At 60.2% G+C, this 110675-nt stretch carries 111 protein-coding genes, 2 tRNA genes and 2 pseudogenes (2 of these 115 running past the window's edge); 53 read left to right on the forward strand and 62 right to left on the reverse strand.

Features of this window, described 5'->3' with window-relative positions:
* A protein-coding gene (gene trxA / locus P5689_RS08775) for a thioredoxin TrxA (RefSeq protein ID WP_031240847.1) crosses the window boundary here: on the forward strand, positions 1–176 show its 3' portion. Its footprint begins 151 nt before the window's first position; only the last 176 of its 327 coding nucleotides appear in the window; its start codon lies off the left edge, out of view; its stop codon occupies positions 174–176.
* A 96-nt stretch (positions 177–272) separates the two neighbouring features.
* Here trxA and hpnK read toward each other — a convergent pair whose 3' ends face one another.
* The 4 genes from hpnK to P5689_RS08795 all read right to left on the reverse strand — a co-directional run bounded on the left by hpnK (position 273) and on the right by P5689_RS08795 (position 4646).
* Positions 273–1130: a hopanoid biosynthesis-associated protein HpnK gene (gene hpnK, locus P5689_RS08780; RefSeq protein ID WP_285532865.1), complete on the reverse strand. Its 858-nt coding sequence runs from the start codon at positions 1128–1130 to the stop codon at positions 273–275.
* 23 nt (positions 1131–1153) lie between these two features.
* Positions 1154–2578, reverse strand: a complete 1425-nt coding sequence (gene hpnJ, locus P5689_RS08785; RefSeq protein ID WP_023978797.1) for a hopanoid biosynthesis associated radical SAM protein HpnJ — start codon at positions 2576–2578, stop codon at positions 1154–1156.
* 109 nt (positions 2579–2687) lie between these two features.
* Positions 2688–3893 carry a bacteriohopanetetrol glucosamine biosynthesis glycosyltransferase HpnI gene (gene hpnI, locus P5689_RS08790; RefSeq protein WP_285532866.1) on the reverse strand — a complete coding sequence of 402 codons (1206 nt, stop codon included), beginning with the start codon at positions 3891–3893 and terminating at the stop codon, positions 2688–2690.
* Positions 3894–3947: 54 nt separating this feature from the next.
* On the reverse strand, positions 3948–4646 hold the full coding sequence (locus tag P5689_RS08795; protein WP_285532867.1) for an ABC transporter substrate-binding protein: 699 nt from the start codon (positions 4644–4646) through the stop codon (positions 3948–3950).
* A 541-nt stretch (positions 4647–5187) separates the two neighbouring features.
* Between P5689_RS08795 and hpnH the strand changes: the two genes are divergently transcribed.
* The 4 genes from hpnH (at position 5188) to P5689_RS08815 (ending at position 9779) form a co-directional block, all read left to right on the forward strand.
* The gene (gene hpnH, locus P5689_RS08800) at positions 5188–6375 is read left to right on the forward strand and encodes an adenosyl-hopene transferase HpnH (RefSeq protein ID WP_023978794.1); all 1188 of its coding nucleotides are present in this window, start codon (positions 5188–5190) and stop codon (positions 6373–6375) included.
* A 144-nt stretch (positions 6376–6519) separates the two neighbouring features.
* Positions 6520–7812: a hemolysin family protein gene (locus tag P5689_RS08805; RefSeq protein ID WP_023978793.1), complete on the forward strand. Its 1293-nt coding sequence runs from the start codon at positions 6520–6522 to the stop codon at positions 7810–7812.
* A 45-nt stretch (positions 7813–7857) separates the two neighbouring features.
* Complete coding sequence (locus P5689_RS08810) at positions 7858–9159, forward strand: hypothetical protein (protein WP_285532868.1); 1302 nt, start codon at positions 7858–7860, stop codon at positions 9157–9159.
* The gene (locus P5689_RS08815) at positions 9156–9779 is read left to right on the forward strand and encodes an ABC transporter ATP-binding protein (RefSeq protein WP_285532869.1); all 624 of its coding nucleotides are present in this window, start codon (positions 9156–9158) and stop codon (positions 9777–9779) included. Before P5689_RS08810 ends, P5689_RS08815 begins: the two co-directional genes overlap by 4 nt.
* A 103-nt stretch (positions 9780–9882) precedes the next feature.
* Here the strand turns inward: P5689_RS08815 and P5689_RS08820 are convergent, their stop codons facing one another.
* Positions 9883–11889 carry a lytic transglycosylase domain-containing protein gene (locus P5689_RS08820; RefSeq protein ID WP_285532870.1) on the reverse strand — a complete coding sequence of 669 codons (2007 nt, stop codon included), beginning with the start codon at positions 11887–11889 and terminating at the stop codon, positions 9883–9885.
* A gap of 178 nt (positions 11890–12067) precedes the next feature.
* Positions 12068–12883 (reverse strand): uracil-DNA glycosylase, encoded by an 816-nt coding sequence (locus P5689_RS08825; protein ID WP_285532871.1) that lies wholly within the window; start codon positions 12881–12883, stop codon positions 12068–12070.
* A 48-nt stretch (positions 12884–12931) separates the two neighbouring features.
* Between P5689_RS08825 and P5689_RS08830 the strand changes: the two genes are divergently transcribed.
* Genes P5689_RS08830 through P5689_RS08840 form a run of 3 tightly spaced genes read left to right on the forward strand, consistent with a single transcriptional unit; the run spans position 12932 to position 16123 of the window.
* A complete protein-coding gene (locus P5689_RS08830; protein ID WP_285532872.1) occupies positions 12932–14794 on the forward strand; it encodes a tetratricopeptide repeat protein in 1863 nt (620 codons plus the stop codon).
* A gap of 8 nt (positions 14795–14802) precedes the next feature.
* Entirely contained in the window at positions 14803–15705 is a 903-nt protein-coding gene (locus P5689_RS08835) for a 4-(cytidine 5'-diphospho)-2-C-methyl-D-erythritol kinase (RefSeq protein ID WP_285532873.1), read from the forward strand.
* 31 nt (positions 15706–15736) lie between these two features.
* Complete coding sequence (locus tag P5689_RS08840) at positions 15737–16123, forward strand: hypothetical protein (RefSeq protein WP_031240841.1); 387 nt, start codon at positions 15737–15739, stop codon at positions 16121–16123.
* 70 nt (positions 16124–16193) lie between these two features.
* Here P5689_RS08840 and P5689_RS08845 read toward each other — a convergent pair whose 3' ends face one another.
* From P5689_RS08845 to P5689_RS08855, 3 genes are read right to left on the reverse strand one after another with little or no spacing between them, the layout of a single operon-like run.
* Positions 16194–17195, reverse strand: coding sequence for an SDR family oxidoreductase (locus P5689_RS08845; protein WP_285532874.1), 1002 nt, complete (start codon positions 17193–17195; stop codon positions 16194–16196).
* Between the two features lie 20 nt (positions 17196–17215).
* Positions 17216–17794: a YqaA family protein gene (locus P5689_RS08850; protein WP_062163774.1), complete on the reverse strand. Its 579-nt coding sequence runs from the start codon at positions 17792–17794 to the stop codon at positions 17216–17218.
* Positions 17795–17844: 50 nt separating this feature from the next.
* Positions 17845–18171 (reverse strand): YnfA family protein, encoded by a 327-nt coding sequence (locus P5689_RS08855; protein WP_285532875.1) that lies wholly within the window; start codon positions 18169–18171, stop codon positions 17845–17847.
* A 382-nt stretch (positions 18172–18553) separates the two neighbouring features.
* On the opposite strand from P5689_RS08855, the gene P5689_RS08860 reads away from it, so the two are divergent.
* From P5689_RS08860 to P5689_RS08870, 3 genes are read left to right on the forward strand one after another with little or no spacing between them, the layout of a single operon-like run.
* Positions 18554–19369 (forward strand): MetQ/NlpA family ABC transporter substrate-binding protein, encoded by an 816-nt coding sequence (locus tag P5689_RS08860; RefSeq protein WP_285532876.1) that lies wholly within the window; start codon positions 18554–18556, stop codon positions 19367–19369.
* Positions 19366–20397 (forward strand): ATP-binding cassette domain-containing protein, encoded by a 1032-nt coding sequence (locus P5689_RS15555; protein ID WP_336717756.1) that lies wholly within the window; start codon positions 19366–19368, stop codon positions 20395–20397. Before P5689_RS08860 ends, P5689_RS15555 begins: the two co-directional genes overlap by 4 nt.
* On the forward strand, positions 20378–21028 hold the full coding sequence (locus P5689_RS08870; protein WP_023978780.1) for a methionine ABC transporter permease: 651 nt from the start codon (positions 20378–20380) through the stop codon (positions 21026–21028). Before P5689_RS15555 ends, P5689_RS08870 begins: the two co-directional genes overlap by 20 nt.
* 257 nt (positions 21029–21285) lie before the next feature.
* Here P5689_RS08870 and P5689_RS08875 read toward each other — a convergent pair whose 3' ends face one another.
* From P5689_RS08875 to P5689_RS08885, 3 genes are all read right to left on the reverse strand, one after another.
* Entirely contained in the window at positions 21286–22833 is a 1548-nt protein-coding gene (locus P5689_RS08875) for an ATP-binding protein (RefSeq protein WP_285532877.1), read from the reverse strand.
* Positions 22817–23536 (reverse strand): response regulator, encoded by a 720-nt coding sequence (locus P5689_RS08880; protein ID WP_023978778.1) that lies wholly within the window; start codon positions 23534–23536, stop codon positions 22817–22819. The genes P5689_RS08875 and P5689_RS08880 overlap by 17 nt, the downstream gene beginning before the upstream one ends.
* A gap of 76 nt (positions 23537–23612) precedes the next feature.
* On the reverse strand, positions 23613–24596 hold the full coding sequence (locus P5689_RS08885) for a cysteine synthase A (RefSeq protein ID WP_285533869.1): 984 nt from the start codon (positions 24594–24596) through the stop codon (positions 23613–23615).
* A gap of 144 nt (positions 24597–24740) precedes the next feature.
* Between P5689_RS08885 and P5689_RS08890 the strand changes: the two genes are divergently transcribed.
* On the forward strand, positions 24741–25142 hold the full coding sequence (locus P5689_RS08890) for a rhodanese-like domain-containing protein (protein ID WP_285532878.1): 402 nt from the start codon (positions 24741–24743) through the stop codon (positions 25140–25142).
* Between the two features lie 17 nt (positions 25143–25159).
* Here P5689_RS08890 and bioD read toward each other — a convergent pair whose 3' ends face one another.
* The 7 genes from bioD to P5689_RS08925 all read right to left on the reverse strand — a co-directional run bounded on the left by bioD (position 25160) and on the right by P5689_RS08925 (position 31771).
* A complete protein-coding gene (gene bioD, locus P5689_RS08895; protein WP_285532879.1) occupies positions 25160–26554 on the reverse strand; it encodes a dethiobiotin synthase in 1395 nt (464 codons plus the stop codon).
* A complete protein-coding gene (locus P5689_RS08900; RefSeq protein ID WP_285532880.1) occupies positions 26551–27180 on the reverse strand; it encodes a biotin synthase in 630 nt (209 codons plus the stop codon). Before P5689_RS08900 ends, bioD begins: the two co-directional genes overlap by 4 nt.
* Entirely contained in the window at positions 27177–28361 is a 1185-nt protein-coding gene (locus P5689_RS08905) for an 8-amino-7-oxononanoate synthase (RefSeq protein WP_285532881.1), read from the reverse strand. Before P5689_RS08905 ends, P5689_RS08900 begins: the two co-directional genes overlap by 4 nt.
* A gap of 74 nt (positions 28362–28435) precedes the next feature.
* Positions 28436–29329, reverse strand: a complete 894-nt coding sequence (locus P5689_RS08910) for an SDR family oxidoreductase (protein WP_285532882.1) — start codon at positions 29327–29329, stop codon at positions 28436–28438.
* 215 nt (positions 29330–29544) lie between these two features.
* Positions 29545–29973 (reverse strand): hypothetical protein, encoded by a 429-nt coding sequence (locus P5689_RS08915; protein WP_285532883.1) that lies wholly within the window; start codon positions 29971–29973, stop codon positions 29545–29547.
* 78 nt (positions 29974–30051) lie between these two features.
* Positions 30052–31125: a glycosyltransferase family 4 protein gene (locus P5689_RS08920; RefSeq protein WP_336717749.1), complete on the reverse strand. Its 1074-nt coding sequence runs from the start codon at positions 31123–31125 to the stop codon at positions 30052–30054.
* Between the two features lie 13 nt (positions 31126–31138).
* On the reverse strand, positions 31139–31771 hold the full coding sequence (locus tag P5689_RS08925) for an NUDIX hydrolase (RefSeq protein ID WP_285532884.1): 633 nt from the start codon (positions 31769–31771) through the stop codon (positions 31139–31141).
* A 263-nt stretch (positions 31772–32034) separates the two neighbouring features.
* Between P5689_RS08925 and mtnA the strand changes: the two genes are divergently transcribed.
* The 4 genes from mtnA (at position 32035) to P5689_RS08945 (ending at position 35988) form a co-directional block, all read left to right on the forward strand.
* The gene (gene mtnA / locus P5689_RS08930; RefSeq protein ID WP_285532885.1) at positions 32035–33138 is read left to right on the forward strand and encodes an S-methyl-5-thioribose-1-phosphate isomerase; all 1104 of its coding nucleotides are present in this window, start codon (positions 32035–32037) and stop codon (positions 33136–33138) included.
* Between the two features lie 229 nt (positions 33139–33367).
* A complete protein-coding gene (locus tag P5689_RS08935) occupies positions 33368–34240 on the forward strand; it encodes a DUF2272 domain-containing protein (RefSeq protein WP_285533870.1) in 873 nt (290 codons plus the stop codon).
* Between the two features lie 3 nt (positions 34241–34243).
* Positions 34244–35518: an adenosylmethionine--8-amino-7-oxononanoate transaminase gene (locus P5689_RS08940; protein ID WP_023977867.1), complete on the forward strand. Its 1275-nt coding sequence runs from the start codon at positions 34244–34246 to the stop codon at positions 35516–35518.
* Positions 35515–35988, forward strand: a complete 474-nt coding sequence (locus tag P5689_RS08945; protein ID WP_285532886.1) for a nuclear transport factor 2 family protein — start codon at positions 35515–35517, stop codon at positions 35986–35988. The genes P5689_RS08940 and P5689_RS08945 overlap by 4 nt, the downstream gene beginning before the upstream one ends.
* A 120-nt stretch (positions 35989–36108) precedes the next feature.
* Here the strand turns inward: P5689_RS08945 and P5689_RS08950 are convergent, their stop codons facing one another.
* From P5689_RS08950 to P5689_RS08960, 3 genes are read right to left on the reverse strand one after another with little or no spacing between them, the layout of a single operon-like run.
* Positions 36109–37134 carry a WD40 repeat domain-containing protein gene (locus P5689_RS08950; RefSeq protein WP_081866718.1) on the reverse strand — a complete coding sequence of 342 codons (1026 nt, stop codon included), beginning with the start codon at positions 37132–37134 and terminating at the stop codon, positions 36109–36111.
* Between the two features lie 5 nt (positions 37135–37139).
* Positions 37140–38102: a GTP-binding protein gene (locus P5689_RS08955; protein ID WP_051395805.1), complete on the reverse strand. Its 963-nt coding sequence runs from the start codon at positions 38100–38102 to the stop codon at positions 37140–37142.
* A gap of 14 nt (positions 38103–38116) precedes the next feature.
* Entirely contained in the window at positions 38117–39502 is a 1386-nt protein-coding gene (locus tag P5689_RS08960) for an O-antigen ligase family protein (RefSeq protein WP_081866717.1), read from the reverse strand.
* Positions 39503–39609: 107 nt separating this feature from the next.
* Between P5689_RS08960 and P5689_RS08965 the strand changes: the two genes are divergently transcribed.
* Together P5689_RS08965 and P5689_RS08970 are read left to right on the forward strand one after the other, a co-directional pair.
* The gene (locus tag P5689_RS08965; RefSeq protein WP_235075406.1) at positions 39610–40602 is read left to right on the forward strand and encodes an aldo/keto reductase; all 993 of its coding nucleotides are present in this window, start codon (positions 39610–39612) and stop codon (positions 40600–40602) included.
* A gap of 142 nt (positions 40603–40744) precedes the next feature.
* Entirely contained in the window at positions 40745–41203 is a 459-nt protein-coding gene (locus P5689_RS08970) for a hypothetical protein (RefSeq protein ID WP_023977874.1), read from the forward strand.
* A gap of 106 nt (positions 41204–41309) precedes the next feature.
* Here the strand turns inward: P5689_RS08970 and P5689_RS08975 are convergent, their stop codons facing one another.
* From P5689_RS08975 to P5689_RS08990, 4 genes are all read right to left on the reverse strand, one after another.
* Positions 41310–42353 (reverse strand): hypothetical protein, encoded by a 1044-nt coding sequence (locus P5689_RS08975; protein WP_285532887.1) that lies wholly within the window; start codon positions 42351–42353, stop codon positions 41310–41312.
* An 81-nt stretch (positions 42354–42434) separates the two neighbouring features.
* Positions 42435–42980 (reverse strand): cytochrome b/b6 domain-containing protein, encoded by a 546-nt coding sequence (locus P5689_RS08980; protein ID WP_285532888.1) that lies wholly within the window; start codon positions 42978–42980, stop codon positions 42435–42437.
* Positions 42977–44059, reverse strand: coding sequence for a catalase family peroxidase (locus tag P5689_RS08985; RefSeq protein ID WP_285532889.1), 1083 nt, complete (start codon positions 44057–44059; stop codon positions 42977–42979). The genes P5689_RS08980 and P5689_RS08985 overlap by 4 nt, the downstream gene beginning before the upstream one ends.
* A 147-nt stretch (positions 44060–44206) precedes the next feature.
* Positions 44207–44452, reverse strand: a complete 246-nt coding sequence (locus tag P5689_RS08990; RefSeq protein ID WP_081866716.1) for a DUF1272 domain-containing protein — start codon at positions 44450–44452, stop codon at positions 44207–44209.
* Positions 44453–44705: 253 nt separating this feature from the next.
* Between P5689_RS08990 and sodC the strand changes: the two genes are divergently transcribed.
* A complete protein-coding gene (sodC, locus tag P5689_RS08995; RefSeq protein ID WP_408868570.1) occupies positions 44706–45233 on the forward strand; it encodes a superoxide dismutase[Cu-Zn] in 528 nt (175 codons plus the stop codon).
* Positions 45234–45280: 47 nt separating this feature from the next.
* Here sodC and P5689_RS09000 read toward each other — a convergent pair whose 3' ends face one another.
* Together P5689_RS09000 and cobT are read right to left on the reverse strand one after the other, a co-directional pair.
* Positions 45281–46054: an adenosylcobinamide-GDP ribazoletransferase gene (locus P5689_RS09000; protein WP_285532892.1), complete on the reverse strand. Its 774-nt coding sequence runs from the start codon at positions 46052–46054 to the stop codon at positions 45281–45283.
* Entirely contained in the window at positions 46055–47077 is a 1023-nt protein-coding gene (cobT, locus tag P5689_RS09005) for a nicotinate-nucleotide--dimethylbenzimidazole phosphoribosyltransferase (protein ID WP_285532893.1), read from the reverse strand.
* 47 nt (positions 47078–47124) lie between these two features.
* On the opposite strand from cobT, the gene cobU reads away from it, so the two are divergent.
* The 3 genes from cobU (at position 47125) to P5689_RS09020 (ending at position 49766) form a co-directional block, all read left to right on the forward strand.
* A complete protein-coding gene (gene cobU / locus P5689_RS09010) occupies positions 47125–47619 on the forward strand; it encodes a bifunctional adenosylcobinamide kinase/adenosylcobinamide-phosphate guanylyltransferase (protein ID WP_122038673.1) in 495 nt (164 codons plus the stop codon).
* A gap of 63 nt (positions 47620–47682) precedes the next feature.
* Positions 47683–48321, forward strand: a complete 639-nt coding sequence (gene cobO / locus P5689_RS09015) for a cob(I)yrinic acid a,c-diamide adenosyltransferase (protein ID WP_285532895.1) — start codon at positions 47683–47685, stop codon at positions 48319–48321.
* Positions 48322–48335: 14 nt separating this feature from the next.
* Positions 48336–49766, forward strand: a complete 1431-nt coding sequence (locus tag P5689_RS09020; RefSeq protein WP_285533871.1) for a cobyric acid synthase — start codon at positions 48336–48338, stop codon at positions 49764–49766.
* Between the two features lie 106 nt (positions 49767–49872).
* On the opposite strand, the gene P5689_RS09025 is transcribed toward P5689_RS09020, so the two are convergent.
* Positions 49873–50214: a hypothetical protein gene (locus P5689_RS09025; protein WP_285532896.1), complete on the reverse strand. Its 342-nt coding sequence runs from the start codon at positions 50212–50214 to the stop codon at positions 49873–49875.
* 367 nt (positions 50215–50581) lie between these two features.
* On the opposite strand from P5689_RS09025, the gene P5689_RS09030 reads away from it, so the two are divergent.
* Positions 50582–51490, forward strand: a complete 909-nt coding sequence (locus P5689_RS09030; protein WP_285532897.1) for a LysR family transcriptional regulator — start codon at positions 50582–50584, stop codon at positions 51488–51490.
* 81 nt (positions 51491–51571) lie between these two features.
* Here P5689_RS09030 and bluB read toward each other — a convergent pair whose 3' ends face one another.
* Positions 51572–52228: a 5,6-dimethylbenzimidazole synthase gene (bluB, locus tag P5689_RS09035; protein WP_285532898.1), complete on the reverse strand. Its 657-nt coding sequence runs from the start codon at positions 52226–52228 to the stop codon at positions 51572–51574.
* Entirely contained in the window at positions 52225–53226 is a 1002-nt protein-coding gene (cbiB, locus tag P5689_RS09040; RefSeq protein WP_285532899.1) for an adenosylcobinamide-phosphate synthase CbiB, read from the reverse strand. The genes bluB and cbiB overlap by 4 nt, the downstream gene beginning before the upstream one ends.
* 41 nt (positions 53227–53267) lie before the next feature.
* Between cbiB and cobD the strand changes: the two genes are divergently transcribed.
* The 9 genes from cobD (at position 53268) to P5689_RS09085 (ending at position 63668) form a co-directional block, all read left to right on the forward strand.
* Entirely contained in the window at positions 53268–54284 is a 1017-nt protein-coding gene (gene cobD, locus P5689_RS09045; protein ID WP_285532900.1) for a threonine-phosphate decarboxylase CobD, read from the forward strand.
* A gap of 105 nt (positions 54285–54389) precedes the next feature.
* Positions 54390–55493 carry a tRNA dihydrouridine synthase DusB gene (dusB, locus tag P5689_RS09050; protein ID WP_285532901.1) on the forward strand — a complete coding sequence of 368 codons (1104 nt, stop codon included), beginning with the start codon at positions 54390–54392 and terminating at the stop codon, positions 55491–55493.
* A gap of 142 nt (positions 55494–55635) precedes the next feature.
* Complete coding sequence (locus tag P5689_RS09055; protein WP_285532902.1) at positions 55636–56637, forward strand: helix-turn-helix domain-containing protein; 1002 nt, start codon at positions 55636–55638, stop codon at positions 56635–56637.
* Positions 56638–56774: 137 nt separating this feature from the next.
* Positions 56775–59084: a PAS domain-containing sensor histidine kinase gene (locus P5689_RS09060; RefSeq protein WP_285533872.1), complete on the forward strand. Its 2310-nt coding sequence runs from the start codon at positions 56775–56777 to the stop codon at positions 59082–59084.
* Between the two features lie 20 nt (positions 59085–59104).
* The gene (locus tag P5689_RS09065; protein ID WP_285532904.1) at positions 59105–60490 is read left to right on the forward strand and encodes a sigma-54 dependent transcriptional regulator; all 1386 of its coding nucleotides are present in this window, start codon (positions 59105–59107) and stop codon (positions 60488–60490) included.
* A gap of 125 nt (positions 60491–60615) precedes the next feature.
* Positions 60616–60909: an RNA chaperone Hfq gene (gene hfq / locus P5689_RS09070; RefSeq protein ID WP_023977891.1), complete on the forward strand. Its 294-nt coding sequence runs from the start codon at positions 60616–60618 to the stop codon at positions 60907–60909.
* A 27-nt stretch (positions 60910–60936) separates the two neighbouring features.
* Positions 60937–62241 (forward strand): GTPase HflX, encoded by a 1305-nt coding sequence (hflX, locus tag P5689_RS09075; protein ID WP_031240186.1) that lies wholly within the window; start codon positions 60937–60939, stop codon positions 62239–62241.
* 55 nt (positions 62242–62296) lie between these two features.
* On the forward strand, positions 62297–63169 hold the full coding sequence (locus P5689_RS09080) for an inositol monophosphatase (protein WP_051395806.1): 873 nt from the start codon (positions 62297–62299) through the stop codon (positions 63167–63169).
* A 79-nt stretch (positions 63170–63248) separates the two neighbouring features.
* Positions 63249–63668 (forward strand): host attachment protein, encoded by a 420-nt coding sequence (locus P5689_RS09085; RefSeq protein WP_023977894.1) that lies wholly within the window; start codon positions 63249–63251, stop codon positions 63666–63668.
* A 1237-nt stretch (positions 63669–64905) separates the two neighbouring features.
* Here P5689_RS09085 and P5689_RS09090 read toward each other — a convergent pair.
* Positions 64906–65070 (reverse strand): hypothetical protein, encoded by a 165-nt coding sequence (locus tag P5689_RS09090; RefSeq protein WP_285532906.1) that lies wholly within the window; start codon positions 65068–65070, stop codon positions 64906–64908.
* A gap of 356 nt (positions 65071–65426) precedes the next feature.
* A complete protein-coding gene (locus tag P5689_RS09095) occupies positions 65427–66620 on the reverse strand; it encodes a globin domain-containing protein (protein WP_285532907.1) in 1194 nt (397 codons plus the stop codon).
* A gap of 82 nt (positions 66621–66702) precedes the next feature.
* Here P5689_RS09095 and P5689_RS09100 point away from each other — a divergent pair, with 82 nt between their 5' ends.
* A complete protein-coding gene (locus P5689_RS09100) occupies positions 66703–67143 on the forward strand; it encodes an Rrf2 family transcriptional regulator (RefSeq protein ID WP_062163806.1) in 441 nt (146 codons plus the stop codon).
* Here P5689_RS09100 and P5689_RS09105 read toward each other — a convergent pair.
* Positions 67135–68589 carry a SulP family inorganic anion transporter gene (locus tag P5689_RS09105; RefSeq protein WP_285532908.1) on the reverse strand — a complete coding sequence of 485 codons (1455 nt, stop codon included), beginning with the start codon at positions 68587–68589 and terminating at the stop codon, positions 67135–67137. The genes P5689_RS09100 and P5689_RS09105 overlap by 9 nt on opposite strands.
* A gap of 353 nt (positions 68590–68942) precedes the next feature.
* On the opposite strand from P5689_RS09105, the gene P5689_RS09110 reads away from it, so the two are divergent.
* Positions 68943–69018, forward strand: a tRNA-His gene (locus P5689_RS09110).
* 198 nt (positions 69019–69216) lie between these two features.
* Here P5689_RS09110 and P5689_RS09115 read toward each other — a convergent pair.
* From P5689_RS09115 to P5689_RS09135, 5 genes are all read right to left on the reverse strand, one after another.
* Entirely contained in the window at positions 69217–70659 is a 1443-nt protein-coding gene (locus P5689_RS09115) for a mannose-1-phosphate guanylyltransferase/mannose-6-phosphate isomerase (RefSeq protein WP_285532909.1), read from the reverse strand.
* A 123-nt stretch (positions 70660–70782) separates the two neighbouring features.
* On the reverse strand, positions 70783–72249 hold the full coding sequence (locus P5689_RS09120; protein ID WP_285533873.1) for a phosphomannomutase: 1467 nt from the start codon (positions 72247–72249) through the stop codon (positions 70783–70785).
* A 62-nt stretch (positions 72250–72311) separates the two neighbouring features.
* Positions 72312–72821 (reverse strand): hypothetical protein, encoded by a 510-nt coding sequence (locus tag P5689_RS09125; RefSeq protein ID WP_235075408.1) that lies wholly within the window; start codon positions 72819–72821, stop codon positions 72312–72314.
* Positions 72818–73717, reverse strand: a complete 900-nt coding sequence (locus P5689_RS09130; RefSeq protein ID WP_051395808.1) for an SDR family oxidoreductase — start codon at positions 73715–73717, stop codon at positions 72818–72820. The genes P5689_RS09125 and P5689_RS09130 overlap by 4 nt, the downstream gene beginning before the upstream one ends.
* Positions 73718–73719: 2 nt before the next feature.
* Positions 73720–75141 carry a hypothetical protein gene (locus P5689_RS09135; RefSeq protein ID WP_152530150.1) on the reverse strand — a complete coding sequence of 474 codons (1422 nt, stop codon included), beginning with the start codon at positions 75139–75141 and terminating at the stop codon, positions 73720–73722.
* Between the two features lie 234 nt (positions 75142–75375).
* Here P5689_RS09135 and rplM point away from each other — a divergent pair, with 234 nt between their 5' ends.
* Together rplM and rpsI are read left to right on the forward strand one after the other, a co-directional pair.
* Entirely contained in the window at positions 75376–75852 is a 477-nt protein-coding gene (gene rplM / locus P5689_RS09140; protein WP_023977905.1) for a 50S ribosomal protein L13, read from the forward strand.
* Positions 75853–75857: 5 nt separating this feature from the next.
* Positions 75858–76343: a 30S ribosomal protein S9 gene (gene rpsI / locus P5689_RS09145; protein ID WP_023977906.1), complete on the forward strand. Its 486-nt coding sequence runs from the start codon at positions 75858–75860 to the stop codon at positions 76341–76343.
* A 330-nt stretch (positions 76344–76673) separates the two neighbouring features.
* On the opposite strand, the gene P5689_RS09150 is transcribed toward rpsI, so the two are convergent.
* On the reverse strand, positions 76674–76895 hold the full coding sequence (locus P5689_RS09150) for a DUF2256 domain-containing protein (RefSeq protein WP_285532910.1): 222 nt from the start codon (positions 76893–76895) through the stop codon (positions 76674–76676).
* 175 nt (positions 76896–77070) lie between these two features.
* On the opposite strand from P5689_RS09150, the gene P5689_RS09155 reads away from it, so the two are divergent.
* Both P5689_RS09155 and P5689_RS09160 read left to right on the forward strand, forming a co-directional pair.
* Positions 77071–77880, forward strand: a complete 810-nt coding sequence (locus tag P5689_RS09155) for an alpha/beta fold hydrolase (RefSeq protein WP_023977907.1) — start codon at positions 77071–77073, stop codon at positions 77878–77880.
* Positions 77877–78725 (forward strand): sugar phosphate isomerase/epimerase family protein, encoded by an 849-nt coding sequence (locus P5689_RS09160; protein WP_285532911.1) that lies wholly within the window; start codon positions 77877–77879, stop codon positions 78723–78725. Before P5689_RS09155 ends, P5689_RS09160 begins: the two co-directional genes overlap by 4 nt.
* Before the next feature lie 36 nt (positions 78726–78761).
* Here P5689_RS09160 and arsH read toward each other — a convergent pair.
* The 3 genes and pseudogenes from arsH to P5689_RS09175 all read right to left on the reverse strand — a co-directional run bounded on the left by arsH (position 78762) and on the right by P5689_RS09175 (position 80813).
* Positions 78762–79445 (reverse strand): annotated as a pseudogene (arsH, locus tag P5689_RS09165) (arsenical resistance protein ArsH).
* Between the two features lie 39 nt (positions 79446–79484).
* Positions 79485–79838, reverse strand: coding sequence for a metalloregulator ArsR/SmtB family transcription factor (locus P5689_RS09170; protein WP_285532912.1), 354 nt, complete (start codon positions 79836–79838; stop codon positions 79485–79487).
* Between the two features lie 114 nt (positions 79839–79952).
* Positions 79953–80813, reverse strand: a complete 861-nt coding sequence (locus P5689_RS09175; RefSeq protein WP_023977910.1) for a glucose 1-dehydrogenase — start codon at positions 80811–80813, stop codon at positions 79953–79955.
* 550 nt (positions 80814–81363) lie between these two features.
* Between P5689_RS09175 and P5689_RS09180 the strand changes: the two genes are divergently transcribed.
* Positions 81364–81681 carry a hypothetical protein gene (locus P5689_RS09180; RefSeq protein WP_023977911.1) on the forward strand — a complete coding sequence of 106 codons (318 nt, stop codon included), beginning with the start codon at positions 81364–81366 and terminating at the stop codon, positions 81679–81681.
* A 61-nt stretch (positions 81682–81742) separates the two neighbouring features.
* Here the strand turns inward: P5689_RS09180 and P5689_RS09185 are convergent, their stop codons facing one another.
* The 4 genes from P5689_RS09185 to panB all read right to left on the reverse strand — a co-directional run bounded on the left by P5689_RS09185 (position 81743) and on the right by panB (position 85828).
* On the reverse strand, positions 81743–82948 hold the full coding sequence (locus tag P5689_RS09185) for a PepSY domain-containing protein (protein ID WP_023977912.1): 1206 nt from the start codon (positions 82946–82948) through the stop codon (positions 81743–81745).
* 380 nt (positions 82949–83328) lie between these two features.
* The gene (locus tag P5689_RS09190) at positions 83329–84057 is read right to left on the reverse strand and encodes an SDR family oxidoreductase (protein WP_023977913.1); all 729 of its coding nucleotides are present in this window, start codon (positions 84055–84057) and stop codon (positions 83329–83331) included.
* Positions 84058–84167: 110 nt separating this feature from the next.
* Positions 84168–85013, reverse strand: a complete 846-nt coding sequence (gene panC, locus P5689_RS09195) for a pantoate--beta-alanine ligase (RefSeq protein ID WP_285532915.1) — start codon at positions 85011–85013, stop codon at positions 84168–84170.
* Entirely contained in the window at positions 85010–85828 is an 819-nt protein-coding gene (gene panB, locus P5689_RS09200; protein WP_285532916.1) for a 3-methyl-2-oxobutanoate hydroxymethyltransferase, read from the reverse strand. The genes panC and panB overlap by 4 nt, the downstream gene beginning before the upstream one ends.
* A 228-nt stretch (positions 85829–86056) precedes the next feature.
* Here panB and P5689_RS09205 point away from each other — a divergent pair, with 228 nt between their 5' ends.
* Positions 86057–87154 (forward strand): branched-chain amino acid aminotransferase, encoded by a 1098-nt coding sequence (locus P5689_RS09205; protein WP_285532917.1) that lies wholly within the window; start codon positions 86057–86059, stop codon positions 87152–87154.
* A gap of 142 nt (positions 87155–87296) precedes the next feature.
* On the opposite strand, the gene P5689_RS09210 is transcribed toward P5689_RS09205, so the two are convergent.
* Positions 87297–87608, reverse strand: coding sequence for a hypothetical protein (locus P5689_RS09210; protein ID WP_285532918.1), 312 nt, complete (start codon positions 87606–87608; stop codon positions 87297–87299).
* A gap of 119 nt (positions 87609–87727) precedes the next feature.
* Here P5689_RS09210 and folP point away from each other — a divergent pair, with 119 nt between their 5' ends.
* From folP to P5689_RS09230, 4 genes are all read left to right on the forward strand, one after another.
* Positions 87728–88624 (forward strand): dihydropteroate synthase, encoded by an 897-nt coding sequence (gene folP, locus P5689_RS09215; RefSeq protein ID WP_081866711.1) that lies wholly within the window; start codon positions 87728–87730, stop codon positions 88622–88624.
* Positions 88621–89499: a 2-amino-4-hydroxy-6-hydroxymethyldihydropteridine diphosphokinase gene (gene folK / locus P5689_RS09220; RefSeq protein ID WP_023977919.1), complete on the forward strand. Its 879-nt coding sequence runs from the start codon at positions 88621–88623 to the stop codon at positions 89497–89499. Before folP ends, folK begins: the two co-directional genes overlap by 4 nt.
* Entirely contained in the window at positions 89496–90152 is a 657-nt protein-coding gene (folE, locus tag P5689_RS09225; RefSeq protein ID WP_081866710.1) for a GTP cyclohydrolase I FolE, read from the forward strand. Before folK ends, folE begins: the two co-directional genes overlap by 4 nt.
* A gap of 66 nt (positions 90153–90218) precedes the next feature.
* A complete protein-coding gene (locus P5689_RS09230) occupies positions 90219–91397 on the forward strand; it encodes an L-dopachrome tautomerase-related protein (RefSeq protein WP_285532921.1) in 1179 nt (392 codons plus the stop codon).
* A gap of 73 nt (positions 91398–91470) precedes the next feature.
* Here the strand turns inward: P5689_RS09230 and P5689_RS09235 are convergent, their stop codons facing one another.
* The 3 genes and pseudogenes from P5689_RS09235 to P5689_RS09245 form a co-directional block, all read right to left on the reverse strand.
* On the reverse strand, positions 91471–92187 hold the full coding sequence (locus P5689_RS09235; RefSeq protein ID WP_285532922.1) for an MgtC/SapB family protein: 717 nt from the start codon (positions 92185–92187) through the stop codon (positions 91471–91473).
* Positions 92188–92311: 124 nt separating this feature from the next.
* Positions 92312–92743 (reverse strand): SDR family oxidoreductase, encoded by a 432-nt coding sequence (locus P5689_RS09240; RefSeq protein WP_285532923.1) that lies wholly within the window; start codon positions 92741–92743, stop codon positions 92312–92314.
* A 70-nt stretch (positions 92744–92813) separates the two neighbouring features.
* Positions 92814–93092, reverse strand: a pseudogene (locus P5689_RS09245) (SDR family NAD(P)-dependent oxidoreductase); the annotation flags it as partial.
* Positions 93093–93190: 98 nt separating this feature from the next.
* On the opposite strand from P5689_RS09245, the gene P5689_RS09250 reads away from it, so the two are divergent.
* A complete protein-coding gene (locus tag P5689_RS09250) occupies positions 93191–93778 on the forward strand; it encodes a DUF2867 domain-containing protein (protein ID WP_285532924.1) in 588 nt (195 codons plus the stop codon).
* 297 nt (positions 93779–94075) lie between these two features.
* Positions 94076–96361: a Hint domain-containing protein gene (locus tag P5689_RS09255; RefSeq protein ID WP_285532925.1), complete on the forward strand. Its 2286-nt coding sequence runs from the start codon at positions 94076–94078 to the stop codon at positions 96359–96361.
* 22 nt (positions 96362–96383) lie between these two features.
* Here P5689_RS09255 and P5689_RS09260 read toward each other — a convergent pair whose 3' ends face one another.
* A complete protein-coding gene (locus P5689_RS09260) occupies positions 96384–97004 on the reverse strand; it encodes a 3'-5' exonuclease (protein WP_285532926.1) in 621 nt (206 codons plus the stop codon).
* Positions 97005–97243: 239 nt separating this feature from the next.
* Between P5689_RS09260 and P5689_RS09265 the strand changes: the two genes are divergently transcribed.
* Positions 97244–97402, forward strand: coding sequence for a hypothetical protein (locus P5689_RS09265; RefSeq protein ID WP_171840639.1), 159 nt, complete (start codon positions 97244–97246; stop codon positions 97400–97402).
* 115 nt (positions 97403–97517) lie between these two features.
* Here the strand turns inward: P5689_RS09265 and P5689_RS09270 are convergent, their stop codons facing one another.
* From P5689_RS09270 to P5689_RS09285, 4 genes are all read right to left on the reverse strand, one after another.
* The gene (locus tag P5689_RS09270) at positions 97518–98066 is read right to left on the reverse strand and encodes a 6-carboxytetrahydropterin synthase (RefSeq protein WP_285532928.1); all 549 of its coding nucleotides are present in this window, start codon (positions 98064–98066) and stop codon (positions 97518–97520) included.
* On the reverse strand, positions 98053–98754 hold the full coding sequence (queC, locus tag P5689_RS09275) for a 7-cyano-7-deazaguanine synthase QueC (RefSeq protein WP_285532929.1): 702 nt from the start codon (positions 98752–98754) through the stop codon (positions 98053–98055). The genes P5689_RS09270 and queC overlap by 14 nt, the downstream gene beginning before the upstream one ends.
* Complete coding sequence (gene queE, locus P5689_RS09280) at positions 98754–99395, reverse strand: 7-carboxy-7-deazaguanine synthase (RefSeq protein WP_285532930.1); 642 nt, start codon at positions 99393–99395, stop codon at positions 98754–98756. The genes queC and queE overlap by 1 nt, the downstream gene beginning before the upstream one ends.
* Positions 99396–99461: 66 nt before the next feature.
* The gene (locus tag P5689_RS09285; RefSeq protein WP_285532931.1) at positions 99462–100466 is read right to left on the reverse strand and encodes a retroviral-like aspartic protease family protein; all 1005 of its coding nucleotides are present in this window, start codon (positions 100464–100466) and stop codon (positions 99462–99464) included.
* 310 nt (positions 100467–100776) lie between these two features.
* Between P5689_RS09285 and P5689_RS09290 the strand changes: the two genes are divergently transcribed.
* Complete coding sequence (locus P5689_RS09290; protein WP_285532932.1) at positions 100777–101751, forward strand: 3',5'-cyclic-nucleotide phosphodiesterase; 975 nt, start codon at positions 100777–100779, stop codon at positions 101749–101751.
* A gap of 114 nt (positions 101752–101865) precedes the next feature.
* On the opposite strand, the gene P5689_RS09295 is transcribed toward P5689_RS09290, so the two are convergent.
* Positions 101866–102012, reverse strand: a complete 147-nt coding sequence (locus tag P5689_RS09295) for a hypothetical protein (RefSeq protein ID WP_285532933.1) — start codon at positions 102010–102012, stop codon at positions 101866–101868.
* A gap of 173 nt (positions 102013–102185) precedes the next feature.
* Here P5689_RS09295 and P5689_RS09300 point away from each other — a divergent pair, with 173 nt between their 5' ends.
* Together P5689_RS09300 and P5689_RS09305 are read left to right on the forward strand one after the other, a co-directional pair.
* A complete protein-coding gene (locus P5689_RS09300; RefSeq protein WP_285532934.1) occupies positions 102186–103037 on the forward strand; it encodes an ABC transporter permease in 852 nt (283 codons plus the stop codon).
* A gap of 2 nt (positions 103038–103039) precedes the next feature.
* Positions 103040–103804, forward strand: coding sequence for an ABC transporter ATP-binding protein (locus tag P5689_RS09305; protein WP_023977935.1), 765 nt, complete (start codon positions 103040–103042; stop codon positions 103802–103804).
* A 125-nt stretch (positions 103805–103929) separates the two neighbouring features.
* Here the strand turns inward: P5689_RS09305 and P5689_RS09310 are convergent.
* From P5689_RS09310 to P5689_RS09320, 3 genes are all read right to left on the reverse strand, one after another.
* Positions 103930–104006: transfer RNA gene (locus P5689_RS09310), tRNA-Asp, on the reverse strand.
* A gap of 165 nt (positions 104007–104171) precedes the next feature.
* On the reverse strand, positions 104172–105380 hold the full coding sequence (locus P5689_RS09315; protein ID WP_031240200.1) for a phosphatidylinositol-specific phospholipase C1-like protein: 1209 nt from the start codon (positions 105378–105380) through the stop codon (positions 104172–104174).
* Between the two features lie 122 nt (positions 105381–105502).
* Positions 105503–106762 carry a phosphatidylinositol-specific phospholipase C1-like protein gene (locus P5689_RS09320; protein ID WP_235075411.1) on the reverse strand — a complete coding sequence of 420 codons (1260 nt, stop codon included), beginning with the start codon at positions 106760–106762 and terminating at the stop codon, positions 105503–105505.
* 418 nt (positions 106763–107180) lie between these two features.
* On the opposite strand from P5689_RS09320, the gene P5689_RS09325 reads away from it, so the two are divergent.
* Together P5689_RS09325 and P5689_RS09330 are read left to right on the forward strand one after the other, a co-directional pair.
* On the forward strand, positions 107181–107801 hold the full coding sequence (locus P5689_RS09325; protein WP_285532936.1) for a class I SAM-dependent methyltransferase: 621 nt from the start codon (positions 107181–107183) through the stop codon (positions 107799–107801).
* The gene (locus P5689_RS09330; protein WP_285532937.1) at positions 107798–108244 is read left to right on the forward strand and encodes a lysozyme inhibitor LprI family protein; all 447 of its coding nucleotides are present in this window, start codon (positions 107798–107800) and stop codon (positions 108242–108244) included. The genes P5689_RS09325 and P5689_RS09330 overlap by 4 nt, the downstream gene beginning before the upstream one ends.
* Before the next feature lie 44 nt (positions 108245–108288).
* On the opposite strand, the gene P5689_RS09335 is transcribed toward P5689_RS09330, so the two are convergent.
* On the reverse strand, positions 108289–109014 hold the full coding sequence (locus P5689_RS09335; RefSeq protein ID WP_285532938.1) for a hypothetical protein: 726 nt from the start codon (positions 109012–109014) through the stop codon (positions 108289–108291).
* Between the two features lie 128 nt (positions 109015–109142).
* Between P5689_RS09335 and P5689_RS09340 the strand changes: the two genes are divergently transcribed.
* Positions 109143–109598 (forward strand): GNAT family N-acetyltransferase, encoded by a 456-nt coding sequence (locus P5689_RS09340; RefSeq protein WP_023977942.1) that lies wholly within the window; start codon positions 109143–109145, stop codon positions 109596–109598.
* A gap of 61 nt (positions 109599–109659) precedes the next feature.
* Here the strand turns inward: P5689_RS09340 and P5689_RS09345 are convergent, their stop codons facing one another.
* Positions 109660–110675 carry the 3' portion of a thiamine pyrophosphate-binding protein gene (locus tag P5689_RS09345; protein WP_023977943.1) on the reverse strand. It continues 676 nt past the right edge of the window, so 1016 of the gene's 1692 nt are visible here — the last part of the coding sequence; the start codon falls outside the window, past its right edge; the stop codon is at positions 109660–109662.

Genomic DNA, 110675 nt, shown 5'->3' on the forward strand with positions numbered 1-110675 from the left:
AGGGCCGTCTGACGGTTGCCAAGATCAACATCGACGAGAACCCCGAGGCCCCGACGCGCTTTGGCGTTCGCAGCATTCCGACGCTCATGGTCTTCAAGAATGGTGAAGTCGTCGCCCAGAAGACCGGCGCCCTGCCCAAGAGCGCCCTGAAGGCCTGGGTGGATTCCGCCCTCTGAAACGTCCCGCCCTTTCCGGGGAGCCGAACCGGCTATACGGAAGGGGCGGTCGGTAAGGCTGGCACAGCAGCCCGTTCTGCCGCAGGCGCGACCGGCTCAGGCCGCGTTGAGTGTCTGTCCTGACCAGTCACTCAGCCTGATATTGGCTGAGTGAACAGCCTGACGAAGCGCCGGGCTCACAAGCGCATCGAACTCACCGCTTTGGTCGTAATCCGGCATAAGGCGATGCAGCAGTTCATTCTGGCTCAGAGCCGGATGAAAATAGAGTTCCGACAGTCCCTCGGGCAAATGAGGGATCAGCCCCGCCACGCGCCCGGCGCGCATCTGCCCACTCCATGCCAGTCCGAAGCAATGATCGTTGGTGGTCATTCCGGCGCAAGCAATCTGATGGCGCAGGACATTGCACCAGCGTCGTAGGGCCGCAGCACCCAGTGAATCGAAATGCGTTTCTGCCGCTGCCAGTGGCGCGGGAGGTTCGCAGGGTGTCCGGACATGGCGAAGGCCGTAATGCTGCCCGGTCTCGATCAGAAGCCGCCCCACGGTGGGATGCAGATGCATGTGCTTGTGGGCATTGGCATGATCGAGGGTGAGCCCTGACGCCAGAAAAGCCCGAAACTGGGCCTCGATCTCGCGGGAGAGCGCCCGGCGCGCGGCGGGGCGGAAGAAATAGGAGACGCCAAGGCCGAGCTGGCTCGTACCGAAACGGTCATCAGGGGTGGCGATGGCCGGTATGGTGGCACCGGGCAGGGCGGTATCGCCCTCGATCACCACCAGATGCAGCCCGACTCGCAGATTGGGCAGGCGTCTGGCCCGGCGCACGGCATCCATGCTGGCCGGGCCGGAAACCATGAGGCTGGCCGTCGAGAGCAACCCGTCACGATGGGCGATCTCGATAGCCTCGTTGACCTCTTCACTCAAGCCGAAATCATCGGCCGAGATAATCAGACGACGCATGGGAGTAAACGACGCCTGAGCGATCAGGCGGCGTTGCGGCCCTTGAGGAACTGGAAGAACTCTACGCCCTCGCGCAGACGGCGCTTCATCATCTGCGGGCTGCGGACCATCTCGTTGACGATCGAGGCGATCTTCGGCGCGCGGAAGTAGAACTTGCGGTAGAATTCCTCAACCGAGTTGAAGATCTCGGTGTGCGACAGATGCGGGTAATGCAGCGGGGCAATCTGCACGCCGTTCTCGTCGATCAGCTCGGCTTCCGCTTCGTTGAACCAGCCATTCTCGGTGGCCTGCTTGTGCAGTGCGGTGCCGGGATAGGGGGCTGCCAGCGAAACCTGCAGCGTGTGCGGGTTGATCTCGCGGGCGAACTGGATGGTTTCCTGAATGGTCTCCTTCGTCTCGCCAGGCAGGCCGACGATGAAGGTGCCGTGGATCTTGATGCCCAGCTTGTGGCAGTTCTTGGTGAACTCGCGCGCCACTTCAACGCGCATACCCTTCTTGATGTTGTGAAGGATCTGCTGGTTGCCGCTTTCATAGCCGACCAGAAGCAGGCGAAGCCCGTTTTCCTTCATGATCTTGAGCGTTTCATAGGGCACGTTCGCCTTGGCGTTGCACGACCAGGTGACGCCAAGCTTGCCCATTTCACGCGCAATGGCCTCTGCACGGGGCAGGTCATCGGTGAAGGTGTCGTCATCGAACATGAACTCCTTCACCTGCGGGAAATACTGCTTGGCAAGACGGATTTCGGCAGCCACGTGCTCGGGGCTGCGCGTGCGGTAGCGATGGCCACCCACCGTCTGCGGCCACAGGCAGAAGGTGCAGCGCGATTTGCAGCCACGGCCCGTATAGATCGAGATGTACGGGTGCATCAGATACCCGATAAAGTAGTCCTCGATCTTCAGGTCGCGCTTGTAGACTTCCGTCACGAAGGGGAGGGAGTCCATGTCCTCGATCATGGCGCGGTCACGATTAGCGATGATCTCGCCATCCTTGTTGCGCCAGGTGATGCCGTCTACGTCCTTCAGGTCGCGGCCTTCGGCAATTTCCTTGATCGTGAAGTCGAACTCGTTGCGCGCCACGAAATCGATCGGGCTGCCCTTGGCCATCGACTCGTCCGGCTGCACGGCAACCTTGGCACCGACCATGCCGATCATCAGCTTGGGGTTGGCATCTTTCAGCATCTGCGCGACGCGGACGTCTGAAGCGAAAGACGGGGTTGAGGTGTGCATCACCACCAGGTCGCGATTCATCACGTCCTTGAGGATCGGCTCCATGCCCATACCGGCCGGGGGAGCGTCGATCAGACGCGAGCCCTCGACCATGGCAGCAGGCTGGGCCAGCCAGGTCGGGAACCAGAAGGAACGGATTTCGCGCTTGGCCTGATAGCGCGACCCGGCGCCGCCATCGAAACCATCAAAGGAGGGGGGCTGAAGGAACAGCGTGCGCATCATGATGAAGGCTTCCTCGGTAATAACGGTCGGGTCGTAAGATCCCGTGGGAGTGAAAAATCAGAATTGCCTGACGAATGCCCCTGCATATGGGGCCGATACAGCAAAAAGTCTAATCGCCGGGCTCAACCGGTTGTACGGGTGGGGTCACGGGAACAGTGCGACGTATGTGAAGCGTCTGACCGCGCCATTCCACTTTTTGCCCCCGTGCACTGCCCACCATGATGCCAGCGGAGAGCCATTCACGCAGGGGAAAGAGGGCATAAACAGCCGGGCTTGATTGCCCCACCAGCCGGTCGATGAAAAAAGCCGTGGCGCTGCGGATCGCCCAGACGGCCAGAAAAAACATTTCTGCCCACACCGTGGCCTGGAAACAGGCCAGCGTGACACTTGCCCAGAACAGGGGAAGCTGGATGGCGGATAATCCATAGCCAACGGGCTCGACATTCTTGACCGTACGGCCCCAGCGCAATTCATGATCGATCATGTCGCGTGCCGAGGCTTCGGCCACCGTCGTCCATGTCAGGCATGGAGCAAGCGCGATTTTCTGACCGTGAGCGCGGACAAGCTGGCCGAGAACGGCATCGTCAGCCACATGGTCTGCCAGTGCTTGCAGACCGCCAATGCGATCAAGCGTCGCCCGGGTAAAGGCCATGGTGGCGCCCAGGCAATCCTGTCGTCCCAGAAAGCGCGACATCATGACGCCCGGCATGAAATTATGGTTGATCTGACTGGCGGCAAATTGACGCACTACGCTGCGTGTTGCGGCCAGACCGGCATAGAGTGTGGTGACCAGCCCGATCTCCGGTGCCGAAAGGGTCTGAACGACATCGCGCAGATAACTGCGCTGAACATGAATGTCCGAGTCTGACACGACCAGAATGTCATGTCTGGCTGCGGGAAACATGTTGATCAGATTGGCAATCTTGCGGTTGGCCCCATGCGTGGTGCCATCAATCACAAGGTCCAGATCAAGGTCAGGGTAATCCTGTTGAAGGCGACGCACGATGGCAATCGCAGGGTCATCACCGCGCTGAACGCCAAAGACGATCTGGTACTGGGCGTAATCCTGTTCGCAAAAGCTGCGCAGCGCTTCCTCAAGCAGCGGCTCGTCCCCGTGGAGGGGCTTGAGCACCGTCACTGGTGCCTGTGCACTTGAGTCAACAGGCGTTTGCTGAAGGATCTTGCGTTCGTTGCGACGAAAGGCTGACAGCAGCCCGGCGCCGATAACGGATTGGGTGCAGCCTGCCAGGGCGAGACCGGCCGAGGCATAGCCCAGCACTGTGAGAGCGCCGGCCCAGTTCAGGGCGTGGGTCACGCGACACCTCTGCCCCTGACGGGACTTTTCATCTCGGGTGACCGGCAGCGCATCTTAGTTGTTCATGAACTTTGCGGTTTTGCGGTTCAGCAGAGTCACCAGGGCATCGGCACCGCCACGGGCAAGGGTCGAGCTGAAATCGGCACGCTGGGCCGCAACCTGGCTGATGTGACCATTCAGCAGGATATCGACAATGCGATAGCCGCCGCCTGAAGGCATCATGACATAGTTGATGGCTGTGGCCGTATCGGAGCCGTCACCAATGGTGGTGTTGACAAAAGTGCTGCCGCCGCTGGGCGCTGGGCGCGTGGTCGGGCTGACGGTGAACTTGGCGCTGCCACCCTTTTTGAAGCTCGACACATAGCGCGCGATGGTGAACTGACGAAAAGCAGCAAGAAGCTTCGTCTGCTCATCGGCCGAGAGGGTGATATAGCGCATGCCGATCGAGTTGTGCAGGACAGTCGACAGGTCGAAAACCCTATCGATAACGGGGGCCATGATCTGCGCCCGCGCCTCGTTGGAGCCGCTCGATGTGGTCTGGATCTGGCCGAGCGCCGCATAAAGATCGTTGATTGGCGCGATGGCTGCCGATGATGGTGCCGCCGTCTGGGCAAGAGCAGGCGTGATCAGCGCAGCAGAGGCGACCGGTGCCGAGAGAAGGGCCAGAACACCGAGGGCCGCGTAACGGGACGCAGCTCCTTTTCGGCGCCCGGCGGAGGCGGCTTTGATCGTTATGCTGGAAAGCTGTGTCATGCTGCGTCCTCAAAATCTTTCCCGTACGACGGGCCCGTTCGGCGGGATCGACATATATCTGGATCCGTAGTCGGAAAACTGGGATGGCTCATATCAATTACAAGTCATCAGATGCCTGACCACGTGGGCATATGTCCGACATAATGTCGAAAAGTGCAATCTTCTCACTCTTCTCCAGTAACGATGGGTGGGAATGAGCGCATCGTTTGGTGTTGTGCAACTTGTTTCAGCTTAAAATTTGGTTAGTCATTACGCTTCGATGTCGCCAAAATGACACAGCCTGTGCAATGAAACGTCGCAGATGTTGAGATGCGACCACGGGACGGTGTATAGCCCACGTTTTATCATCCCGTTCGTCTCGTTTCGGGTCTTGTATCGGGTCTGGCACGCCTGTCATTATCCCGGTGTCTTTTTCTCGGATCCACAAGAACCGGCGGGTCTCAACGCCAACGGGTCTCAACGTATGACGTCTGAGTGGCAGGGTCATGGCGCTTTTCCGCGCTGCCAGAGCCTGTCACCTGGTGTAGGAGCATAGAGTTACATGGCCGTTCCATTGATGCAGGCCGTCCGTGTCGGGCGCTATGTGGTCAAGCAGCATCTTCTGGGTCGCAAGCGCTATCCGCTCGTTCTGATGCTCGAACCCCTGTTTCGCTGCAACCTTGCTTGCGCGGGCTGCGGCAAGATCGATTATCCGGCCCAGATCCTGAACCAGCGCCTTAGCCTGCAGGAATGTCTGGATGCCGACGCCGAAGCCGACGCCCCCGTCATCGCCATCGCCGGCGGTGAGCCTCTCCTGCACAAGGAGATGCCCGAGATCGTCAAGGGTCTGACGGCGCGCAAGAAATACGTCTATCTCTGCACGAACGGCCTTCTGCTTGAGAAGAAGCTCGATGATTACGAGCCGAACCCGTTCTTCTCGTGGGATATCCATCTCGATGGCGACAAGGCGATGCACGACTCGTCCGTCTGCCAGGAAGGCGTGTACGAGCGCGCGGTCGCAGCCATCCGCAAGGCGAAGGAGCGCGGCTTCCGCGTTTCGATCAACTGCACGCTGTTTGACGGTGCGCAGCCCGAGCGCGTGGCACGGTTCTTCGATGAGGTCATGGCGCTTGGCGTTGATGGCGTCATGACGGCACCGGGCTACGCCTATGAGCGTGCGCCCGATCAGGAGCACTTCCTGAATCGCCAGAAGACCAAGCAGCTCTTCCGTGACATCTTCCGTCTGGGCAAGGGCAAGAAGTGGCGCTTCACGCAGTCGCCGCTCTTCCTGAACTTCCTGGCTGGCAACGAGAACTATCACTGCACGCCCTGGGGCAAGCCCCTTCGTACCGTGTTTGGCTGGCAGCGTCCCTGCTACCTGCTGGGCGAAGGCTATGCCAAGACGTTCAAGGAATTGATGGACGATACGGCCTGGGAACAGTACGGCACCGGCGCTTACGAAAAATGCGCCGATTGCATGGTTCATTCAGGCTACGAGTCCACAGCCGTCATGGATGCGGTCAAGCGCCCCTGGCACATCGCGAAGGTTGCGCTGTTCGGCCCTGAGACCGAAAAGCCGATGGTCCCCGAGATCTCGCTCGAGAAGCAGCGCCCGGCGGAATACAAGTACGAGGCTCAGGTGGCCGAGCAGGTAACCCTGCTCGAATCCCGCAAGCCGGCCCGTGGCCCGCGTGTGCGCGTCCACAAGGCCGAGGAAAAGCCGGTCGAGGTTGCTGACGCCGCTGACTAACGGGCGTTGCGTCCGGACCGGTCTCTGCAGGGCAGGGCAACCATGCCCTGCATACTGGTCAAGACAGGCATGAGCGCCTTATCCTAAGAGGGCGGACATACGCTATGTATGTCCGCCTTTTCTTTTTTCTGAACGAAGGGCCCCATGCTCACCCCCATTCTGGTCATCTGTCTTCTCATTGCCCTGAACAGCATTTTCGCCATGGGTGAAATGGCGCTGATCTCGGCCAAGCGGCCGCGGCTTGCGGCGCTGGTCAAGCGTGGGGTGCGTGGCGCAGAGCGGGCGTTGCGTCTGGCTGATGAGCCCCATGCCTTTCTGCCCACTGTGCAGATCGGCATGACGCTCGTCTCGATTCTTGAAGGTGCCTTCGGCGGCAGCCAGATTGAAGAGGATCTGGCCCTGCTGATACGACGCAGCGACATGCTGCGGCCCTTCGCCAATGAATTGTCGATTGGCATTGTGGTGATGGCCATTACCTTCGCCATGCTCGTGTTTGGCGAACTCGTGCCCAAGCAACTGGCGCTTCAGCAGCCCGAAAAAATGGCGGCAAGACTTTCCTTCATCCTTTCTGCCCTGCTCACCATTTCACGTCCGATTGTGGCCCTGCTGAGCGGCACATCGAATCTCGTGCTGCGCGTGTTCGGGGTGGGCGGCCTGACCCGTGCCGCCATCACCGAGGAGGAGCTGCGCGCCATTCTGGCAGAAGGTGCCCAGGCCGGAGTGCTGGAGACTGAAGAGCGCATCATGATCGAGCGCCTGCTTCGTCTGGCTGATCGCCCTGTGCGTGCCATCATGACCCCACGTAACGAGTTGTTCTGGGTCGATCGGCACGCCAGCCGTGATGCACTGATCGTGAAGCTGCGGCAGTCCACCTACACACGTATTCTCGTCTGCGAGGGCGATGTGGATCATCCTGTGGGTGTGGTGCTGGCCAAGGACCTGATGGATCGTCTGCTTCAGGGGTTGCCGATTTCCATTGAAGCGGCCCTGCGCCAGCCTATCGTTGTGCCGGACAGCCTCACGGCACAGGACATGATCGAGCGGATGCGCGGCGAGCGTCTCGGCATTGCTTTCGTGCTGGATGAATACGGCTCATTCGAGGGCATAGTGACACCGTCTGATATCTTCGAGGCGATCGTGGGCGATGAAAGCGCTGAGAAGAACAAGACCGAGCGCGAGAATCCGCAGCAGCGCGACGAATATGTGCTCGATGGTTTCATGCCTGCCGATGAGGTACGCTCGGTGCTGGATCTGCCCGATCTGCCAGCTGCAGGCAGCTATCATACGCTGGCCGGGGCTATTCTTGCCCTGCTACGCCGCGTCCCGGCCAAGGGTGACAAGGTGGTTTTTGCAGGCTGGCTGTTCGAGGTGGTCGAAATGGAGCAGCGCCGCGTGACCAAGGTGCGCGCAAGCCGTCAGGTTCTGGCTGAAAACTGAGGGTCAGTGTCGCGCTCTGGCCTCTGGATGGCGTGAGGGAAGAATGTGACGACAGAACACGCGACACCGTCCTTTTCCCATCAGACGAAATTCCTTCCGGCGCGCGTGGCTGTTGCCCCTTGCAGCCTTTCTGCCTTCTTCCGCCTGAGGCTGCATTATCTGCTGCATGCGGGCAAGACGCGTCTCATGCAGCGCTGGCTCGTGCTGCTTGTCATTGTTTTCCTTTCCCCGGTCCTGCCAATCGTCGCCCTATTGGTGCGGGCGGCGCATTTCATGGTGTTCCTGTTTGCCACGCCGGGGATTTTTCCGCAGGCAATGGGCCTGCATCTTGGGGCAATGGTTTTCGCGCAGATCAGCGCCCTGCTCTGGGTAGAGGGGCTGCGGCCGATCCTGCGTGGCGGACCCTTTCGCGGCTATCTGGACAGCCTGCCCATCCCACTGGGCGAGCGTCTGGCGATTGCTGCAGGGCTTGCCTTCCTGCTCGATCTCCCCCTGCTGCTGCCCCTGCCGGTGGGCCTTGCGCTGATCGGTCTGAAGGCCCCGATGGTTGTTCTACTCTATATAATGAGAGGCCTGGTTTTTACGGAGCTGACCATCATGGTGCAGGCCGCTCGTATCGAAGCTGCGCCAGTTCTGGTGCTCTTCGTCCTGATGGCCGATGCGGCACTCGCGATGGTGTGTGGTATGGCGGCGTCTGGCGCCGCCCTGTCGATGCTCGCCTTGCCAGTTCTCATCGCCGGGGCAGGCCTGCGCCTGAGTGCGCGTCTGGGGGACTGGAACGACGCCGGGCGGTACGCACGACGGGTCTCATTGTTTCCCCTCAAAGAGCTGAGCCGCCTGAACCCAATTCTGCGTCTGCATATACGGTGCTGTATCGAGCGCGGTAACACAACGCCCGGTGTCATGCTGATCGTCTGGGTTCTGCCGGTTGCTTTATGGGCGCTTCTGCACGGCTTTGATCACGATTTTCGCTCCATACCCGTTGAGATCGTGGCCATGGGGCTCATCGCGCAAGGCAGTCTGGTGCCTTTCGCTGCGCTCGCCGAAGCGCATGAGCGGGCCTCGGGATTCTGTCTGGCCTTGCCTCTGCCGCGGTTCTTCTGGGTCAGAAGCGATATTGGCCTCGTAGTGGGTTTGTTTGTGATCCCGGGGCTGCTTTGTCTGCTGCCTCTCGTGCTGCATGGACTGATCTCGCTGCTGGGCGCGCTCCTCGTGCTCGCCTCCTATCTGCTCCTGGTTTCGGCGCTGAGAGCGACCATCCCGATTGATCCACGCTGGCGGCCCATGCCTGCGCTCGCCCTTTCCGCGCTGTGGCTTTCAGTCATCCTCTTCGGGGCTTTCGCATGACCGATATACTGCTCTGCACCGACCTTGAGATGGCCTATAAGGGACGGCCCGTATTCTCTTCAGTGACCTTCGCACTGGGTGTGGGTCTGCATGGGCTCTGGGGCGGCAACGGCACGGGGAAATCAACCCTGCTTCGTGGTTTGTCCGGGGTCGCGAAACCGCAGAAGGGCCGGGTGATGATCGCGGGCCATGACCTCGCACGCCAGTCCGTCGCAGCCAAATCATGCCTTGCCTATGTCCCGGACGAAGGGGCCGTCTATCCGTTCATGACCGGGCGTGACCTCATGGCCCTGTGCGCCTGGGCACGCAAGGCGCCCGATGTCTCGCCGGATCTGATCGAGGGGTTCGGTCTCACACCGCATCTCGACAAGCGCTATGACGCGCTGTCGCTCGGAACGCGGCGTAAGATGCTCATCGCTTCGGCTTTTATAGGCACACCGCAGCTATTATTGATGGATGAGCCGGGCAACGGGCTCGATGCAGCCTCACGCGATTATCTGATGATGCTGCTGGCAGAAACAGCGCAGTCGGCCTGTATCATGCTCTCGTCCCATGACAGCCTTTTTCTCAAGGCGCTTGGGGCGCGGATCATCAGAATGGAAACGTTGGGAAAAGACTGAGGGCGACACCGTGCTCCGGCATCGCCCTCGTCATGATCTGCTTACCTGCCTGAGGCAGGCATCAAGTGGTGGAGGTCAGGCGACGCCGGACGACCTTCCACCTTCAGTGATAAGTCACCGGCCGTGCGCTGGCAATTTCCTGTTCCTCGGCGAAGGCCGGCCACTGGGCGTGGGCCAGAGCATGGAGCGACGGCGCGGGCAAGCCGAGCTTGTCGGCATAGATCCAAAGATAGGTAAAAGCGTGATGGACGTAGTCACGCGTCTCGCCGTTGGGGAGAAGCTCCATGAAAAGAAGCGGATCATGGGCCAGCTCTGCCTCGTGGGGCGTGCCGCTTTCCCAGCGCGCGATCGCACCCGGCCCGGCATTGTAGGAGGCAAGGGTGTGGATCAGATCGCCTCCCTTGGGTGCTGTGTCGGAACGCTCCGAAAGGCCAGCCAGATACTGAACGTAAAGCTGGCCGATTTCGAGATTGACCGCCGGGTTGTGCAGGCGACCGACCATATCGGCCGGGACGTTGATGATCGCGACGCCGTGGGAGTCGAGAGCGGGTTTGGGCCCGCTCACAAAGCTCGCCGTCAGGGGGCGGATCTGCATCAGGCCATGTGCGCCGGCACTCGATGACGCCTTCGGATCGAAATTCGATTCCAGACGCGTCAGGGCATAGACGAGCGCCGGGTCCATCTTGAAACCATGACGTGGCGAAAGCTGCGGGGTGGGGAACCCGGCCAGATGGGCCGGACGCCCGTCGCGTGAGCCAAGGATGGTGGCAATCTGCTCTGACAGGTCATGCAGTCCGGCCGCAGCGGCAACCAGCTGCACGGAATGACACAGTGCGGTATCGGAAACGATGTCGGGCCACATACGGCGCAGCAGGGCTTCCGCACGGGCTGTTTCGCCAATCTGAAGCAGGGCGAACAAGCGCGGTCCCTGCGGTGTGGCAGCTACGGCATCGATATCGATTTCGCCCATTACCGGGATCGGATTCTGGAGCGCGGTCTCATCTGACTGAAGCGCCGTGGCATTTCCTGCCGTGGCGTCCTCTGTGCTGGCAGCGATCTTGCCAGCATGATGCAGCCCAAGGGATTGTCTCGCCAGGATGCCATAGAATGTGCCGGGTTCAGCCGCCGCGCGCTGCAACCACGACGTTGCCAGAGTGGCAGGGCCCGGCAGATGACGATGCACACGAGCCGCCCAGTAGGCGCTGGCAGCGCGAATGTCGTTATTGGTCGTCCGGGCGCGTGAAGCCTGCTCGAAAAGCTGGGCCGCATCGCTCAGTTCGCCCTGACGCCAGGCGGCAAGGCCAGCCACGTAACCGGCATAGCCAAGCTGGCTTTCGCTCTGGGTAAACCCTTTTCGGGCCGTTTGCAGGGCAAAGCCGGTTTCACCGGCACTCAACATGCTCAGAGCGAGTTCTGCCTTGAGCTGCGCCGCATAGAGCGGCGTCATGCCTGGGGTGGAATCGATAAGTTTGACAGCGCTCTGACCGCCCTTGAGCCCCCACGAAACACGCTCGCTCACGGTACGGTCCAGCAGGGGATTACGGTTGAGAGGGTGAGAAAGCGGGTCTGTCGTCCCTGTCGTCGCGTTTGACGCGGTATCCGAAGGGGCAAGAGACGTTGGGAAGTTCTGCAGGGTCACGCTGCCTTTGGGGCTGAGTGAGACCAGCAGGCTCTGTATGGCACCCGCATCGGCAAGGCTTGAAAAGGTCTTGAGCCACAGGCGTAGTTGTACCGGTTGTGGGTGATAGGCTGGGTTGAGATAGCGCTCCGCCAGAAGGTCACCCATCAGGATGCCATCATGGGCAGCACGGGAACGGGCAATGGCGGTCTCGAAATCACCGGCACGCTGGGCGCGGAACGCCTCTTTCAGCAGCGCGGCATCTGACGCGGTAAGGGGATGGGGAAGACCATTCGAACCCCCAGGCGTGTAGGATCGCGGCGTAGCAAACGCCGTTTCCTCGCTCTGGGCATTGTCATGATCGGCAGGGTTAAGCGTCGGTTTGCTTTCCTGGGCACGAAGCGGGTTGAACGTCGCTCCCGCCACAAGCATCGCGCACAGCATGAAAGCACGGGCGCTATTACTCGACGCGAAATAAGAAATTCCTCGCATGGTGGGGATGCTCGTAGCCCCTCTTGCATGTCAAAGCAAGAGTGGCCGAAAGGTCACACCAAAGGAGTTCGCTATTCTAAGATTGTTTGCTGAATTCTACCAGAGGGATACAAGCCAAAAACCGCGTTTTTCCGGGCAAAAATCAATTTTTTTTATTAAGGCCTTGCAACTGTCCGTGTCAGCCTGCTGCGTCGAGGCTTTCTGCCATGAAAACAAGGTCTTTCCACATCTCCCGGCGGGCACGGGCACTCGCAATCATCTGCTGGGGGTGCTGCAGAACGAGCGCCTGGACGTCATGCCCATTGTCGAGTCGCAAAGTGATCCACGCGCCTCGTGAGCGTGCCACGCTCGCCTGTTCATCAACGAGAATGCGCAGAGGGGTCGGTCCAAGGAGAATCAGTCGCTCCGGCCGAGCGCGAGCAATGACCGCATTGAGCAGGGCACGACATTCCCGGCCCTCAATAGTCGAGACAGCACGCCCGCCCGGCGGACGCCAGGGAAGGGCAGGTGCCTGCGAAAGCGCACGGCGTTCAAGCCCGATGCTGGGCAGGATCATGTCGAGCAATTTGCCTGTCTCTCCGGCAAACACATCGCCCGACCGGTCTTCATCGGCGTCGGGCGCATCGCCAATGAGCATCAGCTTCGCGTCGGGCACGATATGAGGCCGGACACTGGTTGAGGCGGTGCGTGACAGGGCGCACTCCGGAAAGGCCTCCAAACCCCACAGGCGCGCCGTCTCAGGGTCGACCGGCGCGGCACGTGCTGTGATCGCCGGCGCAGCACTGCCCTGTGCGCCGCCATGCGCACGGTCACCCGCGCGGCTATTACCCCCAGCGACGACGCGTCCTGACGGTCGTGCTGTGAGCGAGGCGGGACGATCGAGCCTTTGGGGCGGGGTCTCATCCAGAAGGCAATCCACTCCCCACTCCCGGTAGAGCTCCAGCAGGGTGAGAATTTCGGACTGGTCCTGACCGGACAGGGAAAGAGGCATCATATCTTATCAGTTTGGTGTCTGCTCGCGTTCAGTCTAGATTGCCGCACGATGCAAACCAAGCACTCTCCGCTCCGGCGCGTTCTTCTCGCCAGTCTGACAGCCATGCCCCTCGCGATGGTGCCGGGCGCTGCCCCTCATGCGGCCGAGGCAATCCCGTCGGCACGTGACCATCAGGCCGGAGCCTTTCAGGTGCGGGAGGCCGCCACCCCGGCCTGGTCGCTCACGGGTAGCCTGCTGGGCAGTATCGTGTCGGTTCAGCGCAATAATATTCCCGATGCGGCGCAGGCATTGTTCGGTGCTGTGATGCACGGCTATCGCGAGCCGGATTTCATGCTCATGGCCCTACGCTACAATGCCATGGATGCAGGCGAGGAAGCTGCCGGTCACGCTCTGACGCTGGCACGCCTACTGCCAAAGGAGAGCCTTTCACGCATCGTGATGGGGACCGCAGCCTTTCGTAACAGGCAGTGGAAAGACGCAGCAGCCTATTTCTCCCTGCACAGCAAGACCTCTCAGGGTTTCCTGCGTCTGGCTGGACAGGGGTTGCTGGACTGGTGCCAGTACGGGGCCTCCCCCACGCATGATGATGCCGGCCGTCTGGCACAATCCACGGCCTCGCTCGACCCGGTGGCCTATCTCGCCTTGCTGCAACAGGCGCGTATCGCTTCGCTGCGCAACCAGGCCCGCACCGATGGGCTGTTTGCTCGCCTGGATGCCAGCGCCGGATCCATGCCCCCCCTTCTGCGGGTACAGACGATGCAGTTCGAAGCGGACTGGCTGGCCTTCAGGCATCACCGTGACGCTGCGCTTAAAAGACTGCAGCAGGTTGGTGGGGTACTGCCTGCGTTCCAACTTGTGGCTGACCGGCTGCGCCCGCAGGAACTCGGCACCGGATTTGACCCCTCCCAGGGGCTGGCGGAATTCTATGTTGGTATCACCACCTTTCTGGGTGACACCAATAACCGTGACCGCAATGAGGAGGGGACTGCCAGCCCCGCCGATCAGGGCGATCAGAATGATGACAAGCTGAAGGATATCCGGCAACTCAAGATCCTGCTCCTGCGTCAGGCCTTTCTGCTCCGGCCGGATCTGACCCTGGCGAAGATTCTGCTGGCCGAGGAACTTCGCAACGATGGTCAGGCCGACCTGGCCCAGACAGCACTCGACCATGTGGCAGATGATGATCCGTTGGCCCCCCTGTCAGACCACGCGCAGGCTCAGATCGCCCTCAAACGGCATGACCTGAAAGCGGCGTTGCGGGCGCTTGAGCGTGTGGCCAGGGCCAATCCCGATAACCCCGATATCCTCAACGAACTGGGCGCCACGCAGGACCAGCTTGGTGCGTATCAGGCCGCGGCAGATACCTATACGCGGGCGCTCAATCATGTCAGCGTCATGGAGGCGCGGGTCTGGCCGTTGCTGCTTGGGCGCGCGATGGCGTGGGATCATATGGGCCGGCGGGACAAGGCGCAGGCCGATCTCGACCGGGCGCTTGCGCTCGCACCTTCGGAGCCAATGCTGCTCAATTATGCGGGTTACTCCGATGTGCTTCATGGCGAGCGACCGGAGCAGGCGCTTAGGCTGCTTCGTCACGCCATGGACCTTGCGCCGGATGACGCCGAGATACGTGACAGCTATGCCTGGGCGCTTCTCAAGCAGAATGGTGATCTGGCGCAGGCGCTTCCGCTTCTGCTCTCCGCCGTCAATGCCGCGCCGGGCGACGCCGAAATCGCGTATCATCTGGGCGTAGCCTACTGGTATCAGGGGCGCCAGCTCGAAGCGCGCGACCAGTGGAGCCAGGCGCTCAACAACAAGCCCGAGCCGGAAACGAAGGCCCTGATCGAGGCTGCGCTCGCCAATGGGCCTGATTTGCCTGTTTTGCGTGGTCGGCCCATCCCCCCGTCACGATGAGACAGACCATGAGCCCAGACGGCATGACCCCCGATCACTCCAGCGCCCGCGCCAAGATCAACCTGTTTCTCCATGTCACGGGTCGACGTGAAAACGGTTACCATGAGCTGGATTCGCTGGCCGTTTTCGCAGACACGGCCGACCGTCTGGTTCTGGAGGCACCGGCTTCACCCGGCGAAAAAGGCCGTCTCGTTATCGATGGGCCCTTCGGGGCCGGGCTGGATGCTGGTCCCGATAATTTGGTGCTCCGTGCCGCCGCGGCCTTGCGCGAAGCTGCCGCGGTGCCATCCACGACCCCTGACTGGCATATGCGCCTGACCAAGAACCTCCCTGTCGCTTCGGGCATCGGCGGTGGCTCGGCCGACGCTGCTGCTGCACTTCGCCTTCTCTCTCAGGCATGGTCGTGTGAATCGGCTGATCTTGCCACGGTTGCGGCAGGGTTGGGGGCTGATGTGCCTGTCTGTCTGGCTCAGAAGACACAGCGCATGCAGGGTATCGGCGAGACGCTGGTGGCTGCGCCGGTCTTGCCGCGTTGTGCCATGTTGCTGGTCAATCCCGGTATTGCCGTGCCGACGCCCGCCGTATTCAAGGCATGGAAGGAATCAGGCGCGGGGTTTCGACCGCCAGCCAGTCTGCCCGTATGCTGGGAGAATGTTCATGCCATGTGCGCGGCGCTGGCAGCGACATCGAATGACCTTCAACCCCCTGCGATCACGCTTTACCCGGTTATCGGTGATGTGCTGGCAGCCCTTGCCGACACCGAATCCTGCCTCTTTTCACGCATGAGCGGTTCGGGCGCGACCTGTTTCGGGCTATATGAAGATATGCCTGAGGCGATGCGTGCCGTTGCCAGCCTGCGTCATCACGGTTGGTGGGCCGAGGCTGGATGGATCCATACGCCACTAAACTGATCTGAAAACCCGGAAAGAGGACGATCACGACATGGGTGCGAGAATGCAGGTTGTGCAGAAAGATGATGGCACAGGGGCGACGCTGCGCTTTCTTGAAGGGAGCGGCCTGGAAGGGGAAATCGACCTGACCCTCGACCAGCTGAGCCAGCTGATTGCCAGCCTCGGACGGGTACGTTTTGCCATGACGGCCGGGCAGGCTCAGCCCCCCATCGGCAATGCGCCATTCCTGCCGGTTTACAGCACGAACTGGGCGCTCCAGATCGATGCCCTGACCGAGGGCTCGACGCTGGCCTTCCAGCACCCGGCATTCGGGCCGGTCGGGTTGGTGTTCGGGCCGGAAGATGCCGAGAAGCTGGTCAATGGCCTCAAGCATCATCGTGCGATCATGTCGACGAACACCAGCCGCCGACCGAGCTAGGCATGACAACCCTGATTGTCAGTTTGCTGACAATCAGGGAGGCAAGGCTTTCAGGAGACGGGGCGTGGCGTCAGTTCTTGCCCCGTGCAGCGCGCCACAAGGCCACGATCCCGGCCAGACCCAGCAGGGACGCACCCAGACCGATACGCCGCGGAATTGTCAGCAGCAGCGGCTTGCGACCCTGTTCGCGGAGCGGAATTCCCTCATAGGGGCCGTGCGCTGCGTAAGCGCCCTCGACGCTTTCCACAAGGGAGTCCGGTGCGTCTTCCGGTGCGCCGGCGCCAAATTGTGCCTTGAAACCCTTGCGCGCCAGAAAGCGGTCGCGCAGCGAAGGGGCAAGCCCATTGATCAGGCTTGGCAGAATGGATGATGCCCCAACCCAGATGTCACGATGATGGCCCAGGACAGCCTGACAGATCGCGTGGGCTGCAATCTCGGGCTCGTAGATGCGCCCGACTGGCTTGAGGGTATGACCCGAGAGGTTACGACTCCAGCCCAGTCTTGTCGTGTTGATGGAGGGCAGATGCACGACCGTCAGGTCGATGCGATCGGAAAGTGCGTGGATTTCCGGGCGGACACTGTCGCAAAAGGCACTGATTGCCGCATGAGCGCCATTGACGGCAGATTGCAAGGGCAGGCCGCGCAACGGATGAGCCAGACCCAGATTGACGATCGTGCCGCTGCCACGGCGGCGCATGCAGGCCAGCGCTGCCTGCGTGCCAAAAACCGAGCCGAGATAGGTCACATCGGTCACGCGGCGCAATGTGGCCTCATCGAGCGACAGAACCGGGCCGATGGCGGTAACGCCCGCTGCGTTGATCCAGGCCGTGATCGGACCCAGATTGCGCTCGACCTGCTCGGCTGCCTGGGCGAGCGCTGCGGCGTCTGACACATCCACCTGCAGGGTGAGGGTGCGCACCGCGCTTGCCTCGAGTTCCTGAGCGGCATCCTGAAGCCGCTGCTCGTTTCGTCCAATCAGGGCAATGTCGAAGCCATAGGACGCCAGCATACGCACGGTGGCCCGCCCGATACCGGCTCCGGCGCCCGTGACGACGGCAATCTGGTTGGGCATGGCGGCAATCCTCATTCGGTCTACAAAAGGGTGACAGCCAGAATGCCAGCGATGATGAGAAAGAGAAAGCCTGCGAGAACGAGGGTCAGGCGGCGCTCGATGAAATCGCGGATAGGTGCACCGTAGAACCAGAGCAGGGTCGCAACCAGAAAGAAGCGCGCCCCGCGTGTGACCAGACTGGCTGCGATAAATGGCAGGATCGCGAAATGCGCTGCACCTGCCGCGATCGTGACGATCTTGAAGGGGATGGGTGTCAGCCCCTTGAGCAGAATGATGGCCACACCATACTGGCGGAACTTCTCCTGCATGACGGCCAGTGTATGCTCGGCATGATAGAAATGAACGATGGGTAGCGCGACGTGCTGAAGCAGCATGGCGCCAATCACCCAGCCAAGCATCGCCCCGGTGACGGAGCCGACCGTGCAGATGGCCGCAAGTCTGAAAGCGCGCTCACGGGCCGCCAGAATCATCGGGATCAGCATCAGGTCGACAGGAATCGGGAAGAAAGAGGCCTCGGCAAAAGCGACGGCAAACAGCCACCAGCTGGCATGACGCGAGGCCGCCAGTGCCAGGGTGCGTTGGTAGAGGGCGTGAAACAAGAGGCGACTCCGGGTGGGGCAGACCTCAGGTCAATGGCTCAAGAACCCCGTCATGTCGAGCGCGGCGCCCATAAAATAACCCCGGCACCCAGAAGGCATATGGTGGCGCCAAGCAGATCCCACCGATCGGGCAGTCGGCTTTCGATCAGCCACATCCAGAGCAGAGACGCCACAATGTAGATGCCGCCATAACTTGCAAAGGCGCGTCCCGCGCTGTCGCTGTCGATACGTGTCAGCAGAGCGGCAAAAAACATGAGGCTCACCATGCCGGGTACAAGCCAGAGCATTGATCGCCCCAGCCGCAGGCAGGACCAGAAAGCAAAGCAGCCTGCAATCTCTGCAAAGGCGGCGGCAACATAGTAAAAGAACGTCAGCATGGCGTGACCTTGGATGGAATGCGTATTTCGCTGCGTCTCTTCTTGCAGAAATCCTTCAGGTCGGCCTTATGCAAGGGACTATTCTGCGGTGAAACATGCGGTGATGCAGAACCTGCCTGTGGTCGAGCGACGGGATGGGAGCCTCTTCTGTACCCCCAACATATGACCCCGAATGGCCGAGCCATGATTCTCGGAGAGGATCAGCGGGATAGTATCAGGGACTGGAACGGAGGGGTGAGCCATTCGAACACGATGGAACATTGCTTTATCGAGCGTTCTGTATAAGACACAGATCAATCGTTGAATGCGTCGAGACTGATATTATTAACGAAGAAAAATCGTTCAATTTATCGGCTCGCGCCAGGAACCGGATATCTTTCTCATGTCCTTCGCCTCGCTCCCGCGTCGTACGGTGTTGTCCTCGCTTTTTGGTGCGTCCATGGCTCTAGGCCTGCGCGGCGCTCGTGCCGAGGGTAAGCCCATCCGTGTGGGAATCATGGCGGGCGAGGATGAGGATATTTGGCGTCTGGTCAGCCAGAACGCGCAGAAGCAGGGGCTGGCGCTCAAGATCGTCACATTCTCTGATTACTCGACACCGGACGAGGCGCTGGCGTCGCACGACTTGGATGCCAATTCCTTCCAGCACAAGCCGTTTCTCAAGGCGCAGTGCGACGCGCATGGCTACCGTATTACCCCTGTCGGGGATACGTATGTCGCACCGATCGGCCTCTATTCGCGCAAATGGAAAACGCTCGCGGCCCTCCCCAAGGGTGCCGTGATCGGTGTGCCTAATGACCCGAGCAATGAAGGGCGTGCGCTGCTGCTGCTTCAGACACTGGGCTTCATCAAGCTGTCGCCATCTGCGGGCCTGCTGCCGACGCCGCTGGACATCACCGAAAATCCGCATGAATTCACCATACGCGAGCTGGATGCCGGGGTGGTGGGGCGTGCCCTGCCGGATCTGGATGCAGCGGTGATCAACACCGACTGGGCGCACAAGGCCGGGGTCGATGTGGTGCATGAGCGGCTGGCGCGCGAGGGCGTAAAGGACAATCCCTATATCTGTGTGATTGCCGTCAACACCGATGATGTGCAGGCGCCCTGGGTAAAGCCGCTGGTCAGTGCCTATCAGCAGCCCAATATCCGTCAGGCGCTCATTGATGTTTATGCCAATACTGTCATCCCTGCGTTTTCATGACGCTGCTTGATGTTTCAGGTCTGTCGTGCCGTTTCGGGGCGCAGACTGCTCTGAGCGATATCAGTTTTCAGGTTGATAAAGGCGAGATCATCGGTGTGATCGGCAGTTCCGGCGCGGGAAAATCCACGCTGCTGCGCTGCCTCTGTGCGCTTGAGCGCCCTTCGGAAGGGCGAATCCTGCTCGATGGAGCCGATCTCGCTGCCCTGCCTGAACGCGACCTCGTGGCGGTGCGCCGCAAGGTCGGGCTCGTGTTCCAGCATTTCAACCTGCTCAACTCACGCGATGCGGCTGGCAATATTGCCCTGCCGCTCGAAATTGCCGGCTGGCCCCGTGCTCGGATTGCCCCACGCGTGGCGGAACTCCTGACCCTGGTCGGGCTTGAAGGGCACGGGCACAAGCGCCCCTCCGAATTGTCAGGCGGTCAGAAGCAGCGTGTGGGCATTGCGCGTGCCATTGCCAATTCACCCTCGTTGCTTCTGTGCGACGAGGCGACATCTGCCCTCGATCCGCACACGACGTCCTCTATTCTCGAATTGCTGGCGCAGATCAACCGTGATCTGGGCCTGACGATCATCCTGATCACGCATGAGATGGATGTTGTGCGACGTTTTGCCCATCGCGTGCTGGTGCTCGATCATGGCGCACTGATCGAAAATGGCACGATGGCCACCTTGCTGCGTGACAGTCGCGGCGATGAGCGTCTGGAACGGCTTCTGGCCGATATCCGGCCGACCCTCCCAGCCTATGTCCGTGAGAAGCTTTCGTCCGATCCGCGCCCCGGAGACAGAACCCTGCTGCGTGTCGTGCTTGGCGCACAGGCTGCCTGCACGGCTTTTCTGTCGGAGATCACGCGTCGTTTCGATCAGGATATTACGCTTGTACAGGGCGGGGCGCTTGATTGCGGGGGAGAACCCCTGACCGACATGATCCTGGCCCTTTCCGCGCCGCTGAGCCCATCGCTCAGCCTCTATCTCGACCAGCAGGCCCATGTGACGGAGATACTCGGCTATGTACCGGCTGATCGGTAAGCTCATCATCGATTCCACCCTCCAGACGGTGGAAATGGTCGCAGCCTCGACACTGGTGGCCCTTGTGTTTGGTCTGCCTCTTGCCGTGCTGATGATCGCGACCCGCCGCAAGGACCTGTATGATGTGCCGTGGCTTGGCTACCCCATAGGCTGGCTGATCGACGCCATTCGAGCCATCCCGTTCATTATTCTGCTGGTCCTGCTCATTCCGGTCACGCGGCTGATTGCCGGTACGTCTCTGGGTACGCTGGCGGCCATTGTGCCGCTTTCGATTGCAGCCATTCCCTACTTCGCCCGCATTGCCGAGATTTCCCTCCAGGAAATAGAGCCCGGGCTGATCGAGGCTGTGCGTGTCATGGGTGGAACGCGCTGGATGGTCATCCGCTATGTGCTGATTCCCGAAGCCCTGCCCGGGTTACTCTCAGGTTTAACCGTCACCGCCATCACCCTTGTTGGCGCCTCGGCCATGGCAGGGGCGATCGGAGCGGGCGGTCTGGGTGATCTGGCCATTCGCTACGGCTATCAGCGCTTCAACACTACCATCATGTTTGCCGTGGTGGCTGTGCTGATCCTCCTTGTGGGACTTATCCAGGGAGCGGGGACCCTGGCGGTGCGAACTGTCAAACGCTAGGCGATAGATGATGCGGGGCGCTGCCCCGCACCCCGCCAGAGGCGCGCCTCTGGACTCGATTAAATGACAAGGCGAGCCAGACAGAGCGGTTACCGACTCCTGCTACAGAAAGGGCAGGAAGCGCATGGCAATCAGGTTGATGCAGGGTCCGCGTGCCGCGCCCTGCGGTGTCCGTAGCGCACTTCCGGACCGAGTTTGCCGGTCATCAAGCTGAAGGGCAAGGAAAGGCCGCCGGGTTCGGGCAGAACCCGGATTGCTTACAAAGGCAGGATGACGCTTGCGCGCAGCCCCCCTTCGGGGCGGTTGACAAGGGTGACATCCCCGCCCTGACCGCGCACGGTAGAGCGGGCGATGGCCAGACCAAGGCCGGTGCCGCCGGTTTCTCGGTTGCGGCTGGTTTCGGCACGCACAAAGGGTTCGAACATACGCTCGAGATCTTCCTGCGGCAGGCCGGGGCCGTTATCGTCGATGCGGATGCAGACGTTCTTTTCCTGACCCGGCCCACGGGCGCAGGTCACGCTGATTGCGGCGGAACCACCGTATTTGAGGGCATTCATGACGAGGTTGGTCAGGGCGCGTTTGAGCGCCAGCGAACGTGCCTTGATGCGGATCGCATGATCGGGCTCGTGGTAGCTTACCTGATCGGCAAGGTCGGGGCGGGCCTCGGCCGCTTCATCCGCGATGGTCTGCAAAAGTGCGCCCAGATCCAGAGCAGTCATGGGCTCCTGGGTCGAGCTGTCACGCCCAAAGGCGAGGGTCGCAGCAACCATGCTTTCCATCTCGTCCAGATCGGCCAGGAACTTCTCACGCAACTCGTCATCGTCGATGAATTCAGCACGCAGCTTCAGGCGCGTGATGGGTGTGCGCAGGTCATGGCCGATGGCGGTGAGCATCAGGGTACGATCCGTGACGAAACGCCGGATACGCGCTGCCATCGTGTTGAAGGCCATTGCAGCCTGACGGATCTCGGTTGGCCCGGATTCAGGTAATGGCTGCGTATGAACATCACGACCGAGTGCCGTGGCAGCATTGGCAAGCGTTGCGACAGGGGCGATGAGCCGGAGCGAACCCCAGAGAATCAGGCCGCCTCCACAGATCGTCATCAGGGCAAACGAGATCATGAAGGTGGGTGAGCCAAACGGATTGGGCGGCCGCACCGTGTAGTTCATAACCAGCCAGCGATGGTCATCGGGCATCTGCAGCGACATTGCATAATGGCGCGTGCCGGGTTTATGGCCCATCACCATGCGTTGCGGGCGCAGACGCGCAGGCAGCATGCCGATGCCCGAAAGGGCCGGGGGCATGAAGGGCGGTGGTCTCCGCTCCTCGGAACCGCCAGGGTCGAAACCTGCCGGAGGGGGGGGCATCCCCTCGAAGGGGAAGGGGTTGTGTCCTTCACCGCCCATGTCGCCCGGTGGGGGAAATCCCCCTTCCTCCTGCCGCTCGGAAGGCGGATTGCCGCGCATCATGGGGTTCATGGCGAATGGCAGGGGTATGAACGAATTGGGGAAATGAGTGTCCGGTCTGGTGTCGAGAACGATCTTGAAATTCGAGGGGACTTCTATCGCATCGAGCCCGGCTTGTCGGTCAGCGGGCGGAAGTTCGACCAGCGTATGATAGATCGAAAAGGCATGATGCTCGTTGTCATGCATCTCCGCCCGGTCGGCAATATTGAGGTGATCGAGGGCATGGATGGTCAGGCCGGCCGCCTGAACCACGCAAAGCCCCGCAATCAGAAGCAGATTGGTGCGCGCTCGCAGCGAGCGCGGCAGAAGATGGATCACGGTGTCAGAGGCGTTCGACATCGGCGGCCAGAACATAGCCGCCCCCGCGTACCGTCTTGATCATCTGGGCGTTGCGCCCGTCATCCTCCAGCTTGCGGCGCAGACGGCTCACCGCAACGTCAATGGCGCGATCGAACGGCCCGGCCTGTCGGCCACGCAGCATTTCCAGCAGCATGTCACGTGTCAAGACACGGTTGGCGCGTTCGAGAAACGCCAGAAGCATGTCGTATTCGCCACCCGTCAGCGGCACTTCGGCACCATCCGGATTGAGCAGACGACGGCGCGCAGGCTCGAGTGTCCAGCCCGAAAAACGGATCATGCGTGAATCGGCTGAAAGCTTCTTGTCGGAACTGTCGGCGGTGCGACGGAGCACGGCACGGATACGAGCCAGCAGTTCACGCGGGTTGAACGGCTTGGCCACATAGTCATCAGCGCCGAATTCGAGGCCGATGATACGGTCTGTCTCATCGCTCATGGCGGTCAGCATGATGATCGGGACATTGTCCTGGCTGCGCAGCCAGCGGGCAATGTCGAGCCCGCTTTCGCCAGGAAGCATAAGGTCGAGCACCACAAGCTGATAATGGCCCGCCGCCCAGGCACGACGGGCTTCACGCCCGTCGCGTGCGGCGGTCACGCGAAAATGGTTGCGCTCGAGAAAGCGGCAGAGCAGCTCGCGTATCTCGCGGTCATCATCAACGATGAGAAGGTGCGGGGTCGTTTCCATGAATGTAACATTGGTCCGAATCGAATGTCCCCTTCAAGGGGCTGTTTCATTCCGTCACAACTTGCGAAAACCTGTCTCAATCGAGCCAGGGTGGGGTCGGCAGGTTTTTGGCCCGCAGGAATTCAGGATTGAAGATCTTGGACTGGTAGCGTGCTCCACCATCGCAGAGGATTGTTACAATACGATGGCCCGGACCAAGGCGTTTTGCCACGCGAATCGCTGCCGCCACGTTGATTCCCGCCGAGCCGCCCAGCGAGATTCCCTCGCGATCCTGAAGCGAGAAGATCTGCTCGAGCGCTTCGGCATCGGGAATACGTTCGGCATCGTCAATCGTGATGCCCTCCAGATTGCCCGTCACGCGGGATTGCCCGATCCCTTCGGTAATCGAGCCGCCCGAAACACTCAGATCGTTCGATTTGACCCAGCCGTACAGCCCTGAGCCTTCCGGGTCGGCCAGAACGATCTCGGGGCGCTTGCGACCCGCCGCCTCGGCCAGTTCACCAAGGCCCAGCGCAACACCTGCCAGCGTACCACCCGTGCCGCAGGCGCAGGTGAAGGCATCGACACGACCATCGAGCTGCTGCCAGATCTCGAGCGCCGTGGTCGTCCGGTGGCCTTCGCGGTTGGCAGTGTTGTCGAACTGGTTGGCCCAGACGGCATTGTCGGTTTCCTCGGCAATACGGCGGGAGACATGCACGTAATTGCCGGGGTCACGAAAGGGCTTGGCAGGCACGAGGCGCAGATCGGCCCCGATCATGCGCAGGAAATCGATTTTCTCGCGGCTCTGCGTTTCCGGCATGACAATGATGGTGCGATAGCCACGGGCCTTGGCGACGAGGGTAAGGCCGATACCGGTATTGCCTGCCGTGCCTTCAACGATCACACCGCCCGGCTTGAGGGCGCCCCGCTTCTCCGCATCGAGAATGATAGCCTGAGCCGCACGATCCTTGACCGACCCTCCGGGATTCATGAACTCGGCCTTGCCGTAGATTTCGCAGCCGGTCGCTTCCGACGCCAGCTTCAGACGGATCAGCGGCGTGCCGCCAATGGCGCCGATCATACCCTCTGAAGGGTGCTGCCAGCCCGGAATGACACTGGTGGCGTGGGAGGGGGTCACGTTCTGCGTGGTCATCTACATTCCATCCTATACGTCTGCGGTTTGAGAGTTTAACGTCGCGACATGTAAAATAAATGAGGAAAAACGATGGTCGACTGTATTTCGGCACAAGCTGCCTGGGAACGCCTGACGGCAGACAAGGATGCCGTCCTGATCGATGTGCGCACCCCCGGCGAATGGCAGCTGGTTGGATTGCCCGACCTCTCAACCCTCGACAAGGATGTCAGAACCCTGAGCTGGGACCCTTACGATGCCAATGGTTTCGCACGCTCTCTGCGTGAACTTGTGCCGTCGCTGGAGACGCCCGTGTTGTTCCTGTGCCGCTCGGGCGTGCGCTCACAGCAGACGGCGGAACTCGCGGCGCATCTCGGCTATGTCGAGGCGGTGAATGTGGTCGAGGGATATGAAGGCCAGCCGGATGCTAACGGTCAGCGCGGGCGGGTCTGTGGATGGCAATACGAGAATCTGCCCCTGTATTTCCCCGGCTGAAAGCGGCGCTGACTGCGTCAGAAACCCTGTAGTCTCAGGGTTTCGCGCAGGCGCTCTGCCTCCTGGGCCACGCTTTGCGGCGTGATGGCGTCCAGCAGAGGAATTTCGGCCAGCACAGGCACCTGCCCGAAATGCTCTATGGCCGCCCGATTGGCAGCGTTCGGGGGGCCGCTCATCACCACGCCGGCAATGGCGATACTGCGCTGCTTCAGGGCTTCGAGGCTGAGCAGCGTGTGATTGATCGTGCCCAGTGTGGAGCGTGTGACAAGAATGACCGGTAGGCCCAGTGTGGCCGCCCAGTCGATCAGCAGGGTCTCGGTATTAAGCGGTACCATCAGCCCGCCAGCACCCTCGACCACCAGAGGCCTTGTGCAATCCGGAAGGGTCAGGCCCTCCAGGTTGACTGTTCGGCCCTCTGCCGCCGCCGCGTCCTGCGGTGAGAGCGGGGCGAGAAAGGCATGCGCGGGGGCCAGCACACGTGAAGCGGGGAGGGCGGCAAGCGCACTGACGCTATGCGTGTCGCCTGCTTCGTCGCTCAGCCCGGTCTGGAAGGGCTTCCAGTAGGTGGCATCGAGCGCACGGGTGAGAATGGCTGAAACAAGGGTCTTGCCGATCCCGGTATCCGTGCCCGTGACGAAAACGCCTCGTGTCTTTACGGCGCTGCCGAAGGCGATCTGGTAGTCCATCTCGTTGGTCATCCTGTCGAAATGCTGCATCACGCGCCGAAGTTCGGGGGCTGTCAGCTTGCGGCTGGCCTCCTTCGGCGTTGTCGCCCCGATTTTTCTGAGATCGAGCAGAAACGCGCGTGCGGAACCTACAGGATCACGCTGCGTCTCAAGCGACCATTCGCCCTGAAGCGACGGGGGGAGTTCAGCCAGAAGCGTTCTGGCCGTGGGATAATCCGGGAAGCCGCAGGGCAGGGATTGCGCGGCGCAGGCCTCGCGCCATTGGGCAAAGCTGCCTTCAGCCAGCGTTGTCACCTCAAGTCGCCCACCCGGTGCAAGAAGATGGGCCAATCGACGAAAGGCGGCTTCCCGATTGCTGAACCACTGCATGCAGAAGCTGGAACAGATGAGATCGAACGGCCCGGGCAGGGTCGGGTGCTCGGCATCCATCACGTGATAACAGATATCGGGCACGGCGCGTGCAGCGCGGGCGATCATGCCGGGTGAAAGGTCGATGGCGGTGATCTCTGCCGCCGGGAAAAGCCCGCGCAGGAGGCGGGTGAGAGCCCCTGTGCCGCAGCCCAGCTCCAGAATCCGGCGGGGCGGGTTGTCCGGCGTGACATGCGAGGCAATACGCTGTGCAAGCGCGATGGCCGTGAGGGCCTGAACACGCGCAGCCTGATCATAGTGCTCGGCCATGTCGAAACGCGCGGCAATCGGGGCGAGGCGGCTGGCTTCCTCGCTCATGCGTCTTGCTCCAGCCGGTCCCGGATGATGGCTGCGCAACCCTCAGGATCGGTCAGGGGCAGAAGATGCCCGCCTTCGCGTTGCAGGGTCTTCGCCAGAGGGAAGCTGGCCTGGGTCATGGCAGGTGTTACCAGCGGATCATTCGTGCCGCTGATTGTTGTCAGACTGGCCCCCCAGCGGCGCGCTTCGGCTCTGGCATCGGCCGCGATCAGCGCATCCAGCCCGGCCTGCAACCTGTCGGGTGCCAGCGTGGTGCAGGGCAGGAAGGGCTCGAATTGCTGACGGAACTGCGTGACCACCCCCGCCGGATCATCGGACAGGCGACTGGCCATGCGGGAGAGGATACGGGGAGGAAGACCTTTGGGAAAATCGTCCGACCGGGTGAAACGGGCGAAACTGTTGAATGCCACGATGCCGCGACACCCGGTGAGATCGCGGGCGAGAAGATCTGCCGTGCCTGCTGAATGGGTGATGGCAAGATAGGGGGCGTCGGGCAGGGTCAGTGTTTCGGGCGCACCTGTGTAGCCGCGATCGAGAAAGACCGAGTCAGGATGGCCGAGTGCCTCGTGAACCGGGGACCAGAACCGGGCATCGAAACTCCATCCATGAACAAAGACGAGCTTCATGACTGGCCTGGCCGCAGGGCTCCAGTCAGGGCATCGGCAAGCCTGTTGATGGCGGCTTCATCATGGCTGGCACTGAGGGCCAGACGCAGGCGCGCCGACCCGGCAGGGACCGTTGGCGGACGGATGGCAATGGTCAAAAGGCCCTGCTTTTCGAGCGTTTCGGCAAGAGCAAGGGTCGTTTCTTCATCGCCGATCATGACGGGAATGATCTGCGTGGTTGAACCGCCTGTATCGATCCCGGCTTCGTTGAGCCGTTGACGCAGGAGCGCCGCATTCTGCCGCAGTCTCAGGCGGGCCGCCTCCAGATCAGGCATGAGTTCCAGAGCCGCATCCATGGCGCCCAGCATCGGCGGGGATGGAGCCGTGCTGTAGATGAACCCCGAGCATGCCGTGATGATCCAGTCGCACAGGGCGCGTGAACCGGCAATATAGGCTCCCATGCTGCCCAGCGCCTTGCTGAATGTGCCCATGACGAGATCCACCCCATGACCATGAGACAGGCCGCGACCCTGGGGCCCCAGAACGCCCGTTGCATGGGCTTCATCAAGGTAGAAGAAGGCGTTGTATCGTTTGGCGAGAGCGCTTAGCGCGGCGATATCGGCCGTATCGCCATCCATGGAAAAGACGCTCTCCGTCACGATGAAGCGCAGGCCGGGCTGTTCGGCGTGGCGCTCAAGCAAGGCCTCGAGATGGGCCAGATCGTTGTGACGGAATCTGATCTGCTTCACCCCGGCTGCAGCACAACCGTGATGCATGCTGGCGTGATTGAGCTTGTCGGCAAAGACCAGCGGCGCCACGCCGGTCTGTTCACGGGCCAGGCGGAACAGAGCGGGCAGAACAGCAGCATTGGCTTGCCAGCCTGATGCGAACAGCAGGGCGGCTTCTGCCCCCTTGAAGCGGGCAAGGCGCCCCTCGACCTGTTGATGCAGATCCAGCGTGCCACTGACCAGCCGTGACGCCCGCGCTCCCGTGCCATGCTGCACGGCCCAGTCGGCGGCGCGGTCTCGCAGGAGCGGATGACCCGAGAGACCAAGATAGTCGTTTGACGAGAAATCGAGCACTTCGCGGCCCTGACGCAGAACCGCATCGGGGGTGCGATGCAGGGGGCGCAAGGTGCGTCGCAGGGAACGGGATTCCAGCGTGTCGAGTGCCTGTCTGAGAAGCGGATCAAAGCGCGTCATGGCTTGTCCCTGCCGCTACGGCGTGGCCTTGTCAATTCTTCGGCATGACCCGACCCCGGTATGGGTGTCCCTGCTCAGCCGCGATGCCGGACCTTCGCGTAATTACGTCGTCCGATTGCGTAGAGCACAGGCAGTGTCAGGCGTAAAAGTGCAGGAGCGACCATGCACATCTTGCCAAATACCCCATCAATAGCGGGCATGAACTGCTCGCGGCAGGTATTCTGCCGGTTTCTGCCCAGCTGGTTGACGACGGCCTGCGCGACTTTGGCAGGGTCGAGGGGCGTACTGACGTAGTTCAGGACGGAGCCACCCTCTGCCATTTCACGGTGCAGCATGGATGTCTGTACCGCACCCGGAAAAACAGTGCTGACCGACAGGTTTGTTGGTCGCAGTTCCTGGGCGAGGGAGAGCGCGAAGCTTCGCAGGCCTGCCTTGGCTGCAGCATAAGCCGCGCTTCCGGCCAGTGGCATGACCGCCGCCATGGAGTTGACGAAAACGATATGACCGCCCGCCTTTTCACTGCTCGCGCCACAGCTCATGAGGGGCAGGAGGTGGCGTGTGAGGAGAACAGGTGCAGTAAGGTTGAGGGCGATCTGGGCTTCGATTGCGGCGCTCTCGGCCTCGGCAAGCGGGGATGGTGTGATCAGCCCTGCACAATGGATGAGGGCAAAAACGGGTCGATCGAAGTGCTCGATGCTCTCGCTGACCGAAGCGAGCGTTTCGGTCCGGGCAAAATCACAGGCAATATGGAGGGTACGAACGGAATCAAGGTCGGGCTTCGAGCGGCAAAGCGCTATGAGATCGTAGCCCTGCGACAGAAGGGTCTGGCCGATCAGGGCACCAATTCCCCCCGAGGCTCCCGTGAGCACCACCAGTTTTCGCTCGTTCTGCCACTGTTCCGGCGCGTGTACTGAACCACGCGAAGAAGCGACAGGGCGGAAGCCTTGTTGGGGGGGAGAAGCCGTCATGGGCATTGTCTTAACGCCGAATGCCGAAGCGAGACATGGGAATTCGGTCGTATGGGGTCTTTTTTAATCAGGATGTTACGTGCCGGAGGGTATGACCCGGTTATCGGTCATACCCGAAGCCCTCGACCCCGAGCCAGTCCAGCCTTAGTCAAGGCTGGCTGGCAAAAGAACCGGTCGTGCCGGAAGCGACCGGGTTCTGTCAGATGGTCAGGTACTCAGTTGAAACGGCCAAGATTGCGGAAATCCTGACGCGTCTTGTTGGAAAGGGCCTTCATCTGGTCGCGCTGCGCCTTCTGGTCAGCCTTGAACTGATCGATGCGCTGGGTACGATCCTGCTTCAGGTCATTGAGCCGATTTTTCTGCTCGTCGATCTTGTTCTGGATTTTTTCGCGCTCGTGCTGGGGCGCGTTGGCATATTTATCGCGCAGATCTTCGATTTTCTTCTGACGAGCCTGAGCGGCCTCCTGGTTCTTGTTCTGCCAGTTCTGCATGCGCTCATTCATGCAGTTTTCCTTGTTGGCCAGACGGCCAATCATGGTGTCGTTTCCCGTTGCATTATTGCATCCGGAAGTCTGCGCATGAGCGACAGGCGCTGCAACAAGAGTTGTCAGGGCCAGTGCGGGCAGAAAACGTGTCTTGAACATGTGTCCTCTCAGTCAAATACTGTACGAGGATAATCAATGATCCCAATGTGTCGAATATACGGCGCGACGAATCGCCCGTCAGCGCGATTTTTTCAGATTTATCGATTTCTCACGCATTTTCTTCAGTAATTGACGTGCCTGAGAAAGATCAAATTTCTGCGCCTGTTCATGTCCGCGTCTGATGCATTCTTCTCTGAGTTCTTCATCATCAATCAGGCGGAGCATCGCCTTTTCCAGCGCATCACCGTCATCCGGGAGGGCCAGGAGCGCAGCCGTACCGACGACTTCGGGCAGCCCGCCGCGTGGTGAGGCGATAACGGCTGCGCCGCTCGCCATGGCCTCGAGAGCGGTCAGACCGAAAGGCTCGGGCCAACGGCTGGGCACGACGACAATCGAGGCCGCAGCCATGGCTTCGAGCACCTGATGATGCATCTGATAGCCACAGAGTGTGATTCCCGCCGCGCTTGCACTGGCCTCGACCCGATCGACAAAGGTTGTGCGTGGCGAATTGAAGCGAAAGCGATCGGCCCCGATCATGATTGCTTTCCACCCCGGAGCCTTCTGGCTGACCGCAGCCCAGGCGCGCACGAAGGCGTCGGCCCCCTTATCCGCCACCATACGGCCCGCAAAAAGCACCAGTTTTGCGCGTTTCTCGGGGGGGGCGGGCAGGGCAGACAGATCGAGACAATTGGGCATGACCGTAACCGGCCCGTCATCGAGGTCTTCCAGAAAGCGTCGTCGCAGCCAGAAAGAGACCGTGAACACTCTCACATGCTGCATGAGCTCCTGACGCTGGCGTGGCCGACGGGCCCCATGCATGTCCTGTGGGTCGTTATGCAAAATAAGGTGAACCGGGACACCGCACCCCCGCAGCGCACGCGCCAGAGCCGGTCGGTTATGGACCTCCACCAGATCGGGTCGATGCCGTCTGATCTCACGCTGGCAGGCAATCCGATAGCGCGTGCCGTCACGGCGCCAGCGATGCAACCCGCCCGGCTCGGTCACGGCGATGAACTGGCCACCCGGCAAAGGTGAGCCGGTGATTTCGGTACCGATCACGATATCTTCCGGGGACGCCAGACGGGAGACCAGAAGCGCGATGGCCCCTGCACGGTCAGGCGCATAGCCCTCCCGGCGGGGGAGAATGGTCATGACCTTCATGGCGTCAGTCGTAATCCGTCGCCAGATCCGGCTGGTCGTAATGATCGAACATGCGGCGAAGCTGATGGGGGAGGAGCCGTGTCAGGGAAAGATCATCCGGCAGGTTGTCACGGTTGAACCAGCCGATCCCCGAGGTTTCAAGGTTGTCGATGGTGGGGGTGCCGCCTGTCAGACGACACAGATAGAACACCTTGGCACAGGAAAAGACGTCAGGCGGATGGCCCTGTCTGTTACGGTCCCAGAGGGCAGCCAGCTTGATGATTTCCGCGCTGTACCCGCTCTCTTCCATGACTTCCTTGAGCGCGTTTTCAGCCGTGGTGAAATTCACATCCGCCCAGCCGCCAGGAAGGGTCCAGCGATCCTGGTCGATGGCTTCGCGTACCATCAGGATCTCGCCTGCCGCGTTGAATACCGCGCCACGGACATCGATCTTGGGGGTGGCGTAGCCTTTTTCATTCGTGAACAGGGCAAGCACTGTCTCGGGTGTGTTCTGGCCCAGCGCGGCGATCATGGACGATGCGAGCATGCGCAACTGCTCGTACCGCTCGCGATCATAGGGATTCTGGCAGAAGGTGAGTCCGTTCTGGGCGATCGCCTGTACGTCCCGTGCCCAGGTCAGCCATTGCGGTTCGCTCATATTCCGGTCCTTTTGCCTATGCCCCAATATAGACCGGATCGGCCCGGTCGTAAAACCTTGTTCCCGATCATCAGCGTCGTTCCACAGCTTGTCAGTATCGTGGCAGATTCATGAAAACGCTCGCTGCGTTACAGGAAATAAGGGTGCAGGAACTTGAGTCCTTTCCCCTTATTTGCCACATGCTAGCCCTCTGATCATGACACCGGCTCCCTTGTCAGGAAGCAGTTCCCCCGCATTGCGTGGCTCACAAGACGGATACCCACATGAAAATCAACGGTACGCCCTATCGCAGTGTCTGGCGCGACGCCCAAGACCCGGCTCTCGTGCATATCTTCGACCAGACCAAGCTCCCCTGGACGCTCGATGTTCTCGCCCTGCGCGAAGAGGATCAGGTGGCTCATGCCATTCGTACCATGCAGGTGCGCGGCGCTCCCTTGATTGGCGCAGTTGCCGCTTATGGTCTGGCCTTTGCCCTGCAGAAAGACGCATCCGATGCCGGCCTGAAGGACGCAGCAGCGCGTCTGGTCGAGACGCGCCCGACGGCCATCAATCTGCGCTGGGCCATCGAACGCATGGTGGCGCATCTTCAGCCTCTGGCGCCTGATGCCCGCGTGAAGGCAGCCTATGAAGAGGCGGATGCGATCTGCGATGAGGATGTGCAGGTCAATGAAGCCATCGGTCGTCATGGGCTCGAGCTGTTTCGTACGCTCTGGGAGAAGCGCCGCCCCGGTCAGGAACGTCTCAATATCCTGACCCATTGCAATGCAGGATGGATTGCCACGGTCGATTGGGGCACAGCCCTGGCCCCGATCTATATGGCCCATGATGCGGGGTTGCCCGTTCATGTGTGGGTGGATGAGACGCGCCCCCGCAATCAGGGCGCATTGCTGACAGCCTGGGAGCTGGGGGCGCATGGTGTGCCGCACACGTTGGTCGCGGATAATGCCGGTGGGCATCTGATGCAGCATGGCGAGGTCGATCTGGTGATCGTAGGAACAGATCGCGTGACCCGTCAGGGAGATGTTGCAAACAAGATCGGCACGTATCTCAAGGCCCTGGCGGCTCATGACAATAACGTGCCTTTCTGGGTCGCCCTGCCTTCCTCGACCATCGACTGGCGGGTAACCGATGGTGTGAAGGAAATCCCGATCGAGGAGCGTTCGGGCGAGGAGGTGACCTATGTTCACGGCATTGATGAGCAGGGTCAGGCTGCCCGCGTGCGCGTCACCCCCCGAATCACCAAGGCCGCCAATCCGGCCTTTGATGTCACCCCGGCCCGACTGGTTTCAGGGCTGATTACTGAGCGTGGCCGCTGTGAGGCGACTGCCGAGGCTCTTGCTTCCCTGTTCCCTGACCAGGCTGGCTGAAGCCCCGGCAGCTTCTTGCAAGCCAGTCACCAAGGCATGACGAGGGCGGCACTTGACCGGAGCGCCGCTCTCGTTCCTATCTCGCTGTAATGAACCGGCGCTGTTCGGCGCTCGTTGCGCATACAGGGAGAAGAATCACATCATGGGCGCCGGACTGTTTTCTTTACGATCATATGCGCAGAATACCCTTGCCGGGCAGAGCCGGGTTGTCGGCGCTCTTGGTGCGCTCATGCTGCTTTCAGGGTGCGCGTCGACTGCGGTTCAGAATGCAGCGCAACATCCGGCCCAGACGCCTATGGCGCAATATGCCAACGGGCGTGTCGGGGCCTATGGCTATGATGGCCATGTGCCCGACTTCGCCTCGCGCAATTTCGTGCCGTTCAACCGTCAGGATGTTGTGGCGATCGCCATGCGCGAATGGCGCATGTTCGGCAACCCTGTCAGCGATGACGATCCTGAGGATCGTCCCGAGCCAAGCGCTCCCTCGCTCAAGCCCGAGCGTATTCCGGGCCTCTGGCAGCGTGTGGGCGAGTACTGGTGGATCGGGCAGGACCCCTATGAGACGGAAGTCTCATGGAGCGGCAAATACAATGCAGATGGTCAGCTCTTCCGCCCTGAGAATGACGGGCATTACGCCTGGTCGGCGGCATTCATCTCCTATGTGATGCGCGTGGCTGGTGCGAATGACCGCTTTCCCTATTCGCCCAATCATTCGACCTATATCAATGCCGCCGCTTCTGGACAGTCCACAGGTCTGCGTGCGCAGGACCCGAAAACCTATATTCCCCAGTTGGGTGATCTGCTCTGCGTGGGTCGCGGCAAGAGCCGCAGCGTGACCTTTGCCTTGCTGCCAACCTCCTACGGGTTTCCTTCCCATTGCGGCATCGTGGTTGCCACGCATCAGAATGCCCCGCCCTTTGGCAATGAGCTGAGCATCATCGGCGGCAATGTGGATGATACGGTATCCCTGACCCATGTTCCGACCGATTCCAACGGTGCGCTCGCAACCGCCGAGGGTCAGTTCTACGATACGCGCTATCCGTGGTGCGCCGTGCTTCAGGTGCTCTACGATGCCGATCGTGAGCCTGATAGCGGGCAGTAAGGCATGCCATCCGACAAGCCTTCTGCGAGCCCCGTCTGGCTGCCCTATACACAGATGCACACAGCACCTGCGCCGCTCACTGCGGCGCGGACGCAGGACACGCGCATCGTTCTGGAAGATGGCCGCACGCTGGTGGATGGGATCGCCTCGTGGTGGACGGCCTGTCACGGTTATAATCATCCCCATATACGCGCCCGGGTGGCGGCCCAGCTTGATACCATGCCCCATGTCATGCTTGGCGGGCTGGTTCATCGGCCGGTCATGGAGCTGTCAGAGCGTTTGACGGCACTCCTGCCGGGCGATCTCGCCCATTGTTTTTTCACTGACAGCGGTTCGGTGGCCGTCGAAGTGGCCATGAAAATGGCGATCCAGTTCTGGCTCAACCGCGGTGAAAAAGGACGTACGAAGCTGCTCTCCTTTCGCGGGGGCTATCACGGTGACACGCTTGCGACGATGTCGATCTGCGATCCTGAAGAGGGGATGCACAGCCTCTTCAGCGGTGTGTTTCCTGAACAGGTCATTGCTGATTTACCCCTCGATGCAGCACGCTATGAGGCACTCGATCAGCTTCTGACGCATCATGCGGGCAGTATCGCGGCAATCATCACCGAGCCTCTGGTACAGGGTGCTGGTGGTATGGTGTTCCATGCCCCCGAGGTGCTTGCCCGACTACGGCAACTGGCCGACAAACATGGCGTGTTGCTGATACTCGATGAGATTTTCACGGGTTTCGGGCGCACAGGCACCATGTTTGCCTGCGAGCAAGCCGGGATTGTGCCCGATATCATCACCCTCTCCAAAGCCCTGACCGGTGGCACAATGGCTTTGGCAGCAACCGTTGCGCGCCGCCATGTCTATGAGGCGTTTCTGTCCGAATCACCCATGGCCGCGCTCATGCATGGTCCAACTTTCATGGCCAATGCCCTGGCCTGCGCCGCCGCCTGTGCCTCGCTTGATCTTTTCGAGCGTGAGCCGCGCCTGGCTCAGGTCGCCGCGCTTTCGACGATGCTGCGTGACCAGCTGGAGCCCTGTCGCGCTCTGTCTGGCGTGCGCGATGTGCGCGTGCTGGGGGCGATCGGTGTGGTCGAGCTTGAAGCGATCGAGGATATGGCCGGGCTCAAGGCCGCGCTTGTTGCATGTGGCGTCTGGGTCAGGCCGTTTCGCAATATCATCTATCTCACACCAGCCTTCACGATCACCTCAGAGGATCTGGCGTGCCTCACGACGGCGATATTCACTGTTGTGCAGGCGCGGGCGTTCAGAAGGGCAAGTTCATGACCAAAGACCCTGTGGCTCTGGTTCCCCCCTTTACCGCAGAAACGGCGCGGCTGAAGGTACGTCGTGCCGAGGATGCATGGAACAGCCGCAACCCGTCTCAGGTCGCACTGGCGTATAGTGTCGAGAGCCAATGGCGCAATCGCAATGAGTTCCTGCAGGGTCGCCCAGCTATTGTCGCGTTCCTTGAACGCAAATGGGCTGCCGAGCAGGATTACCGGCTGATCAAGGAGCTCTTTGCGTATCAGGATGACCGTATTGCCGTGCGTTTTGCCTATGAGTGGCACGACCCCTCGGGCCAGTGGTTTCGCTCCTACGGGAACGAAAACTGGGTTTTCGACGCACAAGGCCTGATGGCGCAGCGTATGGCGTCGATCAATGATCTTGCCATCAACAGCGCTGATCGGCTGTTCCACTGGCCGCAGGGCCGTCGCCCGGATGATCATCTGTCATTGAGCGAACTCGGCCTGTAGTTCTTAGGAGGTGTGCCTCCCCTTTCGGGCATGCACACCCTTTTTGATCCTGCTCGACTGACAGGTTTCCCAAGGACGTATGTCCTTGGGTGGGGGATGGGGCAAAGCCCCATGAACAGTCTAGCCCGCCGAAGAAAGATCAATGGCGGCAATCACGCCGTCATCCGTACCGAATACCATCGCACCACCCAGCGGGGAAAAGACCAGGCCGGTTACCTTGCCACGTTTGCCAAGGCAGATGGGCAGGATACGCTCGGAGCCGAGTTCGGCGAGAAGCACCGAGCCGTCTTCAAAGCCTGCTGCAATGATATCGTTCTTGGGGTGGGCCGCAACGGCCGAGCAGAACACGCCGGGCAGGCGCGCAAGTTCAGTCGGGGGCTTGCCCATCGGGCCGCCGCCGAAGAATGGCCAGAGCACGATGGCATCGGCGCCTGAGGTCGCAAGCCAGCGCCCGTTACGGGTAAAGGAGAGCGAGGTCACGCGCTTGGGGTAGCCGCTCATGCGCATGTTATGGCTGTCAGACAGGCGCCAGCCATGCAGGTCGTTTTCCTGCATCGCGGTCACGAGGGCCTCGCCAGCCGGATGAATGGCGAGGGTGGTGTGACTGCCCTTCCATTCGAGGGGGCGAACCGTGTCCACTTTCGCGCCAACAAACCACATCGACACGCCGTTATAATGCGACGCGGCGACACGCTTGCCCTTGGCGTCAAAAACGATGCCGGTAACGGTCGAGGGGTGCTCAAGGGTCTTGAGGGTCGTCTCGCCGGAGGCGTTGCGGATCTCAAGCTGCTTGCCGGTCGAAAAGGCCAGATGGTCAGGGGTCGTGGCCACGCAATCCACCCAGCGGCGGCCCTTGTGCAGTTCGCTCACCGTGCCATCGGGCAGGGTGCGGCACAGGCGGTTATCCTCGCCACCGCTGACGAAACCGGCCTTGCCGGTATCGGCAGCGAGGCAGAGCACGGCACCGTCATGAGCCTCGATGCGCTGCCATGTTTCAGGATGCTTGATCCCGGCAACAGGGATCAGGAAGATCTCGCCTTCGACCGTGCCGAGCGCGAAGGTCTGGCCGTCGCGGGCGCAGGCGGCGACGGTAACGGGCGAACCAATGGTCTTTTCCGCGCCGCGTGTGGCGAGGAGTTCAGTCATCTCGCTCATGCGCGGCAGCTTTCAAAGCCACGACGAAGCTGCGGACGGTTGAGGTTGCGACCGATGAAGACGATGCGCGATTCCTTGCTCTCGCCCTCCTTGCCTTTGCCGATATAGTCGCCATCGGCCATCATGTGCACGGCCTGGAACGAAAAGCGCTCATCCTTGCCCGCAAAATGCATGATGCCCTTGGACCGCAGGATATCCGCGCCCTGTTCCTGAAGGATCGCGCCGATCCACGCCTGGAAGCGCTGTTCGTCAAGCGGCTCCTCGACGGCGAAGGACATGCTGGTAACGCCCTCCTCATGCGAGTGCTCGTTGTTCTCAAGGAAGTCCGGCATGGTTTCCAGCGCGCGTTCGAGGTCGAACCCGCCCTGATCGAGCACAGTGCTGAGTGCCACGGCGCTGTGCTGGGCACGATGGATCTGCACGCTGGCATTAATCCAGCGCAGACGCGCCTCGATGGCCTCAAGCCCGGCTTCATCCACAAGATCGGTCTTGTTGAGAATGATCACATCCGCAAACGCCACCTGACGGATCGCCTCGGGGCTTTCGTCCAGCGTCTGGATGACGTTATAGGCGTCCACCACGGTCACGACGGCGTCGAGGCGTGATTTCTCGCGTAGGTTTTCGTCCACGAAAAAGGTTTGGGCCACGGGGGCCGGATCGGCAAGACCGGTGGTCTCGACGATGATACCGTCAAACTTGCCACGACGACGCAGCAGGCTGCCGAGGATACGGATTAGATCGCCGCGTACGGTACAGCAGATGCAACCGTTATTGGTCTCGAACACCTCTTCATCCGCATCGACCACCAGATCGCCATCGACGCCCAGTTCGCCGAACTCATTGACGAGAACAGCATATTTGCGCCCGTGCTCGCTCGAGAGGATATGGTTGAGCAGCGTGGTTTTCCCGGCACCGAGAAAGCCGGTGAGAACGGTGACGGGGATCTTGGTCTCGGACATCGGCACTCCGGGTCTTAGCGAGAGGTTACGTTTGGCACAGCATATAGGGTTGCCTTGTCGCGAGGAACAGAGGCGGCCCCCAAGGTCGGGGCCCCCAGGGCCGCTGCCTCGGCCAGTCCGACGCCAAGCAGCATGAAGGCCCATCCGCCAAGAGGCAGGTTGAGGAAGTCACTGGCTGAGGCAAAGGGCCATTCCTGAACGAAGAAGGCCGCGAACAGGCCGATGCGCCAGGCATGATGAGCCCCTTGCACAGGCCAGAGTGCACGCAGGCACGCAAAAACCAGCCCACCGAACAGGAAGAGCCCCGGTAGTCCGGCATTGGTCAGCGCCTGCAGATAGTGATTATGCGCGTGCTGCACACAGATAATCGTGCCGCCGCCATCGCTGGCTGTGCTGAGCCAGGGCAGACCATGCAGATAGGCCGGATTGGCGCAGGCATGACGGAAGGCGTCGTAACCGAGCCCGGTGACGGGATGGGCCTGCGCAATGACAATCGCACGGGTAAAGACCAGACCGTAATGCGACTCCCAGAAATGCGAGAGCTGATGAGCGGCCAGCACGATCAGATGTTGAAAGGCCTGAGGCGCAAGAACGCGCACCAGCAAGACCAGAACGGGCAGACTGAGGGCCCCGACCAGGGCAGCAGGGCGCAAAGGGCGATAGAACAGGGCACAAATGCCGATCCCGAGCGCGGTAAGCGCCATGGGAATACGCTGCCCGGCCAGGACCATAATCCCCAGCACAATAACAGCCAGCCCACTCATGGCCATGAAAACGGGGAGGGTTGTTCTGTGCGGATTGCCGTTGCGCGTTCCCGGGGAGCCTGTGGCAGGTGCCTTGATGGGGCGGGCCATCAGCCAGGCGCAGCCCAGCATCATGACCGGCAGAACCAGACGGGAGAAAGGCGCTGCCGCTCTGGGGTGGGCATAGGGTCCGGTCAGCGTCCCGTCGATATAACGCGGGTAACCGAAGAGATTATGCCCGAAGATGGCCTGCACCAGGAATTGCAGCACGAAATATCCGCAACAGGTGACCAGGACCCAGCGCATTGTCGCCCGTGATGGTTCATCGCGCAGCGTCCAGACCTGAAGGGCTGCCGCCATGAGGGGAAACCGTATGGCGAGAATGGACTGCGTGAGCGCCTGCGACGAGCCAATACCGATATGGGGCAGTGAGCAAACAATCTGCCAACCCCACCACAGCAGGGCCACACGGACCCAGAACTGCCGACCCCAGCCCCAGCCAAGCCCCAGCGCCGATTGCGCCAGCAGGCCGACGGCCAGCAGGTCCATCATGATCTCTGAAAACAGCCTGCCATGAGTCAGAAAGACAGGCAGAAGCAGCGTCGCCCCGAAACCAAGGCGATCAAGCACGGAAGTAAGGCGGGCGCGGCGTGTCATGATCTGCGGTGATGCCCGCTCGGCGCATCAGGCGCAAGTGAGGCAACGAACACGGTTCTCCACCGTATGAAACAGCATGTGACCTCACACGAATGGAGAAACCCCTCATGACAGCCGACACGATCAGCATCAGGAATATCGACAAGCCTGTAACACGCATCGCCTTGGGAACATGGGCGATTGGCGGCTGGATGTGGGGTGGCCCCGATGACGACAACGCCATACGCACCATTCACAAGGCGATCGATAATGGCATCAACTTCATCGATACAGCGCCAGTTTACGGATTTGGCCACAGCGAGGAGGTTATCGGTCGGGCGCTGGAGGGCGGCCGACGCGACAAGGTCGTGCTGGCCACAAAGCTTGGTCTGGCCTGGACAGATGACCAGAAAGTCTATCGTGACAGCCGCCCCGAGCGCATCCGCAAGGAGGTGGAAGACTCCCTGCGACGCCTTGGGACCGATGTGATCGATCTGGAGCAGGTGCACTGGCCTGACGGCAAGACCCCGGTTGAGGAAACCGCCCATGAGCTGGAAAAGCTTCGCCGCGAAGGCAAGATCCGCGCCATCGGGGTCAGCAATTTCTCGGTTGATGATATGGACCGGTTCGGGGCCATCACCCCGATCAGCACCATCCAGCCGCCCTACAACCTGTTCGAGCGCGTCACCACCGAGCGTCACATCCTGCCTTACGCCAAGGCTCATGACGCAATCGTGATGGCTTATGGTCCGCTTTGTCGCGGCCTTCTGGCAGGCAAGATGACGGGTGAAACGCATTTCCCAAAGGATGACCTGCGCAGCAGCGATCCGAAATTCCAGCAGCCGGTATTCGGGCGTTACCTCGCCGCTGTCGAGGCGCTGAAGGCCATCGCCGCGCGTCACGACAAATCCATGCTGGCGCTGGCCATTCGCTGGGTGCTCGATCAGGGACCGACTGTGGCGCTTTGGGGCGCACGCAAGCCCGAGCAGATTGATGGTGTGGCCGAGGCCTATGGCTGGTCACTGAGCGATCAGGACAAGGCCGAGATCGAGACCATCCTGCGTGACAACGTGCCTGATGCCATCGAGCCGGATTTCATGGCCCCGCCGCAGCGCGACTGAGCCATCCCCCGAGCGCCCTTCGTGCAGCGTTGGCCCACCTTGAGGTCAACGCCTCGCGATCATGCAGGCGGGGTGGGAACGAAAAGCGATGCAGGGAGTTAACGAACCGCAACGCATTCCCTTTCTGAGAGGAACAATAACAATGCGCTCATTTACCCGCCGTGCCCTTGCTGCTTCGACCTTTGCCGCTGCGGCTCTGGCCGTCATGCCGGTAGCGCATGCAGCCCCCGATGCACTGGGCACCCCCGTTGGCCACATCACCCTGATGGCGAAATCCGCCGATGTGGGCATTGGCTATACCTGGGGCCAGGGCACGCTGACCTATGGTCACAAGACCTATCGCTTCAAGATTTCGGGCGGCAATATTGCTGCTGTCGGTTTCTCGAAAATCGAGGCAACGGGTGTCGTCTATAACCTGAAGAACCTGCATGATTTCGATGGTGGTTACGGCGCTCTGAACGGCGACGCGACGCTGGATCGTGGGATCGGCGGCGCTATTCTGAGCAACAGCAATGGCGTGAAGATCAAGATCACGACCGCAACACGCGGGGCGCATCTCGCCGCTGGCGGTCAGGGTCTGTCTTTCCAGCTGGTTGACTAAGCGTTTCAGCCGGACTGAAATGGGAGAAAGCGGCCACCCGGCCGCTTTTTTCATATCCGGGAGCCTGTTGCTGAGTTGGCACCAGTTCTTCCGCTGCCTGCGCTCTTCAATCCAGCAAGGCGGCAAGATGCTCCAGCATGTCGGCCCGTTTCATCGTGACCCAGGCTTCGGCGGCGTCACGCCCCCAGTGAGGATAAGCTACGGCGGCGAAACTGCCCCATGCCTGCCGATAGGTCAGAAAAGCGCTCTGGGCCTTTTCGATGTCGCTTGAGTTGATGGTTGTGCCGCCGATGTTCTGATGGCCAGCGAGGCGTTTCAAGGCCGCTTGCATGCGCGTATTGGCGGTATTGAGTTGGGCGCTGCCGAGAGGCGGCAGGGGCCTATGCCCGAGGCGCGCCAGCATCTGGGTGAAGTCGCGCAGTTGCAGCATGCGCTCCTGTATCTCGAAAGCCGCGCGCAGAGTGCCTGAGAGATCTGTCTCGTTGGCGGCGCGGGCCTCTCCCCAGAGTTTCTGTTGCGCCACAAGCGCGGAAAATGCCGAGCGGGCAGAGTGAGGGAGGCTGGACGCAAAATCCCGGATTTTCCGGTCCTCGGCTTCGCGCGCAATCCTTGCCTGATGGGCCGCGCAATAGCCGCCTGTAACGCCCGCCGTGGCGTCATGGCAGTAATCGAAAGGAGCCTTGTCCGTGCCTTCGGATATCGCCTGCAGATGCAACACTCGCAGGTCGCGCTCCGCCGGGGCAAAAGAGGTGGAACAGGCCAGATTCTGCGCATAGGCAATGTTGCGGGCGGTCCCCTCGCCATTGGCATAGATCATCATCAGCAGATGGCTGCCTGTATAACCCCACACAACCTGGGATGATTCCCGGGACTGTTCGGTAAAGGCACAGAGTCGTGCCCTGACGGTATCGGCCTTCATGCCGATACCAAAATACAGGGCCTCGCTGTCACATCCCCTCAACGCCTCGCGTTGCGCCGGATCCGGCCGGTCGCTCGCAGGGGGCGCACTCTGCTGCACGGCCGCACAGAGCGCATCGACCCGGCTGACGGTAAGAGCCCTGTCGGTTGTCTCACTGGCCAGAGCAGGCCGGGGCTGCCACGCCAGCAAGGCAAGGGCGAGACCATAGGCGGGGGAAGGGACACGCGGCATGGCAGGAGGATCCGGAGATGTTTTGCCTCCCATGAACCGTTGCCCCGTGGCTTTGCAAGAGGGCAGCGGAAGGCGCCGATGTCAGATCTCGTGATCCTGCCCCGTCATGCTCTGGAACACCCTGTCGCGCCTGATCAGGAAATGAAAAAGCGCCGCCCCGCTATGAGCGAGAATGAGTCCGAAAAGACAGAAGGCCAGTATGGTATGGGCAAGGCGTAGCCAGCCCCAGAGCGCTGCATCATGCGGCAGGATCGGGGGCAAAAGAAAGCTGTGGCCCAGAAGCGGGATTGGGTAACCGCCCGCCGAGAGCATGGCCCAGCCGACCAGAGGTAACCCGATCATGAGCGCGTAAAGCGTCCAGTGCGACGCTTTGGCCATGAGCGCCATGAGATTCGGCAGATCGGCGGGCAGGGCAGGAGGTGGGTTCAGCCAGCGGTTGAGCAACCTCAGGACAGCCAGAAGCAGAATGGCCATGCCCAGCGGGCGGTGAAACGACACAAGGCTATGGTAGTGCGGCCCCACACCGGAGGCCATGAACAGACCAACAAAGATCATGATCAGAATCAGTACAGCCATCAGCCAGTGCAACAGGCGCGATGTCAGGCTGAAAACAGGGTGAGGGCTCATGATGCTTTCTCCGGCATCTTCTGCTCAAGCGTCGTGGGTGTGACGGCAGGCTGAGGCACGGGCTCGCGTGACCGTTCGGCAAAAGAGCGCATATAGGCCGCTGAACGGGCCTGAAGAACCGGATCGTCCGAGGCGCTTATTCCCTGCGGCAGGATCAGCGGATCATAGGTGATGCCGGTGCAGGGGCCGGTCTCCTCGCTCTCGATCCTGTCAAGCGTCAGGGTGCCAGCCTCGATCTGCCTGTCCTGCGCAGACCAGGCCCTGCTTGGGTCATTGATGGCATCGCCCGGACCGGCGAGGGTAAGCACCAGTGTCCAGCGCAGGGGATGAGCACTCATGGTCGCGGCAAGCTGCTCGAAGAGGGCGTCATCACCCGTCAGGGGGGTGGTTACGACATTCTCCGCAGGGCGCAGGGCGAAGCGCATAGGGGTTGTGCCCCCCTTGGCATCGTGCAGCAGAAAGGAATCGAGGCTGTTATAGCGATCGTTTTCAAATCCGGGGGTAATCGGCCTTTTGGCCAGCGCCGCGCCGGCTTCAGCCAACCACGGATGGGACGCTTTGAAAGCCTGCACGCGCGCTGGCTCCGGCTTGCCCGTGGCCGGGTCGGGGCGAACAGCGATCTGGAGTGACTGGAACTCCGCCGGTGTGCGAACCGGAAAGACAGGGATGTCATTGACGCCCATGCGCCATTCCTGCCCGTCCGGTGCTTCCAGACTCAGCGCCAGCGAGCGCACCTTGCCCGGTGCGTCACCCTGATAGGGCATGCCACCGGCAAGAGCGAAGCGCCCGATGACCGGCACGCGACCTGCCTCGAAGAAGGGGGCTGTGGAATAGGTGGCGGCGGCACCATTGCCCTCGAACCACCCGGTGACACAAACACCCTTGGCATGGTTGCGCCGAAAGCCCGGATGATGGCCGTCCACGCTCTGCAAGGCGCCGAGCAGTGTGTTCTGTGTGACCCTGTGGGGGCTCAACCATCCGCCAGCGACAGCGAAGCCGATGGCGAGCAGGCAGGGAAGAGACGCCACACCAAGCCAGCGCCACGCACCGGACGAGGGGCTTGAAGCCTTGTCTGCCATGACCAATCAGCCTTGTGTACCTTCGGGTATGCCGTGAGCTGTCAGCACCATGCTGGCAGGGCTCACGGCCTACGCATGGCCCGAGGTTAGAGCATCGACACGCAGGGTATTAGAAAATTCCGGTTTAAAAACGACTTTAGGAACGACTCAAAGGCCGGGGCAGGGTTGCTCCCGTAACACACGGTGCGTCGAGGCGGGGCTGGAGGCCAGAAAGCGTGATGGCCGAACAGGGCGGGGCACCAGATCACCGCTGCAATTGGGACATACGCCCTTGAGGTGATCGGTGGCGCAGCGCACGCAGAATGTGCACTCGAAAGAGCAGATCATGGCATCGTTCGTAGCGGGGGAGAGATCCGCGTCGCAGCATTCACAATTGGGCCTGAGTTCGAGCATGGTGTTGCCTCCTTGTGCCTGGGGGTAAGCGAAACCAGTTTCGGGCAGGAACGCGGGCGGCACAAGCGTGGCGCACGGTTCTGGACCGGGAATAACCGGGACGGCGCGTCAGAACGGCATGTTGCGAAGCGGTCTCAACTCAGGCAAGCTTTCCGTTTCCCGTCCAGAACCTTTCCCGGCTGTCATCCGTTTCGGAGCAGCAGCGTTCTCTTCAACGTCGAGGTCAGATCTCATGCGTCATGCCATGAACAAGATGCTTTCTGTTTTTCTCCTAGGGGGGGCAGTCATCGCTCTCTCCCCTGCTGGTCTGTCACGGACGCAGGCGGCAGACAGTGCTAAGGGCACATTGCTGGGCACGGACGGCAAGGCGCATGGAACGGTCAGCGTGACCGAAGCCCCGCGGGGTGTTCTGCTGCATATTACGGCACAAGGTCTGGCGCCCGGCTGGCATGGCATGCATTTCCATGAGAAAGGCAGCTGCACCCCACCGAAATTTACCAGCGCGGGCGGTCATGTTCATGCGGTGACGCCTGTCGTGCATGGTCTGCTTACGCCAAACGCGAATGATGCCGGTGATCTGCCCAATCTTTATGTGGCACCCGATGGTACGGCGACTGTCGAGCTGTATTCGACGCTTGTTTCGCTGCATGGTGTAGGCGAGCGGCCCGCGCTCAAGGATGCCGACGGTGCGGCGCTGATCATCCACACCAGCCCCGATGATTACACGACCCAGCCGATTGGTGGCGCCGGTGCGCGTATTGCCTGCGCCGTACTCGACTGACAGCGTTCGGGCCTCGTATTTCCGAACGGGTTGAGAGGCCCCGACGTTTACAGGGGCAGCTTGTCGAACCCGTGCAGGCTGGCCCCCGTCAGAACCACAAGCTCGGTGATGATGGCTGTTGCCCCCAGCACGTCGCCTGTGTAACCGCCAATCAGGCGATAGGCGACGCTGCACAGGCCAAGTGTGGCCAGACAGGCCACGAGAAAAAGAGATAGCGCGCCAAGTACGGAAAGCGAGCTGGCGATCAGGGCGGTCAGGATCATGGCAATCAGCAGGCCACGCGCTGGCAGATGGCGCAGCTCATGGGCCAGTCCATCGGCTCTGGCAGGACGCAGCCAGAGCAGGGGCAGCATGAGCGACAGGCGCGAGAAGGCCCCGGCTGTTGCCAGAATCGAGATGATATGGATCGGCTGGGCGGCAAGGGTTGTCATGGTGCCAGCCCGCAGCAGCATCAGCAGGCTCAGCGCCAGCCCGCCATAACTGCCGATCCGGCTGTCGCGCATGATTTCAAGCCTGCGCTCTGGCGTGCGGCCGCCAAAAAACCCATCCACCGTATCGGCAAACCCGTCCTCATGAAGGGCGCCTGTCAGGAAAAGCTGGAAGGCGATGGCCCAGCCAGTGGCAACGATGGCTGGCATGCCAAGGCGTATGCACAGCACCATCACAGTGCCGGTGAGCGCACCGATGGCGCCCCCGATCAGAGGCCAGCACCAGCTGGACCGTGTCAGGTCTATTTTTTTGCCGGGGGCGAGAAGCCAGCCTGTTGGCAGGCGTGTCAGCAGGCTGAGACCCGCAGCGAAATCTGCGCGAATGATAGGCATCTAGCTCTTTATTGATCGATTATTCTCATCAAGAACGGCAATATCATCAAAACTTGCCATGCCATTGTGGCAGGCGAGGGCCGCGCGCACAAGCGGGATGGCCAGAGCGGCCCCGGACCCCTCTCCAAGGCGCAGCCTCAGATCGAGCAATGGCTCAAGATCGAGATGGGTGGAAAGACGGCTATGGCCCTGCTCGCCCGAGCAATGGCCCAGCGCGGTGTGAGACAGGCCTGATGGATGCATCAGCGCCAGAGGCGCTACCGAAGCCGTTACGACAAAGCCATCAAGTACGACAGGTATGCGCCGGTGACGGGCGGCCAGCGTGGCCCCCAGCAGGGCGGCCAGTTCCCATCCGCCATAGCGTCGCGCGAGTTCCAGAGGCGGGTGTTCACGACCATGCAGGGCCAGCGCCGTATCGATGGCTCTGGCCTTGCGCGCGATACCGTCGTCATCCAGCCCTGCGCCGCGACCTGCCCATGTTGCGCCATCTCCGCCAAACAGGGCGGCAGCCAGCGCCGATGCTGCGGTGGTATTGCCCACACCCATTTCACCAAGGGCGAGCAGATCGCATTGCGCCGGGACGGCGTCATACCCTGTTGAGACGGCTTCAAGGAAGGCCTCTGTCGTGAGGGCCGGCGCGCATGTCAGGTCCGCGCTGGGGGTAAGGTCCCCCACGGGCACGACGTGAAGCGACGCACCAGCCTGACGGGCCAATTGGTTGATGGCGGCTCCACCCTGTCTGAAATTGCTGATCATGGCAGCGGTCACGCTGGCCGGCCAGGCCGAGACGCCCTGCGCCAGAACGCCGTGATTCCCGGCAAAAAGGCAGATGGCTGCCTGATTGATTTGCAGGGGACGCCACGCGCCGAACCAGGAAACGAGGGTTTCGAGACGTCCAAGGCTTCCAGCGGGTTTTGTCAGCCGTGCCTCTTGCTCCCTGATGGCGTCTTGTGCCGCAGCATCGGGCTCCGGCAGGGTTTCGCACGCGTTCCGGAGGGTTTCGAGAGAGCAGAAAGGTGACATGGCGCCTTTGTGTTGGGATAAGCCCGGTTCTGCAAGGGGGAGCGGTCATGAAAACCATACTTGTTCTGGGTGGTGCCCGATCCGGCAAGAGCCGCCATGCCGAAGCGCTCGTAACGGCGGAACCGGGGCCGTGGCGCTATATCGCGACGGGGCGTGCCTGGGATGATGAAATGCGCTCCCGCATTGCCCTGCATCAGGCACAACGCGGCGCCGGTTGGGAAACGATCGAGGCCCCCCTCGATCTGGCCACGGCGCTGGACGGCCCCGAACCGGCGCTTGTGGATTGCCTGACCTTGTGGCTCACCAACCTGATTCTCGAGGAGCGCGATATTGAACAGGCGACCGAAACCCTGCTTGATGCGCTGGACAGGCGCAGTGCCCTGACGGTGCTGGTCGGCAATGAGGTCGGGCTCGGCATCGTGCCTGAAAACGCCCTTGCACGACGGTTCAGGGATGAGGCAGGGCTGCTGCACCAGAAACTGGCCCAGCGGGCGCAGCGCGTCCTGTTTGTCGCGGCAGGCTGTGCGCTCGAAATGAAATGACCATGCATGTGGCCTCCTTCCGGAGGCTACTTCCTGAAGATGATGTGTTTGGAGACGAATGCGATGAGTGACCTGCCCGCTACCCCTGAGGGAGATCCTTCGGAGGCCGAACGTGATCGTCACCGCACGAAAATGCAGCGCCGCAAGGAGGTGCAGGACCGTGAGGTGGCTGAAAAGACGATCGAGAAAGGGTTGATCGCGGTTCATACCGGCCCCGGCAAAGGCAAATCCACAGCGGCTTTCGGCCTGGCCCTGCGTATGCTTGGTTATGAGCGCAAGGTGGTTGTCGTGCAGTTCATCAAGGGGGCATGGGATACAGGCGAGAGGCGGGCGCTCGCCCGCTTTGGCGATCTGGCCCAGTTCCACGCATTGGGAGAGGGATTCACCTGGGAGACGCAGGACCGTGAGCGGGACATTGCCGCCTGCAAGCGGGCCTGGGAGCAGGCCTGTGTGGCGCTGGCACGCGAGGATGTGGCGCTGGTGGTGCTGGATGAGCTGAATATCGCGTTGCGCTATGGTTATCTCGACGAGGCCACGGTGCTGGCAGGTCTGGGCAGCCGCCCCGCGCATCAGCATGTTGTTATTACCGGGCGTAATGCCCCGGCATGGTTGATCGAGGCTGCCGATCTGGTCACCGAGATGACCCTGGTGAAACATCATTTCCGTGATGGTGTAAAAGCCCAGCAGGGCTTCGAATTTTGAGCCCTCGCGCCCTGATGTTTCAGGGAACGGGCTCCAATGTCGGCAAATCTGTTCTGGTGGCCGGTCTGGCTCGGGCACTGACCCGGCGCGGGCTGCGTGTACGGCCCTTCAAGCCCCAGAACATGTCCAACAATGCTGCCGTAACGCCAGATGGTGGCGAGATCGGCCGTGCCCAGGCGCTTCAGGCGTTGGCCTGCGGGGTGGCGCCATGCGTGCACATGAACCCGGTCCTGCTCAAGCCGCAATCAGAGCATGGATCGCAGATCATTCTGCAAGGCAAGATCTGGGGGCAGCGCAAGGCGCGTGAGTATCAGGCGGTAAAGCCTCTTCTGATGCCTGCCGTGCTTGAGAGCTTCCATCACCTGCAAGCTCAGGCGGATATTGTGCTTGTCGAAGGGGCGGGCTCAGCCTCAGAGGTCAATCTGCGCGCCAATGACATTGCGAATATGGGGTTTGCCGAGGCGGCCGATCTTCCCGTTATCCTGATAGGCGATATCGACCGTGGAGGCGTCATTGCCAGCCTGGTTGGAACGCGCACGGTTCTGCCGCCCTTGGATGCCGAACGGATAAGGGGATTCATCGTCAATCGTATGCGTGGCGATGCCAGCCTGTTTGCCAGTGGCATGAGTTTCATTGCCGAGCACACCGGCTGGACACCCTGCGGTCTGGTCCCGTTTTTCCCTGCGATGCGCGAATTGCCTCCAGAGGATACGGGCGATCTGCCCGCCGGCTGGCAGGGGGCAGGTACGTGGCGTGTGGCGGTGCCGCTTATGCCCATGATTGCCAATTTCGATGATATGGATGCCCTGCGCGCCGAGCCAGCCCTGTCGCTGGTCTTCGTGCCGCCGGGTGAGGCATTGCCTGTCTGCGATCTGGTCATTCTGCCGGGATCGAAGGCGACGATTGCCGATCTGGATTTCTTCCGGGGGCAGGGCTGGGATATCGACCTGGCAGCGCATCATCGGCGTGGCGGTCATATTCTGGGGATCTGTGGTGGGTACCAGATGCTCGGGCGCAGCGTGAGTGACCCGCACGGTCTGGAGGGCACCCCTCAAACCCGCGAGGGGCTCGGATATCTCGATATCGAGACCAGTCTGATGCCCGGCAAGACCGTGCGTCAGACAGGCGGCCATCTTCTACCGTCAGGTGCCGCAGTTTCGGGTTACGAGATTCATGCCGGGGTTACACAGGGGCCGGCCCTGTCACGGCCCGTATTGTGCTTTGCCGATGGGCGGCTGGATGGTGCCTGTTCGGAGGATGGCCGTGTTCGTGGCACCTATCTGCATGGCCTGTTCGATCACGCGTCAGCGCGCGCTACATTCCTGTCATGGCTTGGCGCCGGATCTTCCCCGTTCGATAACAGGGCCCGTATCGAGACGGTACTCGATGCGCTGGCGGATCATCTTGAGGAGCATGTCGCGATCGATCGTCTCTTGTCGATCTGACGGGTCGCTTGCAAGGCGCTTTATTTTGCTTGTGTGCCGGGGAGAAGCCGGAAATTGCCACCGGTGGCCCGTCCGGCACGGGCCATGAGATGCAGAAAACCGGAATTCAGAAAGCGGGCACGGCCCGTGCCGTTTCGGAAAACAGCATACGCACGTAGTTCAGCGCGTCGAGCATGACGCCGTTTTCGCGCACCGAATAAGGGTCGCCCTTGACCGACAGGCAAACCGTCTCATCGGCGCTGGCAGCGGAAACCTTGGGGAGGTAGACCCGCGAAACATTCTCGAGCAGGTTCCAGACAACTCGGATCGATACAGGATCGTTCTGCACGTTGTCGAGAAGCCCTGTGTCCGTGCCGAGAAAAGAAATGGCGTCGTCCAGACCATCATTTACGGCGCAATGGGTTTCGCTGTCATCGTCAAGCGCGTGCGGAGCGCCATCGAATACCATCTTCGACTCATAATACTCGTGGTGAGAGTCAGAAAAATTGCGAACGAATGCGGCATTCCCCAGGGAATTATTCCAGCTGTTCACAGTTTCATTATGCAATGTCGAGGGTGGGTTAAATCTGTGCATCTCAATCTCCGGTCTTGTTTTTTATCGTGGGCCGCGTTTTCTAGAGAGACATTCGTAAAGGCGGTGTTACCTATTTGGTTCGTTCGGCGTATTTAACGATGTGTAACGAATAAGACTGTTGAGTATCTGAAGTTTCATCGTGTTTTTACGATCCTGAGCATCGGCTGAAATGCTGTGTAAAAACAAGGAAAAATTTTGCGACGGATCGTGCGGTTTTTTAGAACGATGCCTGAGGGAATCCATGAGAAAAAAGATAAATTTCAATGGCATGGTTTACTTTATATCGGTGGTTGAGGCGGGGTCGATCTCCGGTGCGGCGCGCACCCTTGGCGTGTCAAAAAGCGTTATAAGCAAGGCGATTATCGAACTTGAGGCCTTTCTGCAGACCGATCTGCTGATCAGAACGTCAAAGCAGATTCTCCCGACACGGGCTGGCGAGGTGTTCTACCAGCGCTGCAATTCAGGTGTAGAGGCTATCGAGACAGCTTTTCTCGATACGCAGAATCATGGCTCCATCCCCCAGGGCAAACTCCATATCCTCGCCAATGCCGCCTATGGGCGATATGTCGTCCTGCCGGTGGTTCATGCCTTCGCCGCACGATATCCGTCATGCCAGATCAGTTTTTCTCTGGGTGATGACGTGTCTGAAGCCAAGATGACATGGTTCGATGTGGCGATACGCACCCGTCCATTCGATGACCCTTCACTGCATGTGCGACGGATCGGCGGGTATGAGCGCCATCTGGTGGCGGGGCGTGGCTTTCTGGATCAGTATGGCCCGGTGGAGAGTTTCGATCAGCTCGCCCGTCTGCCGTTCATTGGCTATGTCGATGATCCCGGGCGGGATGGATGGCGCCTGTCTGCCGGCGGTGAGCCCCGCAGTCTGGGATCAAGCCCTTATCTGTCGCTGGGGCCAATCAACCTGATTCTTGAGAGTCTGATGGCCGGGCAGGGCTATTCGGTCCTGCCGAATTTCCTTTATGACCATCCGAGTGTCGCGTCCCAGCTGGTCAAGATCCTGCCCGAGTGGTCAGCCCAGAGCGGGGATATTCTGGCCTACGCCTACCCGACAAAACAGCGCTCGGCGGCGGTGCGTCTGTTCATCGACTGGATGAGCTGCGCCGCCCATGGGCTGCCTTTTCCCGATTGACGGGGGTGCAGCATGGGGCGGTCAGGCGTCAGGAGAGGCCAGATCGGGATCCGACAGCGCCGGACGTAATCCGGGCGCTGCTCAGCGCAGGATCCACCGATGACGATCGCCCGAGCGCTGCTCCCAGCCGCGTCTTTCCAGCTCGGGGGTGCTGTGCTCCTCCTCGGGATAGCCAACGCAGAGATAGGCCATGAACTGCCAGTGCGGATCGGCATCCAGAAGCGGGTTCATATGCGCCGGGTCGAGAATGGACACCCAGCCCAGCCCGACGTTATGGGCTTGCGCTGCCAGCCAGAAACCATGAATGGCCATGACCGCCGACCACTGGACCGTTTCAGGCATGGTCATGCGCCCCAGACCACGCCCCTGAGCGGGGTCGGGGTCACAGAAGACGGCAATATGATGCGGGGCATCCTCAAGCCCTGCGAGCTTGAGGCGGGCATAGGCCGTATTATCCGTGGCGCTTCTCGCGGCCAGAGCCTCGGCATTGCGCAGCACGAACTCCTGACGCACGGCCTCGCGGCGCTCGGGTGCGTCAATGCGCATGAAACGCCATGGTTGGCTGAGTCCCACCGACGGGGTGGCGCAGGTCACCGCCAGCAGATGGTCGAGCACCGCTTCAGGGACAGGGTCGCGCCGGAAATGGCGGACATCGCGGCGCCACTGGAACAACGTGTCGAGCCTGTCCCGAAAATCCTGATCGAAAACCGGCGCACTGGTACAGGCGGGGGGGCTCATGAGCATACTCCACAAAACAGGGCGAGCAGGAAGCCGCCCTGTATCAGGCACCCCAGACGGTAGAGTGTGAGGGCGCGGGCAAGATCGCGGGTGTCGGCCGTCATTTTCCCATCGCCCATCCAGGAATCGGCAATGACTGTGCCACCATACTGCCTGGGGCCTGCCAGACGCAAAGCAAGCGCGCCAGCCATGGCTGCTTCCGGCCATCCCGCATTGGGGGAGCGATGGCGGGAGGCATCACGCCATACCGTGCGCAGGGCACCCCGTGTCGAATAGCCCGGTGCCAGACTCGCCAGAACGAGCCAGAGCGCGGTCAGACGGGATGCCGGGATATTCACGCAGTCATCGCACAGGGCAGCGGCACGTCCAAAAGCCTCATGGCGCGGCGTCATATGACCGATCATGCTGTCTGCCGTATTGATGGCCTTATAGGCCACGGCGCCGGGCAAGCCGAAAACGGCCAGCCAGAAGACAGGGGCCACAACACCGTCAGAAAAATTTTCGGCCAGACTTTCCGTGGCAGCACGAACCACGCCGGCAAGATCGAGAGACTCGGGGTCGCGTCCGACAATCATCGCGACCGCCTTGCGCCCACCGTCAAGGCCATCTGCGCGCAGCCCGGTCAGAACCGCCCGTACATGATCATGAAGGGATCGCCCGGCAATCAGTGTGCTGGCCGCGCAGATTTCGAGGCAGAAAGTGACCGGCATGGGCAGGACGGCGCGGGCAAGAGCCTGTGCTCCGATCGTAAGCCCTGTCGGGACAGCGATGATGAGGACAAGTGCCAGCAAACCACGCGCCCGGATATCGACGATCGAGCGTTGCCCTCGGGGGGATGACGCGCAGGAGGGGAGATCGAGCGGATTAAGCCCCTTGTCCAGTGCCGTGATCAGCCGGCCAATCCATGTTACCGGGTGGCCAATGAGGCGGAACAGGGCGTCCGGATACCCGAACACGCTCTCTGTCACGAGAGCGCAAAGGGTCAGGAGAAGGAACATGGAGCAAGATGACCGCAAAGCATGAGGAACGGCATCCTAGCATGACGCCCTGGCCCGCGCATGGGGGCCAGCTGAGCACGCTGGCGCATCGCTTTCCGCAGGCTCCCACCCCCCTGATCGATCTTTCAACCGGCATCAATCCGTTCGCCTATCCCTTCACCCCGCCCGGGGCGGATGCTCTCTCGCGCCTGCCTGATCCGGCGGAGGAAGAGGCGCTGCGTCTTGCGGCATCACAGGCTTACGGCGTGTCGCCAGACCATGTGCTGGCGGGTCCGGGTACGCAGATGCTGATCGGGTTGTTGCCCATCCTGCTCTCGCGGCTGCAGAGCGTAGAGGGTGTTCGTATCCTGACACCCACCTATAGCGGGCACGAGGCCGCCTGGGCAGCAGCGGGGGTACCGATCACCTTCATTCCGCATGGTGCATCCCTGCCGATGCCGGGACGAAACATCGTTACAATCATCTGCGCGCCCAATAATCCGACGGGGCACGTTCTGAGTGCCGGAGAGATGGCCTCTCTCGCTGAAAGTCACGGCCATGCGGACGGGGTACTGGTCATTGACGAAGCCTTTGCCGATTTCCAACCCGTCAGTGCAGCATCCCTGCTGCCGCACAGGGCCCTGATCGTCTGTCGCTCTTTCGGCAAGACCTATGGTCTCGCGGGGGTCCGTCTTGGCTTTCTGCTGGGTACCCATCCGGTGCTTCATGCCATGCGGGAAGTCATGGGCCCTTGGGCCGTCAACACGGCGGGTTGCCAGATCGGGCGAGAGGCGCTGCTGGACACGGCCTGGCGCGACTCGATGGGCCTACGTCTCGCGCATCAGACGCAAATCCTGCGCCATATGTTGCATGATGCTGGCCTGGCATTTGTGGGAGGAACGCTGCTTTTCAGCCTCTGGCGAACGGCCCATGCCCAGGAGATATGGGAAAGGCTGGCGCAGGCCGGAATACTGGTGCGACGCTTTGCATGGGATGAAACCCTGCTGCGTTTCGGCCTGCCTGCGGACGAGGCCGCTCTGACCCGTCTGACCAAAGCGCTGGCAAGCCCGGCAAGCTGAACGATCCCGACGCGTGAGAAGCCGGGTTGTGCAAGGGACTCTCTGTGCCACGAGAGGCGATCTCTGATTGCTTCGCGCAAGGGCCGCCGGTATCCTTGGCCCATCATGAGCAATCTCTCCTCTTCCGACGTGGCTGGGTCGAGCCACGGCCTTGAACTACGCCCGATCGATCTTGGCGGCGGTGTCGTGATCGAGACGCCGGTCATTCTGGCGCCGATGTCGGGTGTTACGGATTTGCCCTTCCGTCAGCTGGCGCGTGATCTCGGTGCCGGGCTGGTGGTGTCGGAAATGATCGCCTCATGGGCCATGGTGCGTGAGAACGAGAACACCCTGCGCATGGCGCGCAGCGCCGAGAACGGCCCCAACTCCGTTCAGCTGGCAGGATGTGACCCCGAGGCGATGGCGCAAGCTGCCAGGATTGCCGTGGATCAGGGAGCCGACCTGATTGACATCAACTTTGGCTGCCCTGTGAAAAAAGTGGCGGTAGGGCAATCTGCCGGATCCGCGCTCATGCGTGATGAGGTCAAGGCTGCGGCCTTGCTGGAAGCCACGGTCAAAGCCGTTTCAGTACCGGTAACGCTGAAGATGCGCATGGGGTGGGATCATCAGTCGCTTAATGCCCCGCGCCTGGCCCGCATTGCCGAAGATGTCGGTATTCGCCTTGTGACCGTCCACGGGCGTACGCGCCAGATGTTCTATAACGGCACGGCAGACTGGCATTTCGTTCGCTCGGTGAAGGAAAGCGTTTCTCTGCCTGTGATCGTCAACGGGGATATCGTTTCCATCCAGAATGCCCGTGATGCGCTGGCGGCCTCGGGGGCGGATGGCGTCATGATCGGTCGCGGCTGCTACGGGCGGCCGTGGTTCCTGGCCCAGGTGGCGCAGTCGCTTCGTTCGGGCGAGAACATGCCGGATCCGGACCTTGAGACGGAGAAAGCCATTGTTCTGCGCCATTACGGGATGATGCTGGACCATTTCGGCGAGCGCCCCGGCCTTCGTCTCGCACGTAAGCACGTTTCCTGGTACTCGCACGGCCTGCCCGGTTCAGCCGCGTTTCGTGCCAGCATCAACAAGATGGACACAGCGCAGGATGTGATCGACCATCTCACGGCGTTCTACGACCAGCAGATCGCCAACGGGGTCGTGCGCGACCGTGAATCCACGCATCAGCGCCCCGATTCCGGCGATGTAGTTGAAGAAGCTGCCTGAATGACGCATTTTCTGCATCATGATGCGTCCCTGTATTCCGAACCTCTGCATTCTCTGAATGAGAGAGATCTGATCGCGCCTAGCCTTACCGGTCCTGGCCAGTCGGGCGCATCATGATCGCAACCGTGTCAGTGCGGTCCTGATGCCGCACGATCGCGCCTCTGCCGGCGTGCTTTCTGAAAATGCGGAGCCAGATTTCCGAGGCGCGGCGAACGTGGCGCCTCATGCCTTGAAGCATCCCGCACCGGCCAGTCTTGGTTTTGACGGGCAGTCTGAAGCGGTCCGACAATTGCGAGATCGGCTTGATGCCTGCCTGCCGACGCTCGACGCACTCATGCTGTGCGGTGAGGCAGGCAGTGGCCGAACAAGAGCTGCACGTTATCTCTGGGTGCAGTCTGCCCGACCGGGGCGCTTCGTGCCGGTCATTGACCGCCTTTCCTTTGAAGAGGCTCTGGCGGATCAGGCCGGGTGCCTGTTCATCGGTGAGATCGGCCTTGTCGAGCCAGGCCTGCAAGCCAGTCTGCTTTTGCTGTTGTGCAATAAACCGGCCAATGAACGCCCGGTGGTGATCTGCACCAGTACATGGACGCCTGCGCGCCTTGTGCAGGATCGCCGCATGGATGAGGCCCTGGCGACCCTTCTGAGCCGGCACTGTGTCACCGTTCCGGCCATGCGGGAGCGCCATGACGATATGGGGGCGCTTTGTGCCGTCTGGGCCGAACAGAATGGCGGAGAGGCGGTTTTTCATCCGGATTGCGCTGACTGGCTGGCACAGCAGGACTGGCCCGGTAATTTCCGCCAGATACGCCAGCTCCTGTCTCACGCTGCGCAATCCAGAGCGGGCGGGGTCGTGACGGCGTCGCGTCTCGCTGCGCTGCATCGGGTGGACACAACGGCAGATGCCGCCTCTTTTCAGGGGCTTCTGGCGCGTTATCTTCCCTCCATGCTCAATCTTGAAAGCGATATTCAGGGGTCGCTTCATGCCCGCGTGCTGGCAGAGGTCGAGCGACCTTTGTTCCGCCTTGTGCTCAGGGCGACAGAGGGTAATCAGATCAGGGCGGCTGCCCTTCTTGGGATCAATCGCAATACGCTGCGTAAACGGCTGCAGCTTCTAGGCATCGAGACAGGGCGCACACGGTCATGACAGACAGGGACAAGCCCGTAATCACGCATGCGTCCACCCCCTTCCCGGATGATGCCATGCCTGGGGTCGGATCGCAGGCAGAGCATGACTCTGCCATCCTGCGGGTTATACGGCGTGTCAGCCGTCTCAAGACGGCGATGGTTCTGGCCTGTGCGGCGCTGGTTCTGCTGATCACGACATTTGTTGTTCTGGCGCGTGGCCTTTCCTTCGCTTACCGGCCCCAAATCGAATCCGTCGTGTTCCTGCTCGATTTCGTGGTGCTTCTTCTTCTGGGGGCGGCGGTGATCATGCGCGTCGGGCGCATGCTTGCCGAGCGCCGTACCGGTCTGGCAGGGGCGCGGCTTCATGTCAGGCTGATTACGCTTTTCGGCGTGGTCGCTGTGGCCCCGACTGTGGTGATCGGGGGGCTTGCAGCCCTGTTCTTCCATTTCGGGATCCAGATCTGGTTTTCCAACCGGGTGAACACGGCGCTGACCGAAGCGCGTGACGTGGCAGCAGGCTATCTGCAGGAGCATAACGACAACATCCGCACCGAGGCCTTTGCCCTCGCGAACATCATCATCACTGCCAATAATGACGAGATGTATCGCCACGGCGTGGATCTGATGCGTGATCCGGGTCAGCTCGGGATGATGCTGGATGTGGAAGCCACTGAACGCGGCCTGAACGAGGCCGTGGTGTTCGATTCCTACACCAACAAGGTGGTGGCCTCGGGTGGGCTGGCAGCCTTGCAGGGCAAGCAGCTTGCCCTGCCGCCCAAGGATGCCACGACCCTCGCGCGTACCAATGACGTGGCGATTCTCGATAGTCCGGATGAGCGCACTGTACGCGCTGTTGTCAGCCTTGGGCCAAGTTCCGGGCTGATGCTGGTCATCACACGTCCGGTCGATGCCAAGATTCTTGAGCATATGCGCCATACCGATGCAGTCGTTTCGGAATATCAGCGTCTCGATGCGCATCGCTCGGCCATACAGGTGAGCTTTGCGCTGATCTTTGCGCTACTGGGCCTGCTGGTGCTCAGCATCGGCATGCTGACGGGGCTGGTTCTGGCCAAACAGATTACCCAGCCTCTCGGGCTCCTGATCCTGGCAGCGCGACGGGTGAGCGAGGGCGATCTGAGTGTGCGTGTGCCCGAAGCACGGGCCCGCGACGCCCGGCGTGATGATGAGGTTGGCACCCTGTCGCGTGCCTTCAACCGCATGACCGATCAGCTTTCGACCCAGCGTACCGAGTTGATGGAAGCCTATGAGCAGATTGATGAGCGACGTCGCTTCACCGAAACGGTGCTTTCGGGTGTGTCGGCCGGCGTGATTGGTCTCGATGCGCATCAGGTGATCGAATTACCCAATCGCGCCGCCTCCAGACTGCTCCAGCGTGACCTGGACAGTGGCAAGGGGCAGGCCCTGCGCGATGTTGTACCGGAATTCGGCACCATGCTCGATCAGGCGCGGGCAGAGCCCGGACAGGCGCACACCGCGGAAATTCAGATCGATGTCGCTGAGAGAGGGGCTGTGCTTGGCGATGGCCCCAGCGTGGGTACATCCGGCCGCACACTTCTGGTGCGCGTGGTGGGTGAGCAAGGAAGCGATGATTCGACAGGCTATGTTGTCACGTTCGATGATATTACGGCGCTTCTGGCGGCCCAGCGCAAGGCGGCCTGGGCCGACGTGGCCCGACGCATCGCTCATGAAATCAAGAATCCGCTGACGCCCATCCAGCTCTCGGCAGAGCGGCTGAAGCGTCGCTTCCTGCGCGAGATCAGTTCCGATCCGGAAACATTTGGTCAGTGCGTGGATACCATCGTGCGTCATGTTGGCGATATCGGGCGTATGGTGGATGAATTCTCGTCTTTTGCCCGCATGCCGCAACCCGTTCTCAAGAACGAGGATCTGTCGCGTCTTGTGCGAGAAGCTCTGGTCCTCCAGCGCAATGCTCATCCCGAAATCATCTATGACACGACAGATATGCCGGCTCGTGGCCCCCTCGTGCATTGCGACAGACGCCTGATTGGCCAGGCCCTGACCAATTTGCTGCAGAATGCTGCCGATGCCGTGGCCATGGCGGCGAAGGAACGTGAGGAGCAGGGTGACACCGCTCGGATGGACGGACAGGGCGAAGCGGGGAATGAAAGGCGGGCGACCCAGGGAAGTATACGCGTGGCTCTGGGGGTTGCGGGGGGAGAAGCCATGGTGCAGGTCATTGACGACGGCATCGGTTTGCCTTCTGTTGACCGCCACCGCTTGACGGAACCGTATATCACGCACAAACCGAAAGGGACGGGGCTGGGGCTCGCCATCGTCAAGAAGATCATGGAGGATCACACAGGTGGGATCAGGCTGGAGGACCGACCGGACGGACGTGGAACCGTCTCGACGCTCACCCTGCCTGTGCGCGAGGTGTCCGATGCACAGCCCGACCTTATGGTCCAGACGAGCAGGGAGCAGTGAACTTCTGATGAGGAATGCGCATGGAGCATGAAATCCTGATCGTCGATGACGAGCCGGATATCCGGCTTCTCATCGAGGGGCTCCTTCGTGATGAGGGATATGAAACGCGCGTTGCCGCCAATTCGGATCAGGCGCTGGCGGCGTTCCGGGCGCGTCGTCCGTCGCTGGTCATCCTCGACATATGGCTGCAGGGATCGCGCCTTGATGGTATCGATCTGCTCAAGACGATCAAGGCGGAGGAGTCGGGTCTGCCGGTCGTCATGATTTCCGGCCACGGCACCATCGAGACTGCCGTTTCGAGCCTTCAGCACGGGGCCTATGATTTCATCGAAAAGCCCTTTCAGGCTGATCGTCTGATTGTTGTTGTCCAGCGCGCGCTGGAAGCCGCGCGCCTTGAACGCGAGAATGCTGAGCTGCGTCTGCGCTCGGGAAACGAGACGCTGCTTTTCGGTGACGGCCCCGGCATCAGCGCCGTGCGGGGGCAGATCGAGCGTGTGGCGCCCACAAATTCACGCGTGCTGATTACCGGCCCTGCTGGGTCGGGCAAGGAAATCGCAGCGCGTATGGTGCATGCCCGCTCGCGCCGCGGCACGGGGCCGTTTATCGCCCTGAACTGTGCAACGCTCGCGCCAAACCGTTTCGAGGAAGAGCTTTTTGGCATCGAGGGGCAATCCGATGGTGTGATGCGCCGCACCGGCGTGCTGGAGCGTGCCCATAAGGGAACGCTGCTGTTGGACGAAGTGGCGGACATGCCGCTGGAGACCCAGGGCAAGATCGTGCGCGCGTTGCAGGACCAGACGTTCGAGCGATTGGGTGGTTCGACAAGGGTCAAGGTGGATGTGCGTGTGATCGCCACCACAAACCGCGATCTTCAGGGTGAAATTGCCTTGGGGCGTTTCCGTGAGGACCTTTACTACCGTCTGGCTGTGGTGCCGCTGCGTCTGCCCTCCCTGCGTGAACGTCGTGAGGATATCCCGTCCCTTGCGCAGCATTTCCTGCGTCGTTACGCCGAGAATGCCGGTCTTGCGCCGCGCGAGCTGTCGGTCGATGCGCTGGCTGCGCTGCAATCCTATGAATGGCCGGGGAATATCCGGGAGCTGCGCAATCTTATGGAGCGCCTTCTGATCATGATGCCCAATGGTCAGGATCTCATTCGCGCGGATATGCTGCCCAGCACGGTCAGCCAGGGCGCCCCCTCCATGACGCGTCTCGATGCGGGCGCGGATGTCATGGCGCTGCCCCTTCGTGAGGCGCGCGACCTGTTTGAAACGCAATATCTGCAGGTGCAGCTCTTGCGTTTTGGCGGAAACATCAGCCGTACTGCGAATTTTGTCGGGATGGAGCGTAGCGCCCTTCATCGCAAGCTCAAGCAGCTTGGCGTGACACCTGAAGACCGGACTTTGTGAGTCTGGAAACCCTATCTCAATAAAGATAAGGTAGGGGCCATAAAGCCGGGAGCCTGTTTCACGCGTTGTCTCCCGGCCCCCCGGACAGGGGCCCCTGCAAACACCTGAAAAGAAGAAGAGCAATCTTGGCCAGAGCAAACCCCACCCCATCGCCCCAGACCGCCCCCTTTGCCGAATTCCAGGAGGGTGAAACCGTACAATCCCTCTTCCTCCAGCATCTGCAGGAACATGCGCTTCCCGTGACGGTTTTTCTCGTCAATGGCGTGAAATTGCAGGGCGTCATCCCTCAATTTGATCATGAGACGATCATTCTGCGTCGTGACGGCCACACCCAGCTTGTCTACAAGCATGCGGTGAGCACGATCATGCCTGTCGCTCCCTTGGCGCTTTTTGCTCAGGATGGCGAACTGAGCCTTTAAGGACTGGAGTTTCCCCAAGACGTGTCAGTGACGACAAGTACGACACCCCCCGCGACACGCGCTGCGGTCATTCTACCCTGGGCGCGCCCGACACCCAACGACGAGTTCCGTGCTGCGGAAGCCCGTCTTGAAGAGGCTGTCGGGCTGACGTCTTCCATTGGTCTCGTTGTCGTCAGGCAGGCTGTTCTGGCGATTCGTGCGGTTCGCCCTGCGACCCTGTTCGGCAAGGGGCAGGTCGAGCAACTGGCCGAGCTGGTGCACGAGAATGACGTCAAGGTCATGATCGTGGACGCCAAACTCTCACCCGGCCAGCAGCGCAATCTCGAGAAGGCGCTGGACTGCAAGGTGCTCGATCGCACCGGGCTCATCCTGGATATCTTTGGCGCGCGCGCAGCGACCCGTGAGGGCGTATTGCAGGTCGAACTTGCGCATCTGGAATATCAGCGCTCCCGTCTCGTCAGGCTGTGGACTCATCTTGAGCGTCAGCGCGGTGGTTTCGGCTTTCTTGGCGGTCCTGGTGAAACCCAGATCGAGGCTGACCGTCGCATGATCGACGAGCGGCTGGTCAGACTGCGCAAGGATCTCGATCAGGTACGCCGCACGCGTGGTCTGCATCGCTCCGCCCGCAAGAAGGTGCCCTTCCCGGTGGTCGCTCTGGTGGGTTACACCAACGCGGGCAAATCGACGCTGTTCAATGCACTGACCGGCTCCGCCGTGCATGCGCAGGATCAGCTTTTTGCGACGCTGGACCCGACCATGCGGGGTTTGCGTCTGCCGTCAGGGCGCAGGGTCATTCTGTCCGATACAGTCGGGTTCATCAGTGAATTGCCTACCGAGCTGGTTGCGGCCTTTCGTGCGACACTCGAAGAAGTGGCCGAGGCTGATATCATCCTCCACGTGCGCGATATTGCTCACCCGGATAGTGCCGCCCAGCGTGCTGATGTCATCAACGTGCTGGATGGCATGGTGCGCGATGGCATGCTGGATGAAAACTGGCCCGAGCGAACCATCGAGGTTCTGAACAAGGCCGACCTCATGGGCGGTATCGAGGCTGTGCCGCGTCATCCCGGCTGTGTGGCCATATCGGCCATGACAGGCGAGGGGCTTCCCAATCTCTACTCGATGCTCGATCAGCATATGACGGCGTCGATGAGCCTGACACGTGTGAGCCTTGATATCAGCAACGGTGCCGCGCTGGCATGGCTTTATGAGCATGGCGAGGTTCTGGAACGTCTGGACCAGGAAACCGAGATCACACTCGATGTCCGATTGTTCGAACAGGACCGGTCACGCTTTGGCCAACTCTACCCGGATTGCCTTGTATCTGCCTGAAATCCTCCTGATAGTGGATTGAGGGAGGATAACGGTCTCTCCCAGGGAGGAACGATTGAGCGAGGGTGAGGCGATCATGACACCGGTGCGGACACGCACCGTGACGCGAGCGGTGCTGGAGGATCTGTCCGTGATCGCCCGTGATGCGGCGACACGGATCATCATGCCCCGTTTTGGTCGTCTGTCCGAAGCTGACATACGTACGAAATCGTCCCCATCCGATCTGGTGACGATTGCGGACATCCTCTCGGAAGAATTTATTGCGGGGGAGCTGGCGCGCCTGTTGCCAGAGGCTGTCCTGATTGGCGAAGAGCGATGCTGCACCCAACCGGCCCTGATCGAAGAAGCCGGTAGAGCCCCGCTAAGTGTGACCATCGATCCTATCGATGGCACAGCCAATTATGCCGCCGGCTTGCCGGTTTTTGGCGTGATGATGGCGGTTCTCGAGCACGGCGTGCCGGTTGCGAGTGTCATTCATGACCCTGTCACAGGCAGTTCTGCCCTTGCCCTGATGGGTGAGGGCGCCTGGACGGAGGACCCTTGTGGGGCAACCCGTCCCATGCGGGCGGCACGGCCTTTTTCCCGTATTGAGGATGTAACCGGAAAAATTGCCTGGCGTACGCTGCCCATGGGTGACACAGAGCGCGCCGACCAGGCGCTGCGTTCCATGACCGGTTTATGGGATTTGCGCTGCGCCGCGCATGAATATCGCCTGGTGGCAGGGGGGCACGGGCATGTGTTGGCTTATAGTCGCACATGTCTGTGGGATCATTGCCCGGGTTGGCTGCTTATGCTTGAAGCAGGGGCTTATGGTGCGCGTTTGAACGATGTGCCTTACCATCCTGCGGTGCCGGGAAGGGGCCTGCTTTACGCGCCCGACCGAGCGTCCTGGCAAATGGTCCGTGACGCCTTGGCCTTGTCCTGCTGATCCTGCTTCAAGTATCTGTGTAAGCAGAAACTGCCTTTACCAGATTGCGTTCATTATTCGTAAACACAGGAGAGGTTTTATGGCCGTTCAGGACCCAGTACTTTATGCAGTCTGCGATGGAGAAAAGGCACGCTTTCTGCGCTATGATGGCCAGCAGATGCGTACAATCCAGCGTTTTGGAGCCCACGACAAGGCAACGGACGCAGCGGGTGATGTCGCTTCGATAAAAGAGCCGCGTTCGGATCCGAAAGTGCAGGTCAAGGAGCGGTTCGCCAGACAGATTGCAGATGAAATCGAGACGGCACTGAACGACAACCCTGCCCTCGAGGGGCTCGTGCTTGCGGCGGCACCCCACGTGCTTCACGACATACGCGAGCATCTGTCGAAAGCGACCAGCAAGAAGTTGATCAAGAGTGAGAGCAAGGATCTGACGAATATCCCCGATCAGGATCTTCTGTCACATTTCGACCGCCCCGCGACTGGCTGGCCAAAACCCTGAGCCAGGTTTTGGTTCCCTTGAGGGGTGCAGGACTTTTCTCAAACGCCCGGCTTGGTGTGCCGGGCGTTTTGCATAAACAGCAAAGATTTAAAGATCAGCTAAAGACTGACGGTATGGAAAATTCTTCCCATTCGAGTTTGACAGGACGATCCAGTTCATAGTGGCCTGTAGGATGAGAGCGGAGGTACCCTAGCCGGGAACGTATGTGGTAGTGATGATTGCGCGCGCTTTTCTCAAGCGTAAATCCGCAGTCACGTGGCACGTCTGACGTAAGTATCTTCCCGTCCTGCTCATAAAGATAGGTCGCTTCCATGCCGGTTGTGATTTGCATCAGATAATATCCGCCGGACTTGCGTATCTCCACCTCCGGACAGTTGGGTGTAGGCCCAAACAGATCTCGACCAGAAAATTCTCTCGTAATGAAATCGTAACATAAAAGGTGACCGTGAAATCCTAGGGGTGCGCGAGTAAACTGTCGCAACGCGGCACTGGCCAAAATATTTCGGTCGAGTTCCTTACTATATCTTGCCTGCAGAAACGGTAGACTGAGACAAAGGCAGGCTTCCTCGAACTTGCCTTTCTCAGAAAATCGATGCGATAGGCGCGCCATATCCAAAGTTCTTCCCAAAACCGGTTGCATATTTCCATGCATTAAAGATCTGTTGGATAATATCGCGCTTAGAGCTCTCTCTGGATGGTAATGAATATTACGCAGGAGTAAAGTGTTAAGGGTCGAGGAACTCGTTTTACGTTCCTTTGCATAGACCGCTTTTATCTCCTGATCGGAACCGTACGCGAGCGTTCGGATCATGCGCCCGAATTTCGCGCTGCCTTGTATTGTCAGATGTACGTCGTGCTGGGAATAGAAACTCTGGAGCAATGTTACATTGCAAGAAGCGAGCTTTTCTTCGATTAGTCGTGCGTGTGGTCGGGATCATAAACGATGAAAACGCGGCCAGATACGTTCTTCGGGTCGATTTTCATTCCCTTCATGCGTTTGCAGAAATATTTGTCGACATGGGCTTGTTCAATATTACATATATCTGGATCGAGCGAATATTTCGGGCACATCGAAAAACTGTCTTTGCGCCAATTCGACGGGACCAATTGAGAGCTGGGTGGCCACCCATAGAGTAAGCAAAAACAATACGATTATTTATGCCATGCAATTTATTATTTATTATTGTGATAACATCATCAACTTCGTTGAATATATACCATTTCGAATATTTTGCTGTTACACCAATACTTTTACATTATTAAATCGCAACGGTTTTTCAGCGAAAAAATTACTGGTCGCGTGCTGGCATTGTTCGGCGGGCTCAAAGGTAATTACCGCATAATCGGAATCACCAGCTATTTCGTGGACGACCAGATCGTCACCTTCGAAGATAACAGCCATTACGCCTTTCCCCTGATAACAAGCCTTAACGAGGTACAGATCTATAAGGAAAAATAAAGTAATATAACGTTTCCATCATACAAACGATTCCGATAAAATACTATGTATCGCGTATATTAACAGACTATATATCGTGTTGAACAACAAATATTTTATTATCTCAAATATGAGAAATAAATCTCAGATCCATACACAATAGTCTCTCTGAGGAAGAGAGCAGGAAAAAAGCGCACGCTGCGTTTGTCGCTGGGTCGGGAAGACGATAACGACGATCTCTGGTCGAAACTCGGTAACATTGCCCGCAACGTTGCGGCGCACATCGCAGGTTGAACCGATCGCGATGTGCGCAGAGAGCGTCAGCCCAGGAGTGGTTCGTCCGAGCCAAAAAATTCGTGGTGCAACTGCGCGCCTGGGACGCCGAGTTGGCGCAGGCCGCCAATCAGGTCACGTTGAAAGCCTCTGGGACCACAGACGAAAACATGCGTGTCGGCGCCCATCTGGTCGAAAATCCACTGGGCCGAGATATGCCCTTTATGGCTTGGCACTGGCAGGTTGTTGCCTTCGCCCGAACTGCTGAACAGATCGATCCGGCAAGCTTCCGGTTTGGTCGCGGCGTCAACGAAGGTAGATTTGAAGGCCATGCGGGCAAAATCGTGATCACCGTGTACCAGTCGTATTGCTGGACTGCTTTTGCGGTCGCCTGCCGCCAGGATCATGCTCATGAAGGGCGTGATACCAATTCCCGCGCTGACCAGAATGACAGGCGACGTGCCGCTTCGGGCGAGTGTGAAGTCTCCGGCGGGCGGCGCCACATCGAGTGCGTCACCCTCCTTGAGCACGTCGTGGAACCAGCGCGATACCTTGCCCAAGGGGTCACGCTTGACCGAAATCCTGTAAGCGCTCGAATCGGGCGCGCTTGAAATGCTGTAACTGCGCCGCGTGGAAAGGCCATCACGGTCCAAGCGGAATGTCAGGAACTGGCCGGGCTCATGGCGCAGAACCGGCTTGCCATCCACAGGTACCAGCCAGAAAGAGGCAACGGCATCACTCTCTTTCGTTTTGGAGGCAACCCGGAACGTGCGCCATTCGCGCCATCCACCGGGCAGCGCCGCGCGCTCAGCGTAAATCCTGGCTTCCCGATCAATCAGCACATCGGCGAGAAACCGGTATGCATCTGCCCAGGCGTCGATAATCTCGGGAGTCGCAGCATCACCCAGCACTGTCTTGATCGCGCCCAGAAGCGCCCTGCCTACCACGGGGTATTGCTCGGGTTTGACCATAACGGCGACATGACGCTCGGTGATAAGACTGAGCGCGGCCTCCAGCCTTTCAGGGTGTTCGATATGCCGTGCATAGGCCAGAACCGCTGCCGCTAATGCGTGGGGCTGACGACCATTGGCCTGATCGGTCTGATTGAACATGGCTGCAATCGCAGGATCGCGCATCAGAGCGCCATACATGGTCTTGGTGATCTCTACACCATGGGCCTCCAAAGCGGGGATTGTCGCCTTGACGATACCAGCAGTGCCGGATTTGAGCGGTGTGATCATCCTTCGACTCCTAAAAGATGCAAATAACATACATCTTTTAGGGTGAATGCACTTAACATGTAAATATGATATATCTTCAAATATGCGCCTGACCCTTCATACCGATTATGCCCTGCGCACCCTGTTCTACCTCGCCCTCAATCCTGATCGCCGTGTGTCGATTCATGAGATTGCCCAGCGCTACGACATTTCCGAGAATCATCTCGTGAAGATTGTGCACCGGCTGGGGCAGGGAGGGTTCGTTACGACCATGCGTGGGCGTGGAGGCGGCCTCGTGCTTGGCCGCCCTGCTGAAGAGATCAATATCGGAGCGCTTGTGCGCTTTACCGAGGAGGATATGGCCCTCGTCGCCTGCTTTCAGACGGGCCAGACCTGTCTTCTCACCGGCGTCTGCCGCTTGCAGGGGGTGCTGGGCGAGGCGCTAGAAGCATTCATGGCCGTGCTGGATCGGCAAAGCCTTGCCGATCTTGTTGCGTCGCCAGAGCGGGAGGCTCTGGCGAAACGCCTCCACGGTTCACATTGAAAGAAGGGGCTCGTCTGACTGCTCGGCGATAAGACCATGACGCCGGCTATGCAGCCCCTCGACGCGAACGGTGATCGATCTGCCTTGGAGCTTGCTGACGATTTTCTCCAGAATATCGACCGATGTGATATCCCAGAATGTCGCATCGGCGAGATTGATTTCGACCACCGGTGCCTTTGTCTGGAAGTCGATCGCATCGTACAGCATGTCAGCCGAGGCGAAGAACACCTGGCCGTGTACCAGATACAGATCAGCTTCAGCCGATTGCCGGGTTTCGACACGCAGCATACCCATGGCCCGCCAGGCAAAGAAAACGCCGCTCAGCAGCACGCCAACCGCCACGCCAGCCGCGAGATCATGCGTGGTGACTGTGACAATCACGGTGATGATCATGACCAGGCTGGAAAGCTTGGGGTGACGCATGAGATCACGCAGCGAGCCCCATGCGAATGTGCTGACTGACACCATGATCATGATGGCAACAAGCGCTGCCATGGGAACACGCGCAACATAGCTGTGCAGGAGGACCATCAGGATCAGCAGGAAGGCACCTGCCGTGAAGGTGGAGAGTCGTCCGCGGCCGCCATAACGAAGGTTGCCGACCGTCTGGCCGATCATGCCGCAGCCTGCGATGCCACCAAAAAGTCCGACCAGTATATTGGAAATGCCGAGCCCGGTGCATTCCATACGCGGTGCGCCGTGGGTATCTGTGTGGTCATCCACCACACCCGCGGTCATGAGGGATTCAAGCAGACCCACCGAGGCCATCGCCAGTGCGTAGGGCATGACAATCTCGAATGTCTCGAGCGTAAGGGGGACATGCGGCAGTATAAAGCCAGGCAGGCCGGTAGGCAGGGCGCCAAGATCAGCCACCACATGCACAGGCATCGGGTACCAGATGGTGATGAGTGTCAGGACGACGATACAGATCAGGGGGGAGGGGATGGCCGTTGTCAGCTTCGGTAGCAGGTAGATGATGGTAAGACCAAGCGCGATCAAGGCATAGGTGTGCCATGTCACATGCAGCATCTGCGGCACCTGCGCCGAGAAAATCAGGATGGCCAGCGCATTGACGAAGCCGGTCTGCACCTCTTTCGAGACGAAGCGCATGAGCACATGCAGTTTCAGCAGGCCGAATACGATCTGCATGGCGCCCGCGACCAGCGTGGCCAGAAACAGATACTGGATACCGTGATGATGCACGAGCGCTGCGGCAACAAGCGCCACCGAACCGGCAGCGCCGGAAATCATGCCTGGTCGGCCGCCTGTAATGGCAATCGCGACGCTGATGACAAATGACGCGTAGAGCGAGACAGCCGGCGAAACACCAGCAATGTATGAAAAGGCAATGACCTCGGGAATGAGCGCAAATGTGCCCACCATGCCAGCCAGCACCTCGCGCAGCGGGCTGAAAGCCCACTGTGCGCGATAAGTCGAGAGGTTCAAGGGACGATTCCTTTCGTCGGTCAAAGATCAGCAGGGTCTCGTCGTATTCCGGCCCGACGCGGCAATGATGTGCAGAACCTAGAAAGAGCCGTCTCCCTTAGCAAGGGGGGCTGTCTGGAATACGTGTCCGGGATTGCGAGTTATGCTGCCCTGATTGGTATCGATCAGCAGAAAGGCAATCGTGCTTCGTGTGTAGCGCGCCTCGGCGGGTGTTGAGGGACAGAGCAACATATCCGGGAGGCATCGCCAGCCAGAACAGGTCGATGGCCGGTTTCCTCTCGGGGTGGAAAAGAATCTCGATAAAGGGACTAGACGACAGCCCTGCATTTCTCTAAATCGGGCGTCGCTGTGTGGCGGATGTAGCTCAGTTGGTAGAGCGCCGGTTTGTGGTACCGGTGGTCGCGGGTTCGAGTCCCGTCATTCGCCCCAGCATTTTCCACAAAATATGATCATAAGAAGCATCGTGAGTGCTCTTGCGTCTCATGTCTGCGCTCTGCTGTACGGTGGTTTCATGCAGTTTGCCGGACTACCCGGTGGTATGCAGAGCATCGAGTAGTCACCGCACCTGAATGTCGGCTCTTTCGAAAACCTGGCACATGATCGTGCATGCCAGGCTAATTTTGCGGATCAAGGGCGCGCGTACACATCCTCAAGACGAATGATATCGTCCTCACCAAGATAAGGGCCGGACTGCACTTCGATCAGTGTCAGCGGGATCCGGCCTGGGTTGGCAAGACGATGGGTGCATCCAAGTGGCAGATAGATGCTCTCGTTTTCTCTTACAATAATCTCATCGCTGTCGCGTGTGACGACGGCCGTACCGGCAACCACCACCCAATGTTCGGCACGGTGAAAGTGCTTTTGCAGGGAGAGGGTATGACCGGGGTCGACATGGATCCGCTTCACCTGAAAACGGTCGCCCTGGATCAAACTTTCATAAAAGCCCCAGGGGCGGTACATCCGGTTATGCGACAGGGCTTCGGCACGGCCTGCCTTGCTCAGGCGGGCGACCATTTTCTTGACATCCTGCGCCCGGTCCCGATGCGACACCATCACGGCGTCTTCTGTCGCGACCACAACAAGATCATCCAGCCCCATAACCGTTGTCACCGGCCCATCGGAGCGGACGTAGCAATTGCGTGTGCCGTCCAGGAACACATCGCCTGACGTCACATTGCCATCGTCGTCCTTGGGGCTGATTTCCCATAGGGCATCCCAGCTGCCGATATCAGACCAGCCAAAACGTGCCGGCACGACGGCGGCATGAGAGGTGCGTTCAGCGACCGCGTAGTCGATGGAGATATCGGGCGAGCGGTTGAATGCTTCAGGGTCGAGGCGTTCGAAGTCGAGATCGGATTTACGGCCTGCAACGGCCTGTTCGACATGGGCGTGAATATCAGGCTCGAAGGTGCTGATTTCGCGCAGAAGGATATCGGCACGCGCGACGAACATGCCTGAGTTCCATGAATAGCGCTGATCCTGAACGAGCCGTGTCGCTGTTGCCAGATCGGGTTTTTCCATGAAGCGCGCGACACTGAAGGCGCCCGATACGTCTGCCAGGGCATCACCGCGTTCGATATAGCCATAGCCGGTTTCGGGTTTGGTCGGCTCGACGCCAAATATCGTGACATAGCCCTTTTCTGCGGTCTCTGCGGCGATGGCCAGTGTCGAGAAAAGGGCGTCCATATCGGTGATGGCGGCATCCGCAGCCATGACCCAGAGAATGGCGTCTGGCATGTGCTCAGCGACGAGAAAAGCTGCCGCGGCAATAGCCGGGGCCGAATTTCGCGCCGAGGGCTCGAGCACGATTCTGGCGTTATCAATTCCGATCGCTCGCAACTGTTCGGCAAGGATGAAGCGATGTGACTCGTTGCACACAACAATAGGCGCTTCCAGCCCGGCAGCCATGCCACGCATGGCGGTTTCCTGCAGCAGGGTCTTGTCTGTAAGGAGCGGCCAGAACTGTTTGGGGAAGCTGCTGCGGGACACCGGCCAGAGGCGACTCCCTGAGCCACCGGAGAGGATGACAGGAACAATGCGATGAGGGGTCGTCAGGGATGAAGAAGGCAAGACTCGATCCAGTTGAAATTGCTCTGGAGACTGGGCTGCGGCGGGGCCGCCCGGGCGACACTCTGATGCAGGATTTCCAGAGCCTTGCGGGCTGTCCGTTGCGCCGACCCTAATCCCTAATGGTCAGTCGCGCCAAGAGGTGGCAAGCGTGAGAGCGGTTGCGAGAAGAAGGCGGGCCTGTGTCTGGGTGGCAGCCTCGGCATAAAGCCGTAGTTCTGGCGCATTGCCTGAGGGACGGAAATGCACGACATCCTGCGACGCGAAGGTCAGGCGTAGGCCATCCGTCTCATCGATGTGAACGATGTCACCACAAAGAGCCGCGAAGGCGGGCAGATGCCGGTGGGTGGCCAGTGAGTCGCGCAGGGCCGCGATGGCCTCAAGGCTGCGGTCGGTTGCCAGTGGTGTGATCCGGTCGCTCAACGTGTAGCGCTGAGGCAACGTCGCGGCCAGAGCCGCAAGATCATCCCCGTGGTCGCGCGCAGCCATGAGGGCGCAGAGCATCGGGAGAACCGCATCACGTGTTGGCAGAGCGGCAAGCGCGCCGCCGGGAGCTGTGGCCGTAGGGCGCATGACCGGTGTGGCGAGGAGGAACCCTCCATTGGCCTCATAGCCCACGGAGGGAGCCAGCCCCGATTGCGCGGCTTGCGTCATGGCGGCAACGACATAGGGTGAGCCAATGCGTGTGCGGTGGATCGCGCGAGCAAACCCGGCTTTTTCAAGGGCGGTATTGCTGTTGATGGGTGTGGCAACGGCCTGGGCCCCGAGATAACGGGCGGCGAGAATGCCGAGGATATCGCCACGGAGCCATTGGCCCTGTCGATCCGCAATGAGGGGCCGGTCGGAATCGCCGTCTGTCGTCAGAAGGGCATCGTAAGCCCCTGTCGCTGCCCAGGTGCTGGCCAGAGCGACGTCCTCGGGGCGAACCGCTTCGGTGTCGACCGGCATGAATGTTTCCGACCGGGCCAGCGGCGTCACCCTGGCCCCCAGGGCATCGAGCACGCTGATAAGGCAATCTCTTCCCACGGCGGAATGCTGATAGATGCCAAGGCGAAGGCCCCGCAGCGCATCGGCCCCGAAGAAATCGCGATATCGGGCGATATACGGCGTCAGAACATCAATGGGGTCCGGTAACGTGAAACTTTGGACGAGGGCACCATGGTCGTCGAAAAGTCCGGCAGGGAGCACAACACTTTGCTCCCGCATCCCGGGCTCGTCTTCTTTCAGAAATTCCCCTCGTGCACGGTTGAATTTTATACCGTTGCGATCAGCCGGAATATGGCTGCCTGTCACCATCAAGGACGGTATGCCGCGTGCATAGGCATGAAGGCAAAGAGCAGGTGTCGGCACATAGCCGCAAAAGACCGGCACACCGCCTGCATGCTCAATGGCGGCCGCGCAGGCGGAGAGGATGCGCGGCGTGCTGGGACGCAGATCGCCCGCCAGGGCAACCGGGCAGCCCGGCATGAACTCGCCCAGTGTGCCGAGATGCTGCAGATATCCGAGTACATAGGCAAAACACACGTCATCGCGCATGGCTGAAACAAGGCCACGCGCACCGCTCGTGCCGAAACCGACGCCCGAGCGGGTCATCCAGGCGCCGATTGTGAAGGCGTCAGCCATGGGCGTGCTGCTCCTGCCGTCCGGGTCCGGGCCTAGACGCGCCCATAGCCGAAGCTGTTGCGCGCGCGGGGCGCCAGACGGCAGCATTTCCATCCCCCCTCACCCATATCCGGCGTGTTCTGGTCGGTTGCGGGGGTGAGGTAACCATTGGGCAGCAGCACGTAGTGGGTGATGTGCAGCTCTGGCCCCTTGAGGAAGACATTGCGCCAGATCTTGCCGTCCACCGTATATTCCCTGAGCGTCCATGTGCCATCGAGCGTATCGGCCCGGTTGAACATCATGTCTTCTGCCCAGAATGACTGGCGATGCAGACGATATCGGCCGGATGTCGCGGTTGGGGCGCCATCCAGAACCAGCTCGATCGAGATATTGCCCTGCGGCGTAGGAAGTGGGTTGAACCCGTACCAGTCACCGAAAACCGGCCCTGTCGGGTCGGTGCAGCCCGCCAGTGTGGTGCATGACACCATCGCCAGCATCAGGCAGCCGAGGCGGGACAGGCTTTTCAGGGCGCGGGGTACGGGCTGGGGCATTGGGCGGGTCATGGGCGCATTCCAGAGGAGAAAGGGGCCTGTTCGGAGGCGGGGGAGAAGAGACGGGACAGCCCGACCTCGAGCGGAACTGGCGTTATGCCCAGCCGGTCCTGCATGGGCTGGACGGGAAAAGCCTTGTCCTCGAGTAGGCGTCGTATCTCGGCGCGCCCTATGGTGGGAAAGCCTGGCAGCTTCGCTGCGAGGGGAGCGAGGGCCTCGAGCAAGGGGCCGGGCAGGGGCAGAAAGAGCCGACGCCCCAAACCGGCAGCCTTGAGGATCGCCTCGATGAATTGCCGGTAGGTGACGGCCTCGGGGCCGGCAATGACGAGCGATTCAGGGCCGGTCAGCCTGCCTGTTTCGGCCAGTTCCAGCGCGGCAAGAACCGCGCGTGTCACGTCATCCTGATAGATAGGCTGCACCAGAGAGCGCCCGCCATTGGGCAAGGGAATGACAGGCAGGCGCTTCAGCAGGCTGGCCAGGCGCTGCACGTTGTCCTCACCCTGTGCACCATAGATCATGGTCGGATGCAGGATCATGCCTTTGCGCCCTGACGCCAGCAGGGCAGATTCGCCAGCCAGTACCCCATTGCCATGCGCGTCCGGCCAGCGCGTGAATTTTCGTGTGCTGCCAAGGGCAATCAGGCTGGCAGTGGCCGGTGCGGCGGCAAGAATGGCAGGAATGAAGCGGGCATGGGCAGTCGAGACGATCCGCACAGCCCCCTCAAGAGCCGTGGCAAGGCTGGTGGCGTCGTTCAGATCGGCCATGCGCGCCGTACGACGTTGGGCGCTTTCGAGTTTTTTCGGGGACCGTATGACGGCAATCACCGTGTCGCCCTGCGCGGCAAGCGCCCGGGCGATAGCGGTGCCGGAGCGACCACTGGCCCCTATCAGATGGATGGGTGACGCCATGTTCAGTGCAGCGTCGTGGAAAGGACGGGCGGTGATGACCAGGCCCGTGCCATGGCAGGATCCTGCGATAGCGGCTTGATCATTCTGATCATGCTCGAATTATCGAGAGGTACTGGCGGTCGGAAGGAGAGCGTCAGGCTTTTCCCTGTAGGGGACTGCACGAATTCGGGGACCGCACTCAGCCCCGGGACCTTCTGTACGACGAAGGCCAGTGACATGAGGAGCGTCGGTTTGAGATCCTCAAGGGTCATGTTGCGCTGGGCGGCGATGCGGGTCAGGAGCGCATCGAGATTGCCCCCCTCATCCGTGTAGGTCAGATCGGTCGAGACGAGGGCGGGCAGATGCTCCGCATCGTAATTCTCGAGATTGTTCATGGCGAGCCGGGCATTGACCGTGAAGGATTTCGGGGTGGTGGCCGTCAGACCGATCATTCCCGCACGCGTGGTCGTGTTGAAGGACATGGTCTGGTTGACCGTGTTGATGTGGATGACCGGGGGCAGGACAAGGGAGAGGGGAAACGCAGGGCTGATCTTGAGAGAGGAATTACGCGTCTCTCCCCGTGTTTCGATCGTCTCGCCTTCTTTCCAGCGGCGCATGTCGCTGGTCTCCGATGTCAGTTGCAGGTTAAGGAATGAGAAGGACAGACCCTTGGTTTCGGTTCTTGCAGGGGTTTCCAGCGCATCGGACAAAAGCGCGACGTGAGCCGGCAGGGTGCCGCCCCTGAATTGCTCCGCCCAACCGACATAACGGGCGTAGCGTATGCCGCTCTCATGCATGTCGGTAATATCAAGGCTGACGGGTGCGGTTGCCTGGTGGGTGCTACGGGACAACAGGCCAGCCACCATGCTGTCTTTCGCGCAAAGCACATGACCTTCATGAAGGCTTCCGGCATTGCCATCATCATGGCCGTAATTATCGAGAGAGGCGTAGCCCATCGTAAACGTGCAACCGCTCGATGCGGTCAAGGCAATGTCATGGATCTGACCATGACGAAAATGAATCTGCGAGGCCGGCGGCAGGGTGACGATATCGCGTTTCTCGCGGCTGAAGGGCGGTAGCAGAAGCTTCTTGAGCGTCACTTCGCCAATGGTACCGCTCACAGGCCCCTGAACTGTCACATGATCAGCATGGATCTGTGAAAAGCTCAGCCCCGTTGCAAGATAACCCGTAGGGTTGTTGATGGTGAGATGTCTTGCCGCGAGGACAATATCGCCGCGGATGAAGCGGGCATTCTCGAAACCGGCACCGCGTGCGAGAAAGCGCGGATAGGCCTGATCATATTCGAAACGTGAGTCGGGTGGCAGGTTGGCACGCAGGCTGGCAAGGGCGCGTTGCAACTCAGCCTTGGATTCGTGGCGTACCCCGATAGCACCCAGACCGATGACAACAAGGCACAGGCCTGCGGCAAGCAAGGGTCTTTTCACGTCAGATCATCCTCTTGAAACGGCCTCAATCGACTGGCTGCATGTTAGTCCGGCTTTGCGACAGGGACAATCTCAGGCATTTTTCATGCGGTATCATGATACCGTTATACAAAAAATGGCGGAAAACAGCCATTTTTTGTATGGTAGCATGAGTCGAAAAAGCTTGACCTGCGAGCGGGCGCGCCCCATAAGTCGCCCCCAATACCAACACATGTTGCTGGATCAGTCAGAATCATGAAGACCACACTTTCGTTGAAGCCTGCAGAGGTGACGAAAGGCTGGACCCTGATCGACGCCGAAGGGCTCGTTCTTGGCCGCCTCGCCACCATCATCGCGACCCGCCTGCGCGGCAAGCACAAGCCCCAGTACACCCCGCATGTCGATTGCGGCGACAACATCGTCGTGATCAACGCCGAGAAGATCGTCCTGACCGGCAACAAGGTGGGCCAGAAGCTGTTCCACTACCACACGGGTCATCCCGGTGGCATCAAGGAGCGCACCATCACGCAGCGCCTCGAGGGCAAGAACCCCGGCAGCGTGATCGAGAAGGCAGTCGAGCGTATGATCACGCGCGGCCCGCTGCAGCGCGCCCAGATGAAGCATCTGTATGTCTATGCCGGTGACAAGCACCCGCATGAAGGCCAGCAGCCGGTCAAGCTGGATGTTGCGTCCATGAACCGCAAGAACACCCTCAATGTGATCGAGGCCTGAGAGATATGTCTGAAACTCAAGAGCGCACAGGTACGCTTCAGGACCTCGCCGGTATCGCTCCTGCCACGCAGGCTGCTCCGGTTCACGAAGTCAAGCGCGATGCACAGGGCCGTTCCTATGCAACGGGTCGTCGCAAGGACGCCACGGCACGCGTATGGGTCAAGCCGGGCAAGGGTGACATCATCGTCAATGGCCGTCCGGTCACGACGTACTTCGCCCGTCCGGTTCTGCGCATGCTGATCACGCAGCCCTTCCTGCTGACGGATCGCTACAACCAGTTCGACGTGTATTGCACGGTCAAGGGCGGCGGTCTGTCCGGCCAGGCTGGTGCAGTGCGTCACGGTATCTCGCGCGCCCTGACCCATTATGACCCCGCTCTGCGTGGCATTCTGAAGGTTGCAGGCTTCCTGACCCGCGACAGCCGCGTTGTCGAGCGCAAGAAGTACGGTCGCGCCAAGGCTCGTCGTTCGTTCCAGTTCTCGAAGCGCTGATACTTCGGGGCTTCGGCCCCGCAGGGATCGACCCGTTTGTGCGGGACGTTTTGGAAAAACCCGCTCTCGCAAGAGGGCGGGTTTTTTTGTGTCAAAAGACCAAGCTGCGCCGATACGGCGCAAAGGTCCCATACAGGCTGGCTCGGCCGTACTGCGGGGTAAAGGGGAGCAGTAATTTCCCCCGGACAGCGCTGGAAGATGAGGCCGCCGCGCACGATATGCGTTCGGATCCTGTTTTCATCCGCATACCTCTCGCATTGGCACTACCCGTCGCAAGTCGATGCCTCCGGATAAATGAACCTGGCTTTCTGGATGTTTGGGTATCTAGCCCTAGGATCTGACACCCCTGCCAACGAGGAACAGCGAGGGGCGTATCTCAGGTGACCCATTGCCGTCATTGCGTCGGCAGCGTTCCGAACAATAACGCACCTGATCCCAGTCACGAGCCCATTTCTTGCGCCAGGAGAAATGGCGGTGGCACATGGGGCATATTTTCTGAGGCAGATCTGCCTTGTCTGGCCGGGGTGGAATGCGCCCCTTTCCGCGGGCCATGACATTTTTCCTTCGATGAGCGATTCATCAGAACGCCCGAAAGCGTGCAGGTTTTCGTGCCGTTGCGTGACGATCGTTTCATGAAACCCGATCCCGTCTCCGGACGCTTGCCCAGCCATGTGAGCTCGAAGCACTGGCGGTATCCTGTATGCCGCCTCATCCGGAGGAACGGCCCTTGCCCAAAATTACTGCCAGTGACGGAACGACCCTTCATTACGAGGAGCAGGGCAGCGGGCGCCCGCTGATCATGATTCATGGCTGGACATTTTCAGGCCGGTTCTTCCATCGCAATATTCCGGCATTGGCAAAGAAAGCCCGCGTCATCACACTCGACCTGCGCGGGCATGGCGAGTCTGGCAAGCCGGACCACTCCTACCGTATCGCCCGCCTCGCGGCGGATCTGCGCGACCTGATCGCGCAGCTTGACCTTGATGATGTAACAGTTCTGGGCTGGTCCATCGGCTGCCCGATTATCTGGTCTTATCTTGAGCTATTCGGCAAGGCGCATCTGCGTGACGCCATCTTTGTGCAGCAAACGCCGCGTCAGTATTTCTCTGCTGAATGGAAATACGGTCATGCTGCGTGTTACGATCAGGCCGGACTGGCTGAAACCATCCAGAAACTGACCCTGACGCCAGAGGCATTCGACCAGCAGAATCTTGCCGATTGTCTGGCCACCACACTGTCGCATGACGAGCGCACCATGCTCCTGGCCGAAATGGCCAAAAGCCCTGCTCATGCCCGCGCCGCAATGATGGCGGACCATACAGTGCATGACTGGCGAGACCTTTTGCCCCATATCGATCTACCTGCCCTGATGATGGTCGCCCGCAAGGACGCCGTACTCGTGCCTGAAGGCCCTGCCTGGGTGGCGGAAAACATGCCGAAATGCGACGTGCTCCATTTCGAGAACAGCTCCCACATGCTCTTCATCGATGAAACAGCGAAATTCAATCAGGCCGTGCTGGAGTTTCTTGACCGATGAGCCCTTTCCCTTTCGCATTCGGCATGAATCAATTCACCACCCAGCCGTGGTCATTCGAACAGGATGTCGAGCATTATGCCCGCCTCGGCGTGCAGGCGATCGAGATCTGCGAAGCCAAGCTCGATGCGGATAACGCCCCCCGACAAATGGAAATGGCGAAGGAGGCCGGACTTGCCATCAGTGCGGTGCAACCGGCCATCCGCACGTTTTTCGGTAGTCAGATGGCACCCGAGCCACAGGCTACCCAGGCGCGTGTGACGGCTTTTGCGGAAAGCCTGAAGCGCCTTGCACCCTATGCCGAGGGCGCGTCGTTTGTCATGAATACCGGCGCACCACCCAAAGGCGATATGCAACGCTGCCTGGACGAGACGCAAAAACATCTGCGCACTCTCGCTCTGCTTGCGGCCGATCTGGGAGTCAAACTGGCCATCGAGCCACTCAACCCTGTCTCGATCAATGTCGAGACGGCCATCTGGACCATTGATCAGGCATTGGATGTCATCGAGGCCGTTGGGCATCCCTCATGCGGGCTCTGCCTGGATTACTGGAATATCTGGCAGCAGCCCGATTGTGCTGGAGCAATCAGACGGGCAGGCACGGCAATCCTTGTTGTGCAGGCCAGCGACTGGCGCACGCCCCGTTCCGGTATGGACCGTCTCATTCCCGGGGAGGGGGCCATTCCGCTTGGGGCACTGATGAAGGCAACCTACGATGCTGGCTATCGGGGCGCCTGCACAGTCGAAATTTTCTCTTCCGGCGTTGAAGACAGCCTCTACGACCGTGATCTGGAAGCGGTGATCCGGGAGAGCCATGAGGGGCTAATCACGGCATGGGCAGACGCCTGATCTGTCGGGGAACGTCACCTGTTTTCAGCGCTGCCATTATGGTGCCGCAGACAGGGCTTTTCGTTCGCTATAGCGGTCAACGAGATAATCGGCTCGGTCACGGGTCAGCAGGGTGAACTTGACGAGTTCATCCATGACATCAACCAGCCGGTCATGGAATGACGAGGGGATCATCCGGTCATTCTCGTCGAACTGTTTATAGGCCATGGGAACGCTGGATTGATTGGGTATGGTGATCATGCGCATCCAGCGGCCCAGAATGTGCAGGGCATTGACTGTGTTGAAGCTCTGCGAACCGCCGCAAACCTGCATGACGGCGAGTGTTCGTCCCTGGGTCGGGCGTATGGAACCGGTTTCGAGCGGGAGCCAGTCAATCTGGTTCTTGAAAACAGCCGTCAATGTGCCGTGGCGTTCGGGGCTGCACCAGACCTGACCTTCCGACCACAGGGACAGGCGGCGCAATTCCTGCACCTTCGGATGGTCATCCGTCACGGAATCGACCATCGGCAGATCTGCTGGATCGAAAATCCGCGTTTCCGCCCCGAGCGCCTCCAGAATACGGGAGGCCTCGATCACGAGTAACCGGCTGAACGAGCGTGGGCGCAGCGAACCGTAAAGCAGCAGGATGCGCGGCCGGTGCGTAGCGCCGATACGAGGCTCAAGCCTGTCCTAGTCGATAGGATGAAGATGGCGGGGATCGTAGAGCGGTGCATCCGGCATGTAGGGGCGTCCTTTACTATGTCCATCAGGCACAGGCGTTCAGCTTTTTGGCTTTGCACCCATCGTGCAGAGATGCAGCCCGGACAAGATTGGCGAGGCGAGATCAGGGCGGTCCGTGCAACATTCTGACAGCAGAAACGCCATCAGCTCTGCAAGCTGCCCCACGGCTGCCCGGTAAATGACCGCCCGGCTCCGGCGCTCTGAGGTAAGGAGCTCCGCACGCTGCAAAATGGCCAGGTGGGTCGATATCGTGTTCTGTGGTTGCTCAAGTTGGGTCGCAATTTCGCCGACACGCAGGCCGTCCGGCTCGTGACGCACGAGCAGACGTATGATCTTCAGGCGTGTAGCCTGTGACAGCGCAGCGAAAGCTGCGAGGGCCTCTGACGTTTCCATATATCTAGATTAACTGATATATTTCGGTGGCACAATGCCGAGTGAGGATCCGACCGGTCAAACTCGCGTGTGCCGGGGCATGGCGCGAAAAGCGCAGCATGCCCGCGGAGAAAATTAGCCGTTGATGATCGTTCCGCCATTCACATGCAGCGTCTGGCCTGTCACGAAGGATGAGTCAGCGCTCGCCAGATAGACATAGGCCGGCCCGAGCTCAGCCGGGTCGCCGCATCGGTCCATCGGCACGGAATTGGCCAACCCGGAGACTTCCTGCGGGTCGACAGGTCCCCAGCTTGCCGGCTGAAGCGGTGTCCAGACCGGTCCTGGCGCGACCGCATTGACCCTTATGCCCTTCGAAACGAGTTCGAGTGCCAGAGCGCGGGTGAAACCCATCTCGGCGGCCTTCGTCGTGGAATAGGCCAGCAATCCTGCACTGCCGCGATAGGCATTGATGGACGAGGTATTGATGATGGCGCTGCCTCCGCCCAAATGGGCCAGGGCCGCGCGCGTCAGATAGAAATAGCCGTTGATGTTGGTGTCCATATGACGCTGCCATTCATCATCGGTGATGGTGGCACTGTTCTGGTTGACCACCTGCCAGCCGGCATTGTTCACGAGGATATCCAGAGTGCCGAATTGCTCGATCGTCTGTTTTACAGCGTCATTGCAGAAGGCGCTGGAGCGTATGTCACCGGCGATGGCAAGCGCCTTGGTCCCTTCTTTCTCAATCAGGCTGACGGTCTCCTGCGCGTCTTCATGTTCCTCAAGGTAGAGGATGACGACATTGGCCCCTTCGCGGGCGAAATGCAGCGCGGCAGCACGGCCGATGCCGCTGTCAGCCCCGCTGATCAGCGCCGTCTTGCCCGAAAGCTTGCCACTGCCACGATAACCATCGCGGATATGAACGGCGAGCGGGCGCATTGCCTTTTCTACACCGGGCTGATGGGTTTGCGACTGGGGAGGGATCTGCTCTGGCATCGGCTGGCTCCTTGGGTCGAATGACCACGGATACGATTTCACGGACCCGTGAAGAATGCCTCACATGGCGTGATGTTCCGTCAGGTCACAGTGTTCAACCCGTTGTGAACGAGCCTGCTCACAAGAAGGGAGCGGCAGCCTGAAGCGCTGCCTGAGGCGTGTTCTTTGATCGCCAGAGAGGTTTCGTGGGAATCTCGTTACGCTGAAACGTTCAGCCGACCGCCCTCTGCGGTGTCGGTCTGATGGGGGAAGACCATCCTGTTCGAGCATTGTGTTGCACGGGCAAAAGGGGGTGGTTCACAAGGATGTAAAAGGCTAGAGAGATTTTCCTGCGTTCTGTCCCGCCCTTTCGGGGGGATCTAGCCATTCGATCAGGTGAAGACACGTTTCCCGGATCCGTTATGTCGCGCTGTCAACCTCGTGTCGCGTGCCTTTATTTTCTTCAGGGAGCCTGGTCCTGACTCGTTCCGATGATCCCAATCTCCATCTGCTTGATGAGAGAGGGCGACGCATAAGAGCCGCACGCAAGAACGGCAGGGTCTGGATATTCATGGTGCCAGGGCAGATCCAGACCGTACGACTGGTGTCGAGGCTTTTTCATCCTGCCTGGGCTGAGGGCAGTCATTACGGCCCATCGCGTGGTGTGCTTGTCGGCAAGATCACGTTCTTCGACTCAAACCGGACCCATACGATGACCGAGCATCTCGACAGCCCTGCGCTAGACGGCTGGCGTGAGAAACACTCAGCCCAGTCACGCTGGACTTCGGGGGATGCAATGCTGTCTCTGGGTGATCAGGACCCGATCGACCCCGGTGTGCTTTCGATCGAGATCCTGTCTGACGAAACATATGAGGACGACGATCTCTAAGACCTGATGCTGTGATGTTCTTGCGGCTGGACAATGTCGCAACAGGCTGGAAGCGCAAGTGTCAGGTTCGAGACCGACGACCCGTCTTGCGTGTTGCGGCACGGCAGGCACGTCGCTTGCCAAGCCAGATCAGCACGCCTGTGGCGGCAAGAGCCGCCGTGGCGACACCGCTCAGACAAACCAGAATACGTCCCGGCAGTCCTGCGATCCGCCCGCTATGAAAAGGGTCCTGTATCTGCAGGATCATATCGCCAAGGCAGCCCTGGGGCGCCATTACGGTCTGCTTCGTCGCGCCGGTCTGCAAATCCACTGTGACGAGCGGGCTGCCAAACCCGGCAGGAAAACGATCCGAGTCACTGAACAGATAGAACAGGGCGGTATCGGGCGCGTGGGTCAGCATCAGGGCAGCGGGTCGGGCAGACCAGCCATGCGTAACAACCCATTCGTGGGCGCGACTCTCGGCCTGTTCGAGGGTCAATGCATGCGGGCCCCCGGGCAGGGCAATCTCGGCTTGCGGCGGGGCCAGCGGGAACAGGGCACTGACAGCAGGCTGGAAGATCTGGGGGCCGAGTGCCAGCGCCACGCCACTGACTGCCATGCCGAGAAACAGCAGCCACAACCATAATCCTGCAGCCCGATGCAGGTCGAAAAACAGGCGCAGGGCATTGCGGGGAGAGGCCACCAGCCATGATTTCTTCCATCCCGGCCAGAATCGCCGCCGCCACGGAGCAAGGGCAGGCGGCAGGGTGAGGAGAAGGCCGTTCAGGCAATCCAGACTCCAGATCAGCGCTGTGATGCCGACGATCCAGAGCCCTGTCTGACCGGCAACCAGCGAATAATGCAGCCGGTAGATAAAGGGCATCAGGGCGCGCCGCCCGAGGCAGCATCCCTCGCTCAGTCGTCCCCCCATTTCATGACCATCCGATGGATCGAGAAAGATCTCGTCCCATAACGGGTGTCCGGCATGGTCCCTGAGCGGTGAGAGATAGGCATGGATCGTCTCGAAGCGGGCAGGCCTGTAATCGAGCAGGATGAGCGATTGACCGGGGTGCCGCGTTTCGATGGCTCTGATCAGGTCAGATGGCGCGAGATGGCTATCGCCATGCGTCGTCGTAAACAGATCAGGGTTGAGCATCCGGTCAAGCTCGACCCGAAATACGCTGATGCTGCCCGTAAGGCCGAGCACGATAAGCAGAGGGGCCAGAATCAGACCGAGATATCGGTGAAAGGCCAGCAGGACGGGGCGCGCAGGGCGCAGCGGCCACATGAAGCGGTCGATAGGCCGGCCGCGGTCCGTTTGACGGGGGGCGCGAGGCCGCAAGGGGGCTAGCACGCTGGGAATGGGGCCGTTCCAGTCACGAAGGCTTGAGCTCGCTTCTGGCTAGTGAGTGCGCAAGTAATAGTCAATCGCAATATGCAGATAAGGCTGGAACCGGGCCTTCGAACGTACGAAGGCGATATAAGACGCAGCCGGGCATGCCATCGGACGATCTTCGGGGGGTATGCGGCGATGATCCGTCAAACGTGGTCCATCCACCGGCCCCGTCAAAAAACAAAACCCCGCTTTTGGGGCGGGGTCATGTTCTTGTCCAACAGGGTGTCGCAGGCGCTCAGGCTCAGCGAGCCCGGACGCCTTTGATCTTTGGATCAGACGTCAAAGCCGTTCGGCAGCAGGACCAGGTCACGAACGACCGTGCCCTTGCGGCGCGTCAGCATGAAGATTAGTGCTTCGGCCACATCGGAAGGCTGCATCATGCCGCCGCCTTCGAGAGCAGCCTTGCGGCGCTCGGGGTCCCAGTCATTGATCAGCGGCGTGACAACCGGGCCGGGCTGAATCGCGCCGACGCGAACGCCATGCGGTGCCAGCTGGCGACGGCAGGTATGGGTGAAAGCCTGCACGGCATATTTGGAGCCGGTATAGATCGGCTCAGCCACAATCGGCACCACGCCTGCCACCGAGCTGGTGATGATGATATCGCCGCTGCCCTGCTTGATCATGGGCACCATGGCAACGCGCGCCGAGTGGAATGCCGCGTTGATGTTGAGGTTCAGCATACGGTCCCATACATCCGGGTCGCCTTCCCAGGCATTGCCACCGACATAGGAGCCAGCATTGGCAAACATGATGTCCAGACGGCCCTGCTCGGCGAGCACGGTATCGACAGCCTGCTGGATGCTGGCATGACGGAAGAGGTCGACCTCGACGCCGTGCAGCTTTTCACCGAGCTCTTCGCGGGCCTTTTCCATGGCCGCCTTGTCGCGGTCGAGGACATAGACGATAGCGCCAGCCTTGATGAGATGACGAACGCATTCCAGACCGATGCCGGAAGCACCACCCGTAACGGCGGCGACCTTGTCCTGTAGTGGAAGCGACATGCTTGCATACCTTCTTGTGCATCGGTGCCTTCCGGCAGGAGGGCACCGGAGGCCCGACATTCGGGTCGCGCCTCAATATGCGGGTATGATGGCACGGCCCCGCCGCAGAACTAAATAACGATATTGTCAATAAGGCGCACAGAATCGAGAGCAGCGGCTACCAGTAATCGGAGCGATCCCCGGTCATATTTTGTTGCGAATACATCGCTGATGGAAGTCAGGCTCTCGGCCTCGCAGCAGGCGAGATAATCAACCGGCTGAAAACCGGATCGGGCAAGCCTCGCTCTGGCCTGAGCCAGCGCCTCGGTGACAGGGGTGCCTGCTCGCAGTTGCGCGGCAGTTTCCTGCAACGTGGCATGCAGTTCGGGTGCGATGGCACGCGCTTGCGGGGAGAGCCGACGGTTGCGCGAGGACATCGCCAGACCATCGGCCTCACGCAGGGTTGGGCACGCCACAATGTCGATCGGTATATTCAGATCCTGAACGAAGCGGCGGATGATCTGAAGCTGCTGCCAGTCCTTTTCACCGAAAAAAGCGATATCTGCCTGCGTAATGCCGAAGAGCTTGGTCACCACGGTTGCCATGCCATCGAAATGGCCTGGCCTGTGGGCGCCCTCCAGCGTTTCCGTCATGGTCATGACCTGCACACGGCTGTTGAACCCCGCCGGATACATGGTGTCGACCGAGGGGATGAAAATCGCATCCGCATCGCCCAGAAGGGCGATATCGGCCTCTTCCGTGCGGGGATAGGTCGCGAGATCCGTTGGATTGTTGAACTGCGTCGGGTTGACGAAAATCGAGACGATCACCCGCGCGGCTTGCTTGCGCGCCTGTTTGACGAGGCTCAGATGCCCTTCATGCAAGGCGCCCATAGTAGGAACGAGCCCTGTCGTTTCTCCAGCCTCTTTCCAGCGCCGGACGGTCTGGCGCAGTGTCGCGATATCGCGAATGATCATGAGCGCTCTCCAAAGCTGTGCTCGGGTCCTGGAAAGGCGCGCGCTCGAACGTCCTGCGCATAGGCGGCAAGAGCCTGTTCGGCCTGCTCGGCAAGATGGGCATAACGCTTGACGAATTTCGGTCTGAAATCGGCAAAAAGCCCAAGCATGTCGTCGATGACAAGGATCTGGCCGTCACATTCAGGCCCGGCGCCAATACCGATCGTCGGGATCGTCAGAGCCTGCGTGATGGATTCACCGAGCATGCGGGGCAGTTTTTCGAGCACGACGGCAAAAGCGCCCGCCTCCTGCACAGCCTGGGCATCGTCCATGACGCGCTGTGCATCCTCATCGCGGCCCTGAACCTTGTAGCCGCCCAGAGCATGCACAGCCTGCGGGGTAAGTCCCACATGGCCCATGACCGGAATGCCGCGTGCCACCAGAAAGGCAATTGTCTCCTTCATATGCACGCCGCCTTCGAGCTTGACCGCGCTCGCGCCGGTCTGGGCCAGCAGGCGCGACGCGTTGCGAAAGGCCTGGGCCGGGCTTTCCTCATAGGAGCCGAAGGGCATGTCCACCACGCACAGGGCACGTGTGATGCCGCGCATGACGGCCTGCCCGTGCAGGATCATCATTTCCATGGTGACACCCAGCGTGGAGGGCAGGCCATGCAGGACCATACCAACGCTGTCGCCTACCAGAACGATATCGCAGGCAGCATCGGCAAGGCGGGCCACCGGTGTCGTATAGGCGGTAAGGCACACAAGGGGTGCGCCACCTTTTTGCGCTTTCACGGCCTGGGGGGTGAGGGTCCGGATGGGGGTCGATGCGCTCATGATACGCCCTTCTGCTCATCAGCCTCTGTCACAGGCCTGTCTATGGTCCGTTTGCCTGATCCGCTTAGTAGATTTCCGCCAGCATGGCCCTGCACCTTGCCAGGTGGCAGGAAAGGCTCACGAAAGCGTCAGACAAGGGGCTGTTCTTCTCTCTCCCTATCAAAGGGTGTCAAGATGCAGCGAACGGGATAAAGTGCGCTGACTGTTGACACGAAAATGGATCAGACCATGGTTTCCGAGAGCGCAGCCCTGCATTTCACCATCGAGCCCACCAGCAATCCGACTCCTGCGGATCACCGTGCGGATCTTATTGCCAATCCCGCTTTCGGACGTGTCTTCACCGACCATATGGCCATTGTGAAATACACCGAGGGCCGCGGCTGGCACGATGCGCGCATCACCGCGCGCAAGCCGCTCACCCTCGATCCGGCGGCTTCGGTCCTGCATTATGCGCAGGAAATTTTCGAGGGCATGAAGGCCTACCGTACCGAAGGGGGTGGTATTGCGACGTTCCGTCCCGAGGAGAATGCCAGGCGCTTCAGGGCTTCGGCAGAGCGTATGGCCATGGCCGACCTGCCGCAGGAAATCTTCATGCAGGCCGTCGATGAGCTCGTGAAGATCGATCATGACTGGGTGCCGACCGGTGAGGGCAAGAGCCTTTATCTGCGGCCTTTCATGATCGCGACGGAAGTGTTCCTAGGCGTCAAGCCCGCGTCCGAATATCTGTTCATCGTCATTGCCTGTCCTGTGGGCGCCTATTTCGGCTCGGGCTGCGTGTCCGTATGGGTGTCGGACGACTATACGCGCGCTGCCCCGGGTGGCACGGGGGCTGCCAAATGCGGTGGCAATTACGCAGCAAGCCTTGTGGCCCAGCGCGATTCCAAAACTCATGGCTGCGATCAGGTGCTGTTCCTCGATAGCCGCGAGCAGCGTTTCGTCGAGGAGATGGGGGGCATGAATGTCATGTTCCTGCGTGATGACAACACACTGGTCACGCCTCCACTGACAGGCACCATCCTGCCCGGTATTACGCGCGATGCCATCCTGCAGCTTGCAAAGGATCGCGGTCTGAAAATCGAGCAGACCCCGCTTGAGATCGACGAGATTTTCGCCGGTGCCGCTTCTGGCCGCTACAAGGAGGCCTTTGCCTGCGGAACGGCCGCCGTCATCAGCCCGATTGGCGCCCTGCGTCGCACGGGTGGCGAGGCTGTTTTCGGCGACGGCAAGACGCCGGGTGAGGTCTCGCTGGCGATCAAGAAAGCCTTGACCGACATCCAGGCCGGTAAGACCAATGATGCGCATGGCTGGATCCACGCCATCACTTGAAACTAGTTCCCAGTGTTGCAAAGGATCCTGTCATGGTAGGGCTCTGTCATGACAGGGCCCACCAATGGCGCATCTCATGTGGTCAGGGCCGGTCGGGGTGATACCCGACCGGCCCTGTCTCGTTCTGACCTGCGTTACGTGATCAGTAGTTCTCGTCCATGGCCTCCGGGGGCGGTGCATGACGCTCGGGTTCGATGGTGCGGCTCATGGCAGCCACTTCCTCGTCCTTCGAGGCGGGCTGTGGGCTGAAGCCGGGGTGCTCGCTGCGTCGTTCAAGCAGGACGCTCTCGAGCGCTGATGGATCGGCGGCTTCTGCCTGGCGGAAAAGCTGCTCCGCTTTTTCCTGTTCGCCTTCCTCCTCGGCGCGCAGGGCGGCCTCTGCAAGGGCGCGGGCGCTGTAATGCTTGTTGTCTTCCCCATCGAATACGGGGGTGTCGAACTGGTCGTTGGCCATGATGCGTCTCCTTCTTGCAGGATAGAACAGCGGGCGAAGGGGCCGGTTCGTTTTTCTGGACCTGTCCGCTCCCATACTCTAAGAGCGTGGTTCCCTCAGTCCCGGCATGAATGGATGTTATGGAAGCGGTCGGCTCCGCGGTTCACAAGGCCCAGTGGCAGGACAGGCGCGATGCGCTCAAAGCCGCGATATGGGGTGCGCATGAGGCGCATGAACCGCTGATCATGGGTATCGTCAATGCGACGCCTGACTCGTTCTCCGATGGCGGGTTGCATGACGCCCCGGACCTGGCCGTCGACCATGCGCGCCAGCTGATTGCCGAAGGGGCGGCCCTGATCGATATCGGGGGTGAATCCACGCGGCCCGGTGCGGCTTTTGTCCCCGCATCTGAAGAGATTATGCGCACACGCCCTGTCATGCTGGCGCTGCGCGACCAAACCTGTTTCCTGTCCATCGACACTTACAAGGCCAGTGTGGCGCGTGAAGCAGTGCGTGCCGGGGCGGTCATGATCAACGACGTATGGGGCATGCAGCGCGACCCCGCCATGGCGTCGGTGATGGCCGAAACCGGGGCAGTGGCCGTGCTGATGCATAATCGCGAGACCATCGACCCTGGACTGGACCTGCGTGACGAATTCCGGCGCTGTTTCGATGCGATCCTGACGCAGGCGCTGCGTGCCGGCATCAGGCGCGAGCATATCGTGCTCGACCCCGGTGTCGGGTTTGGCAAGACTGACCCGCAAAATCTTGAGAGTATCCGGCTGATCGGTTTCCTGCGTGAGACATATGGCGTGCCGGTGCTGCTGGGCCTGTCGCGCAAATCGCTGTTCGGTCGCCTGCTTGGCCGCGACGTGAATGAACGTCTGGCGGGTACTCTGGCCGCTAATCTTGGCGGTCTGGCACAGGGCGCGGCCATTCTGCGTGTTCATGATGTAGCGCCCCATATTGATGCTGTGCGTATCGCGACAATGCTGGGCTGCTTTTCCCCGCAGGCAGAGAGGTCCCCCGTGTCATGACCCAGTCGGTCATTCGCCTTGACGGCATACAGGTCTTTGCCCGGCACGGCGTATTGCCGGAGGAAACGCGGCTCGGGCAGAAATTCCTGATCGATCTGGTTGTCACCGCTGATACGGCCCGGGCGACGGCCAACGACGATTATCGTCACGCAGTCTGTTATGCGGCGCTTTGCGATCATGTGGTGGCGCTTGCCGCCGGTGAGCCGGTACAGCTGATCGAGACACTGGCCGACCGCATCGCGCAGGACCTGCTGGCGCATTTCCCCACCATTGCGCGCCTGACCGTGCGGGTCAGCAAGCCCGGTGCACCCATCGCCCATCCGTTCGGCATGGTGAGCGTCGAGACAACCAGAGAGCGAACCCTGCCGGTCGGATTTTCGCTTGGGTGCAATATGGGGGATCGGCAGAGTGCGCTTGCGCTTGCGGTCACATGGCTTGGTCTCACGCCGGGTCTGGAAATCACCGCTGTGTCAGGTCTTTATCGTACGGCGCCGTGGGGTGGGGTTGAGCAGCCCGATTTCTATAATCTCTGCGTCACGGGGCGGACCGGTCTCGATGCCATGGCGCTTCTGCGCGTCTGCAAGGACATCGAGACCCGTCTCGGGCGGGTGCCTTCGGTGCGCTGGGGGCAGCGCGCGATGGATGTCGATCTGCTTTATCTGGGGACGCAGGAAATCAGCAATCCCGTTCTGACCCTGCCGCATCCCGGTATCGCCCAGCGGGCTTTTGTGCTCGTTCCCCTTGCAGAAATCGCATCGGAACAGAAAATCAGTGGACTTTCGGTTTCGGACATGTTGGACAGGCTCCCCCGCGAGGCTGAAGACGTTGTCCCCTGCGCGGAAGACCCGTCTTGCATTGCCGAGGACCAGAAATGACCAAACCGACTGCCGATCTCGTGGCGCTGGATGCCGCCCGCCACAAGGGGCAGGGTGGCGAGCGCCCCATCGCACCGATTGCGAAACCCGAGGATGCCGAGACACGCATCGCCGGTGCGGTGCGCGAAATTCTTGAGGCTCTCGGTGAGGATCCTGACCGGGAAGGGCTGTTCGAGACGCCGGGTCGTGTGGCGCGCATGTATCTGGACGTGCTGGGTGGCCTGCATGAGGACCCGCGTGATCATCTGCACAAGCAGTTTCTGGCGGACCAGCATGAAGGGGCGGTTATCGTGCGCGATATCGGCTTTCATTCGATGTGCGAGCACCATCTCCTGCCGTTCTTTGGCAAGGCTCATGTGGCCTATCTGCCTGAGGGCGGACGCCTGACCGGGCTGAGCAAGATTGCGCGTACGGTCAATGTTCTGGCCCGTCGCCCGCAGTTGCAGGAGCGCCTGACAGACCAGATTGCTGCGTCCATCATCGAGGTTCTCGAACCCAAGGCTGTCATGGTTCTGGTCGAGGCCGAGCACATGTGCATGGCCATGCGCGGCATACGCAATGTCGGCAGTCGTACGGTTACGACAGTTGTGCGTGGCACCTGGCAGCGTGATGCGGCGTTACGTGCCGAGATCATGTCCTTGCTCAAGGGCTAAACGTCATGCTGCTGTGGTTTGACGCGAGAGCCCTGATCGCCTTGATGACGGACAGGAAGAGGGAATATGAAAACACGTCTGACCCTATGTACCCTTGCGCTGTCTCTCGCAGCCACGCTCGTTTCGCCGCCCTCGTACGGGGCTGACGACGCCTCCATGCCGGATATGACCGGCATGGGCGATGCGCCTGCCGACAGTATCGACGCCGGCTACAAGCCCAGCGGCAATGTGACGGTTATTGGCCGGTTTCAGGATGCCCAGCCCTCCGGCATCGCCATCCTGTCCGACCATCGCATGGTGCTGGGCTTTCCCCGCAGCCTGCACGATCATGATGGCCCCCGTCTTGCCCTTTACAGCCATGGCCAGCTCACCCCTTTCCCCGACGCTGAGAGCCAGGGACGTTTTGTGTCGCCGCTGGGTATGACTGTCGATGCCAGCGGACAGCTTTGGGTATTGGATGAGGGTATTCTGGCAGAGAAGGGTACTGTGCCGGGGGCTGCGCGTCTGTTTCATATCGACCCGGTGGAGGGCCGGATTGTGGAAGAGATCGCGCTCACTGCGCCGGCATTGCGCTCTGACAGTCATCCCAACGATGTTCGCATCGATCTGACGCATGGCGATCGAGGGACGGCGTTCATTACCGATTCTTCCCTGACTGTGCATCCTGCGCTGATCGTGGTCGACATCGCCACCGGCCATCAGCGTCGCCTTCTGGCTGATACAGAGCCGGTCATGCCCCGTCATGGCTTCATGGCCGTGCTCGATGGCAAGGCCTCGCGCTACAACCCGGACAAGCCGACAATGGCCCAGGCAGGTGCCAACGGGATCGGGCTGAGTGCCGATCAGCAGACGCTTTTCTGGCAGCCTCTGACCAGCCGGGAACTCTATTCAGCCCCGACAGCCGTTCTGGCAGACCCACGAGCGACCGAAACCGAAATCGAGTTCAGCGTGAAGGATGAGGGCGAGGCAGGCATGGGTGATGGCATGGCCACCGCTCCCGATGGACGCCTTTTCCTGACCGATATCGAGCGTCACGGTATCCTGCAAAGGGCGCCGGATGGCACGATTTCTGTTGTTGCCCATGACCCGAGACTGATCGCCCCTGATGGTCTGGCCTATCAGGGCAACGCACTCTATGCGACGATCGGCCAGTGGTCGCGTCAGCCTGCTTTCCATAATGGGGTAAACCAGGAGCAGCGCCCCTGGCTCGTGGTCAAAATCACTCTGCCATCACCGGCACCCTGAAAACGTTATGGGCTGGACCGCTTACAGCCGTGTGAATTTGCTTGTTCTGGCGTTTTTATCTTTTCGTGGTCGCTCAGTTATCGGTGTTGAGCGACCACGACGCGGCTGTGACACGGCTGTCAGTCATCAGACTGGCGACAAGCTGTTCCAGCGCGGCGGGGCCGTTTGACGACACCATGAGGGCAATGGCGATGGCAGTCTGGTCGTCTTTCTCATCGCTGAGCGCCAGCTTGCCGATCGTATAATCGGCCTCTTCCAGACGTTCCTTGATCAGGGCCGTCATCGTCTGGATGTCGAGCGCACAGGTGACGATGCGCAGGGCGTAACCCGTCTCCATGGTCTTGGCCTGCAAGGGAATACGATCAATCGCTCTCACGATCGGTCTCAGGAGGGTATTGCCTGCGATGATAAAGAAGGTGAGCAGGAACCCTTCTGCCAGCATATCGCTGCCCACGCACGCCCCTACAGCTGCCGAACACCAGAGCGTGGCGGCCGTGTTCATGCCGCGTACATTTGCCCCTTCCTTGATGATCGCACCAGCCCCCAGAAAGCCGATGCCTGACACGACATAGGCAATAACCCGCAGGGATTCGACATCGCCGGCAATACGCTGCGCCAGATCGACGAAAGCCGCGCCCCCAAGCGCCACCAGCGCATTGGTGCGCACACCGGCTGTTCGCTGTCGGTATTGCCGCTCGGCACCGATCAGGGTGCCGAACACGAAGGCGCTGAGCAGGCTGATGCTCGAATCAGTGAAGGAATGAAGGTCGAACGTTTCGATAAAGCGCATCGGGCGCTCCAGTCTTGATCATGGGCTGGTCCGGCCTGTCTAGAACATGGCGCAAGGCAAGGGAAACATCAGTGAGCGTGCTTGGTAAAACGGGCCGATATCTGATCTGGACGTTCTGAGGCTCTCAGCCTGGCTGGGCGGCAGAACCTGCAAGCAGACCGCCATCAATCGAGAATTCCGACCCCGTTATGTAGCCTGATTCATCGGAAGCCAGCATGACACAGAGTGAGGCCACCTCATCGACTGTTCCGAAGCGCTTGAGTGGCGTATCGGCAACCAGCGCTGCCATACGCGTTTCGCGGTCAGGGCCCTCTCCCAGCATGGCATCCCATATCGGGGTCAGAATGGCAGCCGGGTGTACGGAGTTGCAGCGTATCGCCCAGCCTTTCTGCGCGGCATAGAGCGCGACCGTCTTGCTGTGGTTGCGTATGGCGGCCTTGGATGAGGCATAGGCCGCTGCGGCGGGTATCCCGACGAGCCCGGAGCGCGATGAAATGTTGATGATGGAGCCCGTGCCCCTGCCGCCCATCTGGCGCAGGGCGTAGCGACACCCCATAAAGGTACCATCTCAGATTGGTGGCATGGACGGCGTGCCAGTCGGCAAGGGTGGCATGTTCGGGGTCATGCACGACCATGCCCTGCTCGAAACCGGTAATTCCCGCATTATTCACAACGATATTGGGTTCGGGACAAAGGGTTTCGAGCGCAAGCCAGTCAGCCTCGCGCCGCACATCAAGCGGTATGAAACGACATGACAGCGCCTCGGCAGATTGCTCGCCGTTTTCGCGGTCGATATCGGTCATGATCACCGTGCAGCCTTCGTCACGAAAATGCCGGGCGATGGCCAGCCCGATGCCGCGGGCCGCCCCGGTGACAACGGCGGTTTTGTTTTCGAGACGGCGCATGGTTTTCTCCTGCCCTCCGGATCTATGTTCCGGTTGTTTCCCGGCTGGATCATACAGGCTCCCATCAGAACGGGCGTACACAAACAGGGGTGGGTTGGATGACAGGGCTGCGAACGCACCGGTCGCGCGGGGATACGGAGAATTTCATCCTGGGACATGCGGATTTTCGGGAAGAGCATGCGCGTGTCATCAAAGCTGATGCAAAATCCTGTCTGGATGCAGCCGAGGCCTTTGAGATCGATCAGGACTGGCTGATCAGGCTTTGCCTCGCCCTGCGCGATCTGCCCGGCAGGGTGCTCAAGGGACGAGAGGCTCATCGCTTCAGCAAGAAGAGCCTCGTCTTTCTCGGTCGGGAAGGGGACAGGTTCCTGCGTTATGGGCTCAGCGGGCAATTCTGGCGTGCGGATTACGGCCTCTCCAGAAGTGGAATGCTCACGCCAGAGGCATGGCAGGCGGCGTGTGGCGAGACCCGCCTCCTGCTGGAGTTTGAGGCTCGCCCTGACGGACCAGACCGGACATATCTCGTAACCCGTACTCTCGTTTCCTGTCCGGAAGATGCAGAGCGCCGGAAAATGGCGCTCTACTGGGCTCTCATACGTCCTGTCAGTGGCTTGATCAGGCACCGTATCCTGCGTGCAATTGCGTCCCAGGTCAGCAGGATGAAGGACAGCAAACATTCTTATTGATCACGATGGAATACGACGCGGTCGCTCGACCGGAATGTTCTGGACGAGATCTCAAATAAAAAATCATTACGATCGGTTATCATGGCCATGTGGAAATGGCTGAGCCCCATGCAGACTGCCTGAAATAGTTCATATACAGAACAAACAGGCAGGAATGTCGCATGCACCATGCGAAATCGCTTGTCATGCAGCGACATGATCCTCTATCACGGCGCCGTTACCGTTAAATATCAGGATATTCTCCCATAATTTGGTGAGTATTAATTAATATCCATTAATTATCGTTAAGGAGCAGCCTTGCCTATTCGCCGTACAACAAGTGGCGCCACGATCACCAGCGGGGCGACCAATTACGTCACTGGCGGCCAGGTGACGTCAGGCGATCTTGTTTACGGCCTCAACGGCGGCACCGATCATCCAGCGGTCGATCTCGCCTCGGGTGGTATCATATCAGGGGCAACGGCTCTTTCCGGTGGCGTGGTTGCTGCTGCCGCCAATGGCACGACTTACGGTGGTACGGCTTATGAGAGCGGGTCGTTTGCGGCGCTCAACCAGGGCGTGGTCATCAGCGCCACCATTACCTCACGCGCTGGTCTCGCTGTTGGTAACTTATCCGGCTACAACGGCGCACAAGCCAGTGCCATTGCGCCTCATGTGCTCAATGGCGGTCAGGCGATTGTTGGCGGCGGGTTCACCATCAAGGGCCAGACCTTTGCCGGATCCGGGGTTGTTTCCGGCGGGACTTTCGAGGTGGGCTCGACCGAGCAGCTTGCCAGCGGCGGGACGGATATCGGCGGTATCTTTGGCGGCACACAGGTTGTCTCGTCGGGTGCTCTGGCAGTCCGGGGTATTTTCAGTGCGGGCGTACAGCTGGTGCAGGGTGGCCTGGCGTCGAGCTCGGTTGTCTCCGCCGGTGGAACGATTGTCGCAGGAAGCGGGGGCACGATCAGTGGCCTGACGATCGGGAGTGGCGGCACCGGGCTGACGCTGTCGGGTGGTCTTGTCGTCAATCAGCTTGTCGCTGCACGCGGTCTGGCCGTCGTGTCATCTGGCGGCGTAGTCAGTGGTGCCACAATCGCGTCCGGTGGGTCGGAAACCGTTCTTTCCGGCGGGGTGGTCAGCGGCGCGACCATTCTCTCGGGTGGAACCCAGAGCGTGTCATCAGGGGCTACGGTCCAGAAGGCCGTCATCTCCGCCGGTGGCTCCATGATCGTGGCATCCGGGGCGACCATCGCTGGCTTGGTGGTGGCCGGCGCGACGTCCAGCACGGGGGCCGCGGGATTGCTGACAGTCTCACCCGGTGCTGTTCTCACCAATCTGAGCGTCGGGTGGCGCGGACGTATCGATATCGAGGGGCTGGCGTACAAACCGGGCGGCAAGATCACAGTCAGCAACGGTATCCTGACAGTCACCCATTCAGACGGCACGAGCTGGTCCACGGCGCTCACTGGCTCGTACAAGGCGGGTGATTTCCATCTGGAAGCCGATAGCGATGGCAGCACCGAACTCGTCTATGACAAGTGCTTCCTGGCTGGCACCATGATCCGCACGCCTGAGGGCGAGCGGGCGGTTGAGACATTGCGCGTTGGTGATCTGGTCTCGGTGAATGGTGCTGGCGGGTCCAATATCCGTCGGATCGAGTGGGTAGGCTCGACTGAAATCGTGGTTGACCCGGCGCGTTCTGATGATGTGGCGGGATACCCTGTCCGCTTTCGGGTAGGGGCTCTGGGCGGTGGCGTTCCAGATCGTGATCTCTTCATTACGCCCGAGCACTGCGTCTATATCGAGGGGGCTCTGGTACCGGCGCGCATGCTGGTCAATGGTCACAGCATTGCCTATGACCGTACGCGGACCCGCTTCAAGATCTATCATTTTCGTACCGAGACCCATGCGATTGTCTGGTCGAACAATATGCCGACCGAGACCCTTCTTGATCATGGGGAGATCATGGGTCTGAAGCCCCATGAGGCGCCAATATCCGCGAGTTCGGCAGGGATACCTGTCGCGCGGGGGGACGTCACAGGCAGCCCCCTTCCGCTGCTTCCGGCTATTGCAGAACGCAAGAGAGTTGCGCCCTTGCGTGTCGAGCGCAGCTTTGTCGAGCCCCTGCACCGTTCACTGGCCGATCGAGCAGGCCTGTTGTCGCCCGAAGCCCCGCGGGAAGGAAGTGCGTCGGGTCATGAAGATGCCGAGCTGCATCTTGTGAGTGCCGATGGACAGATCATCAAGCCGGTCAGGCGAATCGAGGATATGGTGATCTTCCAGATCCCGTCCGAACTGGAGGAAGTCCGCATACGCTCACGTGCAGCTCGTCCCGATATGGCCGAGGGGCCGTTTGTGGATGACAGGCGCCATCTCGGCGTGCTGGTGGGCGATGTCCATTTCTGGGATAGCTGCGGCATGACCCGGATCGACACCCATCTGAGCGATGCTGCCCTCGAGGGCTGGAACGGGCTCGAAGCGGCCCCGATGCGCTGGACCGGAGGCAATGCACGGCTACCTCTGGGGATGCGCCGGGCTGGGGCGCCGGGTGTGCTGGGCCTGACCATCAAGGCAACAGCACGATACGGCGCGGCTGCCTGATGTGCTGGATCACGATGGGGCGTCAGGTAAAAAGCTGCTCCTGACGCTGCATATCGCGCCCGGCACGCAAGGCCGCGCCACGGCGGATATGGCGTGTCTGTGTGAGCCGCAGCAGCGCCTCGGGGTCGGCCAGGGCAAGCTGTCGTTGCAGGATATGGGCGGTGACATAGGCATCGGGTCCTGCCCGGTGGGCGGGTGAGGCACTTGCGCGGTCCAGATCGAGCTTGAGCCAGTAGCGCAGGATCTGGTTTGTATGTCGTGGGGCGTCGGGCCAGAGTTTCTGACCGATACGCAGCGTACAGAGCCAGGGCAGACCTTCCGTAATCGTGTCGGTCAGAAAATGCCGCTCGAAAGCGATATGATGGGCACAAAGCATGTCCGGCACGGGATCGCGCCGCACCAGCGCACTCAGGGTTTCTGGCGTGGCCGTGGGCAGTTCATCGGAAAAATCCTCGTCCATCAAATGGTGAACGGCCTGTGTCTCCGGTGTCAGCGGCGCTTTCGGTTTGAAGAGTTGCGTGTGGACAGACTCGATCAGCCATGTATCGCCCTGCAGGACAAGATCGACCGAGCCGAACTCGATGACCTCAGAGGCGGTGGGGTGAGCCCCGGATGTTTCAAGATCAATAACGCGCAGTCTCATGGCTCTGTTTAGACCTGTTTTTCTGATGGAGCGCGAGTCCTGAACGCCTGGTTTCTTGATCTGCCTCCCGTGACGTCAAGAAATTAAATCCTTCGATCCATCGATGATTCAGAACCGCTCAGGGCATCGGGCGTTAGCGAGGTACGGGAACAAATCGATGGGCTCATGCCCCATTCTTTCATGGCAATGCCAGATTGGCGCCACGTTCCCTTGTTGTCGTTCCAGTGAAGGAGATGGTCATGAGCAAGACGGTAACCCTGCCTCAGACTGAACTGCCCGCTAGCAGCGAGCCTGCCAAGCTGGGCGTAACATCACCACGTGACATCAAATCTGATGACCATGGCGCTTTTCGTGTCCATGTGCAGCTGCTCGGTCATGAGTGGTCACAGACGCATTGATAGCTGGTGCCTGACCCGACTGTAACCGGTGAGCCTCTGAACGACTAGGAGCGCGTTGTGTTGCCCAGCTTCGCTTGGAGCAGATATAGGCGGGCCTGACGGGACTGCCGTCCCGTCAGCTCTGCGTCAAAAGATCGGAAATCGTATCGTCCGCACGGTTCCACCAACAGGACTCCGGGGGAGCTTCTGTCACCGGCAGATAGAATTCAGGGCCGCCAGTCAGGCAGACCGTGTTGGTCGGTGTTTCCTCGAGTGACAGGCTGGTGCAGCATAGCACGTCACCATCAGCACGCAGGAAGGCTTGAAGCTTTGCATAGAGCAATGCGGCCATCATCTCCGTGGTGGGATCCCCCGGTGTCACGACCAGCCTGTCTGCCCGGGCGGGCTCATTGGTGAGAAACCAGCTCAGCAATGGATCTGATGAAGAAATCTGAAAGGCATGGTCGAGGCGTGTATCGATAAAATCGTGCCATCGCCGTTTCGCGTCAGCAAACGGGATAACCATGTTCTGCGCGCCGTCCAGCCGTGCAGGTTCCCGAGCCTGCAACGTGACGGTCACGAATTCATTATGGCCATGGGGGATGGCACAACGCTCCGAGCTACCGGCGATCAGCCGGTGGCCCATGCTGAATCGCCGTGTGAAGCTTAGTTCAAGCGCTGACATAACTGGTCCATCCCTTGGCACGAAGCTCACAGGCAGGGCAGGTGCCGCAGCCATAGCCCCAGTCATGCAGATGGGCGCGGTCGCCCATATAGCAGCTATGGCTCTCACGATTAATAAGCGCCACCAGCCCGTCACCTCCGATACGCTCGGCCAGACGCCAGGTTTCCGCCTTGTCGAGCCACATCAGGGGCGTATGCAGCACAAAGCGTGTTTCCATGCCCAGATTGAGCGCGACTTGCAGGGCCTTGATGGTGTCATCGCGGCAATCAGGATAACCGGAGTAATCAGTCTCGCACACGCCTGTCACGATGTGTCGTGCGTTGCGCCGGACGCCAAGCGTCGCGGCAAAACTCAGGAAGAGCAGATTGCGCCCCGGAACGAAGGTCGAGGGCAGGCCGTTCTCGTTCATCTCGATCGCCGCTTCGCGCGTCAGGGCCGTTTCCGAAATCTGCCCCAGCACCGAGAGATCGAGCGTATGGTCCGGTCCAAGACGCTCACGCCATTGCGGGTTCTGGCGTGTCATGGCATCGCGCAAGGTATCGCGGCATTCCAGCTCGATCGCATGACGCTGGCCATAGGCGAAACCGAGAGTCTCGACATGGGCAAAGCGGTCGAGTGCCCAGGCAAGACAGGTTGCCGAATCCTGCCCACCTGAAAAAAGGACGATGGCCGTGTCATCAGAGAGCATCAGGGGATCCCGATCAGCTTGTGGGTTTGCAGGGACAGGCGCCAGCGTGGGTGCTTCAGGCAGTAGGCGACGGCCTTGGCGGTATTGGCGATACGATCCGGCCCGTCCATGGGCTGCAGCCAGAAATGCTCGAAATCCCAGCCTTCAAACAGCTCGGGGGGCAGGCTTTCCTGCGGAAATACCAGTTTGAGTTCCTGGCCGGTCTGTTGTGTGACAGTGCTGGATGGCTTGGGACTCACACAGATCCAGTCGATCCCCTGCGGGGCGTTGATCGTGCCATTGCTCTCGATTGCGATTTCAAAATCTGCCGCTTTGACAGCAGCGATCAGCGCGGGATCGATCTGCAAGAGCGGTTCGCCGCCTGTGAACACGACATAGCGTCCTGCCTGATTGCCCGCCTCGCTTTGCCAGCATCGCACAAGCGCCTCAGCCAGAGCGTCGGCTGTTGCGAAACGCCCGCCGCCTTCGCCATCCGTTCCGATGAAATCGGTATCACAGAACTGACAGGCCGCCTTGTGACGATCTTCCTCGCGACCCGACCAAAGATTACATCCGGTAAAGCGACAGAACACGGAGGCGCGCCCTGTATGAGCCCCTTCTCCCTGCAGTGTCGCAAACATTTCCTTCACAGCGTATGGCATGCTCCGCATGTCGGCGAGGCGGGCTGTATATGCAAGTGAAAAAACAACGAATAAGGGGCGGCCGGGTTATTTCGTCACCGGTGTAACGCCAGCGACCGGGGTGATGGGAATGGGCGGCGCATCCTTCATTTCCGAGACGTGCTGCACATACATCACATCCTTCGTGGTCAGCCAGATGCGGGTCTGATGCAGGAATCGCGCACCGAACAGGGCATGGTCGATATTATCTGCATCATCAATGGTCACCCACGCATTACTGATACGGAAATCTGCCATATCGAGATGGTCGAATTGCTGGTGATAGCTTGTAACCGTGTCCTCTCCAACGGCCATGCTGTCCGTGCTTGACGGGTCTTTCTTGAGGTCGCGACGGGTGATGCCGAGTTTCTCATGGGCCAGTGAATAAGGCAGCAGAACGTGGGATGAGCCTGTGTCGAAAATTGCCGGGATCGGTTTGCTGCCATCGATGGTGAATGTCAGGCGAACCTTGTTATCGTCCCAGTCCCGTTCAATCGGTATCTTGTGGACCGTTCCCTGCCAGTAGGGGGTGATATAGGGGCACCGGCGCATGTCGAGCATGTACATCGCGTGATGCGGCATATCGATCACCAGGTCGGACGCCATCAGCAGCTCTGCGCCGAGCAGTCCGACAATGGGGGGCAACCCTTTGGGCGTTCGGGGCGCCATCGACTCTGTGAGGACAAACGCATGGTCGGTCGTGGCACCGGAGCCCAGATCGAGCCTGTCGATGCGAACAACGGCGCTGCTTTCGATGCCATGCACGCCTCTTATCTGGGCTGTCGCGCCTGTGTAGTTCAGGCTGAGCATGCTGGCATTTTTCTTGAAGATGGTGGAGTTGAAAGCGCCGGTATCGACCATGAACAATACGGGCTTGCCATCAATCCTGGCCTCGACAACCGGGATCGATGCCAGACTGCGCAGCCTCAGGCGCCCCAGTGTCCGGATCTCGCAATGACCGGGCTGAAGCGGTGGCTGGTCATCGCACCCTGCCAGTACAAGAAGGCCCATTATCAGGGGCAGGCAGCGCAAGAATGAGTTTCTGCGGGACATCTGTATACTCTTAACCGGGGCTGTTCCTCCAAGTGTTACATGTGTTGCGAATGCTTGCCAGTCATGACGCGTCTTATGACTGCCGATCAGACGGTGTCACTGACTCACTGCGGGTCAGGACCCGGTCGTTTCCACGCTGGTCTGCACAGCGTGCGAATCCCGCCGGGCGGGTGCAGGCAACAGGTATTGCTGACAAATATCTTTCATCATTCGGGGAGAAGCTGGCATGGGGTTCAGTCTTCATGATGCCGGAGGCCCGATGATTTCTTACCGATTGCCCGCATGTCTGTTGCCTGCGCTCCCTTCAAGCATGATCAGGCTATTGCTGCTTGCCCTGATGGTGCCCATTGCCACTGTTCAGGCGCATGAGTTTGACGTAACTGTCCTGGGTGCGGCCGGCGGCCTCGAGGATGGTAATCTGAGCGCCTATCTGGTCCGGGAAGCGGGAACGTCGTCCGGTGTGCTTCTGGATGCAGGCACAGTGCTCAACGGCATCGAAAAAGCCGATGCCGCCCATGCCTTCGATGGCATCGATCTGGGCGCGGACCCATCAGCCTCACGCAGTGGGGTGATCCTGCATCGTGTGATCAAGGGCTATCTGCTGAGCCATGCCCATCTCGATCACGTGGCAGGTCTGGTGGCCATCTCGCCTGAGGATCCGGGCAAGCCTGTCTATGCCCTTCCGTCGGTTCTGTCGGTACTTCAGGATGACCTGTTCAATCACCGTGTCTGGCCCAATCTGGGTGACAGGGGAGTGAAACCGGCGTTCGGGCTGCTTCACTATCATGACCTCACGCCGGGTCAGACAATGCCGCTCTCAGGAACGCCATTGAGTGTTACGGCTTATCCGCTCAGTCATGGCGGGGTAGAATCCACCGCATTTCTTCTCCATTCAGGTCAGGATGCCCTGCTTTATCTCGGGGATACCGGCCCGGATGCCATCGAACCGGGTGGCCATCTGGCGGCGCTCTGGCACGAGGTGGCGCCACTGATAAGAACTGGCCATTTACGCGGGATCATCATCGAATGTTCGTATGACAACCGACGGACAGACAAGCAGCTTTTCGGCCATCTGACGCCTCGATGGCTGCTGTCAGAACTCGCGGCACTTCAGGCCCTTGCAGGCGTGTCCATGACGGGTTTCCCCGTTCTGGTCTCGCACATCAAGCCCCTGCTTGACGCCGGACCGACGGCGCAGACGCGTATCCGCAACGATCTGGATCGGGACAACCGGTTGGGCTTTCATTTTACTCTGGCCAGACAGGGAATGACGCTGCGTTTCTGAAGCTATGGGAGGGCCTTTTATTAACAGCGAAAGCGTATGAGGAGGGTGGTCTGGGCAGCTCCCCCTGTCTCGAAAGCGCGAGCGAGGCAAAGGCCTGACAGGTCGACGCCTGATCTAGTCGTCCTGCTCTTCGAACAGGCCTGACCGGTTGATACGTCGTACCAGGAAGGCAGCCAGCAGCGGGCCGATCGCGTATGTCGCGAAGACAAAACCGATCATGAAGTAATCGCCACCATCCATGCCTGTTTGCTTGTCCCGCACAATGAACGGCAATCATAGCCGACTCTACCGTCGTGAATCCATCTCGAGACCTCGTCTGCCGCCGCAGGACACCGGATTTTGTCCGGAAAGGAATACATCGCGCGCCCCCGCTCTTGGAGGAAGGCGGCGGAGCAGGTAGAGCTTTCCTCCTGATCCAGCGAAGAGCAAGAAGCATGAACACAATCAAGGCAGAGTCAGGTCGAAAAGAGCCTATCCTCGATCTGTTCCCCCTGACCGCCGCCGGACGTTTCAGGGCAGCCCTGTCCGATTTGAGGGCAGGGCTACGCCTGTTGCCCCTTGCGATGATGCTCGGTTGGCTCGATATCAAGATGCGATATCGTGGTTCGATGCTGGGGCCGTTCTGGTTGACCATCACCACTGCCGTCATGGTGGCAGCGCTCGGCTTTCTCTATGCCGAACTCTTCAACATGGTTATCAAGGATTATCTGCCCTTTCTCGCGCTGTCGCTGGTGTTGTGGGGGTATATCTCGACACTGATCGGAGAAAGCACGACAGTATTTTCTCAGGAAAGTCGCATGATCCAGGCGGCACGTATGCCGTTCAGCGTCTTTGCCCTGCAGGCCATCACGCGCAATATCCTTGTTCTGTTGCATAATGCGGTGGTCGTGCTGGTCGTGTTTCTCATCTTCCATGTAACACCACTCCATATCTGGCTGGTTCTGCCAGCACTGGCACTCTGGCTGGTGGACAGCTTCGCACTGATGCTGTGTCTGGGTCTGTTGGGGGCGCGCTTTCGCGATATCCCCCCCATTGTGCAATCCCTGCTTCAGGTGTTCTTTTTTATCACCCCCATCATCTGGCGCCCCGAACTGGTCGGGACGCTCCAGCATTGGATATTGCTCGACCCGTTCTATTCGCTGATCGCCATCATGCGCACGCCGCTGCTGGGAGAACCAACCCCTCTTGCCCTGTGGGAGGTCGCCCTGGCGCATAGCGCTGTTCTGATCGGTTTTGCGGTTCTCGTCTTCACGCGCTTTCGCGCACGCATCGCGTACTGGGTTTGAACATGACCAGAGTTCTTGTGGATGACCTATCGCTCAGTTTTCCGGTCTATCATGCGGACAGTCGAACCCTGAAACGCTCCATGGCCCGAGCTGTGGCCAACCGGTCGGTCCATCGCGCGGGAAGTGCCCTCATCGAGGATGCCCGTCATCGCGTTACAGTAGACGTGCTCAGGGACGTTACCTTTGGCTTGCAGAGCGGTGAGCGGCTCGGTTTGATCGGTGGCAATGGTGCTGGCAAGACGACCCTGCTGCGGGCGCTGGCCGGTATTTATGAGCCTGTTGCAGGCCGGGTGCGCATCCGCGGTACGATTGGTACGCTTCTTGATACCCAGCTCGGCATGAACATGGAGCTGACAGGCCTGGAGAACGTGCGACTGCGCTGCCTCTCTCATGGCATGAGCGGCGCGGGGACGAAATCCGTGCTCGAGAATGTCGCCGAATTTGCCGAACTGGGCGACTTCATCGCCCTGCCGGTCAAGACCTACAGCAGCGGTATGCTGGTGCGTCTGGCTTTTGGGCTGGCGACAGCCATCACGCCCGACGTGCTGCTGATGGATGAATGGTTCATGGCGGGTGACATCACCTTCATGGAAAAGGCGAAAAAGCGGTTGGAAGCGCTCGTACAGGATGCGGATGTGCTCATCATGTCATCGCATCAGCCCGAAATTATGCGGAAATGGTGCACGCGTTTGATCTGGCTTGAGGAAGGGCGTATCCGCCTCGATGGTCCGTCCAGCGCGGTGCTGGATGCCTATCTCGCGACATGAGACAAGGTCGCGTGGTGCCCGGGGCTGAGGCAGGGCGCCTCGGCCCGGCATGATCGGTCGATCAATGGGTGATACGCGCACGATGGCAGCGTAATGCACCATTTTCTCATATTTTCATGGGAAAGTGGCGCGAGTGACGGGGCTCGAACCCGCGACCTCCGGCGTGACAGGCCGGCGCTCTAACCAACTGAGCTACACCCGCATGGAGCGTTTCCGCTCCGGCGACCGCGTCGGAGGAGGCTTGTAGCGACCTCGTCTTCGGTGAAGGGGGAACTACCAGCCCTCATTGTGTTTGGCAACAGGGGGAAAGAAAGAATTTTGCATTTTCTTCCCCTTACCCCTGTTTTCCTGTGTTCCGGGGCGGCGCTCAGAGTTTGGGCGCGGTGGGTTCCAGCGCCGAATCGCGGCAGGAAGCAGGGGCATTGACCGGGTTGCAACGCATCATGGCCCCACCCGGAAATGACACGCTGTAATCGTGCCAGCGGGCAGGGGCATAAAGCGGATAATCCGTGCTGATCAGCTGTGCGCCATCCTTGAATGCGGTCTGACGACGGGCAATATCGTTGTGACGCGCCTCCAGCGTATCGCCATCGGCACGTGTTCTAATGAGATAACCCTGTCGGACCAGATCGGGCACGATCTTTGCCGCTCTGGCATTATCTACCGCCTCGAACTCACCGATCTTCTTGCCTACAAAACCTTCGTTGATTTCAGTAAAGGCACATGTCGGCTCGCCGGGCCGGCCATTGGGAAAGATCAGCCGTCCCTTGAGCGCCGGGTGCCCTACCAGATAGCGCGCAGTGTCATGAGGGCGCTCGAACACGAAGACAATCTTGCCCCGGGCTTTGGCGAGGCTGGGCCAGCCTTTGCTGCGTATGGCCGTGTTCAGATCCGGGGCGTCACCACGCACATCATCCGGCGCCAGAATACGGTTGCGTCCGAAAACTTCCAGCAGTTCGGCGTCAAGACGGTCATAGGTGGCCGGAGTGAAAATTTCAGGCTGCGTGAAGGGGACTTTTCCCGGTGGCGCGGATTGCTTCGTCTCCAGATCGACGAAAATCGGCAAATGCCCCGGATGGGCGTCTGACCAGGTGTGGATGATGCCAAGGCAGGCCTTGAGCGGCTGGCAGGTCGAACGCTGGTCGATATCGACGATATGCATGACCTTGAAGTCATTGCCTTGCATGATGGCTGGATCGACAGGATCGGCCTCCGGGGTGAGGCCTGCCTTGCGCAGCCAGTCGGGACCCTTGGGATGGGCATAACGCCCGCCCTTCATGTCGGCATAAAGGTCGAGCTCGATTTGCCTGATACCGTGATCGAACTGCACGGAAAGCGGCGCGTGCTGATAGTCGAGCGTGATTGCGGCGTCAGGAGCGACTTTTGAAAGCCACTGCATGGTGACGGGCGACATGGCGGCACGGTAGGAATTATGGGTGCCAATCACCTGAATTTCGTTGAGGTGAACTGCCTCGTCGGGCGATGCCGGCACGGCGCCTGGCGCATTCTGCGCATGACCGGACGATGAGAGTACCGTGAGCGCGGAGGCGGCGAGAAAAAGAGATAAGCGTTTCATGAACATGTCTCGGATCGTTTGGTCTGGACATGAAGAAATGGAGCAAGAGGCGGAAATATCGGCATGACATTCCCGCCGTCATCAAAGATTAACAGACCAGCATGATGCCGACGTCGGGTGCCTTATGGCTCAAGAGCCGAAGAGCGGCAGGAGGCTGGCGCATTGACCGGATTGCATCGGGCCACCAGCCCATGCCCGAACCCGACCGAGTAGTTGTGCCAGGGTGCTGGCTCGAAGGTTGGATAATCGGTGCTGATCAACTGTGCGCCGGATGAAAAAGCCACGTCACGACGCTCAAGCGCATTCTGACGCGCCTCGATCGTGTTGGCATCGGCCCGGGTGCGCACGAGATAGCCCTGTTTCACGAGGGCAGGGATGGTCGTTGCCGCAGCCTTGTTGTCCACCGCATCGCTGCCATTGCCCTTGGCCCCGATGAATCCCTCATTCACCTCGGTAAAGCCGCAATCCGGATTGCCGGGATGCGCATTGGTGAACACGATACGATTGCGCAGGGCCGGGTGATCCTTGACGTAGCGTGCCGTGTCATGCGGGCGATCAAACAGGAACACGATCTTGCCCCGTGCCTGTGACAGCGCAGGCCAGCCATGCTTTCTGACCCCTTCATCGAGTGTCGGGGCATCGCCACGCACGTCATCGGGGGTGATGATGCGATTGCGACCGAAAACAGCCACAAGCTCGGCGTCTAGCCGGTCGTAAGTGGCTGGCGTGAAAACTTCAGGAGGCGTGAAGGGCAGCTTGCCTCCGCCAAAAGGGATATCCTGCTTGGTTTCCAGATCGATGAAGACCGGTACATGGTTGGGGTGGGCGTCAGACCATGCCTTGATCTGTTCAAGACAGGCGCGGAAAGGCTGGCAGCTCGATCTCTGATCGATATCGACAATATGCATCACCTTGAAATCCGTGCCCTGCATGGCCTGTGCCGGGGTCGGATCGGCATCGGGGGTCAGCCCTGCCTTTCGCTCCCATTCGGCACCTTTGGGATGGGCATAACGGCCGCCTTGCGTATCGGCATAGATGTCGATCTCGAGTTGGCGGACACCGTGATCGAGCTGGGCTGTCAGGGTGTCGTGATGATAATCGAGTGCAACCGCGGCCTGCGGGGAGAGGCTGGTCAGCCATTGCAGTGTCACCGGCGAGATATCGCGCCGATATGAATTATGGGTGCCGATCACCTGGATCTGGTTGACATGCACGGCGTCGTCCACGGCGTGTGAGATTGCGCGTGTTTCCAACGGGGCATGATCCCGGGCCCATGATGCTGGGGCAAAGGCAAACCCCACGGCAAGCCCCGAGACAAGCCCTGAGACAAGCATCGTGTGGCTGATTGTTGGAAATGAATGAGGCAGGTGGCGAAAGCGCATCGACAGATCCTGAAAAGGCAGGGAATGACGCGGCGCATCAAAGAGCATTGCAGAAGGAGCGACTACTCAAAACGGGGAAGTCATCAAGAATTCATCGAACAGAATTCAATTCGACATATAGTGTTGATCTCGGGTTGATGCGTGATTGGTTGATGATGCAGCTCTAGCAGGCAGTGAACTGTACTGCCGCGGACCGACACGCACGGGAAAGACCTGCAAAGGCCCACACGCAGGCAAGGCTGTTCAGAACGCATCACGCATTCCTTGACGGTTGATCGGGCACGAGCTGGGGTCGTCATCGCGTTGGATGGGACAGTCTTTGTGCGGTCTGTATATGCCCATCCGGGCTGGAGGCCGGTATTTTATCGAGCCGCTCGGCAGGATAGAGAACCGGGGGCGGTATGAAGGGCAAGAGAACATGGAGCGTCGTCAGGATTACTGGGACAGGGTCTATACGGATAAACCCTCGACAGGCTGTAGCTGGTACGAGCCCTGTCCAACCCTGTCGCTTGACCTGATTATGGAAGCGGCCCCCGGGAAGGGGCCGGTAATCGATATCGGGGGCGGGGCCTCATTCCTGCCGGACAGGCTTCTTGATGCCGGATTTGCCGAGGTCACGAGCCTTGATCTTTCTGCTGTTGCCCTGTCTGGTGTTGCCAGACGGCTCGCGCCTTTCGGCACACGGCATCATGTGATTGTCGCCGATGTCACGGCATGGTCGCCAGACAGGCACTACATGGTCTGGCACGACCGCGCGGCGCTGCATTTCCTGACAGAAGCCGCCGATCAGGCACGCTACGTTGCCGCCTTGCGATCAGCTCTCCTGCCCGGTGGCATTGCTGTCATAGGAGGTTTTTCCCCGGATGGGCCCCTCCGTTGTTCCGGCCTGCCTGTCATGCGTCATGACAGCGCATCGTTGTGTGCTTTGCTGGGGAATGATTTTACCCTGCTCCGAACGGTCGATCACTTACATGAAACGCCGAACGGCACGATTCAGGCGTTTCAGTTCAGTGTTTTCTCAAGAAAGCATGAACGATGAAGAAGATCGTACGCCAGTTCGCCATCGCTGTGCTTTGCGGCATTTCGCCTTGCGCCCATGCCCAGAGGATGAACGAGGACGAGCCGCTCATGGCAGCCTGTAGGAGCCAGGATGGGCAAATGGGACAGGCTGGAACCTATGACTGTTTTGAAAAGGTCCGACGACAGGAGGACGCTGCGCTCAACAGGGATTATCAACGAATTATTACCCTTTTTCAGCGTAGTGATCAGCCGCGATTAAATGATCGTGACGCGCTGAGGCAGGCTGAGCGCGCGTGGCTGGTCTACCGGGACCAGCTTTGCCATGCCGAATATGGGCTCTATGACGGTGGAACAGCGGGCCCCCTCGAGCATGTCGCCTGTCTGGCCGCACTGACACGCCGGCATCACGAGGATCTGTTGGCGGGCTATGGCTGGCTTTTGACCAAGTTTGAAGTGCCGTGATCTGACGAATGGCCCTGATCGCGGAGCGCGTCATTGATGGCTGTTTATTGCGGCGAAAAACCGTATTCTTTGAAAAGAGTGCGAAGAATGGCACGTCGTCGCTCGGCTTTGGGTGTTTCCGCATTGATGGCCCAGAATGAAAGGTGAGGCATGTTCATGACGGGAATGGTCCGGCCGGCAATCGCGCATGTGCCTAAGTGAATCGTCCAGCCAGCATGATGCGCCTCGTGATTTTCGGTAAAATGCGCGCCTATTCCCTGTCTGAATGTATCGCGGTTGCCGTGCGTAAGGATTAATTCCGGCTGGATAGCGTCGATAAAGAATTCATGAACAGGGCGGCATTGCGCGATGGCGTTCTCAAAATTTATATGGAAACGCAGATTGCGCGACCGGGTAAATACTAGATTACTCGCGGCAATCTTGCGTGTCTCCAGCCCCATCATCGCAAACAGTTTGCGTATACGGCACTGTGATGGCGCCTCTCCTGAGGGTGAGTTTCTTGGCGGATCACCCCATGACTGGTCCAGAAACGCATTTATCCCTGCTCGGCTAGCAGTTAGTGAGTGTCGTATGGTGCCGTCACGGTTGTTGCCAGGGCTCCCCCCGGGATTAAGCCCAAGGAAATAGACCGGACCCGGTACAAGCGTCATGACGTCGCTATAGAGGACGGCGCCGGATGCATCGAGCAAGGTGCCTCCACCCCGAATTGGCTGGGAAGCCAGATACGCTTCGGCCCGGTCGAGAACGCTGTGTGGAAAAATGGCTGACAAAGGCGACGATCCTTGGAAGGGTGTGCCCATCATCAGGCAAACGCAGGAGAGCGTATGGGCCAGGTACCACTTTGCGATCATTCTCCTGCTCTGAAGCGGCTCAGGCAACAGGGAAGGCATATTGGCTCATGGAAATAGGGATCGACGATCTCTCCAGCGCGGAAAGCCGGGCGCTGCTGGCCTTGCATTTGTCGGGCATGGCGGAAAGCACGCCAGAGGCATTCCGTTTTGCCCTCGATCTCTCAGGACTGACCACGCCCGAGGTTACGGTATGGACTGCGCGTATCGAGGGTCGTGTCGCCGCCATTGGGGCGCTGAAGCAATTTGGAGAGGGGGTGGGCGAGGTCAAATCCATGCGGACCCACCCTGATTTTCTCGGACGTGGCGCTGGAGCGGCCATACTGGGCACGCTTATCGAGGCTGCCAGAGCGCATGGTCTGATGCGATTGAGCCTCGAAACCGGGACGTCACCATCGTTCGAGGCTGCGATAAGGCTCTATCGCCGCTACGGGTTCGAGAGTGGTCCGCCCTTCGGCCCGTATAAGGCCACCGCGCATAACCAGTTCTTCCATCTGGCGTTGTAAAAGCGGGTTTAGTGCAGCGAGGCCCCGTGTGGGGGCGAGGGCAGAACCCTCGCCGCAACATTCAGCGGCTGATCATGATCTCGATCAGATTGGCCTTGCCGCTCGCAATACCAGCCTGAATGGCGGGGGCGATATCGCCAGCGCGTGTCAGGCGCTGGGCAGGCAGGCCCATGGAGGTGGCGAGAGCCTGATAATCGATGGTGGGGTTAACGATATCCATTGCGATGAAGCGCCCGGTCTGTGCAGCCGTGTAGTTCTGCTGACCACGCATGAAGTTTTTCAGCACGTTATATTCGCAGTTATTCATGACAACGAAGGTGATGGGGAGGTGTTCGTGAGCAGCCGTCCAGAGCGCCTGAGGCGAATAAAGCGCCGCGCCATCACCCACGAGGCACACGACAGGCTCGCGCTTCAGGCCGAGTGAGCAGCCGATGGCAGCGGGCATACCCCACCCCAAAGCCCCGCCGCGCAGAAAGGAGTACTGAGACGGATCACTGCTTTCGAGAAAGCTGCGGACAAAGCCCGATGTTGCAATGGCCTCATCCACGATCGGGGTGTCAGGGCCGATAGCCCGTACGGCCTCACGCGCAGCCAGAATGGGTGGGATGACCGCCTCATTCATGGCCGCATCAGCGCGGCCATGAAGGGTGGCGCGCTCCGAGGCGCGCTGCGTGGCCGCTTTGCGGCGCAGGGCGTCATAGGCGGGGGCATGGGCAAGCGAGGCCTTTTCCACCAGTGACTGAAGCGCGTTGAGCGATGCTTTCAGATGGCCGCAGGTAGAAAGCGCCGTGGGATAGGTGCGCCCCAGATCGTTCACATCGGCAGAAAGCTGGTAGACGGTACACCCCTCAGGAATAGCCGAGCCTTCGGTGTAGAGAATGGTGATGAGCGATTTGCCGCCAATAGCGAAAATGGCGTCATACTGGGAGAGCACTTCGGCAATACCGCGCGCCGTGGTGGGCAGGTTACCACGCCATAGCGGATGGGCGGTCGGGAAAGGGACGCGCGAGGGCCACGAAGAGCCATAGACGGGCGCCCCCAGTGTCTCGGCCAAAGTTGCCGTTTCGGCAGCGGCGC

It is taken from the genome of Asaia sp. HumB (assembly GCF_030263835.1).
GTDB lineage: Bacteria > Pseudomonadota > Alphaproteobacteria > Acetobacterales > Acetobacteraceae > Asaia > Asaia bogorensis.

Excerpts from the sequence above, each read along its gene's own strand:
- P5689_RS09150 (WP_285532910.1), bottom strand. The coding sequence starts at position 76,895 with ATGGCCCGCGGAAAGGGGCGCATTCCACCCCGGCCAGACAAGGCAGAT.
- P5689_RS09210 (WP_285532918.1), bottom strand. The coding sequence starts at position 87,608 with ATGGCCAACGACCAGTTCGACACCCCCGTATTCGATGGGGAAGACAAC.
- P5689_RS09260 (WP_285532926.1), bottom strand. The coding sequence starts at position 97,004 with ATGAGACTGCGCGTTATTGATCTTGAAACATCCGGGGCTCACCCCACC.
- P5689_RS08950 (WP_081866718.1), bottom strand. The coding sequence starts at position 37,134 with ATGACTGAACTCCTCGCCACACGCGGCGCGGAAAAGACCATTGGTTCG.
- P5689_RS09330 (WP_285532937.1), top strand. The coding sequence starts at position 107,798 with ATGAAGAAGATCGTACGCCAGTTCGCCATCGCTGTGCTTTGCGGCATT.
- P5689_RS08915 (WP_285532883.1), bottom strand. The coding sequence starts at position 29,973 with ATGTTCAAGACACGTTTTCTGCCCGCACTGGCCCTGACAACTCTTGTT.
- P5689_RS09270 (WP_285532928.1), bottom strand. The coding sequence starts at position 98,066 with ATGTCAGCGCTTGAACTAAGCTTCACACGGCGATTCAGCATGGGCCAC.
- sodC (WP_408868570.1), top strand. The coding sequence starts at position 44,706 with ATGCTTTCTGTTTTTCTCCTAGGGGGGGCAGTCATCGCTCTCTCCCCT.
- P5689_RS08855 (WP_285532875.1), bottom strand. The coding sequence starts at position 18,171 with ATGCTGACGTTCTTTTACTATGTTGCCGCCGCCTTTGCAGAGATTGCA.
- P5689_RS09325 (WP_285532936.1), top strand. The coding sequence starts at position 107,181 with ATGGAGCGTCGTCAGGATTACTGGGACAGGGTCTATACGGATAAACCC.
- P5689_RS08805 (WP_023978793.1), top strand. The coding sequence starts at position 6,520 with ATGCTCACCCCCATTCTGGTCATCTGTCTTCTCATTGCCCTGAACAGC.
- P5689_RS08815 (WP_285532869.1), top strand. The coding sequence starts at position 9,156 with ATGACCGATATACTGCTCTGCACCGACCTTGAGATGGCCTATAAGGGA.
- P5689_RS09205 (WP_285532917.1), top strand. The coding sequence starts at position 86,057 with ATGGTTTCCGAGAGCGCAGCCCTGCATTTCACCATCGAGCCCACCAGC.
- P5689_RS15555 (WP_336717756.1), top strand. The coding sequence starts at position 19,366 with ATGACGCTGCTTGATGTTTCAGGTCTGTCGTGCCGTTTCGGGGCGCAG.
- queE (WP_285532930.1), bottom strand. The coding sequence starts at position 99,395 with ATGCCATACGCTGTGAAGGAAATGTTTGCGACACTGCAGGGAGAAGGG.
- P5689_RS09305 (WP_023977935.1), top strand. The coding sequence starts at position 103,040 with ATGACCAGAGTTCTTGTGGATGACCTATCGCTCAGTTTTCCGGTCTAT.
- cbiB (WP_285532899.1), bottom strand. The coding sequence starts at position 53,226 with ATGTTCCTTCTCCTGACCCTTTGCGCTCTCGTGACAGAGAGCGTGTTC.
- P5689_RS09055 (WP_285532902.1), top strand. The coding sequence starts at position 55,636 with ATGCCGCACGATCGCGCCTCTGCCGGCGTGCTTTCTGAAAATGCGGAG.
- folK (WP_023977919.1), top strand. The coding sequence starts at position 88,621 with ATGACCCAGTCGGTCATTCGCCTTGACGGCATACAGGTCTTTGCCCGG.
- P5689_RS09230 (WP_285532921.1), top strand. The coding sequence starts at position 90,219 with ATGAAAACACGTCTGACCCTATGTACCCTTGCGCTGTCTCTCGCAGCC.
- P5689_RS09000 (WP_285532892.1), bottom strand. The coding sequence starts at position 46,054 with ATGCCTATCATTCGCGCAGATTTCGCTGCGGGTCTCAGCCTGCTGACA.
- hpnH (WP_023978794.1), top strand. The coding sequence starts at position 5,188 with ATGGCCGTTCCATTGATGCAGGCCGTCCGTGTCGGGCGCTATGTGGTC.
- P5689_RS08825 (WP_285532871.1), bottom strand. The coding sequence starts at position 12,883 with ATGATGCCTCTTTCCCTGTCCGGTCAGGACCAGTCCGAAATTCTCACC.
- P5689_RS08890 (WP_285532878.1), top strand. The coding sequence starts at position 24,741 with ATGGTCGACTGTATTTCGGCACAAGCTGCCTGGGAACGCCTGACGGCA.
- cobU (WP_122038673.1), top strand. The coding sequence starts at position 47,125 with ATGAAAACCATACTTGTTCTGGGTGGTGCCCGATCCGGCAAGAGCCGC.
- P5689_RS08830 (WP_285532872.1), top strand. The coding sequence starts at position 12,932 with ATGCAAACCAAGCACTCTCCGCTCCGGCGCGTTCTTCTCGCCAGTCTG.
- P5689_RS08840 (WP_031240841.1), top strand. The coding sequence starts at position 15,737 with ATGGGTGCGAGAATGCAGGTTGTGCAGAAAGATGATGGCACAGGGGCG.
- P5689_RS08845 (WP_285532874.1), bottom strand. The coding sequence starts at position 17,195 with ATGCCCAACCAGATTGCCGTCGTCACGGGCGCCGGAGCCGGTATCGGG.
- P5689_RS09120 (WP_285533873.1), bottom strand. The coding sequence starts at position 72,249 with ATGACCCGCTCGGGCGTCGGTTTCGGCACGAGCGGTGCGCGTGGCCTT.
- P5689_RS09285 (WP_285532931.1), bottom strand. The coding sequence starts at position 100,466 with ATGTCCCGCAGAAACTCATTCTTGCGCTGCCTGCCCCTGATAATGGGC.
- hpnJ (WP_023978797.1), bottom strand. The coding sequence starts at position 2,578 with ATGATGCGCACGCTGTTCCTTCAGCCCCCCTCCTTTGATGGTTTCGAT.
- P5689_RS08900 (WP_285532880.1), bottom strand. The coding sequence starts at position 27,180 with ATGAAGCTCGTCTTTGTTCATGGATGGAGTTTCGATGCCCGGTTCTGG.
- P5689_RS08940 (WP_023977867.1), top strand. The coding sequence starts at position 34,244 with ATGCCATCCGACAAGCCTTCTGCGAGCCCCGTCTGGCTGCCCTATACA.
- P5689_RS09250 (WP_285532924.1), top strand. The coding sequence starts at position 93,191 with ATGACAGGGCTGCGAACGCACCGGTCGCGCGGGGATACGGAGAATTTC.
- P5689_RS08795 (WP_285532867.1), bottom strand. The coding sequence starts at position 4,646 with ATGACACAGCTTTCCAGCATAACGATCAAAGCCGCCTCCGCCGGGCGC.
- P5689_RS08820 (WP_285532870.1), bottom strand. The coding sequence starts at position 11,889 with ATGCGAGGAATTTCTTATTTCGCGTCGAGTAATAGCGCCCGTGCTTTC.
- P5689_RS09300 (WP_285532934.1), top strand. The coding sequence starts at position 102,186 with ATGAACACAATCAAGGCAGAGTCAGGTCGAAAAGAGCCTATCCTCGAT.
- P5689_RS09060 (WP_285533872.1), top strand. The coding sequence starts at position 56,775 with ATGGTTCTGGCCTGTGCGGCGCTGGTTCTGCTGATCACGACATTTGTT.
- P5689_RS09100 (WP_062163806.1), top strand. The coding sequence starts at position 66,703 with ATGCGCCTGACCCTTCATACCGATTATGCCCTGCGCACCCTGTTCTAC.
- P5689_RS08980 (WP_285532888.1), bottom strand. The coding sequence starts at position 42,980 with ATGAGCCCTCACCCTGTTTTCAGCCTGACATCGCGCCTGTTGCACTGG.
- P5689_RS09065 (WP_285532904.1), top strand. The coding sequence starts at position 59,105 with ATGGAGCATGAAATCCTGATCGTCGATGACGAGCCGGATATCCGGCTT.
- P5689_RS09175 (WP_023977910.1), bottom strand. The coding sequence starts at position 80,813 with ATGCCAGAGCAGATCCCTCCCCAGTCGCAAACCCATCAGCCCGGTGTA.
- P5689_RS09030 (WP_285532897.1), top strand. The coding sequence starts at position 50,582 with ATGAGAAAAAAGATAAATTTCAATGGCATGGTTTACTTTATATCGGTG.
- P5689_RS09185 (WP_023977912.1), bottom strand. The coding sequence starts at position 82,948 with ATGTGGCCGCTGCGCCCTGCGCGCCCCGTCCTGCTGGCCTTTCACCGA.
- cobT (WP_285532893.1), bottom strand. The coding sequence starts at position 47,077 with ATGTCACCTTTCTGCTCTCTCGAAACCCTCCGGAACGCGTGCGAAACC.
- P5689_RS08935 (WP_285533870.1), top strand. The coding sequence starts at position 33,368 with ATGCTGCTTTCAGGGTGCGCGTCGACTGCGGTTCAGAATGCAGCGCAA.
- P5689_RS08925 (WP_285532884.1), bottom strand. The coding sequence starts at position 31,771 with ATGAGCGAACCGCAATGGCTGACCTGGGCACGGGACGTACAGGCGATC.
- P5689_RS09160 (WP_285532911.1), top strand. The coding sequence starts at position 77,877 with ATGAGCCCTTTCCCTTTCGCATTCGGCATGAATCAATTCACCACCCAG.
- P5689_RS09090 (WP_285532906.1), bottom strand. The coding sequence starts at position 65,070 with ATGGCTGTTATCTTCGAAGGTGACGATCTGGTCGTCCACGAAATAGCT.
- dusB (WP_285532901.1), top strand. The coding sequence starts at position 54,390 with ATGAGCAATCTCTCCTCTTCCGACGTGGCTGGGTCGAGCCACGGCCTT.
- P5689_RS08975 (WP_285532887.1), bottom strand. The coding sequence starts at position 42,353 with ATGCCGCGTGTCCCTTCCCCCGCCTATGGTCTCGCCCTTGCCTTGCTG.
- rpsI (WP_023977906.1), top strand. The coding sequence starts at position 75,858 with ATGTCTGAAACTCAAGAGCGCACAGGTACGCTTCAGGACCTCGCCGGT.
- P5689_RS09340 (WP_023977942.1), top strand. The coding sequence starts at position 109,143 with ATGGAAATAGGGATCGACGATCTCTCCAGCGCGGAAAGCCGGGCGCTG.
- panB (WP_285532916.1), bottom strand. The coding sequence starts at position 85,828 with ATGAGCGCATCGACCCCCATCCGGACCCTCACCCCCCAGGCCGTGAAA.
- P5689_RS08945 (WP_285532886.1), top strand. The coding sequence starts at position 35,515 with ATGACCAAAGACCCTGTGGCTCTGGTTCCCCCCTTTACCGCAGAAACG.
- P5689_RS09235 (WP_285532922.1), bottom strand. The coding sequence starts at position 92,187 with ATGCGCTTTATCGAAACGTTCGACCTTCATTCCTTCACTGATTCGAGC.
- cobO (WP_285532895.1), top strand. The coding sequence starts at position 47,683 with ATGAGTGACCTGCCCGCTACCCCTGAGGGAGATCCTTCGGAGGCCGAA.
- P5689_RS08880 (WP_023978778.1), bottom strand. The coding sequence starts at position 23,536 with ATGGAAACGACCCCGCACCTTCTCATCGTTGATGATGACCGCGAGATA.
- P5689_RS08970 (WP_023977874.1), top strand. The coding sequence starts at position 40,745 with ATGCGCTCATTTACCCGCCGTGCCCTTGCTGCTTCGACCTTTGCCGCT.
- queC (WP_285532929.1), bottom strand. The coding sequence starts at position 98,754 with ATGCTCTCTGATGACACGGCCATCGTCCTTTTTTCAGGTGGGCAGGAT.
- P5689_RS09315 (WP_031240200.1), bottom strand. The coding sequence starts at position 105,380 with ATGAAACGCTTATCTCTTTTTCTCGCCGCCTCCGCGCTCACGGTACTC.
- mtnA (WP_285532885.1), top strand. The coding sequence starts at position 32,035 with ATGAAAATCAACGGTACGCCCTATCGCAGTGTCTGGCGCGACGCCCAA.
- P5689_RS08990 (WP_081866716.1), bottom strand. The coding sequence starts at position 44,452 with ATGCTCGAACTCAGGCCCAATTGTGAATGCTGCGACGCGGATCTCTCC.
- P5689_RS08920 (WP_336717749.1), bottom strand. The coding sequence starts at position 31,125 with ATGACCATTCTCCCCCGCCGGGAGGGCTATGCGCCTGACCGTGCAGGG.
- P5689_RS08910 (WP_285532882.1), bottom strand. The coding sequence starts at position 29,329 with ATGACGGCTTCTCCCCCCCAACAAGGCTTCCGCCCTGTCGCTTCTTCG.
- P5689_RS09085 (WP_023977894.1), top strand. The coding sequence starts at position 63,249 with ATGGCCGTTCAGGACCCAGTACTTTATGCAGTCTGCGATGGAGAAAAG.
- P5689_RS09130 (WP_051395808.1), bottom strand. The coding sequence starts at position 73,717 with ATGGCGTCACCCATCCATCTGATAGGGGCCAGTGGTCGCTCCGGCACC.
- P5689_RS08870 (WP_023978780.1), top strand. The coding sequence starts at position 20,378 with ATGTACCGGCTGATCGGTAAGCTCATCATCGATTCCACCCTCCAGACG.
- bioD (WP_285532879.1), bottom strand. The coding sequence starts at position 26,554 with ATGAGCGAGGAAGCCAGCCGCCTCGCCCCGATTGCCGCGCGTTTCGAC.
- P5689_RS08955 (WP_051395805.1), bottom strand. The coding sequence starts at position 38,102 with ATGTCCGAGACCAAGATCCCCGTCACCGTTCTCACCGGCTTTCTCGGT.
- P5689_RS08885 (WP_285533869.1), bottom strand. The coding sequence starts at position 24,596 with ATGATCGGCGCCATTGGCGGCACGCCGCTGATCCGTCTGAAGCTGGCG.
- P5689_RS09265 (WP_171840639.1), top strand. The coding sequence starts at position 97,244 with ATGAGCAAGACGGTAACCCTGCCTCAGACTGAACTGCCCGCTAGCAGC.
- P5689_RS09125 (WP_235075408.1), bottom strand. The coding sequence starts at position 72,821 with ATGACCCGCCCAATGCCCCAGCCCGTACCCCGCGCCCTGAAAAGCCTG.
- bluB (WP_285532898.1), bottom strand. The coding sequence starts at position 52,228 with ATGAGCCCCCCCGCCTGTACCAGTGCGCCGGTTTTCGATCAGGATTTT.
- cobD (WP_285532900.1), top strand. The coding sequence starts at position 53,268 with ATGACGCCCTGGCCCGCGCATGGGGGCCAGCTGAGCACGCTGGCGCAT.
- P5689_RS09095 (WP_285532907.1), bottom strand. The coding sequence starts at position 66,620 with ATGATCACACCGCTCAAATCCGGCACTGCTGGTATCGTCAAGGCGACA.
- P5689_RS09190 (WP_023977913.1), bottom strand. The coding sequence starts at position 84,057 with ATGTCGCTTCCACTACAGGACAAGGTCGCCGCCGTTACGGGTGGTGCT.
- P5689_RS09180 (WP_023977911.1), top strand. The coding sequence starts at position 81,364 with ATGGTGCCAGGGCAGATCCAGACCGTACGACTGGTGTCGAGGCTTTTT.
- P5689_RS08985 (WP_285532889.1), bottom strand. The coding sequence starts at position 44,059 with ATGGCAGACAAGGCTTCAAGCCCCTCGTCCGGTGCGTGGCGCTGGCTT.
- P5689_RS09320 (WP_235075411.1), bottom strand. The coding sequence starts at position 106,762 with ATGCGCTTTCGCCACCTGCCTCATTCATTTCCAACAATCAGCCACACG.
- folP (WP_081866711.1), top strand. The coding sequence starts at position 87,728 with ATGGAAGCGGTCGGCTCCGCGGTTCACAAGGCCCAGTGGCAGGACAGG.
- P5689_RS08965 (WP_235075406.1), top strand. The coding sequence starts at position 39,610 with ATGACAGCCGACACGATCAGCATCAGGAATATCGACAAGCCTGTAACA.
- P5689_RS09170 (WP_285532912.1), bottom strand. The coding sequence starts at position 79,838 with ATGGAAACGTCAGAGGCCCTCGCAGCTTTCGCTGCGCTGTCACAGGCT.
- P5689_RS08905 (WP_285532881.1), bottom strand. The coding sequence starts at position 28,361 with ATGACGCGCTTTGATCCGCTTCTCAGACAGGCACTCGACACGCTGGAA.
- P5689_RS09240 (WP_285532923.1), bottom strand. The coding sequence starts at position 92,743 with ATGGGGTGTCGCTACGCCCTGCGCCAGATGGGCGGCAGGGGCACGGGC.
- P5689_RS08960 (WP_081866717.1), bottom strand. The coding sequence starts at position 39,502 with ATGACACGCCGCGCCCGCCTTACTTCCGTGCTTGATCGCCTTGGTTTC.
- P5689_RS08875 (WP_285532877.1), bottom strand. The coding sequence starts at position 22,833 with ATGTCGAACGCCTCTGACACCGTGATCCATCTTCTGCCGCGCTCGCTG.
- hpnK (WP_285532865.1), bottom strand. The coding sequence starts at position 1,130 with ATGCGTCGTCTGATTATCTCGGCCGATGATTTCGGCTTGAGTGAAGAG.
- P5689_RS09290 (WP_285532932.1), top strand. The coding sequence starts at position 100,777 with ATGATCAGGCTATTGCTGCTTGCCCTGATGGTGCCCATTGCCACTGTT.
- P5689_RS08860 (WP_285532876.1), top strand. The coding sequence starts at position 18,554 with ATGTCCTTCGCCTCGCTCCCGCGTCGTACGGTGTTGTCCTCGCTTTTT.
- P5689_RS08835 (WP_285532873.1), top strand. The coding sequence starts at position 14,803 with ATGAGCCCAGACGGCATGACCCCCGATCACTCCAGCGCCCGCGCCAAG.
- P5689_RS09020 (WP_285533871.1), top strand. The coding sequence starts at position 48,336 with ATGTTTCAGGGAACGGGCTCCAATGTCGGCAAATCTGTTCTGGTGGCC.
- rplM (WP_023977905.1), top strand. The coding sequence starts at position 75,376 with ATGAAGACCACACTTTCGTTGAAGCCTGCAGAGGTGACGAAAGGCTGG.
- folE (WP_081866710.1), top strand. The coding sequence starts at position 89,496 with ATGACCAAACCGACTGCCGATCTCGTGGCGCTGGATGCCGCCCGCCAC.
- panC (WP_285532915.1), bottom strand. The coding sequence starts at position 85,013 with ATGATCATTCGCGATATCGCGACACTGCGCCAGACCGTCCGGCGCTGG.
- P5689_RS09025 (WP_285532896.1), bottom strand. The coding sequence starts at position 50,214 with ATGGTATTCGATGGCGCTCCGCACGCGCTTGACGATGACAGCGAAACC.